The organism is Franzmannia qiaohouensis (assembly GCF_031451695.1).
GTDB classification, from domain to species: domain Bacteria; phylum Pseudomonadota; class Gammaproteobacteria; order Pseudomonadales; family Halomonadaceae; genus Franzmannia; species Franzmannia qiaohouensis.
Genome location: NZ_JARWAM010000001.1, coordinates 56,127 through 169,320, shown reverse-complemented (window position 1 = coordinate 169,320; position 113,194 = coordinate 56,127). Strand labels below are relative to the sequence as shown.

Genomic DNA, 113,194 nt, shown 5'->3' with positions numbered 1-113,194 from the left:
CGGCTGCTGGACGATCTGGAACGCTCGGTGGGCGAGCAGCTCGAGGACCGCTGGCAGGAGCCGGCCCCCTCGGCGGCAGGGCACGTCGGCGCCGATCCGCTGCTGCGCGCCATGGGCGCCGAGCTGCGCTTTCGCGACACGACCGAGCAGCAGGCCTTCCTGCAGGAAGCCGGCAACACGCTGCGCGCGGCCATCGAAGGCCTGCAGGCGCTGCACCAGGCCCAGGACGATAGCCGCTACCCACTGCGCGACCGCCGCCTGCAGCCCATCGAGGACAACCCGCTGCGCCTGGGCCAGCCCTACCGCGAGACCGTCTCCACCCTGTTTGCCGCCGAGCGCAGTCCGGTGCACCTCTCGGCGCCGGCGGCGGTGGCCGAGTGCCTGGCCCACCAGGGCCAGCACCAGGCGGCGGTGGAGGATGCCATCGGCGAGGCGCTGCAGGCGATTCTCTCGGCCTTCGCTCCCGAGGCGCTGCTCAAGCGTTTTCATGCCTACCGCGGCGCCGGCAGCCGGGTCGAGGACGAAGGCGGCTGGGCCTGGGACATGTACCGCCACTACTTCCAGGAGCTCAACTCCGGGCGCCAGCAGGGCTTCGAGAAGCTGTTCTGGGAAGTCTTCGAGCAGGCCTATGACCAGTCGGTGCGTCGCCAGCAGCGGGAGGGAGCATGACTCATCTGACCTCCCGCTACGCCGGCTGGTGCTGTCTGGTACTGGTCGCCCTGCTGCTCAGCGGCTGCGCCTCGACCCGTGAGGCCGGCAGCAAGACCTGGCAGGTGCTGCGCGATCCGTCGATACCGGTAGGCTACCCCGAGGACCGTCCGACGCGGGTCGACCTGGCGATGATCGCCGAGCCCGACGTCAATCCCAACGTCGACGGCGAGGGCACGCCGCTGCGCTTCCAGATCCTCCAGCTCAAGGACGACTCGATGCTCATGGCCGCCGACCTCGGCCAGCTGCGCGACGACCTGGAGGAGGCGCTGGGCACCAACTACCTGACCCACGACGACTTCACCCTGCTCCCCGGGCAGTGGAAGTTCTACGAGCCGTTCGAGGTCGACGAAGAGACGCGCTATATCGGCCTCATCGCCTTCTACGCCAACACCGAAGAGGCGGAGTGGAAGAAGGTGGTCAAGGTGCAGTCGCGGGGCCAGCACTATCACCTGCTGGTGCATCTGCGCGCCCTGGAAGCCGAGCTGAGGAAGGAAGACTGATGGCCAGCCGCAACCGAGTGGTCTGGAGTGAGGGGCTGTTCATCAAGCCGCAGCACTTCCAGCAGCAGCAGCGCAGCCTCGAGGGGCTGGTCGACATGCGCCTGCGTGGGGTCAGTCATGACCTCTACGGCTTTCTGACGCTGGAGCTCAACGCCGAATTCCTCAGCTTCGGGCGCGTCGCCATCAGCCGCGCCAGCGGGGTGATGCCCGACGGCACCGCCTTCCAACTGCCGGATGACGACATCGAGCCTGCGCCGCTGGAGATCGACGACGCCTCGATCACCAACCAGGTGGTCTACCTGGGCCTGCCGCTGGCCACCGATGCGGTGGGCGAAGTGCACTGGCCCGACGACGCGCTGCCAGCGCGCTACCGCGCCTCGACCCGCCAGGTGCGTGACCTGCACTCCCGCGACGGCGACCACGCCGATCTCGAGGTGGCGCGGGTGGCGCCGCGGCTGCTGCTCGAGCGCGATGACCGCAGCGCCTACGCCTGCCTGGCGGTGGCGCGCATCGTCGAGCGGCGCGCCGACGGCAGCCTGGTACTCGATGACCAGTTCCTGCCGACCCTGCTCAACGTCCAGGCCGCCAGCGGCCTGCAGCGCTTCGTCGGCGAGATGGCCGGGCTGATGCGCGAGCGCGCCCGCAATATCTCGCAGCGCCTGGCCACGCCGCACCAGACCGGCGTCGCCGACGTCTCGGATTTCATGCTGCTGCAGCTGCTCAACCGCGCCCAGCCGCGCTTCCAGCATCTGGCGCGGCTCGGCCAGCTGCACCCCGAGCGGCTCTACGACACCATGCTCGAGACCGCCAGCGAGCTGGTCACCTTCACCGACGAATCGCGGCTGCCGCCGGAGTTTCCGGCCTACGACCACGACCACCCCGAGCGCGCCTTCCGGCCACTGATGCAGAGCCTGCGCCAGTCGCTGTCGACGGTGCTCGAGCCGCGCGCCCTGGCCATCCAGCTGCAGTCGCGGCGCTTCGGCCTGCTGGTGGCGCCGCTCTCGGACCCGAGCCTGCTCGACGCCGCCGACTTCATTCTCGCGGTGCGTGCCGACATGCCCCACGAACGGCTGCGCAAGCTGTTCCTGCAGCAGACCAAGGTCGCCAGCGTCGAGCGCATTCGCGACCTCATCAGCCTGCAGCTGCCCGGGGTGCCGCTGACGCCGCTGCCGGTAGCGCCGCGTGAGTTGCCCTATCACGCCGGCTACAGCTACTTCCAGCTCGACCGCCAGAGCCAGGCCTGGCAGATGCTCGACGGGGCCAGCGGCTTCGCCTTCCACGTGGCGGGCGACTTCCCTGGATTGGAAATGCAGTTCTGGGCGATCAGGAGCTAAGCATGCAAGACCTCACGATGACAGGCAGCAACGCTGCACAGGACCGCTACAGTCCGCTACGCCACGAAGATCGTATCGACAACAAGGGCCTCGACCAGCTGATCCACAGCCACGCCGAGCATCTCGATGCCGACGAGGACTACTGGTTCCGGCTGCGCGGCCACAGCCTCAACCCGCTGGTGGATGCGGCGAGCTCGCTGCTGGGCATGGTGGTGCGGGTACGCCAGCTCGACAGCATGGATGACATCGAGCGGCTCTATCGCCAGGTGGTCGACGAGATCGCCGCGATCGAGGTCGAGCTCACCGAGCAGGGCTACGACCGTCCGACCCTGCTCGCCTACCGCTACGTGCTCTGCTCGTTCATCGACGAAGCGGTGATGGGCAGCGACTGGGGCCAGCAGAGCGCCTGGGCGGAGCACTCGCTGCTGACCCGCTTCCACAACGAGACCTGGGGCGGCGAGAAGGTCTTCTCGATCCTCGCCCGCCTGCAGCAGGAGCCGCAGCGCTACCGCGACATGCTGGCCTTCATCTACCTCTGCCTGTGCCTGGGCTTCGAAGGGCGCTATCGCGTCATGACCCAGGGGCGCGAGGAGTACGAGCAGGTGGTGCGTGCCCTGGGCGACCAGCTGGCGGCCCTCGGCGAAGCGCCGGACGACATGCTCACCCGGCCGCTGGACAACGTGGTGCGCGGTCGCCGCCGCGGCGGCCGTGGCCTGCCGATATGGGCGATCTTCGCGCTGTTTGGCGTGGCCATGGTGGGCGTCTATCTGGGGCTCGCCTGGTCCCTCGACCAGCAGGCAGGCCAGGTCAGTGCCTTGCTCGATCAGATTCATCGTTAGGAGACGACATGCTCAGGGTAGCGCTTCCGGCACTCATCGGCCGACTCAATGCCATCGCCCGCCAGGGCCTGGAACAGGCCGCCGTGCTGTGCGCCGAACAGCAGGCGCCGGAGGTCACCGCCGGGCACCTGCTGCAGGCGCTGATCGACCAGCCGCTGTGCGACCTGCGCAGCCTGCTCGACACGCTGGAGATCGACGCCGAGACGCTGCGTGCGCGGCTGGCCGAGGAGACTCGCCCGGCCCAGGATCTCGAGGTCGCCACGCCAAGCTTCTCGCCGCTGCTGGTCGAGCTGCTGCAGGACGCCTGGCTGCTGGCCGCCACCGAGTACGGCCACCAGACGCTGCGCAGCGGGGTGATCTTCACCGCGCTGTTGCACAACGCCTCGCGCTACCTGGGGCCGCGCAGCCAGGCACTGCTCGCCGGGATCAACCGCGAGAGCCTGCGCACCAATCTCGAACGGCTCAGCGCGGATTCCGCCGAGGCCCCGCGTGACAGCGACGCAGCGCCAGCGCGGCGCAGCAGCGCCGCCGGCGAAGGCGACAGCGCCCTGGCGCGCTTCGCCACCTCGCTCACCGAGCAGGCCCGGCGCGGCGAGCTCGACCCGGTGCTGGGCCGCGATCCCGAGATCGACCAGATGCTCGATATCCTCGGTCGGCGGCGCAAGAACAACCCCATCGTGATCGGCGATGCCGGGGTCGGCAAGAGCGCCGTGGTCGAGGGGCTGGCGGCGCGCATCGTGGCCGGCGAGGTACCCACAGCGCTGGCCGATGTCGAGCTGATGACCCTCGACCTCGGCGCGCTGCAGGCCGGTGCCGCGGTCAAGGGCGAGTTCGAGAAGCGTCTCAAGGCGGTGATCGACGAGGTCAAGCATGCCGCCAAGCCGACCCTGCTGTTCATCGACGAGGCGCACACCCTGATCGGCGCCGGCAACCAGGAGGGCGGTGGCGATGCCGCCAACCTGCTCAAGCCGGCGCTGGCGCGGGGCGAGCTGCGCACGATTGCCGCTACCACCTGGCGCGAGTACAAGAAGTACTTCGAGAAGGACCCGGCGCTGTCGCGGCGCTTTCAGCCGGTGGCGCTGGCCGAGCCCAGCGTCGAGCAGGCGCTGGTGATCCTGCGCGGCCTGCGCGACGTCTACGAGCGGGCCCACGGCGTGCTGATCGGCGACAGCGGCCTGCGCGCCGCCGCGGCCCTCTCGGCGCGCTATCTGGCCGGCCGCCAGCTGCCCGACAAGGCCATCGACGTGCTGGATACCGCCTGTGCACGGCTCTCCCAGGCGCTGGAGACGCCGCCGCGGCGGCTCAGCCACCTCAAGAGCGAGCATCTGGCCACGCTGCGCGAGCGCGACCAGCTCGAGCGCGAGGCGCTGCTGGGCCGCAGCCCCGACGCCGAGCAGCGCGACGAACTGGCGGCGCGGCTGGGCCGGCTGGACGACGAGCTGGCCAGCCTGGAGGCGGCCTGGCAGCAGCAGCGCGAGTGCGTCGATGCCATCGTCGCCCTGCATCGCCAGCTGCTCGACGGCGAGGAGCACACCAGCGAGGAGCAGGACGAGGCCGACCCCCACGCCGCCCTGGCCGAGCACGAGGCGCGCCTGCGCGAACTGCAGCAGGCCTTCGCGCTGGTCAATGCCAGCGTCGAGGAGGCGCAGATCGCCCAGGTCATCGGCGACTGGACCGGGGTGCCGGTGGAGCGCATGACCAGCGACGAGTTGACCCGTCTAACCGAGCTGCCCACCCACCTGGGGCGGCTGGTGCAGGGGCAGGAGATCGCCATCGAACGGGTTCACCGCCACCTGCTCACCGCGCGCGCCGACCTGCGCCGCCCCGGCCGGCCGCTGGGCGCCTTCCTGCTGGTTGGGCCCAGTGGCGTAGGCAAGACCGAGACCGTGGTGCAGATCGCCGAGCACCTCTACGGCGGCCGCCAGTTCCTCACCACCATCAACATGTCCGAGTACCAGGAGAAGCACACCGTATCGCGGCTGATCGGCTCGCCGCCGGGCTATGTGGGCTTCGGCGAGGGCGGCCTGCTGACCGAGGCGATCCGTCAGCGTCCCTACTCGGTGGTGCTGCTCGACGAGGTCGAGAAGGCCCACCCCGACGTGCTCAACCTGTTCTACCAGGCCTTCGACAAGGGCGAGCTGGCCGACGGCGAGGGGCGCCTGATCGACTGCAAGAACGTGGTGTTCTTCCTCACCTCCAACCTCGGCTTTGAAGCCATCGTCGCCCACGGCGATGACCGCGAGGCGCTGGACGCCGCGCTCTACCCGGTGCTGGCCGACTTCTTCAAGCCGGCGTTGCTGGCACGCATGGAAGTGGTGCCCTACCTGCCGCTCTCCGGCGCGACCCTGCAGGCCATCGTCGCCGCCAAGCTCGAGACCCTGGCACGGCGCATCGGCGAGCGCCACCGGCACGCCGAGGTGCACCTCGACGACGCCCTGCGCGACGCCATCTGCGCCCGCGCCACGCGCAGCGAGAACGGCGCCCGCATGCTCGAGTCGGTGATCGACGGCGAACTGCTGCCGCCGCTCTCCCAGGCGCTGCTCGAGCGCATGGCGCGGCGCGAGACGGTGACTCGAGTGGCGCTGGGCGTGGATGCCGAGAGCGGCGCCTTTACCGCGGAGGTGGCGTGACACCATGAGTGCGCGGGCGATCGACATGGCGCAGGGCGAGGCGCGGCAGGCCGCGAGCCTGGGGCTCGCTGCCATGCCCACGGCGCTGGCGCTGGTCGAGTGCGCCACCCCGGCGGCCCTGCGCGCGTGCAGTAGCCGGCTGCTGCGGGACAGCCTGGGGCTGGCCTGGGTCGAGTGCCTGTTCGTCGAGGGCAGCGGGCGCTGGCTGGGCCGCGATGATGCCGATGTGCGCCTCGACTGCGACGACTTTCGCCACCCCTACGCGCATGCCATCCGGCGCGGCGAGCCGCTTGACCTGAGCGTGGCCGAGGCGCGCACGCGGCTTGATCATCCCGATTTCCAGGCCCAGGTGGCGGCGCTGCCGGGCGCCCTGCGGCTGCAGATTCGGCCGCTGCGCGCGCTGGATGGTCCCCGCGAGTGGCTGGGGGCGCTGGCGCTGGCCGGCGAGGCGGACACCCTCGCCGGGCTGGCCGCGGACGCCGAGTTTGCCGCCTTCGAGGCGCTGCTGTGCCGGCTGTGGGCGCGACTGGCGCGGGCCCAGGGCGAGCGTCAGCGTTCGGCGGTGCTGCGCGACTCGCTGGCCAAGCTCAACGATGGCGCCCGGCGCCAGAGCCTGGCCGACCAGCTGGCCGATGACCTGCTGGGGGATTCGGCGGCCATGCAGCGCCTGCGCAGCCAGGTGATTCGCGCCGCCGAAACCCAGCTGGCGGTGCTGCTGCAGGGCCAGACCGGCACCGGCAAGGACTGCGTGGCGCGCGCCATTCATCGCTTCTCGGCGCGGGCCGAGGGGCCGTTCATGGCCATCAACTGCGCGGCGATCCCCGAGGCGCTGCTCGAGTCGGAGCTGTTCGGCCACGCCAAGGGGGCCTTCTCCGGGGCCGACCAGGCCCGCGAGGGGCTGATCGGCCAGGCCGACGGCGGCACCCTGTTTCTCGACGAGATCGGCGACATGCCGCTGGCGCTGCAGGCCAAGCTGCTGCGCGTGCTGGAGAGCGGGCGCTACCGTCCGCTGGGGGCCAGCGACGAGCGCTGCGCCGACCTGCGGCTGGTGGCCGCCACTCACCAGCCGCTGCGCGAGCGAATCCGCGACCAGCGCTTCCGCGCCGACCTCTACTATCGCCTGGGCCAGTTTCCGCTCAGCCTGCCGCCGCTGGGCGAGCGGCGCGAGGACATCGCCCCCCTGGCCCAGGCCTTCGTCGCCGACTTCTGCGCCCGCGAGGGGCGCGACGAGGTAGGTATCACGCCGGCGGCGCTGCGCCAGCTGCGCGAGCGCGACTACCCGGGCAACGTGCGCGAGCTGAAGAACCTGATCGATTACGCCTGCGCCATGTCGCCGCCGGGGGCCGACCTCGAGGCCTCGGCGCTACCCGGCGAGGCCAGCGAGCCGGTCGCAGAGGCCCACGCTGCAGCGCCGCCAACGGCATCCGCGCGGGTCGATGACCTGCGCCAGGCGCTGCGCGACTTCGAGGCCGAGCTGATTCGTCAGCGTCTGCGCTATTTCGACGGCAACCGTGCCCTGGCCGCCGAGAGCCTCGGCGTGCCCAAGCGAACCCTGGCACACAAGTGCCGACTGCTGGAAGTGGATGCCCCATGAATGTGATGCGAGTGATATGGCCGAGCGGCCAGGCCGCCCTGGTGGGGCTGCTGCTCGCGCTGAGCCAAGCGGCCATTGCCGATCCGCTCGAGGCGGCGCGTGAGTGTGCCGCCGAGCCCTCGCGGCTCGAGCGCCTGGGCTGCTATGACGCCCTGTTTCAGGACCTGGACGAGGCGGCGGACGAGGTCGGCCTGCCACCGCTGTGGCACGCCATCGAGCGCCTGGAAGCCGGCCGCGATGCCGACGATTTTTCGCTGCGCGTCGACGCGCGTAACGGCGACGTGCTGCTCAGTGCCCCGGCCCGCGGTACCACGCCGCCGCGGCCGCTGCTGGTGATCGCCTGCGAGAAGTCGATCACCCGCTTCCAGCTGCACCTGCCCGAGGCCCTCGATGTGCCGCGGGCGGAGCTGACCCTGGGCGCCGGCGGCCGGGCGCTGAGCCAGGCGTGGCGGGTGCGTGATGCCGGCCATGTGGTCAGCGGCGGCCGCGGCTTGCCAGCGATCGAGACCCTGCGTCAACTGCTCGACGCAGACGAGCTGCTATTGGCCAGCGAGGTCGCCACCCTCGACGGGCTGCGCTTCGATATCGGCGAGCTGCGTCAGCGCATCCAGCCGCTGCGCGACAGCTGTCGTTGGTGAGGGAATCCATGCGTATCACGTCCGACACTCAGCTTGCCGCACTGCTCGCCCCGCTGGGCGAGTCGCGGGTCGGCGCCGACGTCGAGGAGAGCGCGGACTACCTGTGGCTCGACGAGGAGATGATGAAGGTCGGCTCGCTGCAGCACGGCGAGGTCGACTGGGAGGGCGCCGAGACCCGCGCCGTGCGCCTGCTCGGCCAGGCGGGCAAGGACCTGCGGGTACTGGGGCATCTGCTGCACTGCCTGCAGCGCGACGGCGACGCGGTGCGCTTTGCGCTGTCGCTGCGGCTGCTGGCCGGCTGCCTCGAGCAGTGGTGGGACGCCGCCTACCCCTATGCCGGGCCGCGTGGCGCCAAGCGTCGTCCGCGGCTGTTCGCGCAGTTCGCCCAGCGCGCGGTGAAGCTCGCCGCTGCGCTCGACTTCGGCAGCGCCGAGGACGAATACCAGGCCTGCCAGCAGGCCCTCGAGGCGCTGCGCGAGGCGGCCACGGCCCGCCAGCTGCCCGACGATGCCCTGGCCGAGCTGGCGCGCCAGCTGCACGCCCTGCGGCCAAGCCGTGAAGCGCCGCCCCCCGCGGCGGCGAGCAATGCCGCGTCGGCAGCCAACACCCCGGGGGCGAGCACGCCGCCGGCGAATAGCGCCACCAAGCTGCCCGAGCTACGCCTGGAGGCGGGCAACGAGCGCGCCAACCGCCAGGTGCTGCTCAAGCTGGCCGACTTCCTCAACGAGCAGTCGCCCGGCGATGCGCTCGGCTATCGCCTGCGCCGCCACGCCATCTGGACCGCGATCCAGGCGTTGCCGGCGTCGCGGGAGGGCGGCCGTACCGAGCTGGCGCCGGTCTCCGCCGACCGCATCGCCGACTACCGCGAGGCACTGGCCAAGGGCGGCGACCTGGCGCTGTGGCGGCGCATCGAGAACAGCCTGGCGGTCAGCCCTTACTGGCTGGAGGGCCACCGGCTAAGCGCCCAGCTGGCCGAGCGGCTCGGCCACGCTCGCTGTGCGGCGGCGATTCGTGACGAGGCGGCGCGCTTTCTCGAACGGCTGCCGGGCATCGAGGCGCTGAGCTTCAACGATGCCAGCCCGTTCGTCGACGACGAGACGCTGCGCTGGCTGCACAGCGCCCCCGGGGCCGCCGGCGAGGCGCGCGGCGGCGGCGACGCCGAGCCGTGGCAGGTGGCCCTCGACGCCGCCCGCGAGTGCCTCGACAGCGACGGGCTGGCGCCGGCGCTGGGCATGCTCGACCAGGGCCTGGCCGCGGCGCGCTCGCCTCGCGACAGCGCCTACTGGCGGCTGGCCAGTGCCGACCTGATGGCGGCGGCCGGGCTCGAGAGCCTGGCCCAGCAGCACTACCAGGCCCTGCACGACGCAGTGGCCGAACTCGAATTGGAGCAGTGGGAGCCGGCGCTGGTCGCACGGCTCCGGGCATCGCTCAAGGGCTGATGCCACGCAACAGGCGCCGCGCGCGCAGGAGCACGACCATGCACTACATAACGCACGACAGGGACGAGGGATAAGGCTCATGTGGAGAGGAATCAAGTCGGCGCTGGGCCGCTTCGTGCCTGGCGCATCACGCGCCCAAAGCAACGTCAATCAGGCCAAGGGCCACGCCAACAAGGCCAAGGGGCTCAAGCGCGTCATCGTGGCACTGTGGTGGCTGCTGCTGATCGCCCTGGTGGTGGCGATCTGGTGGCTGGGGCCGCGCTGGGAGGTTCGCGAGGTCTTCCCGCTCGGCCCCTGGCCCAATCGCCTGCTGGCGACCCTGGCGCTGGTCACCGTGGTGGCACTGGTATGGGGCGTGCGCCTGGCGCGCCGGCTGCGCCAGGTCGACGAGGAGCGCAGCCACGCCGAGCGCCTGCAGCTCGACCCGGCCCAGGCCCAGGTGGAGCGCCAGGAGGAGACCCTCGACGCGACCCTGCACGAGCTGGAGGACAGCTTGGGTGGCGGTGGCAGCGCGCGCTACAAGCTGCCCTGGTACCTGGTGATGGGCATCGAGAATGCCGGCAAGACCAGCCTGATCAACCGCTCCGGGCAGAACTTCTCCCTCACCCACGTGATGAAGGCCTCCGGCCAGGGCAAGAAGCACGGCCAGTTCGGCTTCGACTGGTGGATCGGCGACAAGGCGGTACTGATCGACCCCGACGGCGAGCTGCTCACCCAGGGCGCGCTGGAGGGCGGCGAGCCCCAGGAAGTCCAGAGCCGGCTGTGGGACCACTTCGTCGACTGGCTGGAGCACCGGCGTGCGCAACGCCCGCTGGACGGCGTGGTGCTGGTACTCGACCTGGCGCGCCTCAGCGATGCCCGGGTCGCGGTGCGCAAGGCCTACGCCTCGCTGCTGCGTGCCCGCCTGCGCGAGCTGATGGAGCGCCACGGCGCGCGCCTGCCGGTCTATGTGACCTTCAGCAAGATGGACCTGCTGCACGGCTTCGATGACTTCTTCCGCCACTACTCGCGGGCCGCGCGCCGCGCGCCGTTGGGCTTCACCTTCAGCCCCGAGTCGATCGAGCGGCCCGGGCTGTGGGAGAGCGAGTTCGGCGACTCCTTCGACGCCATGCTCGAGCGCCTCAATGCCAGCCTGCCGGCGCTGCTCGCCGAGTGCCGTGACCGTGAGGAGCGCGAGGCGGTGTTCCGCTTCGTGCGCCAGCTCGCCGGCTTGCGTGACGTGCTGCAGGGCTTCCTGACCGAGGCGCTGTCCAGCGACCGCTTCTCCACCGCGGCCATGGTCCGCGGCACCTACTTCACCTCGGTGTATCAGCAGGGCGTGCCCGAAGACCCCTTCGTCGACGCCGCGGCGCGCCGCTACGGCATGGCCGACAGCGTGCAGCCGGCCCATCGGGCGGCACGCAGCGCGCTCTACTTCACCGAGGAGCTGTTCGACAAGGTGATCTACCCCGAGGCGGGGCTGGCCGGCGACAACGCCCGCGCCGCCCGGCGTCGCCAGCGGCTGCGCCGCGTCAGCATGCTGGCGTGCCTGTTCGTGGGGGCGGCCATGGTCGGCGGCTGGAGTCACTTCTACCAGAAGAACGCCGCTGCGCTGGCCGATGTCGAGGCGCGCACCGAGGCCTTCCTCGCCGCGCAGCCCTCCGAGCTGCACAGCGACGACCCCACCGGCTATGCCCTGCTCGAACCGCTCGACCGCCTGCGCGGCGCCACCCTGGCCTTCGGCGACCACCGCGAGCAGATGCCGCTGATCGCCGATATGGGGCTCTACCAGGGCGCCGTGGGGCGCGACGTCGAAAGCGCCTACCTGGCGATGCTCGAGTACCACTTCCTGCCCTCGCTGATGGTCGGGATCATGGATGACATGAACCGTGCCGAAGAGGGCAGCAACGAGCAGCTGGCGCTGCTGCGCATCCTGCGCATGATGTCGGATGCTAGCGGCCGCCAGGCCGAGCGGGTGCACGACTTCATGGCGCGCCGCTGGCAGCGCGAATTCCCGCAGCGCGGCAGCGTCCAGGAGCGCCTGCTGGCGCACCTCGACTACGCCCTGGCCTTCACCGACCTCGAAGGCCATGCCGCCGCCGGCGACCGCCAAGCCGAACTGGCCATGCAGCCGCTGCGCGGCAGCATCGAGAGCGCCCAGCAGGCGCTCGCGCGCCAGCCCATGGACGAACGCGTCTACGCCACCCTCAAGGCCGGCAGCGACCGCCGCAGCGGCGCCGTGCTGGACCTGCGCCAGGGCGTCGGGCCGACCTTCAGCGCGGTGTTCATGGCGCGCGACGACGACCCCGCCAATGTGCGTATTCCCAGCCTGACGACGCGCAACGGCTTCGAGGGCTACTTCCTGCAGGAGCTCGACCAGGCCACCGACCTGGCGCTGATCGACCTGTGGGTGCTGGGCCAGCGCGACGATATCGACTTCAGCGAGGCCGATCAGCGCCAGCTGCAGGATGCCCTGCGCGAGCGCTACGTCAGCGACTACCACGTCACCTGGCGCCAGGCCCTCGACGATATCGCGCTGGTGCCGATCCCCGACATCGACCAGGCGGTGGTCGTGGCCGATGCGCTGCTCGGCGCCAGTCGCCCGCTGGACCGGCTGCTCGGCGAGGTCGCCACCCACACCCGGCTCTATCCCGAGCTGCCCGAGGACGACGAGACTGCGCGCCGCGCGCTGGAGCGCTCGCCGCGCTACCGCCTGGCCGGCGATATCGAGCGCCACTTCCGCGATCTCAACGGCCTGCTCGAGGCGCGCAACGGCAATCCGGCGCAGCTCACCGAGATCAAGGAGGCGATCGCCGAGCTGCGCGACTACCTGCGCCAGGTGCAGGGCGCCAGCGATCCGGGCCGCGCGGCCTTCGTCAGCGCTCGCGACCGCCTGGCGCTGCGCGGCGGCGACCCGATCCACAACCTGCAGCGCATCGCCGAGGACACCCCGGCGCCGGTCGACGGCATGCTCGAGAGTCTCGCCGACCAGAGCTGGCAGCTGCTGATGGCCAGCGCCATTCGCCACCTCGAGCACCAGTGGCTGGATGACGTGGTGGCGCCCTACCAGGAGCGCCTGGCCGGCCGCTACCCGCTGGCACCGAATGCCTCGCGGGACGTGGCGCTCGCCGACTTCGAGACCTTCTTCGCCCCCGGCGGCACCCTCGATGCCTTCTATCAGGACAACCTGCGGCCGTTTATCGAGGAGGCGCCCCAGGAGCTGCTCGATGCCGACGGCAACTCGCTGCTGCGCGACAGCGTGTTTACCGCCGTGCAGCGCGCCGAGCGCATCCGCGAGGCCTACTTCGGCCGCGACGGCGCCCTCGACGTGGAGTTCTCCCTCGAGCCGGTCAGTCTCAGCCCCGACAAGCGGCGCAGCGTGATCAGCGTCGATGGGCAACTGATCGAGTACGCCCACAGCGCCAGCAGCCGGGTCTCGATGATCTGGCCCAATGCGCTGCGCGGCGGCACCGAGAGCCGCGTGACCCTGGTGCCCAGCGAGGTCAACCGCTCGCCGCGCAGCCTGACCCGCGACGGCGCCTGGGCCTGGTTCCGGCTGCTCGACGAGGCCGAGATCACCTCGGCCAGCGAGCGTGAACTGGAACTGCGCTTCAGCGTCGACGGCGGCAGCGTGCGCTACCGCCTGAACGCCAACGGCTCACGCAATCCCTTTACCCGTCCGCTGGCTGCCGGCTTCCAGCTGCCCACCGCCCTCTACGCCGAAGGAGGCCTGGATGCTGAGGACACTTAAGCGGCTGCTGGGGGGCGAGCGCGCCTCCCCGCCTGCGCGGCAAGCCGGCCAGGCGCTTGGCGGTGGCCTGGCGGCGGCCCGGGAGGCGGATATCCAGCGCTTCCTCGACGCCGCCTGCCGCGCCGACGAGCGCAACCAGGCGCCCTGGGTGCTGCGCGACGAGGCGCGCATCGAGACCCTGCGCCGGGCGCTGGAGTTCACCCTGCACCGTGGGCTGTGGCTGCAGCGCGAGGCGCAAGGCGTGGCCCACTGGCAGGGCCGGCTGCTGGCGCTGCGCCACGCCGACGGGCCGCCGCTGGGCATGCTGCTGGCCTGCCGTCCCGACGACGAAGCCGCCTGGCAGCTGCGCTTCTTTTACATCGAGCCGGAGTGGCAGGGCAGCGCTCACGGCGCCCGGTTGCTGATGGCGGCGCGCCGCAGCCTCAGCGGCAGCCCGCTGCAGGTGCGCCTGCCGGTCAGCTGCAAGGCGGCTATTAACAGCCTGGAGGCCGCCGGCTTCCAACACATGCATACCGACGCCACCCAGGTGGCCAGTTTCGAGGCGCCGGCCGAGTGGCACTGACGGCGACGCCCTGACCAGAGGAGGACGACGGATGGGACGCAAGCTCGTACTCGTAGGAGATATCGGTACCGACCATGACGGCTTCCCGCCGACGCCGGTCATCGCCGGCAGCCCCACCACCATGATCGATGGCAAGCCGGTGGCGCGCCTGGGCGACCCCCTGGCCCCCCACGACAAGCCCAAGCACCCGCAGCACCCGCGCGCCATCGCCGAGGGCTCGGGCTCGATCCTGATCGACGGCAAGCCCGCCGCCCTCACCGGCCACGCGGTGGACTGTGGCGGCGTGGTGATCGGCTCCGCCACCGGGGAGGGCAGCTGAGATGGCCACCGGACTGCAATTCACCCTGGCCCTGGCCAGTGACGACGCCCTCGACCTGGCGGTGATCGACTTCACCCTCGAGGAGTCGCTCTCGGCGCCGTTCCGCCTCGCGGTCGAGTTCGCCAGCCGCGACCCCGACCTCAGCCCCGAGGCCTTCCTCGACCGCGAGCTGACGTTGACGATCTGGCAGGACGGCGAACCGCTGCGCCGCATCCACGGCATCGCCGCCGAGTTCAGCCGCGGCGACCGCGGCCACCGCCGCACCTTCTACTCGCTGGTGATCCGCCCGGCGCTTTGGCGCCTCTCGCTGCGCCACAACTCGCGCATCTTCCAGCAGGTCTCGCCGCTGACCATCATCAACACCCTGTGCGAGGAGCGCGGCATCACCGACGTCGCCTTCGCCGTCACCCGCGAGCCCGAAGAGCGCGAGTACTGCGTGCAGTACCGCGAGACCGACCTGGCCTTTATCCAGCGCCTGGCCGCCGAAGAGGGACTGTTCTACTTCCATGAGTTCGAAGACGAGGTTGGCGGCGCCCACCGCCTGGTGTTCGCCGACGACCCGCAGCTACTGACCGCGCTGGGCGAGCGCAGCTACCACAGCCGCGCCGGCGGCACCCCGCCGACCCGCCATGTGCGCCGGCTCAAGCAGGTCGCCCGGGTCGCCCCGGCCAGCGCCACCCTCAAGGACTACTCCTTCAAGCAGCCGGCCTATTCACAGCTCCACGAGCACGTGGCCGGGGGCCTCGAGGAACATGCGCAAAGAGACGACTACGAGCACTACGACTACCCCGGGCGCTACAAGCACGACGCCTCCGGCGAGCCCTTCACCCGCATCCGCCTCGACGCGCTGCGCCGCGACGCCGCCACCGCCGAGGCCGAGAGCGACCTACCCGAGCTCGCCCCCGGCAGCCGCTTCACGCTGAGCGACCACGACGCCGACAGCCTCAACCGCGACTGGCAGGTGGTGCGGGTCATCCACCGCGGCGAACAGCCCCAGGTCCTGGAAGAGGACGGCGTCACCCAGGGCGACGCCAAGGGCATGACCCGCTATTACAACCAGATCGTGCTCACCCCCGGCGACGCCGCCTGGCGCCCCGAACCGGACCCCAAGCCCCGCGTCGACGGCCCCCAGGTCGCCTTCGTGGTCGGCCCCGAGGGCGAGGAGATCCACTGCGACGAACATGGCCGGGTCAAGGTGCAGTTCCCCTGGGACCGCTACGCCGAACCCAATGACAGCGCAAGCTGTTGGATCCGCGTCGCCCAGGGCTGGGCCGGCGGCGGCTACGGCAGCATCGCCATCCCGCGGATCGGCCATGAGGTGATTATCAGCTTCCTGGAGGGTGACCCGGATCAGCCGCTGATCACCGGGCGCACCTACCATGCGGTCAATATCGCGCCCTACACGCTGCCCGAGCACAAGACCCGCACCGTGATCCGCACCCAGAGCCACCAGGGCGACGGCTTCAACGAGCTGCGCTTCGAGGATCAGGCCGACCAGGAGCAGATCTGGCTCCACGCCCAGAAGGACCTGGAACTGCTCACCAACAACGACCGCACCGAAGAGATCGGCCGTGACAGCCATCTCAAGGTCCACCACGACCGCATCAGCGAAATCGACAGCGACGACCACCTCACGGTGCACGGCAGCCGCCACACCCAGGTCGACGGCGACGACCACCTGATCGTCGACGCCACCCGCCACGAGAAATACGGCCGCGCCCAGCTGGTCGAGGCCGGTCAGGAGGTGCACCACAAGGCCGGCATGAAGGTGGTGATCGACGCCGGCGCCGAGATCACCCTCAACGCCGGCGGCAGCTTCGTCAAACTCGACCCCAGCGGTGTCACCATCGTCGGCCCCAGCGTCAAGATCAACTCCGGCGGCAGCCCCGGCTCGGGCTCGGGCCAGGCGGCGCAAGGGCCCAAGCTGCCGCGGGAGGTGGAAGCCGCGCCACAGTTCTCGCCGGTGGAGGCGCCGCAGCACGCCGCGCTGCTGCAGCAGCAAGCGCTATGCCCGGTATGTGAAAAGGGCAGTGACGGATGACGAGCATGCGGCATTGGCCACTGACAAATGGCCTGCTGGGCGGCGAGTGGCGCTGGCCGAGTGAGCACAAGGTATATCTGCTGCTCGACGGTGTGCGAGTGCAGGACTTGGCCCGTCGACTCTATGAATGGTCAGAAGGACGCTTGGAGGCGGACCTGCTGTATGCCGGCACGCCCTGGTCAGACGTCAATGACGTCTCGCCCTGGCTGGTGCACCTCGCCGGGCCAGAGGACCCCGTCTTGCGGCAGTTTCTGGAGGAGGGCCTCGTGCCGGAATGGGGCTACCTGATCGTCAGTGAGTCCGACCTTGTCGAGCTTGGCGACCATCTCCGCGGCCTGATCCAGGTCGTGCATCCCGCCGGTATTCCGCTGCTGCTGCGCCTGGCTGATCCGGCGGTGATTGCCGCACTCTTAACGCCGGATAGCTCGCCCGTGCAGGTGCCATGGGGGCCTATCGACAGCGTATTGGCGCCGGACGCTGTGGCTGAGGAGTGGCGCTGTTGGTCCCCCGCTGTGATCGATGCAGCCCCTAACTCGCTGGACCATGCGTATCGACTCTCAGAGCCGCAGCTCCAGCGACTCCAGGCCTGCGACCTGCGCCGCGATACTCGGCGACTGATGGCCTTTGTGGAGCGCCACTGTGTTGACTGGCTATCCGGCACCGGGGATGCGCAGCGTCATGAGCAGCTTGCCGCGATCATCGCGGAGGCGCGTGATTTCGGGTTCCACGCCCCACGCGAGTGGGCGCTGCTCTGTACCCTGATGGCCCGTCTCGGCATTACCACCTGGCGTGAGGGTGCCACCGATACCGTCGCCTACCGCTGGCTCACCGCGCCGGATCTCAGCGCTATCGCGCGTCTCGAGGCTGCCCTGCAAGCGGCCACCCCGCATTCATCCCCCGTCATGACATAGGGAGCCTGTCATATGTCCGCGTTCGAGCGACCCACCGATGACCGTGAAGATGGCGCCCTGGCCGCCTACGAGCTCTCCAATCGAGACTGCGATGAGGGTGGCACCTGTCCGCTGAACAGCGGCAAGGTGCAACTGCTGCCACTGCGCTATGGCCTCGTCGAGGAACTCGAGCCGGGATGCGCCACCCCCTATATCCTGAGCGCCCGGCCGCTGGGGATTCGCCTGCTGCGCAATGGCTATCTCTACGTGCTCGACGGAGAGACCAACGAACTCGCCGAGTACGAGTTTCGTGACCAGGGTGATGAGATCACCGGCGGCAAGCTTGAATACGATACCGACCGCACCCTCTACGTCTGTTTCTCCGAAGTGAAGTGGACCGACGCCAAGCGCGCCCAGGTGCTGGAAAGCGAGGAAGACCGCGACGCCTTTATGCAGGCCGTCGATCTCTCGGGTGCCAATCCCATCAACGGCGGTGGCGAACACCTGATCACCACGGCCCAGGCAGAAGCCTGGGTCGCCGAATTTGCCGAAGAGGCCGAACTGGAGCAGCCCGAAGACGGCCACGCGCAGGAAGGCGAGGCCTACCACTGGGAAAACGACCACTACTACCACAAGACCCGCCTCGGCAAGCTGCTCAAGCAGCATAAGGTCGAGGACCGTGACGAGTGCCTGTGCCTGGTCGTACGCGACGACATCGGCGTGATGCGCGACCTGGCCATGTATCAGGACAACGTGGTGGGGTGGATCGAGGAGTGGACGGAGGAGCAGGAGAAACGGACGCAACGCAACTATGTGCTGGGCTGTTATATTGAGTCCATCACCCAACTGACGGCAGAGACGCTGGAGTCGCTGGCGCCAGGTGAAGAAGGCTCGCCGGAGTTGGCGCTTTGGCAAGACCTGGAGGCACTGGAGGAGCCGAACAGAGAGCGCACTCGGCAAACGCTGCTCGACTACCTCAATACGGAGCAAACCCTGCCGCGGTCCTATGACCCTGATTTGCCGGATGAGCTAAGAGAAAGACTGCTCGAGTTAAGTTCGGACGCCAATCGAACCAATGCTTCCAAGATTCTGCAGAACCAGCAGCGGGAAATACGCCGCTACTACGCCAACGATGCCCTGGGGGACGCCGATAGTGAGCTTGTCGAGCGGCATCTGGATACCTTGATCGACCTCAAACAGACCAATAATCGGCGCGTTCGCGATATTCTGGAGGGGGCCTCCTTCGGTCAGCGCGGGGTCAACGACCTGATTCGCCGTGGCGAGATGGATCAATTCTTGGAACAGCAGCGGCCCAAGCTTGCGCGCTGGAACGCCTTGCTCGCACAAATCAGCCAAGATCGAGCTGAGATGTTGTGCTCAAGCGCCTTTCACGTCGCTGCCTGGTATTTTGACGCCGACAGTGAAGAACAAGTTGAGAAAGCGTTCTCGGCGGAATATGCCTGTACACGGGATATCTGCCGGGACGACGACGTCATCGAAAGAATCAAGCAGTGGCTCACCGAACACCCCGAGTATGATCGTCCCCTCTTTCATACCCGTAGCCTGGAGGAGCAAGCCGCGCTGATAAAGGACTACACGGCGCTCATCTCCGCGGGATACGGCATTCTGAATCACCTGGACAGCTGGGTTGATAGGCTAAAAGAGGCCGAAAATGGGAAACTGCCCGACCTGACGAAATTGCCGAAGGAGTTACAACCCTTGGCAAATGGTGCCAGAACCAATCTTACGCCTGCAGTGGGTGCTGGTTTAGCCAAGATCATGGAACAATTGCAACAGTCGATGGGGCAGGGCGATTTTGTCATGCCGGATCTTGAGGACCTGTTTCGCCAGCTTGATCCCCCTGCTGCATGGGCGCGCATCGTCGATGCTGCGAAGGAGAATGGCGCCCGCTTTGTTTTCTCGACGCAGAGCCTTGAAGAGCTGATGGACCTGGTGGAAGAGACCCTGGCCCTACGCCAGCGCCTGACTAGCCTGAACAATAGGCGGCAGGCGGCTTCAGGCACCGAACGTGAGCAGCTTAGTAATCAGCGCCGCAGTGTACAGGCTCAGTTAGAGGTTAACGAACATCGCCTGGCAGCGGGCTTGAGTCCGGTTGGTGACGTGGGGGCAGACGATCTTACCCTATCGGAAGGCGACAGCGGCCGCGTTGGCCTGGTACTTGAGTTCGATGATGCCGGCAAGGCCGTGGCGGTCGGCAGGCTAACCAGCAACCTTAGGCAAGGGATCTACCGTGCCCCGCCAGCGGGCCTATTGGGCGATGGTGTTGGGCTGTTGGTATTTATTGGGCAGGCGGTGGGGTTATGGGCAGCTTATAGTGCGCTGAGAAATGTAGAAGATGATGTGGCTAGTAGGGATTTAAATGCTTTAGAAAGGAGATTTTGGGCCGCATCATTCGCTACAGGTGCAGCAGCTTTTTTGGCAGCACAAAGTATTGGTGATACTGCACTTCAGTCCCAAGCGCGCGCGTTGGCGAATAGTGCCAATGCTAGCCGCACAAGCGGCATATATGCTCAACTAGGGCGAATGCATCATGCTCTTGGCTATGCAGGATACGGATTCGGCTTTTTTTCCTCGGCTTTTGGTATGTACGCTAATAGAGGTAACTGGCAAAATGCGGTACGCAGTGGTAATGGCAATGCTCAAGGGGCTGCTGCGATAGCAATGGTTGGCGATGCCGGCTTAATGGGTGCGCACGGCTATGGACTCTATTCCACCATCAGCACACGCCTCGCTGTTAGAGGAGGAATGACATGGGCAATGGCAGGCCCTCAGCTGGCATCGGTTTTCTGGCGTTTCAATGCCATTGGCTTGGCGTTTTCAGTGCTACAGCTCGGAGGTACCTGGCTCTATAATCGACACAATATTAGCCAGCATGATCAGTGGCTGTTGGCCTCTCCCTGGGGAACCGAGGAGGGCAATGAGTCACTTGAGCATTATCTCGATGAACTAAGGCGTATCAGCCAAGCCGCCCATATCACCTTGGAAGAGGTCTACGCAGAGAGCTGGCGTCCCAACTGGACGCGTAGCCCCGACTACTATCAGGTTGCGCTGCATCTACCTGGACTGTCCTCCGAGGCACTGCAACCCCCACTGGTTGGGCAGGCGCCCGTTCGCCTCTTGCTCAAGGCCTGGCAGGTGCAGCCTGTAAAGATCTGGCAGCGTGATGGCACGGTACGGGCACCGGAGCATTGGCTGGAGGCGACTAGCAAGCTGGCAGAAGCGCTGGCGCTAGGGACCGATGGCGATAAGGGCCATGTGCTGTTATCGGGGCTGGCGCCGAACCATCGGCAGACCCCTCATGGGTACGACACCGAGCACTGGGTGGTTGGGATACGTCTGGAGCACCTCGATGACGAAGGGGACTATCAGGCAAGCGACGTTTACATCTATATCGACCCGCGCGGTGGGACCGGTAGCGGCAAACGCTATATGCCCTCGGCGTTTCCCCGTCGAGGCGATCCGGGGAGCTGGTATGCTGTGGATCTTTGACCAGCAGGCGATAAGAGACGAAAGGGAACTCGACTATGAATAATAAGGGACCGGACTTGCCGCAGCCCGAGCTATCTCAGCCTCACTATGCGGGTGACGTGCAGTCGATTCCTGGTGGGCGCATCACCTACTTGTCGCCACTGCCCTTATCGACAGGTCAGCCGCCGCTAGATATGAGCAAGGCCGTCAGCGAGCTTAACGACACTTGGCTGGATGTTGGGGGTGGGTGGCCAAGCGTATCAGTATGGCAGACTATTACGGGGGGGGTGTGTACTATTTTTTTACTCTGTGTATTGGTCTTCCCTGCAGTTAGTTTTTTAATATTCCCTGTAAATATAGCGAAGGGGGTGTACAAAGGTTTTTTTTGGGCGGGAGTAATTGGTGGGCCAGCGATATTGTTGATTTCATATCTTGGTTATTACGCTGGCATGCAGCGATTGAAAAACAGCATCCCCGTCCGCTTTAATCGCCAGCGTCGGGAAGTCTGCTTTACCCTTATAGATACGCAGGAAACCGTCTACGTGCCTTGGGAGTCCTTGATGGCCTGGGTAGTAGAAGCGCGTGGTGCCACCCAGTACGGCGTACAGCAGCAGTATGGCATGGGCGTCGGCTATGCCCACCCGGAGACGGGGCAGTGGCTAAAGCTCGAGTACATGACGGCGGGGCTGCCCCTGGCGATCAGCAACTGGGAAGCGATCCGTGCCTATATGGAGTATGAGGTCCACTCCCTTCATGAGATCCAGGATCCCCACCTGCCGCGAGGCAAGGACGACCCGCCCTGGGAGGGCGTGCATACCCTGCGCAATGCGCGCCACCGGATGCGCGAGCGCCGGGCAAAGGGGGAAGTCGGGCCGATTTTTACGTTCTTCTGGTATGCCTACCACGTTATCGAACTATGGAACCTGCCCGGCTACTTGACCGAGTGGGAAGCTAAGCGGTTGATGAAGAGCCGCCCCAAGCTGCGTCCGGCGGAGGTGGAGGAATGGTCCAAACCCCTCCCCGAAGATCAGTGGGCCAAGCCCAGCGAGGAACTGGTACGTCTGTCTGCAGAGGTACGGCGAATCCGCGAGCGCGATCCGCAGCGTCCGGTCGACGAGGTGTTCGCCGAGGCGTATCGGCTGGAAGGGATCGAGGCCTAATGTCTAACCTCGCGTAAAGAAACTCAATGTTTAACACCAGCCCCAAAGAGGCCCTTCCCCCGATGCGCTCAGGTGAGCGTGAAAGCCGCGCCGGGGGCGAGCAGTACTGTCTTAGCCCATTACCCCTCCCCGTGGATAGCGAGCACGGGGTGGATGTAGCGCATATCGATGTTCGTCATGATGACGTCACCATGGATATTCGCCAGGGGGCGAGTCCCGAAAGCCTGATGACAGCGGGGCATATGTTTAGCTTTGGGACGTGCGCTATTTTTGTGCTGTTTTTTATTACATGGGGGGCCGTCGGTGGTTTCCCCCCGGATTCTCAACTGATAGCGGTATGGGGGGGGGGCTGTACTTCGGTTTCCTGTTTGTCTTTATTCTAGGCATAGTCTGGATCAATACGCTGCTGAGGCGCATTCCACCTATTCGCCTCAATCGACAGCGCCGTGAAGTGGCATTTGTAGTGGATCCCCCGGGGCGCTTTTGGCTACCGGCGCCTCATAATCTCTGGTTAACGTCTACGGTGGGTGTGGCTGCCGCAATACCCGGAGGCATGGTAATAATTGAAATAGGAGAGTGGCTGCGCGGTGCACGTGAGGTTTTTCCGCTGGGGCTGACCCTACTCCATCTCGGCGCCATGGTTTTCCTCTTTGTTTATCCCCCGATCTACGATGTCATCTGCCGCCTCTTTAAGCGTGAGCGCCGTACGGTATTGGTGCCTTGGGAAGATGTCGTCGCGGTGTGCGGTTTCAATCCCAGCCTGGGGCCGGGGGCCATCACCGGTTTCGGATGGAACTTCGCCCTGTTGCCGCCCGATCCTGAGCGGCCGGGCTATACCCTGCCCGGGGCGGGGATTATGGTTGGCGTCGGCGGGCTGCCCGGGGCCCTGGCCCAGTGGGAGTACATCCGCCGCTTTATGGAAGAGGGCGCCGAGGCGATTACGCCCTCGGCCAAGGAGTGGGGCATCGAGTGGTATGATGCCTATGTCGCCCGTGAAAAAGCGGCATGCGAACGCACCAACGACAAGGCCCGCTGGCGGCGCTTTCGGCGCAAGCGCCTGTGGGAGCACGCCCGCTTCGCCCACTGGTACACCGAGTACCGTATGAAGCATGTACTGCCCAAGGCGGTCCCCAAGGACTGGCTGGAGGAGTGGTCCAAGCCGCTACCCAAGGCGCAGTGGGCCAAGCCCTCTGCCGCCGTGACCGAATTGAGCGAGCAGCTCCGCGCCGCCTACCAGCGTGGCGAAAAATTTACCGAGATGGGCGATATCGAAAAGCGCTTTGGGGTCACGCCGCCAGCGGCTAGCCACAAGGCCTATCCGTCGTTTCCGTTTAGAGCGAAGGCTCAGTCCGCGTGATCATCGGAGGCCAAAAAGATAACGCCGCTCCGGCTAGCGTTATCCCAGGACCAATGAGTTGTAGATGGCGAAAAAAACACACAGCGAAGCGCTTCCCGAACCATCACCGGGCCAACCCCACCGAGCCGGCGATACCGAACGTATCGGCACCAGCAAGGTGACCTATCTGGCACCATTACCGCTGCCCACCGGCATGTCACCGGTAGATGTCAGTCAGGCTATCGGCAACCTGAATGATACCTGGCTTGATTATGGCGGCGGGCCACCTAATGTTTTTGGTTACCAATTGGCTATACTAGGGCCTTTATTCATTGTTTTTTTTAGTCTTGTGCTGATTCCCTTGCTGCTGATTTCAATCATGGACTGGCAGGGATATCGAATTCTGCTCGGCGTGGCAGTTTTCGGGGGGGGGGGCAATTTCCCTGATATCGTGGTGGACCATGCGAGGCATGCATCGGGAGCTCCTGGAGGCTACCCCCATCCGCTTCCATCGCCAGCGTCGCGAGGTGTGTTTTATCGTCAAAGAGCGGCGCCTGGGGGAGGAGGTCATACCCTGGGAGTCGCTGATGGCCTGGGCGGTGGAGGGGTATGGCGCGACCCAGTACGGTACTACCCGGCAGTATGGTCTTGGGATCGGCTATGCCCATCCCAAAACTGGCAAGTGGTTAAAGAGCGAGGGCCTGACGGCGGGCATGGCTCTCTCCCTCGGTGAGTGGGAAGTACTACGCGGCTATATGGAGTATGAGCTGCACAGCCTCGATGAAGTGCAGGATCCCCTCGGCCTGCGGGCTCCTGGCGACCCGCCCCACCAGGGCGTGCATACCATCCGCAATGCCCGCCGTAAGCTCCACCAGAGCCTACGTGAACGCCCCTCGCTCTGGCGCTATCTCTACGCGATAGGGTGGTACTTTATCAACGCCATGGCGTTGTGGACGCTGCCGGGATATCTGGCCGAACGGGAGCACCGGATCATCCAGCAGCAGCGGCCGCAGCTCAAGTTGCCCGAGGTGGAGGAGTGGTCCAGACCCCTCCCCGAGGAGCAGTGGGCCAAGCCCAGCGAGGAGCTGGTACGTCTGTCTGCAGAGGTACGGCGGATCCGCGAGCGCGACCCGCAGCGTCCTGTTGACGAGGTGTTCGCCGAGGCATATCGGCGCCAAGGGCTGGAAGCTTGATCTATGACGAAGAAGAGTGCGGGTCTGCCGCAGCCCGAGCTGTCTCAGCCTCACCATGCGGGGGATGTGCAGGCTATCCCTGGAGACCGTATTACTTATCTGGCGCCACTGCCCTTATCGACAGGTCAGCCGCCTCTGGATATGAGCAAGGCCGTCAGCGAGCTTAATGATACTTGGCTGGATGTCGGGGGGGGGTGGCCAAGTGTATCAGTATGGCAGACTATTACGGGGGGGGTATGCGGGATTGCATTGATGTGTATCTTGGTTCTTCCGGCGCTTATTTTTTTTTCTTATGCCGGCCATATCGTCTGAAAACTTTGTTATTTTATATAAGTTGTTTTTTGGAACAGGCATAATCGGTGGTCTAGCCATCTTATTGATATCATATCTCGGTTATTATGCTGGCATAAAGCGCTTGAAAAGCAGCATCCCCGTCCGCTTTAATCGCCAGCGCCGGGAAGTCTGTTTTACCCTTACCGATACGCAAGAAACCGTCTACGTGCCCTGGGAGTCCTTGATGGCCTGGGTGGTAGAGGCGCGTGGTGCCACCCAGTACGGCGTACAGCAGCAGTATGGCATGGGCGTCGGCTATGCCCACCCGGAGACGGGGCAGTGGCTAAAGCTCGAGTACATGACGGCGGGGCTGCCCCTGGCGATCAGCAACTGGGAAGCGATCCGTGCCTATATGGAGTATGAGGTCCACTCCCTTCATGAGATCCAGGATCCCCACCTGCCGCGAGGCAAGGACGACCCGCCTTGGGAAGGCGTGCATACCCTGCGAAATGCGCGCCGCCGGATGCGCGAGCGCCGGGCTAAGGGGGAAGTCGGGCCGATTTTTACGTTCTTCTGGTATGCCTACCACGTTGTCGAACTATGGAACCTGCCTGGCTACCTGACCGAGTGGGAAGCCAAGCGGTTGATGAAGAGTCGCCCCAAACTGCGCCCGGCAGAAGTAGAAGCGTGGTCCGAGCCTCTGCCCGAGGAGCAATGGGCCAAGCCCAGCGAGGAGTTGGTGAGGCTCTCCAACGAGGTGAGGCGGATCCGCGAGCGCGATCCGCAGCGTCCGGTCGACGAGGTGTTCGCCGAGGCGTATCGGCTGGAAGGGATCGAGGCCTAATGTCTAACCACGCGTAAAGAAACTCAATGTTAAACACCAGCCCCAAAGAGGCCCTGCCCCCGATGCGCTCAGGCGAGCGTGAAAGCCGCGCCGGGGGCGAGCAGTACTGCCTTAGCCCGTTACCGCTCCCTGCGGATAGCGAACACGGGGTGGACGTGGCGCATATCGATGTTCGCCATGATGACGTCACCATGGATATTCGCCAGGGTGCTAGCCCAGAATCCATGATGACCGCCGGACATATTGCTAGTGGGCTGTCAATATTGATGGCGTTTATAGTTTTTATTGTCTGGGCCACGGTTGGGGGATTTCCCCCTCCCTCCGTGGTGATTGCTTTGGCGGGGGGGGGGCTATATATCGGTCTGCTGTTCCCATTTATATTGGGTGTTGTATGGTTGAACCTAGTGCTGAAGCGAACTCCGCCGGTCCGCCTGAATCGTCAACGACGTGAAGTGGCCTTCGTTATTGAGCCTAAGAAGCGCTTCTGGTTACCTGCCCCCCATAACCTTTGGTTGACTTCCTTAATTGGAGCGATCGCCATGTGCACTGGGCTGATTGGGGCTGCTGAAGTAGAAAAATGGTGGCGGCTGCCGGAAGAGTCCTTCCCTGCTGCACTAGTGGCCATGCATATCTTGTCCATGGCCTTTTTCTTTGTTTATCCCCCGATCTACGATGCCATCTGCCGCCTCTTCAAGCGTGAGCGCCGCACGGTACTGGTGCCTTGGGAAGACGTCGTCGCGGTGTGCGGTTTCAATCCCAGCCTGGGGCCGGGGGCCATCACCGGTTTCGGATGGAACTTCGCCCTGTTGCCGCCCGATCCTGAGCGGCCGGGCTATACCCTGCCCGGGGCGGGGATTATGGTTGGCGTCGGCGGGCTGCCCGGGGCCCTGGCCCAGTGGGAGTACATCCGCCGCTTTATGGAAGAGGGCGCCGAGGCGATTACGCCCTCGGCCAAGGAGTGGGGTCTCGAGTGGTACGACGCCTACGTCGCCCGTGAAAAGGCGGCATGCGAACGCACCAACGACAAGGCCCGCTGGCGGCGCTTTCGGCGCAAGCGCCTGTGGGAGCAGGCCCGCTTCGCCCACTGGTACACCGAGTACCGCATGAAACACGTGCTGCCCAAGGCGGTCCCCAAGGGCTGGCTGGCAGAGTGGTCCAAGCCGCTACCCAAGGCGCAGTGGGCCAAGCCCTCTGCCGCCGTCACCGAGCTGAGCGAGCAGCTCCGCGCCGCCTATCAGCGCGGCGAAAAGTTTACCGAGATGGGCGATATCGAGAAGCGCTTTGGGGTCGAGGTGGCACCGCCTGCTCAGTCGGCCTATCGCTCACTGCCCTTTGCGGCGAATCTGTATTGATACTGACGCAACGCTAATGACGAGTCCTAACGTCGCGCCCAGCTGGTCGAGGCCGGCCAGGAAGTGCACCATAAGGGTGGCATGAGGTAGTGAGCGACTGACGCCTTGATGCCGAAGGCATCGAACGCACGATCTGCGCCCGGCTGCCATAATCCCTGTTTTCCTCGACGTTAGAGATCGCAATGTTATTTCTGATCATCGTATTTGCCCTGATTGGCCTCGCCGTAGGCGGCCCCATTGGTCTCCTGGTGGGCGGCGGCTTGGGCTGGTGGCTGGGGCGGCAGCTCAAACGCCGCTTGAGTGTTGCGCGAATGCGTATCCAAGAAGGCTTTCTGGAATCGATTTTTTCGGTGATGGGCTGCCTGTGCCAGGCGGACGGCAAGGTGACCGACGGCGAGCTGGGCGTTGCCGAAAAACTCTTCGATCAGATGCGTCTGCAAGGCGAGCAGCGAACCAGGGCACGCGCTGCGTTCGAGCGCGGCCGGGCCGATGACTTCGATCTAGACGCCGAGCTTGTCAGCGTGAATCGCCTCACCCGGCACCAGCCCGTAATGCGCCAGGTATTTCTGCAGGTACAGCTGTCGGCGATTGCGGCTGACGGCGTGCTGCATCCCGCAGAGCAGGAGATGATTCTGCGTGTGGCTCGTGGGGTGGGCTGTAGCGAGGCCGAAGTACAGCAAATCGAAGCCATGCTGCACGGCGCTGCCGCCAACTCGCAGGGCGCCAGCGAGGAAGCCCTTCACGATGCCTACCGGGTACTTGGGGTATCGGAAGACGCCAGCGACGCCGAAATTAAAAAAGCCTACCGGCGCCTGATGAGCCAGAACCATCCGGACAAACTGGCGGGCAAAGGGCTGCCTGAGAGCATGCGCGAGGTGGCCCAGGCGCGAACGAGCGAAATCAGCAACGCTCACGAGCGGATTCGCGCGGCCCGCGGCTGAACGCGTCTCGGTATTTGCCGTCAACGTTAGTCTTGGCGGAATTTATCCGCCTATGACAGCGCCAAAGGAGGATTGATGATCACGCTATACGGTTTCCCCTCATCCCGCTCGCTGCGGGCCGCCTGGACGCTGGAGGAGTTGGGCCTGGCGTATGTCTATCACTCGCTCGACATGATGGCGGGCGAGGGGCAGGGCGAGGCGCACCTATCACGCCATCCAGACGGCAAGGTGCCGGTGTTGGAAGATGGCGAACTGGTGCTGTTCGAGTCGCTGGCGATATGTCGCTACCTGGCCGAGCGCTATGGCGAAACCAGCGGTCTGCTGCCAGCCTCGCCGGTCGAGCGGGCGCAGGTCAACCAGTGGTTGAGTTTCGTTGTCAGTGAGCTGGAGCAGCCGCTATGGACCCAGGCCAAGCATAAGTTCGCACTGCCTGACGAACGCCGCGTGCCGGCGATTCTGCCCACCGCATCCTGGGAGTTCCAGCGTGCCTTGGCGGCCCTGCAGAGGCGATTCAGCGGAGACGACTGGCTGGTAGGCGGGCGCTTTACCCTGGCCGATATATTCGTGGGACATACCCTGAGCTGGGGCGTGAAGTTCAAGAATCGCCTGCCGCTGGAGCTCGAGGCGTATCGCGAACGCTGCATGTCGCGCCCGGCGCTGTCGCGGGCCATCGAGCGCGAGAAGCCGGTGGCGGAGTAAGAGTGAGGGCAGAGTTCCCCGGGATAGGGGGGTAAAGTGAAACCGGGCCTGGCAGGCCCGGTTTTCGTTTCACTTCACTTGATGGCGACGGGATTCACCGGGGAGCCGGAACCTTGCATCATCTTGAGCGGTGCGGCGACTAACAGGAAACTGTACTGACCATCCTCGGCGCTATCCTCGGCCAGGTCGTCCAGCCACCAGATTTCTGTCAGCACCACGCCCATATCCCGCATCAGGGCGCCATGCAGAGGAATGACAAATGTTTCGCCGTCGATCTCCTGGGCGACTTTCTCTATTGCCAGGTTGTCCGACGCGATGGCGGGAATCTCCAGCTCGTCTATCCACTGCAGAAGCTCCAGGCTGTAGCACAGCCCCGGCTCTGTCATGGCGTCCCAGGCGGCATCCGGTTCTTCATCCCAGTAGCGTGCGATGGACCCGGTGCGAATGACCAGGATGTCGCGTGGATTGATGGTGGTGCCCTGGGCGTCTGCCGTGGCCTTCAGATCATCAAGGTGTATGCAGGTGTCGGGCGCCAGTCGATGATGCTCGCCGCTGCCCATGTGACGGCCGACATCCAGCAACACGCCACGACCCACGATGCCCTTCTCACCGATGGCCCCTACGTCGCCGTGTGCATGGCCGTGTATGGTGCTTTGCGCGCTTTCACCGCCGTAGACCTGGTCGCCGTACCAGCCATGGGCGAGGCCATCCACATGGGTCGTGCCTTGCAGGTACATGAAGACCACATCGTCCGAGTATTTGACCCCGCCCGCCAGTGGGTCGGCTTTGCCCGACGAGTAGAGGCCTTCATCCTGGGACATGTAGTGCTGGGTCGGGATACGTCCCGGAAAAACGGGGCCGTCACCGGAGGTCATGGGCACTTGCAGGGTAAAGGTCTTGCCGCTGCGCACTGCGCCGACCGCCTCCAGCACTTCAGCGTCGCCCAGGTAGTTCAAGGCCCCGACCTGATCCGCTTCGCCCCATTTTCCCCAGTTGGAGGGGGCATCCCGCTGGAGTGTTTCCATGGAGGGTTGGGCGACGGCTGTTTGAGTTGCCAGAGTGAGTCCGGCCGCTACGACACCCATGGCAACCGTCAGGTTAGATCTGTTGTTTTGCATGGCGCTCTCCTTGTTCGACTTGTTGTTGTCACGCTCACCGGAGGAGCGCGAATTGCGCTCCAATCAGGTCTGAGTCTTTCAGTGGCGGGGCCAAGCGATAGATCAATCGAATACGATGATCTGCCGTACCGCCTTGCCTGCCGCCAGCTTCTCGAAGCCGTCGTTGATCTGGTCCAGGGTCAGGGTGTCGCTAAGTAACTTATCCACAGGGAGTCTGCCCTGGCGGAACAGGGCAATGTAGCGGGCGACATCGCGGACCGGCACGCAGCTGCCGACATAGCTGCCCTTCAGGGTGCGCTCTTCCGCCACCAGGCTGACTTGCTGAATGGCAACCTTCTTGTCGGGGTGTGGCAGGCCGCCGGTCACCGTAATGCCGCCACGGCGCGTGACCTGATAGGCGAACTCGAGGGCTTTCTCTGAGCCGGCCATCTCGATGGCACAGTCGACGCCACCGTTGGTCAACGCCTTGATCTTGTCGACGCAGCCCGCTTCGCCGCTGTTGAAGGCATGGGTGGCGCCCAGCTCCCTGGCCAGCGCCAGCTTGTCCTCATCGAGATCGATGGCGATCACCTCGGAGGCGCCCGCCACCAGTGCGCCGAGCACGCTATTGAGCCCGACGCCCCCCAGGCCGACCACGGCGACCGTGTGGCCGGCCTTGATCTCTGCCGAGTTGATCGCCGCACCGACCCCGGTCAGCACCGCGCAGCCGAACAGCGCGGCGTGATGCAGCGGCAGGTCCGAGTCGACCTTGACCAGGGAGTGGCGGGACAGCACCGCGTGGTCGGCAAAGGCCGAGACGCCGATATGGTGATGGACATCGCTACCGTCCGCCCGGTGCAGGCGGCGCTCGCCGCTGGCCAGGGTGCCGGCATTGTTGGTCTTTGCCGCCGGCTCGCAAAGGGCGGGGCGCCCTTCGGCGCAGGGCGAGCAGTGACCGCAGCTGGGCACGAACACGGTCACCACGTGATCGCCGACCTGCAGGTCGTGCACCCCGTTACCCACGGCCTTGACGATGCCGGCGGCCTCGTGGCCCAGCACCATGGGCACCGGGCGCGGTCGGTTGCCGTCGATGACCGAGAGGTCGGAATGACACAGGCCGGCGGCCTTGATCTGTACCAGGACTTCGTTGTCGCCGGGCGGGTCCAGTTCCAGCTCCTCGATCACCAGCGGCTGGTTGCCCTGATAGGGACGCTGGGCGCCGGTGGCCTGCAGTACCGCAGCACGTATTTTCATGGCTGACTCCTTGTTGTTGTCAGGCGGGGTGTTGGTGGCTAGCGGGTGCGGCGGGCGCCTTGCGCCCAAAGGCAACGGCACCCCGCTCGATGCGCCAGGTCTGGTCGACCAGGCCGGCGGAATGGCTGTCGTCGGACTCCGCGATCAGCACCGTCAGGCCTTCGCCGCGCAGGTCGCCGATGACAGACGTAAGGCGCTGTGCCAGTACCGGCGCCACGCCTTCGAAGGGCTCATCGAGCAGGATCAGTTCACGGCCGGGAATCAGTGCGCGGCCCAGGGCCACCAGCTTTTGCTGGCCGCCGGAGAGCTGTAGCGCCTTGCGCTCACCGAAGTCGGCAATTTCCGGCATCAGCGAATAGACCCATGCCAGCCGTTTCTCGCCGTCGCTGATGTGATTGGCCCATGCCGGCATCAACAGGTTTTCGGTCACCGTCAGCTCGGGGATGAGCCGTCGGTCCTCGGGCATGTAGCTGATCTGCAGCTTGGCGCGCCGATGGGGAGCCAATTGAGTCAGCTCCTCTCCCTTGAAGCGGATGGAGCCGGATGTTGCCGGCAGCAGGCCCATGATGGCGCGGATCAGGGTCGTCTTGCCGGCACCGTTGTGACCGATCAGGCCGGCCATCTGCCCGGTGGGAATGGTCAGGTCGATATCTCGCAGAATGGCGATGCGATCGATCGAGACATTGAGGTTGGCGATCTCCAGGCTCATGTCAAACGTCCCCCTGTTCGGTTGCCGTGCTGGTGTGGCGCCGCTTGCCGGTGACCAGCGTCTGTACCTGTTCGTCGGCCAGCACCTCCTCGACCGGACCATCCTTGATCACCACGCCGCTGGCGAAGGCCATCACCCGGGTGACGTATTTCTGTACGATCTCCATGTCGTGCTCGACGAAGAGCACCGTCAGGCTGCGCCGCTTGACGATTTCCATCACCGTATCCATCAGCGCATGTTTCTCCTCCATGCTGACCCCGCTGGTGGGCTCATCCAGCAGCAGCATTTTGGGGTTGCCGAGCATGGCAATGGCGATGTCGAGCAACTTGCGGGCCCCTTGAGGCATTGCGGTGACCATCTCATCGCGATACTGGGTGATGCCCATCTGCTCGAGGATGTCGTCCGCGGCGGCAAGTCGCTTTGCGGTGCGGACCGGGCGCAGCATTTGCAGGTGATCGTTCTGGGCGGCCGACAGGGCGATGGCCAGGTTGTCGATTACGGGGAGTTCGAGAAACAGCTGGGGAATCTGGAAGGAGCGAGCCAGCCCCTCGCGCATCAGCTTGCGCGGCCCCAGGCCCTTGATCGCCCGCCCATTGAAGAAGATGCTGCCTTCCGAGGGCGGCAGGTAGCCGGTGACCATGTTGATGAAGGTGGTCTTGCCGGCGCCGTTGGCACCGATCACACCGACAATCTCACCCTGGGTGATGGTCACGTTGATATCTTCTGCAGCCGTCACCGCCCCGAAGTAGCGGGAGAGCCCTTGTGTCTTGAGAATCTCGGTCATGGGGCGGTTCTCCTGTGGCGGGTGAACAGGCTCCAGATCCCCTTGGGCAGGAACAGGATGATCAGCAGCAGCACGATGCCCAGGATCATTTGCCAGGTGTGGGGCATGAACTCCACCGCGTAGGTGCGCACCAGGGCGAAGAGCATGGCGGCGATGAAGGCTGCGGCCACGTGGCCGGTACCGCCCAGCAGCGCGATGAAGACGAACTCACCGGAAATCGTCCAGTAGGCCATTTCGGGGTCGACGTGGCCGGCAGCCAGTGCCGTCAGCGAACCGCCTATGGCACCGATGGCTGCGGCCAGTACGTAGTTGATGTAGAGCACCTGGCGGCGTGAGATGCCCATGTATTCGACGCGCACCTCGTTCTCGCGGATGGCCTCGCAGGCCAGGCCGATGCTGGACTGGAAGAAGCGATTGAGAAACAGCGCGACCAGCAAGCCGAGGACCAGCGCGAGCCAGAACACGCCCATGCCGGACTCCGGCACCCAGCCGAGCAGGGACCACTGCACCACGCTGAAGCCGTCGGTGCTGCCCAGGTTGTGGCTCTTGACCAGTACGCCGAACAGGATCATCGAGAACGCCATGGTCAGCATGGCGAAGAATATCTCTCGGTAGCGGGTCAGCAGGAGACCGAGAATCATCGCCAGCGCGGTCGAGGCCAGTACGCCCAGGAGAATCAGCAGCAGGGCGTCCTGAATGCCCCAGAAGCGCCCCCCCATGCCTACCGCATAGCCGCCGATACAGAAGAACAGCCCCTGACCGAAAGAGACCAGCCCGGAGCGCATCAGCATGACCACCCCCAGCACCACCAGCGCCTTGGCGACCGCCAGCGTGGTGGTGAAGACCAGCCAGTTGGGGCTCATCAAGCCGGCCAGGCCAATGGCCACGGCGGCGGCAATCATCAGGGCTTCGGATTTCTGGAGACTCATCAGATTTTCCTCGCGATTGCCTGGCCGAACAGGCCGTTGGGCCGAAAGATCAGCACCCCGGCCATGACGGCGTAGATGATGAACAGCTCGAACTGGGGCATGGTGTGGATCGAGGTGGCCCGTGCCAGCCCGACGATGATGGCACCCGCTGCCGCACCGGTAATGCTGCCGAGTCCGCCGGTGACCACCACCGCAAAGGCCAGTACGATCACCTCGATACCGATACCCGGCACCACGGAGATGATCGGCGCGGTGATACCCCCGGCGACCGCGCCGAGGGTGGCGCCGATAACGAAGGTAATGGTGAACATGCGGCGCACGTTGACGCCCATGGCCTCCGAGACTTCCCGGTCGTGGATGATGGAGCGCAGGATCTTGCCGGTGTGGGTGCGCTCCAGCCAGAACCACAGGCCAAGGCCGATGACGGCGGACAGGCACAACACCATGATGTCGTAGCCGGAGACCGTCAGGACGTCGATCTCCACTCGCCCCATGGCGGCGTAGGGCTGCCAGGCGAAATAGGGGGTCGTGCCCCACAGCAGCTTCATCACATCTTCGAGGATCAGCAGGATCGCGAAGGTGACGATCAGCATGAGTATCTCGTCGCGGCCGTACATCAGCCGCAGGATGCCGCGCTCGATCAGCAACCCACTGATGGCGCCGATGAGCAGGGCGCAGCTGGCCAGAATGGCGAAGGCCATCCATAGCTGGCTGCCGCCCCCTGCGTAGTACCAGCCAATGGCCGAAGCCGCTGCATAGGCGCCCAGGGCATAGAGACTGCCGTGGGCCATGTTCAGAATTCTCATGACGCCATAGATGACGGTCAGGCCTGCCGCCACCAGGAAGAGCCATGAGGCATAGATGAAACCGTCGATCAGTATTGCCCAGACCGTTAACATCTCGCGTGCTCCTGTTATCGGTTAGGAATCACTGCGGCGTTCGGCGCCATGCCTCTGGCCACTGCAAGTGGCGGCACGGGCGCAGACGTATCAACAGAGGTGCAGTGACTCCCGGTGGCCGGCAACCCGAAGGTTGCCGGCAGCGGAGAGTGTCAGTCGCACTGGGCGCCAGGGAAGCCGGCCTCGATCCACTCCTGGGCGTTCTGGCCGTCGGGTGCGGAGACGCACTCGCCGCGGTAGGAGCGCACGTTACGCAGCTCGGCTCCTTCACCCGGGGTGTAGTGGTACTCGCCGTAGAGCATGTCCTGCATGGCCTGGTGGCCACCGGCCAGGGCCATGCGCACGGTGCCGCTGACGGATTCGAACTCGGCCCCTTTCAGGGTGCTGGCAAGCTGCTCGCTGGTGGGTATCCCGTCGGCGCCGGAATTGTCGGCGGCAAACTTCAGGGCAAGGATGGCCTGGGCCATTTTCGAGGTGGGATAGCTGGGCTTGGTGCCGTGCTCGGCTTCGTAGGCTTCGTTGAACCACTCGCTCAGCGCGTTTTCCGGCATGAAGGCGCCGAAGGGGCCACGTCCACCCAGGATGGTGCCGTTGGGTGCCTGCCCCTCGAAGCGATGCAGCCCGGATTCACCGGTGGTCAGGATCGCGGTTGCCTGGCCCAGCAGGCCACGGGAATTGGCCTGGGAGACGAAGGACTCCATGTCGCCGCCCCACATGCTGGAATGGACGATCTCGGGTCGGCGGGTCTGCAGGGCGGAGATCTCGCTGCCGTAGCTGCCGGAGAAGAGCTGTGGCGTCTGGTTGTTGACCATCTCGGCGTCCGGCATCAGCTGCTCCATGGAGAGCGTGAAGTCGAGCCAGGAGTCCTGCCCCCAGGCGTAGTTCTGCTGGATGCCGGCGACACGCGTGACGTCGGGGTGGATGTCCTGCAGGTAGCGCGCTGCACCCACGTTGTCGGCGACGGCATCGAGGCCGGTGCGGAAGAAGTAGGTGGGGTTGTCGAGTTCCTCGAACATGCGCGGGGTGCCGCAGTCGAAGGCGATGGTGAAGGTCCGCAGCTCTTCTGCCACGGGGCCGACGGCCAGGCAGTCGCCGCTGGAAATATAGCCGATCACCGCATTCACGTTCTGGCGCTCTACCAGGTTGCGGTACTCCTCGACCTGCTGGGTGGGCCCGCCGGCTTCGTCGACGACCACGGATTCCAGCTGCAAGCCGTTGATGCCCGGGGTGTCGTAGGGCGGGGGAAGCTCCCCGGCGTTGATCGCCTTGATCACGGTTTCCGCCGCCTGGGCGGCGGGAACGCCAAAGGGCCCCGAGGCGCCGCCGGAGAGGAAGGTGACCAGGCCGACCTTGAAGGTCTCTTCTGCCTGGACTGTCGCGCTGATACCCATCATCCCCGCCGAGGCGATGGCCGCGGCGACGGTGGTGCTGAGCAGAGTACGCTTCAAGATGCTGGGTTGAGTGGCGTGCTTCATGGTTCTACTCCTGGGTTGTTGTTGTGTGCCATGTGGCGTTGTTGTGTTCTGCGGTGCGTTGTTGTCTTGCAAGGTGCTGGTGGAGCTTGAAGTAAACGGCGGAGGGGCTAGCCACCACCGGGTGTGCCGCGTCGCCTCTCGATGAGAGCCGGCGAGGGTTTCAGGGACTCGGCGTCGTAGACCTTCCAGTTCCCCAGCACCACCTGGGCGGGGGGATAATCCTCACTGGGCACCGGCGTGCCGATGGCCTGGGCCTGGATGATCTGGTGGGTCTCGGCGTCGATGTAGGAGACGTAGCCTTCCGGGTCCTTGGGCAAGTGGATCTCGAGGCCTTTCAGCGCCTCGACCATCGCCTCGGTGTCTGTCACGTCACCGGCCAGGGTGATGGCCTTGGCGACGGTGAGGATGCCGGCCCAGGCACCCTGGGCCGAATAGTTGGGGTAGCGGCCGGAGCGCTCGTGGAACCTCTCCACGAATTGGCGGTTCAGCGCCGTCGGTGGCCAATTGACGTGGTGGCGTGCGGAGAGAATCAGGCCTTCCGGCGGCGTGTCGCCGAGGGCCACCAGGGTCTCGTAGTCGCCGCCGGTATCGAAGTTGGCCACCCGCATCAGGCTGAACAGGCGGGTCGTGCGGGCCTGGTCGATGAAGGCGGTGAAATCCCCGCCCCACAGCGCGACCACCAGCACGTCCGGCGGTGACTCGAGCAGCGACTGGATATAGAGGGAGTAATCCGGCTCGTAGAGTTTCGGCCAATAGCTGCCGGTGACCTGGTAGTCGACGTCATAGAGCTCAAAGGCTTCCTGCAGATCGCGCCAGGCGACGCGGCCGTACTCGTAGTCGGGGCCGAGGAAGGCAATCTTGCTCCAGCCTTCCTGCTGCTGGAGCTCCTGCAGGTACTTCGCACCGGCCGCCTGGGAGTGCCAGGTATCGCTGGAGACCCTGAAGTAGTAGCGATGCCCCTCCTCAAGCGCTGCGCGGGAGGAGGCGTGGTCGGTGCCGATGAGGATGGTCTTGCGCTGCCGCGCCAGGCGGCTGACGGCCATGCCGACGCCGGAGCTGACCATGCCGCAGAGAATGTTGGCGCTATCCTGCTCGATGAAGTCCTCGGCCATGCGTACCGCGAAGGAGGCCTTGGAGCGGGAGTCATCGACGATGACCCGCAGGCGCGGCGCCGCCGGGTCGGTGGCCAGCTCGTCGAGGGCCATGCGGATCGCGACGATACTGTCCCGCCCGTAGCTGGCGGAGCGCCCGGTCATCGGATACAGGCAGGCGATGGTGGCGTCGGCGTCTGCGGCGTCCGCCCCCAGTTCCACCCGTCCCACCGAGGTCGTCTCGTTCATGGCCTCTGTGCCATGGGCGGCAGGCAGGCCATACAGGGCCAGCATCAGGGTGGTGGCGAAAACGCGAGCGCCCTGTGCGGAGCGCAGGCGATTTATCAGTCCCGGCAAGGTTGCCTCCTGGACCGGTTGAGTCCGGCGTGTGGTCGTAGATTGTTGTTATAAACCTGCTGGTCTATAGCATGAGCAATAAGCGTGCCATGCCGAGAGAGCCCCATCTCCGGGGCGCTCTCGGCCACAGCGGTACGAGAAGTGAGCGGATAGCGCTCGTCAGCGCGAGAGGGTGAGCGGTTACCGCTCGGCCAGGATCTTCGGCCAGGCGAGAGCCTTCGGCTAGCCCAGGCCCAGGCGTTGCAGGCGGCGCTTGAAGGCGTGGCGCGACAGCCCCAGCTGCTGGGCGGCCTGGCCCTTGTGGCCACCGGTCTTGTCGAGCGCATCGAGTACCAGCTGCCGCTCGGTACTCTGCAGGCGCTCGCCGAGAGAGGGGTCGTGAGCCTGATCGCTCGCTGCCGGGCCTTGATGGAACTCGGTGGGTAGCTGGCCGGGGCGAATCCGCTGGCCGGGATACAGGATGGTCAGGCGCTCGACCAGGTTGCGCAGCTCCCGCACATTGCCCGGCCAGCTATAGGCGGTCAGCAGGTCGAGCGTCTCCCTGGGCACGGTGATGGGGCGGCAACCTTCCTCCCGGGCCTGGGCGTCGATAAAGACATGCAGCAGCTCTTCGATGTCCGCGCCCCGTTCGCGTAGCGGGGGGATGGAGAGTTCAATGACATTGAGGCGGAAGAACAGGTCCTCCCGGAAGTGCCCGTTGCGGACTTCGGCTTCCAGTGAGCGGTTGGTGGCGGCGATGACTCGGGCATCGGCGGTATGGCTGGCAGACCCACCCACCGGTCGGTAATCGCCATTCTCGAGGAAATGCAGGAACTTGGCCTGGAGGGGCAGGGGCAACTCGCCGATCTCGTCCAGGAACAGCGTGCCACCATGGGCAAGGGCCACCAGGCCGGATCGCTTCTGATGCGCGCCTGTGTAAGCCCCCTTCTCTGCACCGAACAGCTCCGCCTCGATCAACTGCTCCGGCAGGGCGGCGCAGTTGATCTCCACAAAGGCGTTGTCGCTGCGCGGGCTCTGGTCGTGGATGGCCCTGGCTACCACGGCCTTGCCGGTGCCGGACTCGCCCAGCAGCAGGATGCGGCCGGCACTGCTGCCGGCGATGCGCTGGATGGTCTGCCAGAGCTGCTGCATGGCATCGCTGCTCCCCACCAGCCCCGAGGAGGAGGCGCCACGGCTACGGTGGTAGGCCAGCTCATCGCGTAGCTGAGTGCGCTCGGTAATGGCGCCGACGAGATGCAGCAGCTCGTCCAGGGCAAAGGGCTTGGTCAGGTAGTCGGTGGCGCCGGCCTTGACGGCCTGCACGGCGGCTCGCGTATCGCCATGGGCCGACACCATCACCACCGGCAGCGCCGGGTAAAGGCGGGCGGCGGTATCGAGCACCTCCATGCCGCTCATCTTCGGCAGCCGCAGATCCAGCAGCATCAGCCCTGGCTGGGCGTCCGCCAGTGCGGTGAGGGCCGCTTCGCCGGAATGGGCGCTGCGGGTGGTGAAGCCGGCTTCTTCCAGGGCGAATGTCAGCGAACGGACGAAGCTCTTTTCGTCATCGACGATCAGGATATCTGTGTGCATGGCGTTTTCTGATTGTTGCTCTTTTTATGGTAGTGGCACTACGAATTCTGCGGTGCTGACTCCTGCTGTGCGATGGCGTCGACCGGCCCCAGGGGAAGTCTCATGGATACGGTCGTGCCCTTTCCCGGTGTGCTATGGATCTCCAGCCTGCCACCGTTCAGTTCTATCAGTTGACGGGTAATGCTCAAGCCGAGCCCCGTGCCTTCCTGGCGAGTGGTGAAGAACGGCTCCATCACCTGGGCCAGGATCGTCTCATCCATGCCGCAGCCGTCGTCGATGATCGCTATCGTCACGCTGTCACCGCTGGGAAACGCCTTCAGCTGCACCTGGCAGCCCGGCTCGCACGCCTGGATGGCATTGGCGACCAGGTTGACCAGGCACTGGATCACCTGGTCCGGGCTGGCATAGACGGCGAGGCACGGATTGCCACTGACGGTGACGGCAACGCCCCGCCTGTCGGCAAGGCCGGAGGTCAAGATGGAAGCGTGCCTGAATACCTGGCCGATCGCCACGGCTTGCGGCTCACCGGCGACCGGCCGGCCGTAATCCAGCAGGTCGCCGACGACCCGGTTGAGCCGGTCGATCTCTTCTTCCACGGATATCAGCAGGTCCCGGCGCCGGCTGTCCGGCTCGCCCTTCTCCAGGGCCTGCACCGTCAGCTTGATCGTTGCCAGCGGGTTGCGCACCTCATGGGCCACGCCAGTGGCGAATTCGCCCAGCACCGCCATCTTCTCCGCCTGTACGGTTCGCTCGATCATCTCCTGCAATCGGTCGGCCATGGCGTTGAAGGCATGGGCGACCACATCGATCTCATCCTTGTCGTTGCGTGGGGTCACCAGCCGGAAGTGCAGGTTGCCGGAGGCGAAGGCTTCGGCCCCTGCGACCAGTCGGCTCACCCGCCGGCGCAGGCTTCTGGCCAACGCCCAGAACAGGGCGACGATGCCGAGCGCCATCACGCCGGCAAGCGCATACAGGCCGAACTGTGCGTTACGTAGCGGGCTGAGAATGTCTCCGGCGGACACCAGATAGTCAATGCGCCAGCCGGGCAGCACTTCCGGGCCGGTCCGCAGCCCTTCCGGTTCGCTGATCTTGAGGTTCCCCGTCGGGTCCAGCAGGTCGCCGGCAGGGGTTCTCAGGAACGGCCGTAGCACGCCGGCCAGGCTTTCGGTGCGCATCAGTTCGGTCAGGGAAGCCAGGCGCACATGAAGCGCTATCGCACCGTCGCTGCTCTGGCCGGCGATATCCCGCAGCGGCTGGCGGATGAGCAGCCAGCCGGGGCCGGCGCCCGAGGTCAGGCTCGGGCCGATGATCTCGCTGGTGCCCAGATAGACGGAAGGCAGCTCGCGGATTGACCAGTTGTCGCGGCCCCAGTAGGGCTGCCCGGATGCCGCCTGCCCGGGGATCACCTCGGACAGTCTGTCGTTGGCGTCGAAGAACAGAATGCCATAGAGGTCGGGCGCGTCGGCTTCTACCCGTACGAGCTCCTGCAGGCCTTCCGGCACCGCATCGCTGTAGAGCAGGTACAGGGGCATGGAGGGGTGGGTCGAAAGGGTTTCGAGCTGGTAGATGCGGTTCTCGATGAAGTTGGTCAGCCGGTTGGCCGTGCCTGCCACCTGGGCTTCCAGCCGTTCACCGGCCAGGCGCTCCGTGACCGAATCCGCGACCGTGGCATAGAGCGCGCTCAGCACCGCCACCGAACCGATCATCAGTGTCAGCGACAGGAAGGAGTAGCGACCAACCAGACTGAGCCGAGGCTTCATGCGAATCCTTTGTTGTTGTTGTGAGCTGTGCTTTCCCCATGTTTTACACGAAAGAAGCCATCTTCATGAAGCGCAAGATTTTCCCCTGCGTTTCCTGCCTTGCGGACCATGGTCGCCTACCCGGCAAGAGAGGGCGCTCAGCAAGCGCAGGCACTTTTCGGACAAAGCCTAGGCCCCAAACGGCAGCACCGCGGCGTACACTGCGAAGTAGTGGCAGGTGCTGCCGCCCAGCACGAACAGATGCCAGATGGCGTGGTTGAAGGGGATCGCGCTGATGGCGAAGAAGATCACGCCGAGGGTGTAGGTGATACCGCCTGCTGCGAGCAGGGCGATGCCGGCGGTGGGCAGGCTGGCGCTCATCTCGCCGCTGGCAAAGACGATCAGCCAGCCCATGACCAGGTAGATCGTCACCCGCAGGACGGTGAAGCGGTGGGGCCAGGCGAGCTTGCAGGCAATACCGGCCAGCGCCAGGCCCCAGACGATGGCGAACAGCGTCCAGCCGGTGGGGCCGCGCATGTTGACCAGCAGGAAGGGGGTGTAGGTGCCGGCGATCAGCAGATAGATGGCGCAGTGGTCGAGGTGCTGGAAGATGCGCTTGAGGCGCGGTTTACGAACGCCGTGGTAGAGCGTCGAGATGGCGTAGAGCAGTATCAGGGTAACGCCGTAGAAGCTGATGCCGACGACCTTCCACGGGTCGACGTGGGCAGCCAGGCTGGCCATCACGATCAATACCACGACCCCGACCAAGCTCAGCACTGCGCCGATGCCGTGACTGACGCTGTTGAGCAGCTCCTCGACGTTGCTGTGGTGCTGCGGGGTGACGTGTGGCGTGGCTCGAGACATTGGCTGCACTCTGTCGGGTGGATACCCGATACCGGTACGCGGCTCAGCGCTTGCGGTCGATATCCACGTCGCTGGCCTGGGTGAAATCACCCAGTGCCATCATATGCCCCAGTTTGCCAGCTTTGGTGGCCAGGTACTGTTCGTTGTGCGGATTTAGGCCAGTGGTCAGCGGCTGGCGTTCGCTGATGGTCACGCCGTCGCGGGTCAGCGCCTCGACCTTGCGCGGGTTGTTGGTCATCAGCTTGAGCGAGGCCACGCCCAGGTGCTCGAGCATCGGCACGCAGAGGTCGTAGCGGCGCATGTCGGCGCCGAAGCCGAGTCGCTCGTTGGCTTCGACGGTGTCGGCGCCCTGGTCCTGCAGGTGGTAGGCGCGGATCTTGTTGAGCAGGCCGATGCCGCGGCCCTCCTGGCGCAGGTAGAGCAGTACGCCGCGGCCTTCGGCGGCGATGCGCTTGAGCGCCTCCTGGAGCTGGTAGCCGCAGTCGCAGCGCATCGAGAACAGGGCATCGCCGGTCAGGCACTCCGAGTGCACCCGGCCCAGCACCGGGGCACCGTCGTCGATCTCACCAAGCGTCAGGGCGATATGATCCTTGCCGGTGGCGTCGTCTTCGAAGCCATGCATGGTGAAGGTGGCCCAGGGGGTGGGCAGCTGGGAGGCGGCGATGAAGCGAATCGACACGGAGAACCTCGATGCAATGACGGCGGCCTGGCCGGCGAGTGATCAACTATTCTAACAGCTTCGGCCAGGGGGCTCACGACGCGATGAATAATGCCTATAGGTGGGGGGTGAGCGGTCCGTAATCAAGCCGCGAGCGGCGGCTTTGGGTACAATGCGGGCAAATTCGTCATGATAGAGCCCCCCCATGGAACTGCAAAACGATCGCTTCCTGCGCGCCCTGGCCCGTCAGCCGGTGGATCGCACCCCGGTATGGATGATGCGCCAGGCCGGCCGCTACCTCCCCGAGTACCGCGCTTCGCGCGCTGATGCCGGCAGCTTCATGGATCTTTGCCGTAACCAGGATCTGGCCTGCGAGGTGACCCTGCAGCCGCTGGAGCGCTACCCGCTGGATGCCGCCATCCTGTTCTCGGACATCCTCACCATCCCTGACGCCATGGGCCTGGGGCTCTACTTCGAGACCGGCGAAGGGCCGAAATTCCGTAACCCGGTGCGCACTGCCGAGGCGGTGGCCGCGCTCAAGGCGCCGGATGCCGAGCGCGACCTCGACTATGTAATGAATGCGGTGCGCACCATTCGCCGCGAGCTCAACGGGCGGATGCCGCTGATCGGCTTTTCCGGCAGCCCCTGGACGCTGGCCACCTATATGGTCGAGGGCGCCTCGAGCAAGGATTTTCGCCATGTGAAGTCGATGCTCTACGGCAACCCTGACACCATGCATCAGCTGCTCGATACCCTGGCCACGGCAGTCACCGACTACCTGAACGCCCAGATTCGCGCCGGTGCCCAGGCGGTGCAGATCTTCGATACCTGGGGCGGTGTGCTGTCGACGCCGGCCTATCTGGAGTTCTCGCTGCGCTACATGGAGCAGATCGTCGCCGGGCTGATTCGCGAGCACGACGGCCGCCGGGTGCCGGTGATCCTGTTCACCAAGAATGGCGGCCAGTGGCTGGAGCAGATCGCCAGCGCCGGCAGCGATGCGGTAGGCCTGGACTGGACCACCGAGCTCTCCGATGCGCGGGCCCGGGTCGGCCACCGCGTCGCCCTGCAGGGCAACCTCGACCCCAACGTGCTGTTTGCCAAGCCGCCGGCGATTCGCGCCGAGGTGGCGCGAGTGCTGGATAGCTTCGGACCGGGCGAGGGCCATATCTTCAACCTCGGCCACGGTATCAGCCAGTTTACCGACCCGGACCACGTCACCGCTTTCATGGAAGCGCTGCACGAGTTGAGCCCGGCGTACCATCAGGGCAGCTGAGATGTACGTTGGCGAGCTGCTGCGTCGCTGGCATGAGCGTCGCCGGCTGTGGCTGGTATTGGCGCTGCTGGCGGCGCTGGTAATTGCCGTGGGGAGCCTGACGCCGGGCAGCGAGATGCCCCAGCGGCTGCCGTGGGACAAGTTCAACCACTTCGTCGGCTACGGTGGGCTGGCTGCACTGGTGTCGCTGGCCGGCGTTCGCCCGCTGCGCGCCTTTGCCATGGCGGTGGCCTATGGCATCGCGATCGAGTATGCCCAGATTCCGGTGCCCGGGCGCAGCGGCGGCGATGGCTGGGACATCCTGGCCAATACCCTGGGCGCCGGCTGCGCCTTACTGCTGCTGGTTTGGCTGCGACGGCGCCTGCTGGGGACGGATTGAGGCCAGACAGCCCCGCTGCCGGGACGAGTCCTTGATGGTGCACACGACACCTGTGGTGTTGAGTAATGCACTACGCAGGTGCATGAAAAGAGAGGCGATTTTCGGCGATACCCGGCGCTTGAGCGTAAGATCCGGCGTTTTGCCTGCTTTTTCTGCGTTGAATAAATGTTATTTCCGGTTACTGCGCGTGTTGGAACACTCTTTGCTATGGTCTTGGCACATGCTTTTAAAACGCATGTCCCAATATATTGACCACTACGCGAGGGGATCCTCCATGTCGTACAAGAACAACAAGCTGGTACTGCTGACGTCGGCCACGGTACTGGCAGTGGGTGCAAGCGCGATGGCCTCGGCCTCGACGCTGGAAGATACGGTCGAGCGTGGCGCCGTGCAGTGTGGTGTGAGTGACGGCCTGCCGGGCTTCTCGTCGCCGGATGACGACGGCGAGTGGCAGGGCCTGGACGTCGACGTGTGCCGCGCAGTGGCCGCCGCCGTGTTTGGCGATGCCGAGGCCGTGCGCTATGTACCGCTGAACGCCGTCGAGCGCTTCACCGCGCTGCAGTCTGGGGAAGTGGACGTGCTGTCGCGTAACACCACCTGGACCACTACCCGCGATACCACGCTGGGCATCAACTTCACCGGCGTTACCTTCTACGACGGCCAGGGCTTCCTGGTGTCGTCCGACCTGGGTATTTCCAGCGCCACGGAGCTCGACGGCGCCGCGGTCTGCGTGCAGTCCGGTACTACCACCGAACTCAACCTGGCCGACTACTTCCGTGCCAACGGCATGGAGTTCGACCCCATCGTCTTCGATACCTCCGAGCAGACCGTGGGCGGCTTCGAAGCCGGTCGCTGTGACGTGCTGACCTCGGATACCTCGCAGCTGGCCGCGCTGCGCATCCAACTCGATAACCCGGACGGTGCCATGGTGCTGCCGGAGATCATCTCCAAGGAGCCGCTCGGTCCGGCCGTGCGCCAGGGCGATGACCAGTGGTTCAACGTCGTCAAGTGGTCGCTGTTCGCCATGCTCAACGCCGAAGAGCTGGGCGTGAGCAGCGACAACGTCGACGAGATGCTGGGTTCCGACGATCCGGACATCGCTCGCCTGCTGGGTGAAGATGGCAACTACGGCGAGGGTATGGGTCTCGAGGCCGACTGGGCCTACCACATCATCAGCCAGGTCGGTAACTACGCCGAGAGCTTCGATCGTAACGTGGGGATGGACTCTCCGCTGCAGATCGAACGCGGCATCAACGCTCTGTGGACCGATGGCGGCATTCAGTACGCGCCGCCGGTTCGCTAAGCGATCCGCCTGATGCGCCGACGCTGTCGGCGCGTTGACGCCAGCGTCTGGCTGGCCGCCATGCGGCCCGCCAGGCGATGGCATGTATCATCCAGCCCCTCCAGGCGGAGAAGATCCTCATGTCTGCTCGACCCAAGGCCTCACAGATAGGCCCCAAGCCCCCGTTCTGGCGTGATCCCGCCAAGCGGGCGCTGATCTTTCAGGCGTTGCTGGTGGCGGCAGTGGTTGCCGCGCTGCTCTACATCATCGGCAACACCCAGGACAACCTGTCCGCACGTGGTATCACCACCGGCTTCGGTTTCCTCAACAACACCGCCGGTTTCGGCATCGTCCAGAGTCTGGTCGACTACTCCTCCCAGAGCACCTACGGCCGCACCTTCCTGGTGGGCTTGCTCAATACCCTGCTGGTGGGCGGCCTCGGTGTGTTGGCGGCGACCATCATCGGCTTCATCGTGGGTATTGCGCGGCTCTCGCCCAACTGGCTGATCGCCAGGCTCGCCAACGCCTATATCGAGATCTTCCGCAATATCCCGCTGCTGCTGCAGATCTTCTTCTGGTACTTCGCGGTGCTGCGTGCCATGCCCAGCGCCCGGGACAGCCTGGCGTTCGGCGAGGTGATCTTCCTCAACGTGCGCGGGCTCTATCTGCCCGAGCCGCTGTTCGAGTCGGGCTTCGGGCTGATTCCGCTGGCCTTCATCGTGGCCATCACCGCCAGTATCGCGCTGGTGGTCTGGAACAAGCGTCGCCACGAAGCCACCGGCAAGCGGATTCCGGCCGGCTGGATCTCGCTGGCACTGATCCTGGGTCTGCCGCTGCTGGTGCTGGTGGCGACCGGGGTGCCGGTCACCTGGGATGTGCCCGAGCTGCGCGGCTTCAACTTCCGCGGTGGCATCACGGTGATCCCCGAGTTCCTGGCGCTGTGGCTGGCGCTGTCGATCTATACCGCCTCGTATATCGCCGAGATCGTGCGCTCGGGCATCCAGGCGATCTCCCACGGCCAGACCGAGGCAGCCCAGGCGCTGAGCCTGCCCCAGGGGCTGGTGCTGCGCCTGGTGATCATCCCCCAGGCAATGCGCGTCATCATCCCGCCGCTGACCAGCCAGTACCTCAACCTGATCAAGAACTCCTCGCTGGCCACCGCCATCGGCTACCCGGACCTGGTCTCGGTGTTTGCCGGTACCACGCTGAACCAGACCGGCCAGGCCATCGAGGTCATCGCCATGACCATGGCGGTCTACCTGAGCATCAGCCTGTCGGTATCGCTGTTCATGAACTGGTACAACGCCCGCATGGCGTTGGTCGAACGATAGGGGCGGGCCATGATTCACCATCACAAGATGATCGAGGCGCGACCGGCGCCCTCCAATACCATCGGCCCCCTGGCCTGGCTGCGTGCCAATCTGTTCAGCGGGCCGATCAACAGCTTCTTCTCGCTGCTCGGGCTGTATCTGCTGTACCTGATGCTGGTACCGACCATCCAGTGGGGGCTGATCAATGCCGACTGGGTGGGGACCAGCCGCGACGACTGCTCCCGCGAAGGCGCCTGCTGGGTGTTCATCAATGCCCGTTTCACCCAGTTCATCTACGGCCTCTACCCGCGTAGCGAGCTGTGGCGGGTCGACCTGACCTTTGCCACCTTCGCCGGGCTGATCGGCTGGCTGATGATCCCGCGGCTGCCGTTCAAGCGCTGGGTGGCGCTGGTCACCCTGATCGGCTTCCCGGTGTTTGCCTACTTCCTGCTCTACGGCGGCCACTTCGGCCTGCCAGTGGTGCAGACCCATCGCTGGGGCGGCCTTATGCTGACCCTGGTGCTGGCCGTGGTCGGCATGGTCGGCGCCCTGCCGATCGGCATCCTGCTGGCGCTGGGGCGGCGTTCGCAGATGCCCATCGTCAAGAGCTTCTGCGTGGTATTCATCGAGTTCTGGCGCGGCGTGCCGCTGATCACGGTGCTGTTCATGGCCTCGGTGATGCTACCGCTGTTCATGCCCACCGGCGTTAGCGTCGACCGCCTGATCCGCGCCTTCATCGGCATCACCCTGTTCCAGAGTGCCTACATGGCCGAGGTGGTGCGCGGTGGTCTGCAGGCCATTCCGCGCGGGCAGGAGGAGGCCGCGGCGGCCCTCGGCATGGGCTACTGGAAGCGCATGGGCCTGATCGTGCTGCCCCAGGCCTTGAAGATGATGATTCCCGGCATCGTCAACACCTTCATCTCGCTGTTCAAGGACACCACCCTGGTGATGATCATCGGCCTGTTCGACCTGCTGGGCATCGTCCAGGCGGCACTGTCGGACTCGCGCTGGCTGGGCTTCGCGCTGGAGGGGTATATCTTCGCGGCGTTCATGTTCTGGATCTTCTGCTTCAGCATGTCGCGCTACAGCCAGTATCTCGAGAGAAAATTACACACCGGCCATAAGCGGTGAGGACGAATAATATGAATGAACAGGCAACCCAGGCCGGCGCCGGCGATCTGATGGTCGAGATGCGCGGCGTCAACAAGTGGTACGGCGACTTCCACGTGCTGCGCGATATCAGCCTCGAGGTGCGGCGCGGTGAGCGGATCGTCATCTGTGGTCCATCGGGGTCGGGCAAGTCGACCCTGATTCGCTGTATCAACCATCTGGAAGAGCATCAGCAGGGCGAGATCGTGGTCGGCGGCATGCCGTTGACCCAGGACATCAAGCGCATCGAGCAGATTCGCCGCAGCGTCGGCATGGTGTTCCAGCACTTCAACCTCTTTCCCCACCTCACGGTGCTGGAAAACTGCTGCCTGGCGCCGATGTGGGTGCAGAAAAAACCGCGCAGGGAGGCCGAGGCGCGGGCCATGCAGTACCTCGAGCGGGTGCAGATCGCCGAGCAGGCGTTGAAGTACCCGGGACAGCTCTCCGGCGGCCAGCAGCAGCGCGTGGCGATTGCCCGTTCGCTGTGCATGCACCCCGAGGTGATGCTGTTCGACGAGCCGACCTCGGCGCTCGACCCGGAGATGATCAAGGAGGTGCTCGATGTCATGGTCGAGCTGGCCAAAGAGGGCATGACCATGCTCTGCGTGACCCATGAAATGGGCTTCGCCAAGACCGTGGCCGACCGGGTGATCTTCATGGATCAGGGCCAGATCATCGAGGAGAACGCCCCGGAGCCGTTCTTCAACGACCCGCAGTCCGAGCGTACCCAGCTGTTCCTCAGCCAGATCCTCGGCCACTGAGCGAAGGCGCTATTGGCCCCAGCGGGCCCGCTTAGCGTCCCACCTGCGTGACGCTGGCCGGCATCAGCGGCGTTTGCTGCCGATGCTGGCTTAGTGCACGCCCCCCAAGCGCCGTCAGCAGGATCTGCAGCGGATCGCCATGGCTGACCAGCAGGATGGTCGCGTCGCGGTGAGCCTCCTCTAGCTCGTCGATGACCGCCTGCAGCCTGGCGGCGACGCTGGCCACGCTCTCCACCCCGTACTCACCATGCTGCGGATCCTCGGCATCCAGCGCCCAGACCCGGGGGTAGTGGCTGTCGGCCTGGCGTTCCAGGCTGCCGAAGCCCCGCTCACGGAGTCGCGGCTCTGGCGTCATGGCGAGGTCGAAGTGGCGGGCGACCCGTTCGGCGGTCTCGCGGGTGCGCCGGAAATCGGAGTGCAGGATATGCGTGGGTGCCGGCCAGGACCACCCGGCAACGACCTCGTCGAGCTGGGCTTGGCCGAGTGCTGAAAGGCCGAAAGCGTGCAGGCCGTTGTCAGGATAGCTGATGATCAGCCCCTGCTGGTTGGCCTGGCTATGGCCGTGGCGCATCAGTAAATAGCGGTTTCGCCAGGTCGTCGGAGGGCGCGGTAAAGTGTTTGACATGCGTTTGTCATAAACCCTAGATTGGAAGTTGTGTTTTCGAAATCAATCATCTTATGCGGCTAATGTCTAATAACGAAAAGACGCATCCGAATTTCGATAAATTTTCTTATAAAAAAACAACACCATGAGGCACGCCATGAAAACCAAGATCGATATATCCGCCGTCCAGGCGGCGCCGTTCAAGAAACGCCCGCTCGCTTCGCTGGCGCTGATCTCGCTGCTGCCGCTGGCCATGCTGGCCTCGGCCAGTGCCCAGGCCGACTGCCCGCGCGGTGATCTGGACAGCATCTACTGCGACGAAGATGGCGACATGGTCGCCGACCGCCCCGCCGACGAATCCGAGTGGGCCAACCCCGATACGCTGATCTTCGCCTATACCCCGGTGGAAGATCCAGCCATCTACTCCGACATCTGGCAGCCGTTCATCGACCACCTCGAAGAGGTGACCGAGCGCGACGTGCGCTTCTTTGCCGTGCAGTCCAACTCGGCCCAGGTCGAGGCAATGCGCAGCGGCCGGCTGCACATTGCCGGCTTCTCCACCGGGCCGACGCCCTTCGCGGTCAACCTCGCCGGTGCCGTGCCCTTCGCCCTGATGGGCTCCGACGACGGTCAGTTCGGCTACACCCTGCAGGTCTACACCCACGTCGATTCCGGCATCGACGAGATGGCGGATCTCGCGGGCAAGCGCGTCGCGCACACCTCGCCGACCTCCAATTCCGGCAACCAGGCGCCGCGGGCGCTGTTCCCCGAGCTCGGCGTGGTGCCCGACGAGGACTACGAGGTGGTCTATTCCGGTAGCCACGACCAGTCGATGCTTGGCGTGGTGGCCCGTGACTATGACGCTGCCCCGGTGGCTTCAGAGGTGGTCGAGCGCATGGCCGCCCGCGGCCTGTACGACGAGGAAGACGTCAAGATCATCTATGAGTCCGATCGTTTCCCGACCACCTCCTACAACTACGCACACAACCTGCATCCCGACCTGGTCGAGAAGATCGAAGAGGCGTTCTTCAGCTTCGATTTCGCCGGCACTGCGCTGGGTGAGGAGTTCGAAGGCGTCGAGAAATTCGTTCCGATCAACTACCAGGAGCACTGGCAGGTCATCCGCACCATCCAGGCCGCCAACGATGTGAGCTATACCCGCGAAGACCTGGATCAGGAGTAGAGGCGCGTGCCCGGCCGCCAGGCGGCCGGGACACGGCGATCATCTAGACGAGGTGACGGATGCTGGAAATCTCCAATCTGGTCAAGCGTTATGGCCACGATGAAGCAGTCTTGAAAGGCCTCGACCTGACGGTCGACGGCAACAGCGTGGTGGCCATTGTCGGCGCTTCGGGGGCCGGCAAGAGCACCATGCTGCGCTGTATCAATCGCCTGGTCGAACCCACATCGGGGTCGATCAAGCTCAATGGCAACGAGCTGGTCAAGCTGCGCGGGGCTGCCCTGCGCCGCGCGCGGCGCAAGATCGGCATGGTCTTTCAGGGCTTCAACCTGATCGACCGGCTGACGGTGATGGAGAACGTGCTGGCCGGCCGACTGGGCTATGTCAGCCTCTACCAGGCCATCTCGCGGCGTTACCCGCCGGCCGATATCGAGCGCGCCTTCAGCCTGATGGAGCGCGTGGGCATCGCCCACTATGCCAACAAGCGTGCCGACGAGCTCTCCGGCGGCGAGCGTCAGCGGGTCGGGGTCGTTCGAGCGCTGATGCAGGAGCCGGAAGTGCTGCTGGCCGATGAGCCCACTGCCTCGCTGGACCCGCGTACCTCCGAGCAGATCATGATCCTGCTGCAGAGCCTGGCCAGCGAGTTGTCGCTGCCGGTGCTGATCAACATTCACAACGTGGCCCAGGCCAAGACCTATACCGAACGCATCGTCGGGCTGCGCCATGGCAAGATGATCTTCGACGGCGCCCCCAGCGACTTCAACCAGGACGCATTGGATGCCATCTACGGCGGCATCGAAGCGCCCGATGAGGACATCGCCGAAGCGACGCCCACTGCGGCTGGGGTGAGCCATGACCAGGCCTGACGCCAGTGCGCCAGCCAGGACCTGGCGCAAGCCGCCGTTCATTGCCAACCCCTGGTTGCGCTACGGGCTGTGGCTGGCGGTGGTGGTCTACCTGGTGTGGGCCTTCGGCAGCCTGCCGTTCAACTGGGAGCGCATCAGTGAGGGCCTGCCGCGAGCCGCGCGTATCTTCGGCGGTGGCTTTCCACCCAGCTTCGAGCGCGGCGGCCTGCTGCTCACCGGCTTCAAGGAGAGTTTCCAGATCGCCATTCTGGCCACCCTGCTGGGGGTGGCGCTGTCGATTCCCTTCGCGGTGATGGCGGCACGCAACGTCGCGCCGCTGCCGGTCTACCTGTTCGGCCGTGCGGTGATCATCGTGTCGCGCAGCTTTCATCCGGTGATCGTGGCCATTCTGTTCGTCGCCGCGGTGGGCTTCGGCCCGCTGGCCGGCATCCTGACCCTGACACTCTACTCGATCGGCTTCGTCGGCAAGCTGCTCGCCGAAGAGATCGAGGAGATCGACTGGGGGCAGGTCGAAGCGATGAAGGCGACCGGCGCGGGCTATTTCGCGATTCTGATCTACGCCGTGTTTCCTCAAATCCTGCCGCGCCAGGTGGGGCTGTCCATGTATCAGCTCGACAGCAACCTGCGCGCCTCGGCGGTGGTTGGCATCGTCGGTGCCGGGGGCATCGGCGGCACCCTGATGAACGCCTTCGGGCGCTACGACTATGACTTCGCGTTCGCCATCCTGCTGATCATCATTGCGGTGATCCTGATCAGCGAGGGCATCAGCGGCTGGGTAAGGAAGAAGATATGGTAGATCACGCCACTGCGCTGGCCGACCGCGTCTGGCAACGCTATGACCGCCGCGAGCGCCTGATCCGCTATGCCGTGCTGCTGGTGACGATGATGGTGGTCTACTGGGCGGTGCGCGACATCGATATCTTCTGGCCCTGGGTATGGGATGCGCCCAACCAGATATCGAGCCTTGGTGCGCGCATGTGGCCGCCGGACCCGAGTCGCCTGGCGGCGATCCTCAACGCCATGATCGAGACGGTGCATATCGCCACCCTGGCGACCCTGCTGACCATCTTCGTGGCCCTGCCGGTTTCCTATATCGCCGCGCAGAACACCACGCCGAACCGCTTCTGCCTATGGCTGGGGCGTTTCATCCTGGTCTCCAGCCGCTCGGTCAACACCATCATCTGGGCGCTGCTGTTCGTGGCCATCTTCGGCCCCGGGGTGCTGGCTGGCATCCTGGCGATCATGTTTCGCTCGATCGGCTTCATCGGCAAGCTGATGGGCGAGGCGATCGAGGAGATCGACCGTCGCCCGGTGGAGGCGATGGAGGCCACCGGCGCTTCCAAGGCCAAGGTGATCGCCTACGCCATCGTGCCCCAGGTGATGCCGGCGTTCTTCGCCATCGTGATCCTGCGCTGGGACATCAACATCCGCGAGTCGACGGTGCTCGGGCTGGTCGGCGCCGGCGGTATCGGCGTGATTCTGCAGGGGTCCATCGATACCTTCGCCTGGCCCACGGTGGCGACCATCCTGATCGCCATCGTGGTGCTGGTGCTGATCGGCGAGGCGATCACCAGCCTGCTGCGTCGCAAGGTGCTGTAGCGCCGCGGCCTAGAGATGCGGCTCCTGGCGCGATGCCGCTTCCGGCGCGGCGCCGGCGGCCAGGTCGAGGGTTGGCTCGTCGACGCCGCGCCGCCGTGGCCTGGCCACCCTCGCCGTGCCCACGGCACCCTCCTCGAGATGCATCTCGCGCGCCTGGCTGGTCCAGGCCTCCTGGCTGTCGTGGACGGCCGGGCGACGCTCGAAGGAGCGGGTTACCACGGCGCTGGGGGCGAAACCGCCGCGCATCTGGCCGAGGTGGTAGGGCAGCAGCCACAGCTCGGCCAGCAGGCGCAGCGCCACCATTGCCAGCAGCAGCGCGCCGCTGCCCAGGGCCAGGGTTGGCCAGGCTTCGGCCCAGCCGGCGCCGCTCAGCCACGGTGTGCGTGGGGCCAGCCACAGCATCGCGCTGGCCACCAGGCCGATTTGCAGCAGCAGATGACAGGAAAGCAGAGTCGCGCGCGCCAGCGGCGCACGGGGGAACAGGAACTGACGCATAGGGGAAAAACCTCCTGGTAAGCGGTCGCACAGATGCGCGCGGGTTGCGCCGACTTCCGTGACGGCGTCCAGATGCTACCCCAGTTCTCGCCCGGCGTCAGTTGATTGGTTGACCCGCTGCTGCGGGCTTGCCACGCTCAAAGATGAGGTCGGCGGATGGCCGCCGGCCGGCATACCCCAGGGCAACCGCCAAGGAGACACGATGACGACCTATATCGTAGTGGCAGATGCAGCCAGGGCTCGCCTGTTTACACGCGATGCGCTGACGCTGCAGGAGCAGGAAAGTCTGGTACACGCCGAAGGCCGCCTCCACGAAGGCGACCTCGTCACCGATAACGGTGCCAATGTGCACGAATCCATGTCGACCACGTCGCGCTCCTCCGGGGGCGAGAACACCGCGTCCCAGCACCAGGCGGAACTGTTTGCCAAGCAGGTGGCCGAGCGGCTCTACCAGGCGCGGGTCGACAATACCCTGGAGAAGCTGATTCTGGTGGCACCACCCAAGTTTCTTGGTCTGCTGCGCGACAAACTCGATGGGCCTACCGCCAAGCGGGTGATTCACTCGCTGTCCAAGGACCTCTCCAAGTCATCGCTGGGCGCTATCCAGGAGGCCGTCAGCGACATGCGCTGATAACGATGCGACTTTCGTATCAAGTTTGGGGTGCGCTTGCCGATAACCCGAGCTCTACGTCGGCGCATGGCTGCCATGCGTCGGTGAGTCTTGACTCACTATCAGCGAGAGCGCCCCATGCTATCCACCCTGCGAGCCCGCATTCTGGCCACCACCCTGGTGGTGATCGTCCTGGCACTGATCATCAACGGAGCTGCCAGCTACCTTACCCTCAAGACGCATAACGACACCCAGATCGCCGGCAACCTGAATGCCGTTGCCAGCGGTAATGCCCGCGCCATCGACGAGTGGCTTGCGGCGCGTATTGCCATGCTCCAGGCCGTCGAGTCCGGGGCCCAGAGCGACGCGCCGATGGATGCCCTGTTGCAGCTGGAGGCGTCGGGAGGTTTCCTGGCGACCTACGTCGCTGATGAGCGGAGTGGGCAGATGGTGTCGTCAGACGGCTGGGAACCGCCCGCCGACTACGATCCACGCGAACGTCCCTGGTACCAACAGGCCAAGTCATCCGGCGAGACGGTTGTCACCGAGCCCTATATCGATGCTGGCACTGGCCAACTGGTGGTGACGATCGCCCAACCCTTCTATCGCGGTGGCTCACTGGCTTCCGTCGTGGGCGGCAACATCGCGATTGATGACGTGGTCGAGAGCGTCGCCGCCATTGCCCCTACCCCCTCCAGCTTCGCGTTTCTGGCCGCGGCGGATGGCACCCTGGTTGCGCACTCCGATGCAGACAAGATTCTCGCGCCTAGCACCGACTTGGCCGCGGAGCTCGATGCCGGTTACCTGCAGGCGCTGCTTGCGCGGGATGCGCCGCGCCGCTTGATGATCAACGAGCGTCCGCGTCTGCTGCAGGCGCAGCCCATCTCGTCTGGCAGTGACTGGCAACTGGTCATTGCCCTCGACGAGCGCGAGGCCACCGCCGGGCTGCGCGGCGTACTCACCAGCTCGCTGACCACGCTGGTTGTGGTCGCACTGGTCGCCAGCCTGGTGCTGGGCATACTGCTCAAGGTGATCTTCCGACGGCTGCAGACGGCCCGCGATGCAATGGACAACATCGCCTCGGGTGACGGCGACCTGACCCAGCGGCTACCCGAGCAGGGGCGTGACGAAGTGGCGCAGATCGCCGCCTCCTTCAATCGTTTCGTGGCCAAGATGGAGGCGGTGTTGCTCGACGTGCGCGGCAGCAGCGAAGCGGTCAACACTGCGGCCAGCGAGATCGCCCACGGTGGCCAGGATCTGTCGCGGCGCACCGAGAATGCCGCCTCGAGCCTGCAGCAGACCTCGGCCTCGATGGAGGAGATCACCAGCACCGTGGAGCACACCGCGGCCTCGGCCCGCGAGGCCAACCAGCTGTCGCAGTCGGCCTCGGCGGTTGCCGGTCGCGGCGGCGAGGTGGTCTCCCAGGTGGTGTCGACCATGGACGAGATCACCGCGTCGTCGCGCAAGATCGGCGAGATCGTCAGCGTCATGGACGGCATCGCCTTCCAGACCAACCTGCTGGCGCTCAACGCCTCGGTGGAGGCGGCCCGGGCCGGCGAGCAGGGCCGCGGCTTTGCCGTGGTGGCCGGTGAGGTGCGCCAGCTGGCCAGCCGCAGCGCCGATGCCGCGCGCGAGATCAAGGGGCTGATCGAGAGCTCAAGCGACAAGGTCGACAGCGGCACCCAGCTGGTGCGTACCGCCGGCGAGACCATGGACGAGATCGTCGCCAGCATCGCCCGGGTCACCGATGTGCTGGGAGAGATCACCTCGGCGGCGGGGGAGCAGAGCGACGGCATCGGCCAGGTCAATGTGGCGGTGGCCGAGCTCGACCGCATGACCCAGGAGAACGCCGCGATGGTCGAGGAGTCGACGGTGGCCGCCGAACAGCTCAAGGAGCAGGCCGAGCACCTCAGCCGGGCGATCGGGGCCTTTACGCTGTCGTCGTCATCGCCCGTGGCGACGCAGCTCACTCGAGACCCGCAGGCCGATAGCGTGGCACGGAGGCTAGCACATGCAGGCTAGATCGATTCGCCAGTTCGTGGTCATGCTGGCTGGCACCTGCCTCTTGATGGTCGTGGTGGCGCTGGTGAGCTATGCGCTGTATGCCTCGTCGCGAACACAGGACACCGTCGAGCAGCATACCCGTGAGCTGCTGGAAGGGGCTGCCGAGCAGCGCTTGTCAGCGCTGGCCGAAGCCGAGGCCGGCCGCATTCAGGGTCAGCTGGCCCATGCGCTGACCTTGGCGACTCAGCTGGCCAATGCCAATGCCCTGATGGGGCAGCGCGATGCGGACGGGCGTCGCGCCTTTTCGATCAGTCGTCGCGAGCTGTCCCAGCTGGTGCGCCAGACGGTGGCTGAAAATCCCTCGCTGCTCGATGCCTTTATCGGCTGGGAGCCCGATGCCTTTGGCCGCGATGCCCGCTATGCCGGGCTCGAGCGTGATGGTTACGACGGCAGCGGGCGGTTCATGCCGTGGTGGTATCGCACCGAAACGGGGGGCATCGAGGTACTGCCGCTGGGTGACACCATGGAGAGTGACACGCGTATGGCAAGCGGCATTCGCGAAGGAGAGTACTATCTCTGCCCGCGTGAGACGCTGGCCCCCTGCATCATCGATCCGGCGCCCTATGATTATGACGGCGAGACGCTGCTGGTCACCTCGTTCAATGTACCGGTGGTGGTCGACGGCGAGTTTCGCGGTGTCGCAGGGGTCGACCTGGCCCTGGACTTCATTCAGGAGCTACTTGTCGCGGCCAATGCCGAACTCTACGACGGTGCCGGTGAAATGGCCCTGGTGGCCGGTGGCGGTGGCCTGGCAGGGCACACGGCTGAGCGTGACGGGCTCGGCGGGCTTGCCGAGCAGGCGCTGGGAACCGCCCAGCTGGCACGCACCGAGCAGGCGCGTGACCAGCGCGAGGCGGTCAGCGTGGTCGAGGATGGTATGTTCGAGCGCTACCAGCCGTTCGCCATCGGCGATGTCGATACGCCCTGGGTGCTGATGATCCGTCTCCCGGAACAGGCCGTGCTGGCCGAGCTCGGCGCACTACAGACGACCCTCGCAGAGCAGCGGCGTGCCGATACCCTGGGCATGAGCCTGGTGGGTGTGGTGCTGGCTGCCCTGGGACTGCTGGCCCTGTGGCTGGTGGGGACCAGTATCTCGCGCCCGCTCAAGCGTCTGGCGGAGCGGATGCGCGAGATCGCCTCGGGTGACGGCGACCTCACCCAGCGCTTGCCGGTGCGTGGCCGCGACGAGGGCGCGGCGCTGGCCACCCAGTTCAACGCCTTTGCCGATAAGATCCATGACGTGCTGCTCGACGTGCGTGCCAGCAGCGAAGCGGTCAATAGCGCGGCCAGCGAGATCGCCCTGGGCGGCCAGGACCTGTCGCGGCGCACCGAGAATGCCGCCTCAAGCCTGCAGCAGACCTCGGCCTCGATGGAGGAGATCACCAGCACCGTGGAGCACACCGCGGCCTCGGCCCGCGAGGCCAACCAGCTGTCGCAGTCGGCCTCGGCGGTTGCCGGTCGCGGCGGCGAGGTGGTCTCCCAGGTGGTGTCGACCATGGACGAGATCACCGCGTCGTCGCGCAAGATCGGCGAGATCGTCAGCGTCATGGACGGCATCGCCTTCCAGACCAACCTGCTGGCGCTCAACGCTTCGGTGGAGGCGGCCCGGGCCGGCGAGCAGGGCCGCGGCTTTGCCGTGGTGGCCGGTGAGGTGCGCCAGCTGGCCAGCCGCAGCGCCGATGCCGCGCGCGAGATCAAGGGGCTGATCGAGAGCTCAAGCGACAAGGTCGACAGCGGCACCCAGCTGGTGCGTACCGCCGGCGAGACCATGGACGAGATCGTCGCCAGCATCGCCCGGGTCACCGATGTGCTGGGAGAGATCACCTCGGCGGCGGGGGAGCAGAGCGACGGCATCGGCCAGGTCAATGTGGCGGTGGCCGAGCTCGACCGCATGACCCAGGAGAACGCCGCCATGGTCGAGGAGTCGACGGTGGCTGCCGAGCAGCTCAAGGAGCAGTCGCTGCGGCTGGCTACGGTGATAGGCGGCTTCACCCTGGCCGAGCATGGCGACCGGGCCGCGCTGCTGGAGCGCCCGGTGCCGCCTCAGGGGATGTAGGGCAGGTCGATTTCGTCGCTGCGTGAAATGCCGGCAGTCATCTGCCGGCACAGCTTGAGGAACTCGCGCATGCCGGTGGTCAGGTACTTGTGGCGGTGCCAGATGAAGGTGAACTGACGCTTCAGGTCCAGCTCCGGCGTGGCGAGCGGCACCAGGCTGCCGCGGCGAAAGGCGTCGCGCAGTGCCAGGCGCGACACGCAGCCGATCCCCAGGCCCGACTCCACGGCGCGCTTGATGCCCTCGGTGTGCTCGAGCTCGAGCAGCGTATTGAAGCGCCCGCGACGGTGCCGCGCGGCGTGCTCCAGGGTCAGCCGGGTGCCCGAGCCCGGCTCGCGCATGATCCAGTCCTCGCGCAGCAGCCGATCCATCTCCAGGGTGCCGGCGCCGGCCAGGGGGTGGCGCGGCGAACAGAAGACCACCAGCTCATCCTCCACCCATGGCTGCATCACCACGTCTTCGTGCTGGCAGTCCCCCTCGATGAGGCCCAGGTCCAGCTCGTGCTGGACGATGCGCTCGATGATCGCACTGGTGTTGCGCACCTGCAGGCGTACGCGGCTGTCCGGATGCCGCTGCATGAAGTCGCTGATCAGCAGCGTGGCGAGGTAGTTGCCGATGGTCAGGGTGGCGCCAACGTCCAGCGAGCCGATGCCGCGCTGGCCGCGCAGCAGCTCCTCGATCTCCTCGGCGCGGTCGAGCAGCGCCACCGCCTTGGGCAGGATCTGAAAGCCCAGCGCGTTGAGCTTGAGGCGCTTGCCGATGCGGTCGAGCAGCTGGCAGTCGAACTGCCGCTCGAGCTCGGCCAGGGCGGTGCTGGCCGCCGACTGCGACAGCGCCAGGGCATTGGCCGCCCGTGAAACGCTCTCGTGCTGGGCAACGGCCACGAAGACTTCCAGTTGGCGCAGGGTATAGCGCATCTCGGTACTCCCGTGCGGGACGATGCTGTATATCTATATTATAGATATGCTTTATTCATACAACCCATTTAACAGATATGAGCGCGGCGCTTAAACTACATGGCATAAACACGGCGGCGCCTTATGCGCCAATGGAATACTTGTCTTATCCTCACCTGGGAGCCGGTCATGAGCAAGTTCGCACTGGAAGAAGTGCTTAGCGTTCACCACTGGAACGATACCCTGTTCAGTTTTCGCACCACCCGTGAGCGCAGCCTGCGCTTCAAGAACGGCCAGTTCGTGATGATCGGCCTCGAGGTGGGCGGCAAGCCGCTGATGCGTGCCTACTCCATCGCCAGTCCCAACTACGAGGATCACCTCGAGTTCTTCAGTATCAAGGTGCCGGATGGCCCGCTCACCTCGCGCCTGCAGCACCTCAAGGTCGGCGACCAGATCATGGTCAGCCGCAAGCCCACCGGCACCCTGGTGACCGACGACCTGCTGCCGGGCCGCAACCTCTACCTGCTCTCTACCGGCACTGGGCTGGCGCCGTTCATGAGCCTGATCCAGGATCCCGAGGCCTACGAGCGCTTCGAGAAGATCGTGCTGATCCACGGTGTGCGTACGGTCAGCGAGCTGGCCTATGCGGACTTCATCTCCAAGGAGCTGCCGGCTCATGAATACCTCGGCGACGAGATCGCCGAAAAGCTGGTCTACTACCCGACCGTGACCCGCGAGGAGTTCCACACCACCGGGCGCCTCACCGATCATATCCGCACCGGCAAGCTGTTCGAGGATACCGGCCTGGCGCCGCTCGATCCCAAGCAGGACCGCGCCATGATCTGCGGCAGCCCGGCGATGCTCGATGAAACCAGCGCGCTGCTCGACGACCTGGGCTTCAATATCTCGCCGCGCATGGGCGAGCCGGGCGACTATGTGATCGAGCGGGCGTTCGTCGAGAAGTAAGCAGGCCCTGCGGGCAGCGCCCGGCAGCAGGCACTGAAAACAAAAATCCCACCGGACACGATATCCGGTGGGATTTTTGTTTGGCGCTCGATGGGCCACAGGCCCGATCCTGAGGCTCGGCGCTTACACGGCGTCCTTGCCGGTTTCGCCGGTGCGAATCCGAATGACCTGCTCCAGCGGCGAGACGAAGATCTTGCCGTCACCGATCTTGCCGGTGTTGGCCACGTTGGTGATGGCATCGATGACCTTGTCGGCCATGGCATCGTCCACTGCGACCTCGAGCTTCACCTTGGGCAGGAAGTCGACCACGTACTCGGCGCCGCGATACAGCTCGGTATGGCCCTTCTGGCGGCCGAAGCCCTTGACCTCGGTCACGGTGATGCCCTGAACGCCGATCTCGGAGAGCGATTCACGAACGTCGTCGAGCTTGAACGGCTTGATGATGGCAGTCACCAGTTTCATGGTCTTTCTCCTCGCATCCTATGGGTGGGGCTGGCCCCAGGTTCAAGCGTTATCTTCTACCAGCATACACCGCCCGGCCAGATATGAAAAAAGGCCCCCCGAAGGGGGCCAGGGGAGCACGCCAGCTCACTCGGTATAGCGCCGTTACTTCTTGGAGGCGCTGAATTCGGGATAGGCTTCGAGGCCGCACTCGGCGATATCGACGCCTTCATACTCTTCTTCTTCGCTGACCCGGATGCCCATGATCGCCTTGAGCACCAGCCACACGGCCAGGCTTGCCGCGAAGACCCAGGCAAAGATGCCGATGATACCGATGATCTGGGCGCCGAAGGAGGCGTCGGCATTCGACAGCGGCACCACCAGTACACCCCAGATACCGACCACGCCGTGCACCGAGATGGCACCGACCGGATCATCGAGCTTGAGCTTGTCGAGGCTGACGATGGCAGCCACCACGATGGCACCGCCCACGGCACCGATCAGCGTGGCACCCAGCGCGGAGGGCGCGAGGGGCTCGGCGGTGATCGCCACCAGGCCGGCCAGGGCGCCGTTCAGGGCCATGGTCAGGTCGGCCTTGCGGAACCACAGCTTGGCCAGGATCAGCGCGGTGATCACGCCACCGGCGGCCGCAGCGTTGGTGTTGACGAACACCTGGGCGACGTTGTTGGCCGAGATGCCGTCGGACATCTTCAGCTCGGAGCCACCGTTGAAGCCGAACCAACCCATCCACAGGATGAAGGTACCCAGGGTCGCCAGCGGCATGTTGGCACCCGGGATGGCGTAGATGGCGCCGTCCTTGCCGTACTTGCCCTTACGCGGGCCGAGGACCAGCACACCGGCCAGGGCGGCAGCTGCGCCGGCCATGTGCACGATGCCGGAACCGGCGTAGTCGGAATAGCCCGCTGCGTCGAGCCAGCCACCGCCCCAGGTCCAGTAGCCGGAGATCGGGTAGATGACGCCGGTCATGACCACCGCGAAGGCCAGGAAGGCCCACAGCTTCATGCGTTCGGCCACGGCACCCGAGACGATCGACATCGCAGTGGCAACGAACACCACCTGGAAGAAGAAGTCGGAGCGCATCGAGTAGTAGGGCGCATCCTCGTCGCCGGAGGTGATGGCGTCGAGGGTGTTCTCGCTGCCGATCAGGAAGCCCAGGTTAGGCAGGAAACCGCCGCCGGCGCTGGAATACATGATGTAGTAGCCGACCAGCAGGTACATGGTGCAGGCAATGGCGAACAGCGCGATGTTCTTGGTCAGAATCTCGGCGGTGTTCTTGGAGCGCACCATGCCGGCCTCGAGCATCGAGAAGCCGGCGGCCATCCACATGACCAGTACGCCACAGATGAGAAAGTAGAAGGTGTCGAGCGCGTATGTCAGCTCTGATAATTCTGTCATTGGGTGTTCTCCTGTGCCCATGTCGTGCCTGGTTGGGCCGCGTTAGTGTCCGCGTTGAGCATCGTTTTTCTGGATTCCTGCGTACTTTTGCAAAGCGCTGGGGCGCCGCTTACACCGCGTCGGCGCCGCGTTCGCCGGTGCGAATGCGGATGACGTCTTCCAGGGGGGTGACGAAAAGCTTGCCGTCGCCGATCTTGCCGCTGTTGGCCGCGGTGCGGATGGCATCGAGAACGCCTTCGACGCGCGAGTCGTCGACGGCGATCTCGACCTTGACCTTGGGCAGGAAGTCGACGACGTATTCAGCGCCGCGGTACAGCTCGGTGTGGCCCTTCTGGCGGCCGAAGCCCTTGACCTCGGTGACGGTGATGCCCTGAACGCCGTTGTCTGCCAGCGCTTCACGGACATCATCCAGCTTGAACGGCTTGATAATGGCGGTGATGAGTTTCATCCCGAATCTCCCAGATGAAAAGGATTGAGGCGTGCATAACGGCTTGCGCCTGATTAGGACATAGCGTGAAGCGTGCCAGACTGTAGATTTCGCTTTTTAAACAGTCATGTAGGGGGCGGCTTGCACCATCATGCAAGGTCCTCATGGGAGGGAGTGGAGGGCTTTGCACCAAGGCGGGGCATAGAGGAAAGCTCAATGCCTCATAATAGAGCGTTGGCGGGGCATGCGTGGCGCTGGCAGCTTGCGTATGCTTGGGTGTGAGGCATAACCGCTGGATGACGAGGAGAATCACGTGACCCATCAAGATCGATTTGGCCGTCTGGCCCGTGAGCTGGGCGAGCGCTTGCAGGGTGCCTCCCAGGCGCCGGAGGAGATTCACAAGGGGGTCCAGCAGGTCGTGCGCGGCGCCTGCGAGCGTCTCGAGCTGGTATCCCGCGAAGATTTCGATATTCTCATGGATGTACTGCAGCGCACCCGCAGCCGCGTCGAGACGCTGGAAGCGCGGGTCGCTACGCTTGAAGCAGCGCTCGACGAGGGTGCGGCACCCAGCGAGGAAAGCCACCGCGAGGCTAGCGGCGACACCCCACCGGCCGAAGATGCCGGCGGCGGCGAGCCTTCGCGCTGACGCTACGTCATTTTACCGGCGAGGGACCGCCATGACGCTTGCCATCATCAATACCCGCGCCAGCCTGGGGCTCGACGCGCCGGAAGTGCTGGTCGAGGTACACCTGGCCAACGGCCTGCCGGGCCTGACCTTGGTGGGGCTGGCCGAGGCAGCGGTCAAGGAGAGCCGCGAGCGGGTACGCAGTGCGCTGATCAATGCCGGTCTCGAGTTTCCCACCACCCGCCGCATTACCCTCAACCTGGCGCCCGCCGACCTGCCCAAGGAAGGCGGGCGTTTCGATCTGCCGATTGCACTGGGCATCCTGGTCGCCTCGGGGCAGGTGCCAGGGGAGGCGCTGGAGACGGTGGAGTGCCTTGGCGAGCTGGCGCTGGACGGCAAGCTGCGCCCGGTCACCGGGGTACTGCCGGTGGCCCTGGCGGCGCGGCGTGCCGGGCGCACCCTGATCGTGCCGCGTGCCAACGCCGACGAAGCAGCCCTGGCCAGTGGACTCGAGGTACTGCCGGCGGAGCATCTTCTGGAGGTGGTGGCGCACCTGCTGGGGCAGCGGCAGCTGGTGGCACACCACGCCGAACCGCGGCCCCTCGAGGCCGTGGCCAGCGGCATGGATCTGGCCGAAGTGCGCGGCCAGCAGCAAGCCCGCCGCGCCCTGGAGATCGCCGCCGCCGGTGCCCACAATTTGCTGCTGGCCGGCCCGCCGGGTACCGGCAAGACCATGCTGGCCAGCCGGCTGCCGGGCATCCTGCCGCCGCTGGAGGAGGATGAAGCGCTGGAAGTGGCGGCCATCCGCTCGGTGATCGGGCTGCCGCTCACCGACGACTGGGGGCGACGGCCGTTTCGTACCCCGCACCATACCGCCAGCGCCGTGGCACTGGTCGGCGGCGGCTCCAAGCCGCGCCCCGGGGAAATCTCGCTGGCCCATCACGGCGTGCTGTTTCTCGACGAACTGCCGGAATTCTCGCGCCATGTGCTCGAGGTGATGCGTGAACCGATGGAGTCGGGCAGCATCGCGCTGTCGCGGGCCAACCATCAGCGCCGCTATCCGGCGCGCTTCCAGCTCGTTGCCGCCATGAACCCTTGCCCCTGCGGCCACCTCGGCGACCCGCGCAGCCGCTGCCAGTGCAGCGCCGCGCAGATCCAGCGCTACCAGCAGCGGCTCTCCGGCCCGCTGCTGGACCGCATCGACCTGCAGGTCGAGGTGCCGGCACTGCCGCCGGAGCAGCTGACCTCCCAGCAGGCCGGCGAGAGCTCCGCCGCGGTGCGCGAGCGGGTGCTGGCGGCGCGTGCCCGGCAGGCCAAGCGCGGCGCGCTGAATGCGCATCTGCCCGGGCGTGAACTGGAAGCCGCCTGCGCGCTGGACAGTGCCACCCGCGCCTGGCTGGCCGGGGTGCTGGAGCGGCTCAACCTCTCGGCACGGGCCTACCATCGCGTGCTGCGCGTGGCCCTGACCCTGGCCGACCTGGCCGGCGATGCGCACCCCGAGCGCCGCCAGCTGATGGAGGCGATCGGCTATCGGCAGCTCGACCGGCTGCTCAAGGCCGGTTAAGCCCGGCCCCTTTACTGAGGAAAGGCGGTGTCTACCTACAGCGCGGTGGCGTCGAAGGCCCCGTACAGCGTCTCCTGCCACTGCGGCTCGCTGTCGCCGAGGCGGCGCAGGCGCATGTGCAGTGCATAGGGCAGTAGATCGCGGTCCGACAGCCTTAGCCGCGGGCCGTCGGCGCTGAGGCTGGTCTCCAGCAGCCATTGATTGTCCCGCGAGTCGCTGTCCTGCATCTCCGGCGCCCAGTCGATGACCTGTGGCCCGTCGCTGGGGGCCAGCAGCGCCCGGCTGAGGCTCTCGGTGAAGCGCGACTGGCTGACTCCCAGGCTGTCGTCGACGTCGGGGCTGGCCAGCAGCAGCACCACGTCGGGGGTGTCGCGGGTCCAGACCGGTTCGCGCAGCAGGCTTGCGGTGGCCGTTTCGCCGAGGCCGAACAGCGCCTGGCGCAGCAGGGTGGGAGCGTCCGGGGCGCTGGCGCAGCCGCTGAGCAGCAGGCCGAGCAGCGCTGCTCGCAGGAGGGGAGGTCGCTTCATGTGCCTAGCCGCCTTACGTCGCAGGGCGCTACTTCATCGAGGAAAATGCTAAGTTCATCGAAGAGCACCTGACGAATGGGTTCGGCCTCGTTGACCAGGTGGTGGCGCGCTTCGGGGTGGCGATGAATCCGGGCGCGCGGAAACTTGCGGGTCATCACCTCGAGGTTCCAGGCCCAGTCGACGGTCAGATCCTGCTCGCCCTGCAGAATCAATACCGGCAGCTGGCTCGCCGGCAGCGCGATCAGCTGCGGCATCCAGCGGCGCATGGCGCTGACCCAGGTCAGCGTCAGGTAGTCGGCCTGCAGCGGGTCGGCTTCGCGCAGGAAGGCGGTGAAATCGCTGTCCGAGGAGTTGGGGCGATACTTGCGCGGCAGGGTGGTGATGAAAGGGCTGGCCAGGCGGTGCAGCCAGCTCGACTGCGGCCAGCCCAGCGGGCGCACCAGCGGGGCCAGCAGCGCCAGGCCCTGCCAGGTGCTGTTGTCGCCGTGGCGCAGCGCATCGGTGGCCAGGATTGCCGCGCCGGTGCTCTGGCCGATGCCGACCCAGGGCTTGGGAATCAGCCCCTGGTGGTCGAGCTGGGACTGCAGCTCGGCAAGGCACTGACCGTAGTCGTCGAAGTCATCGATGGTGGCCCGCTCGCCGCTCGACAGTCCGTGCCCCGGCAAATCCCACAGCACCACCCGCCAGCCCTGGGCGAGTAGACGCTCGAGCAGATGGCGGTAGAGCCCCAGGTGATCGAAGTAACCGTGGACCACGAACGCGGTGCCGCGCGGCGCCGTTGGCGTCCAGATCTGGGTCCATAGGCGAAAGCCGCGGGCATCGAGGTAGCCGACGTGCAGCGCGACGTGATCGCTCAACAGCGGCGCGAGCTGGTAGTGCGCGAGATAGTGATCGAGGTGTGGCGTCCATGGCGTACTGCCGGGCACGCGGGCCGGCGCGATGGGCCCGAGGGCCTGCAGCGGTGCGAAATCGGTCATCCAACCCTCCCTAGTACGCTCATGCTAGCGCCGGTAGGCCTGGCAAGCCATATTGCGACAGCGACATTTCATCATTTGGTCGAGCCTGGCAGACCGCGGTGACATTTTCAGGTAGCATGTGGAAGTCATTTCCATAAAAAAATGTTACTTTTAGGAACACCTAAAACGACCCACGGCCGGTCAAGTGGTACCGGTCACAGCGCATCAGGAGACTCTCATGACTGACCGTGTCACCCGCCATCGTCTTCAGGTGGCCTCCGAGTTAGACCGTTTCATCAACGACCAGGCCCTGCCTGGCACTGGCGTCGATGCAGAGACCTTCTGGTCCGGTGTCGATGCGCTGTTCCACGATTTGACCCCGAAGAATCGCGAATTGCTCGCCGAGCGCGAGCGTCTGCAGGGCGAACTGGATGCCTGGCACCGTGAAAACCCCGGCCCGGTCGGCGACATGCCCGCCTATCGCGACTTTCTCAAGCGCATTGGCTACCTCGCCGAGGCCCCGGCCAAGGTCGCCGCCACCACCCAGAACGTCGATAGCGAGGTCGCCAACCAGGCCGGCCCGCAGCTGGTGGTGCCGGTAAACAACGCTCGCTACGCGCTCAACGCCGCCAATGCGCGCTGGGGCAGCCTTTACGATGCCCTCTACGGCACCGATGCCATCAGCGAGGAGGACGGCGCCGAAAAGGGGTCGAGCTACAACCCCAAGCGCGGCGACAAGGTCATTGCCTATGCCCGCGGCGTCCTCGACCGCGCCGCGCCGCTGGCCACCGGTTCGCATCGCGATGCCGTCAACTATGCGCTGCGCGACGGTCATCTGGTGGTGACCCTCGACGGCGGCCGCGAGACGGGCCTCAAGGATCCTGGCAAGCTGGTCGGCTTCCAGGGCGATGCCGCCAAGCCCCAGAGCATCCTGCTCTCCAACCATGGCCTGCATCTGGAAATCCAGTTCGATACCAGCCACCCGATCGGCAAGACCGACCCGGCCGGCGTCAAGGACCTGCTGGTCGAGGCCGCGCTGACCAGCATCATGGACTGCGAGGACTCGGTGGCGGCGGTCGACGCCGAAGACAAGGTGGTGGTCTATCGCAACTGGCTGGGCTTGATGAAGGGCGACCTGGAAGAGCAGCTGGAGAAGGGTGGCAAGACCATCACCCGGCGCCTCAATCCGGATCGCCAGTACCAGACCCCCGACGGCGGCAGCCTGACCCTGCCCGGCCGCGCGCTGATGTTCGTGCGTAACGTCGGCCACCTGATGACCAACCCCGCGGTGCTCGACGCCGACGGCAACGAGCTGCCGGAAGGCATCCTCGATGCGGTGGTCACTGGCCTGCTGGCGCTGCACGACCTCAACAAGGGCGACGGTGAGCCGCGCAACTCGCGGGCCGGCTCGGTGTATATCGTCAAGCCCAAGATGCACGGTCCCAAGGAAGTCGCCTTTGCCAACGAGCTGTTTGGCCGCGTGGAAGACATCCTGGGCATGACCCGCGATACCCTCAAGATGGGCATCATGGACGAGGAGCGGCGTACCACCGTCAACCTCAAGGCGTGCATCAACGAGGCGGCGTCGCGGGTGGTGTTCATCAACACCGGCTTCCTCGACCGCACCGGTGACGAGATGCACACCGCCATGGAAGCCGGTCCCATGATTCGCAAGGGCGACATGAAGGGCGCCAAGTGGATCGGCGCCTACGAGCGCAACAACGTGCTGGTCGGCCTGGCCTGCGGGCTGCGCGGACGCGCCCAGATCGGCAAGGGCATGTGGGCCATGCCCGACCTGATGGCGGCCATGCTCGAGCAGAAGATCGGCCACCCCAAGGCTGGCGCCAACACCGCCTGGGTGCCGTCGCCCACCGCCGCGGCGCTGCATGCCCCGCACTATCATCAGGTCGATGTGGGCGCTGTCCAGCGTGAGCTGGAAGGCCAGGGCGACGTCGACCTGCTCGACGACCTGCTGACGGTGCCGGTGGCCGAGAGCGTCAGCTGGTCCGACGAGGAGATCCAGCAGGAGCTCGACAACAACTGCCAGGGCATCCTCGGCTATGTGGTGCGCTGGGTCGAACACGGCGTGGGCTGCTCCAAGGTGCCGGACATCCACAACGTCGGGCTGATGGAAGACCGCGCCACGCTGCGTATCTCCAGCCAGCACCTGGCCAACTGGCTGCACCACGGGGTGGTCGACGCCGAGCGCGTGCAGAAGACCCTGGAGCGCATGGCCAAGGTGGTCGACGAGCAGAACGCCGGCGACCCCGGCTACACCGCCATGAGCGCCGACTTCAAGGCTTCCAGCGCCTTCAAGGCCGCCTGTGACCTGGTGTTCAAGGGGCGCGTGCAGCCGGCGGGCTACACCGAGCCGCTGCTCCACGAGTGGCGTCAGGTGCACAAGGCCAAGTAATTCGGGCCGCGTGCCAATGAACGGGCCCCGGTGCACTGCACCGGGGCCCGTTGCGTTGTGAGGCGGGCGCCGTGCAGGGATATCGCCGTACAGCGCGCCTTGCGCTATCTTGGGCGCAGCACACTCGCCGCCGAGCCGCCAGGAGGGCGCCATGACCGTAATGACCGCAGCCGCCATCGAGGAATTTCTCGACGAGGTGTTTCCGCATCGCCAGGGCACCATCGAGGGCGTCGACGAGATGCGCGCGACCATGAGCCTGGCCATCGAGGACGAGCACCTGCGCCCCGGCGCCTGCGTCTCCGGGCCCAGTATGATGGGGCTGGCCGATGTCTGCCTCTACGTGGCGATCCTGGCCCAGATCGGCCCCGAGCCGATGGCGGTGACCAGCGACATGAACTGCCACTTCCTGCGCCGCGCCCGCGGTGACCGCGATCTGATCGCCAATGCACGCATCGTCAAGCTCGGCCGCCGCCTGGCGGTGGGCGAGGTGCAGCTGTTCTCCGCCGGCGACGAGGAGCCGGTGGCGCTGGTGACGGCGACTTACGTCTTACCCGACGCCGACTGAGCGCGTAGGGCGGTAAATGCAAGCATCACCCAGCCGGCGATAAAGGCGACGCCGCCCAGCGGCGTGATCATGCCCAAGCGGCCGATGCCGCTCAGCGCCAGGGCGTAGAGCGACCCCGAAAACAGCAGCATGCCCAGTGCCCAGAGGCCCAGCGTCAGCTGCTGGCCGCGCAGGGGCTGGCCGGCGCGCCAGGCCAGCACCCCGAGCATCGCCAGGGTATGCCACATCTGATAGCGCACGCCGGTCTCGAAGGCCGCCAGCAGGCGTGCCGGCAGCTGGCCCTGCAGGCCATGGGCGGCGAAGGCGCCGAGGGCCACGGCCAGGCCGCCGCTAAGCGCTATCGCTAGCCACCAGGGGGTATCGCGCATGGGGGAAATCTCCTTGTCGAAGGCGCCCATACCGTACCCCGCGGGGGCGTTACAGGCTACAATAGTGGCCCCCGAACCGCTGCGATTCGCTGGAGGACCAATATGCAGATCCTGCTCAACGGCGAAGCCAGAACCCTCGAGGCCGAGGCTACGATCAGCGACCTGATCGCCTCCCTCGACCTGACCGGTCGACGCATCGCCGTCGAGGTCAACGAAGAGATCGTGCCGCGCAGCCAGCATGCCCAGCAGGGGCTGGCCGACGGCGACCGCGTCGAAATCGTCCACGCCATCGGCGGGGGCTAGAGGAGCCATCATGACAGACCGTTTCCAGGACCAGCCGCTGCAGGTGGCGGGTCATCGCTTTGCCTCGCGCCTGCTGGTCGGCACCGGCAAGTACCGCGATTTCGACGAGACCGCCGCCGCCATCCAGGCCTCCGGCGCCGAGGTGGTGACCTTCGCGGTGCGGCGCACCAACCTGGGGCAGGAAGCCGGCGAGCCCAATCTGCTCGACGTGGTGCCGCCGGAGCGCTATACCCTGCTGCCCAACACCGCCGGCTGCTATACCGCCAAGGACGCGGTGCGCACCTGCAAGCTGGCCCGCGAGCTGCTCGATGGCCACAAGCTGGTCAAGCTCGAAGTGCTCGGGGATGACGCGACGCTCTACCCCAATGTGGTGGAGACGCTGAAAGCCGCCGAGACGCTGATCGCCGACGGCTTCGAGGTGATGGTCTACACCAGCGACGATCCCATCGTCGCCAAGGAGCTCGAGCGCCTGGGCTGCTGCGCGGTGATGCCGCTGGGCTCGCTGATCGGCTCCGGTCACGGTATCCAGAACCCGCACAACCTGCGCCTGATCATCGAGCAGGCCGAGGTGCCGGTGCTGGTGGATGCCGGTATCGGTACCGCCTCCGACGCCGCCATGGCCATGGAGCTGGGCTGCGACGGCGTGCTGATGAACTCGGCCATCGCCCACGCCCGCCAGCCGGTGTTGATGGCCGGCGCCATGAAGCAGGCTGTCGAGGCCGGCCGTGCCGCCTTCCTGGCCGGTCGCATGCCGCGCCGCCAGAGCGCCGAGCCCTCCTCGCCCTTCGCCGGCCGTATCAACGGCTGACTGCCCGCTAAGATGAGATCCGCGTGACGCATGAGTGATACCCACGACGACCGACCCGACGCCGCCACCAGTGCACCCGAGAGCCCCGCGGCGCCGCTGCACCGGCGCGGCATCAAGAGCTATGTGCTGCGCGCCGGGCGCATGACCATTGCCCAGACCCGCGGTCTCGAGGAGGTCTGGCCGCGGCTGGGGCTGACCCTGGCCGAGGGCCGTCAGGACCTCGACGCGCTGTTTGGGCGCCGTGCGCCGCGGGTGGTGGAGATCGGCTTCGGCATGGGCGCTTCGCTGATCGAGCAGGCCGAAGCCCACCCGGAGACCGACTTCATCGGCATCGAGGTACACGCCCCCGGCGTCGGCAAGCTGCTCGACGAGGCCGACAAGCGCGGCCTGAGCAACCTGCGCGTATACCGCGAGGACGCCCTGCGGGTCCTCGAGGAGTGCCTGCCCGAGGCCAGCCTCGATACCCTGCAGCTGTTCTTCCCCGACCCCTGGCCGAAGACGAAGCACCACAAGCGGCGCATCGTCCAGCCGGCCTTCGTCGAGCTGGTGCGGACCCGCTTGAAGCCGGGCGGCACCTTCCACCTGGCCACCGACTGGGCGGCCTACGCCGAGTGGATGGCCGAGGTGATGAATGCCGCGCCGGGCTATCGCAATACCGCGGCGGCTGAGACGGCGCCCTATGTGCCGCGCCCCGAGTTCCGGCCGCTGACCAAGTTCGAGGCCCGCGGCGAGCGCCTCGGCCACGGCGTCTGGGACCTGATCTACGCCCGCGACGCCTAGACGGGAACGTCCCTCGTATTGTCATGTCCTGGCTCAAGCATTTAGCAGTAGCGCTCAGGGCTGATCCGGTGGCAGGCCTATTAGGAGGCGCTGTAAACCCATCCCTAGGCGCTACCAGCGCCCTGCTGCGCTCTCGCATCCTGCTTTGCTTGCAGGACCTGTGCTGGCCATCCTTGGCCAGCCCGTTCGGAGGAATCCTCCTCACCCATGGCGTTGAATCTACTCTTCGGCCTGCCGCCGGCGCCCCTCACTAACAGTGACGGGAATAGCGCTGGGCGCATTTTTGCAAGGGTAGAAAAGAAAAAGCCGCTCCGGGAGGAGCGGCGAAAGACCGTGACTAGCTTGATGAGGAGAAACCATGGCAGAAAACCTGACATTCTCTGCTATGGCGTGTGGCGCCTGGCAAGCGCCACGGTTGTTAAGATAATCGTTCGCATTTGGGGCGTCAAGCGTAACGAGAATATTTTTTATTCATCCGCCGACCAGGCGCAGCCATAGCGGCAGCGTCAACATCGCCAGCAGCGTCTGGCCGGTGATCAAGGCGGCCATCAGCTCGGCGTCGCCGCCCAACTGGCGAGCCAGGATATAGGCCGAGGTGGCGGTGGGCAGGGCGGCGAACAGCAGCGCCACGTCGCGGCTCACCGGGTCGAGACCCAGCGCCAGCGCTAGCGCCAGCACCAGTGCCGGCATCGCCACCAGCTTGAGCAGGTTGGCGGCCCAGACGCCGCGGTCGAGGCGCACCAGCGCCCGTGGGCGCAGCGCCACGCCCACTGCCACCAGGCCTAGCGGCAGCGCCGCGCTGCCCAGCAGGCCGACGGTCTGGGCGCTCCAGCCGGGCAGGCCGATGCCGCTCAGGTTAAGGGCGATCCCTATCAGGCAGCCGAGGATCAGCGGGTTGCGCACCAGCGCCAGCAGGCTCTTGCCGAGGCTGGCCGGCCCTAATGTGCCGGCGGCGATGAAGCTCGCCACGCACAGCACATTGACCACCGGTACCATCAGCGCCACGGCCACCGCGGCGACGGTGGCCCCGGCACTGCCATGCAGGGCGCTGGCGCCGGCCACGCCGACATAGGTATTGAAGCGCAGCGCGCCCTGGAATACCGAAGTGAAGGCCGCCGGGTCGAGTCCCAGCCGCTGGCGCAGCCGCCACAGCAGGGCGCCAAGCGCGGCCATCACGCCAAGCAGCACCAGTGCGACACGCCCCACCGGCACCTGACTGACATCCGCCGTGGCCAGTGTCGCCACCAGCATGGCGGGAAACAGCAAAAAGTAGATCAGCTTCTCCAGCTGGGGCCAGAAATCCCCGCCCGGCAGGCGTTTCCAGCCCAGCGCGGCGCCCAGCAGGATCAGCAAAAACAGTGGGCCCAGCGCACCGGCCACATCACCCATGGGGCGCTCCTTGTCATCGACCTTGGGATGCGACAACCTTTCGCAGGTTGTCATGAGGCAAACGCTGATAAGCTTACCGGCTATTGCCATTGCATTGGAGGGTCCTGGTGACGCCATGACCACGCTGCCACCATCCTCGGACGAGGCGACCCCGCGCTCACCGCTACTCAATTTGCTGATCATGGTCACGCTGGTCACGGTGGTCGTGGCGATGTGGTACCTGGGCAACTACTATCTGCGCGGCAGCAGCGACGACGTCACCTGGTATCCGCCGAGTTCGCCCTGCGACCTGCACCAGGGCGCCTGCGAGGCGAGCCTGGGCATGGCGTCGCGGCTGTCGCTGGGCTTCGACGGTGAGCTGCGCGAACTCGAGATCCTGCCCGTCGAGGTGCAACTGGACAACCTCGAGGCGCGGTCGGTGACGCTCGAGCTGGTGGGTCGCAATATGCACATGGGCGTGCACCGCTTTATCCTCGAGTCGCAGGGCAACGGGGTGTATCGCGGCAATGCCCAGATCGGCGTATGCACCGAGTCGGTGATGCCGTGGCGCGTTCAGGTAGTGATCGAGACCCCTCAGGGTCGCAAGGGAAGCTGGTTCGATTTCGATATCAAGAGGAGTGCGGTATGACGCGCAAGATGCGGTGGGCGGGCATCGCCACACTGGTATTGGCCGTGGCGCTCGGCACCATCTGGTGGGTGCAGCAGCAGGGCGATGACGGCGAGCCGCGCGGTGGCGAAGTGGCGCTGCCCTCGACCCAGGGCGAGTTCTCGCTGGCATCCATGGATGACGATGAGCTGGCGGTGCTGTTCTTCGGCTACACCTACTGTCCGGACATCTGCCCGATGACCCTGGCAGTGATTCGCCAGGCGCTGCAGCAGCTCGAACCGGAGCATGCCGAGCGGCTGGTACCGGTGCTGATTACCGTCGACCCGGCCCGCGATACCCTCGAGCGCCTCGAGGAGTACGTCGGCTACTTCGGCGAGCAGTTTATCGGCGCCCGCGGCAGCGAGGAGCAGCTCGACGATATCGCCGAGCGCTATAACCTGTTCTGGCGCCGGCACGACATGGAGGGCTCGGCGATGGAGTACACCGTCGACCATAGCTCCTCGATGTACCTGGTCGACCGCCACGGCGAGATCCGCCAGCGGGTGCTCTACGCCCCGACGCCGCACTCGCTGATCTCTGCCGTGCGCCACGAGCTCAGCGGCGGCTGAGGCGCGGCGTCAAGCAGTCAGGGCTCAGGGCGACTCTGCCGGGTCGCCGCTAAGCCGCTCGACCATGGCGTGCAGCGCCTGCACCTGATGGCCGTCGCGGGTTTCATAGCCGGCCGAGGGTTCCCAACTGCTTTCATCGAAACCCCACCAGTCCCAGCAGCCCTGGGGATTGGCCATGCTGGTGTCGGTCTGCGGGTAGAGCACGGCCAGGTCATTGGCGTCGGCCCAGGCGTTGAGCCCGGTATGCCGGATAAAGGCGTCCTCGACCTGCTCCTGATTCATGTTGCAGCCGTGCAGCGCCACCACCAGACCGCAGGTCGCACCCTCCTCGCAGGCCTTGGGCAGGTAGAGCTGGCCCTTCTCGGCGAGCCCTGAGCCGCGATAGAACTCGCCCTGATCGAAGGGCAGCAGTGTGCCGCGGCCGTCCTCCTCGGGGGGCTCAAGGCCGCCGTAGAGCCAGTTCAACGCCTCGCCCGCCGCATCGCGGTCACAGGCCAGCAGGTGAGGACTGCCACCGAGGCGACAGTCGGCCAGCTCGGTGATGTGTGCCAGGCCGGTGCCGCCCACCGGCAAGCCGTGGCCGACCTCCTCGGCGCTGACGAACGTCAGCTGTTCAGGACGCTCCAGCCAGCCACGATACTGCGTGGCCAACATCTCGCCGAGCGCCGGGTCGACCTCCTCGTCCTCTTCGCCGTGCCACACGAAGACCCGCTGTTGGGCCAGCGCCTCGGCTGCGCCCAGGCGCCCCTCGGCGCGATAGGCGGTCAGGCGGCCCTCCAGCTCGGCCAGGCTGGGCGAACCGTGGCGCTGGCTCATGCACTGCCCCAGCGCCAGGCGCAAGCTGCCCTGGGCGCAGCCCCAGGGGCCGGCGGCGAACACGCCCAGGCCGCGATAGGTCTCGGGAAAGGCCACCGCCAGCTGGGTGGCCATATAGCCACCCGACGAAACCCCCATCACGCTGACGCGGGCGGGGTCGATGTCGAGCACGGGAAGTGGCGGAGGGGTGTCGCTGTCGGCCAGCGCCGGGCCAGCAAGGCCCAGCGCCAGACCGCACGCTAGCAGAGTGGGTTTCATCGCGATCAATCGTCGATGCCGAGCAGCTCGACCTTGAAGATCAGCGTTTCGTTGGGGCCGATCGGGCCGCCGGTACCGGCTTCACCGTAGGCCAGCTCGGAAGGCAGGTAGATCATCCAGGTGTCGCCGACGCTCATCAGCTGCAGGGCTTCCTGCCAGCCCTCGATGACCTGGTCGACGCGGAAACTGACCGGCTCGCCGCGCTGGTAGGAGCTATCGAATACGGTGCCGTCGATCAGGGTGCCCTCATAGTGCACCTCGACGCTGTCCGAGGCGCTAGGCGACGGGCCGTCACCGGATTCGACCACCTGATACTGCAGGCCCGAGTCGGTGACCTCGACGCCCTCCTCCTCGGCATTCTCGGCCAGGAAGGCCTCGCCGGCCTCGCGATTGGCCTCGGCGGCCTGCGACGCCTGGGCCTCGCGGCTGGCCATGGCGCTCTCCTGGAAGCGCGTCAGCGCCTCGGCCATCTGCTCCTCGCTCATGGCCAGCTCGCCGCCGGCATAGACGTCCTCGATGGCCTGGGTGAAGGCGTCGAGATCGAGAGCTTCTACGTCCTGTACCAGGCTCTGGCCGAGGGTCACGCCGAGGCTGTAGCTGAGTTTCTCCTCGTCGCTTTCAGGGGCGGCCAGGGCCAGCGGTGCGGCGGCCAGCAGGGTGCCGAATGCCGCAGCGGAAACCAGTGTCTTCATGCAGAGTCCTCGATTCAATGTAAGGCGTCGTGTCTCGGACTCTATCAGGCGCCATGAGTTTCCGCACCCGCGCCATCTCGGTGCACTACCTGACTACACCACCAGTACCGGGCACTTGGCCATGCTCGCGACCCGCTGCGAGACACTGCCAAGGATGCTCGATTCGCCGTTGGTACCCTTGGAGCCGAGCACGATCAGGTCGCACTCGCGCTTGCGGGCAAAGCGCACGATGGTGCTCGAGGGTCGCCCGCCCTTGACGAAGGCGCGGACTTCCTCGACGCCAAGTTCGATGGCGCGGTGCTTGGCATGCAGGGCGATCTCGGTGGCGTACTCCTTGAGCGCGTCGTCGGGAATGTCGAGCTTGGCCGGGCGCACCATCGATAGCGACGCCTCGAGCAGGCTGTGATGCTTGAACACGCACAGCACGTAGAGCTCGGCGGCGGTCAGCTGCTGCAGCTCGATGGCCTTGTCCAGCGCCCGCAGGGCGCGCTTGGAGCCGTCGACCGGGACCAGGATTCGCTTGAACATCGTCACCTTCTCCTTGTTGGGCGAGTGGCTCACCGGAACGCCAGGTCACGCAGGAACAGCGCGATCTGCGGGAACATGATCACCAGCGCTGCTGCCACTACCAGCATGAAGATGAACGGCGGGGTACCGCGAATCACTTCCCAGTAGGGGCGCTTGAAGATCGCGATGGCGGTGAAGATGTCGCAGCCGAATGGCGGTGTGGCCGAGCCAATCGCCACCTGCAGGGTGATCAACACGCCGACGTGCACCGGGTCGAGGCCCGAGGCGGCGATTGCCGGGGCGAAGATCGGCGTCAGTACCAGGATCACCACGATCGGGTCGACGAACATGCAGGCGACGAAGAAGGCCACCGAGATGGCGATCAGCACGCCCACTGGGCCGGCCTCGTTGATGCCCACCGCAGCAAGGATCTCCTGGGGGATCTGGGCAAACGAAATCACCCACGAGAAGCCGTTGCCCACCGCCACCAGGATGAAGACCACGGCGGTGATCAGCCCGGTGGACTTGGCGATGGTGTAGATGTGCTGCAGCTTGAGCGAGCGGAAAATCACGAACTCCAGCAGTACCGCATACAGCACGCAGGCGGCGGCTGCTTCGGTGGGGCTGAATATGCCGCCGTAGATACCGCCGACAATGAGTACGGGGAAACCCAGCGGCCACAGCGCCTTCTGCACCGCGGTGAGGCGCTCGCGCCAGCTCGATTTTGGCTCGGTGGGCACGTCCTTGATCACCGCATACAGCACGCAGTAGATCGAGAACATGAACAGGATCAGCAGCCCCGGGCCGATGCCGGCGATGAACAGCTCGCCGATCGAGGTGCCGGAGATCACCCCGTAGATGATCATGCCGATGCTCGGCGGGATCAAAAAGGCGATGTCGCTGGAGTTGATGATCAGCGCCAGGGTGAAGGGGTCCTTGTAGCCGGCCTTGAGCATCCGCGGGCGCAGCGGCGAGCCGACGGCCACCACGGTGGCCTGGGTCGAGCCCGAGACGGCGCCGAACAGCGTACAGGAGGCCGCGGTGCTCACCGCCAGGCCGCCCTTCACGTGGCCGACGAAGCTCATCACCATATTGATCAGGCGATGCGCGGACTGACCGCGGGTCATGACATCGGCAGCCAGGATGAACATAGGCACCGCGATCAGCGCGGTGGGGCGGATGCCGCCCATCATCTGCTGGATCAGGGTTTCCATCTGGCCGGTGCCGCCGAAGGTCATGTAGAAACCGACGAAGGCGGCGGTGACCAGCGGTATCATCATCGGGAAGCCGAGCAGCAGCAGCACGATCATGATGGAGATAATGATTGTCGTCATGGTGCGTTCCCCGCGTCAGACTTCGGTTTCCGTGTCCTTGTATCCGTCGACCACATGGGTCGAGAGATAGACGTCACGAGAGGTCAGGTTCTTGAAGGCGGTCAGCAGGTACTGGATCCCGGTGACGGTGAAGCCCAGCGGCACCCACAGGTACATGATCCACACCGGAATACTCAGCGACGGCAGCACCCGGCCGCGGCTGTAGGTGGTCTGGATATAGCCGATCGAGTAGTAACACAGCGTGAACATGACCAGCGCGGTGAACAGGCAGATGAAGATCATCAACCAGCGGCGCGCGCCGGTGGGCAGGGCATCGTAGATCGCCGACATGCGGATATGCCGGCCGTGGCGGGCGGCATAGCCAATGCCCGCGAACGTGATCATCACGATCAGGATGCGGTTGACCTCTTCGGAGAAGTGCAAGCTCTCGCCGAACGCGAAGCGGCCAATGACGTTGGCCACGGTGTTGATCGCCATCAGGATCACCCCCATGGCGAGGATCACGGCCTCGGCCTTGCTGATCCAGGTGTCGACCACGCCCAGCGGGCCGGGCAGGGTGGAGCGGTACTGCTGTTCGGCGACGTCTTCTTCGCTCATGTCCATGTCGAAGGACTCCTCGCGGTCTGGATGGCGTGTAAACGAACGGTGACACACCCAGCCTATGCCGTCGCGCCGTCCCTTGCAGGCGCAGAATCAACGCTGATTGGCTGGGTGACAACGACGAGGGGGCAGCCTTGCGGCTGCCCCCTGTGCGGTTAGCTGCGTGGCACGCCAGGCGTGCGCGGCGCGGCATCACTCGTTGGTGACGGCCTCGAGGTCGGCCTTGAACTGCTCGAGCAGTTCGGCACCGCGGTCGCCGGTCATCTCCACGAAGCGCTCCTCGACCTGCGGGGCGCGCTCGCGGAAGGCCTGGATCTGCTCCTCGTCGAGGCGCGTCACGGTGACCTCGTCGGAGGCTTCCTGGATCGCCGCCAGCGAATCGTCAGCCAGACCGGAGATATGCTCGATGGTGTGCTCGTAGGCCGCCTCGGTGGCGTCGCGCACCAGCTGCTGGTCCTCCTCGGAGAGGCCATCGAAGAAGTCCTGGTTGGCCATCATCGCGGTGGTGAACCAGCCGTGTCCGGTAAACACCAGGTGCGGGGAGACCTCATACAGGCCACCGGACTCGATCCAGAAGATCGGGTTTTCCTGGCCCTGGATGATGTTGGTCTGCAGGCCCCCGTAGACCTCACCCCACGGCAGCGGGGTCGGCGTGGCGCCGAAGGCACGATAGGTCTCGGAGAGCAGCGGGTTGGTCATGGTGCGGATGTTCTTGCCGCGCAGGTCATCCGGGCTGGTGAAGGGCTCATCCAGGGTCACCACCATCTCGCCTTCCGGATACATCTTGAGCAGTTCGAGGCCTTGTTCGGCGTAGAGCTCAGGGAAGGTCTCGTGAATCGCCGTGGAGTTGTTGAAGAACTCGATCACGGTCTCTTCATCGGTGGGCAGCAGGTAGGGGATGAAGAAGATCTGCGCCTCGGGGATCAGCGACCCGGTAAAGCCCGGAGACTGATTGACGAACTGCAGGATGCCGGCCTGGGTCTGCTCCATGATGTCGTCGGACTCGCCGAGCTCACCGAAACGATAGATCTGCACGGTGTGGTCGGAATTTTCCTCGACATACTCCTTGAAGGCGACGGCGAAGACGTCCTGAACATCGCCCTCGAATTCCTCGTGGGCGTAGCGCCAGTTATCGGCACTGGCGGCGGCGGAAAGGCCGAACAGCAAGGCGCCGACACTGGCGGCGGTGAGTAGGTTGCGAACCATCATTTTTGTCTTCCCTCACAAGGTTGAAGCCAGCGTATATGTGCCCAAGCTGGCTTAAAGTGCAGGTTTAAAAACATGCAGTTGTGAATTCAGGCTAGCGCGCGGCCGGTGAGGGGTCAAGGCAGCGTTCGAGGGTTTGCAGGGCGTAAAGATGGTGTTTTTTCTGTTCTGGCAGCCTGGCGAAGAGGCGTTCAGCCAGGGGCGGGTCGGTCTCGCGTAGCGGGCGTATCGCACCCGCCTCTAGCAGCGTCTCGTCGCTACTGCGCTGCAGCATGCGCAGCGCTTCACGCTCGCTCAGCAGCTCGGCGCGCTTGAGGGTGTCGCGCAGTTCAGCGATCTCGGGGTTGGTGAGCGCTCGCTGCTTGAGCCTGCGGCGACGCTCTCGCAGCGGCCGGGTCAGCTCGGCCTGCCAGCGGCGCAGCGCGTCGAGTTCGGCGTCGAGACCGCCGGCTGCGGTGAGGCCGTGGCTAGCCAGCCAGCAGTGCCACAGCAGTTCGCAGACATCGGCGCCGGCCTCGTCCTGCAGCTGCAGGCAGGCTGACGCGACGCCCTCGCGGGCATAAAACGCCAGCGCGAAGTCCCACAGCGGCGCGTCGCGCAGAGAGGCCCGCAAGTGCGCCAACAATTGGGTAGAATTCATGCCATTCGTTCCTACGGGGTGGCGAGCCACCCTGCCGACCTACCGGAGCCAGCATGATCGCACTGCGCCAACTCTCGCTGCAACGTGGCACCCAGACGCTGATCGAGGGCGCCGAGCTGACCCTGCACGGCGGCCACAAGGCGGGCATCGTCGGCCCCAACGGGGCCGGTAAGTCGAGCCTGTTCAAGCTGCTGCTGGGGGAGCTGGCCCCCGACAAGGGCCAGGTCGAGATGTCCGGCGGCCAGCGCATCGCCCACATGGACCAGGAGATAGCCGCGCTGGACCGTGCCATCGTCGACTACGTGCTCGACGGCGACCGCGAGCTGCGCGCTACCGAAGCTGCGCTGGCCGCGGCCCAGACCAGCGGCCAGGCCCACCGCGAGGCCGAGCTGCATGGCAAGATCGAGGCCCTCGACGGCTACAGCGCCCCGGCCCGCGCCGCTCAGCTGCTGGTCGGCCTGGGCTTTGCCCAGGCCGACTTGACGCGGCCGCTGGCGGACTTCTCCGGCGGCTGGCGGATGCGCGTCAATCTGGCGCGCACGCTGTTCATGCCCTCCGACCTGCTGCTGCTCGATGAGCCCACCAACCACCTCGACCTCGACGCCCTGCTGTGGCTCGAACAGTGGCTGACACGCTATCCCGGCACCCTGCTGCTGATCTCCCACGACCGCGACTTCCTCGATGCGGTTTGCGACCACATCGTGCACTTCGATCGCGGCAGCCTGGTGCTGTACCGCGGCAACTACTCGACCTTCGAGCGCACCCGCGCCGAGAAGCTGGCGCTGCAGCAGGCCGAGGCCGCCAAGCAGCAGGCGCGCAAGGCGGAGATCGAGCGTTTCGTGGCGCGCTTCCGCGCCCAGGCCACCAAGGCGCGCCAGGCCCAGAGCCGCTTGAAGATGCTCGAGCGCATGGGCGATATCGCCGTGGCCCACGCCGATTCGCCGTTCCACTTCACGATTCCCGCCGCCGACAAGAGCTCGCATCCGCTGCTGGTGCTGGACGAGGCGCGGCTCGGCTATCGCGACGCCGCGGGCCATGAGACCGTGCAGCTCGACAACGTCAAGGTCACCCTGCTACCCGGCAGTCGCATCGGCCTGCTCGGGCCCAACGGCGCCGGCAAGTCGACGCTGATCAAGTCGCTGACCGGCGAATTGCCGCTGCTGGCCGGCAAGCGGGTGCCCGGCGAGCACCTGGCGATCGGCTACTTCGCCCAGCACCAGATCGAGGGGCTCGATCTGGCCGCCAGCCCGTTCATGCACGTGCAGCGGCTTTCGCCTACCGCCAGCGACCAGGAGATCCGCAATTTCCTGGGCGGCTTCGGCTTCAAGGGCGACGACGCCTTCGAGGTGGCCGATAGCTTCTCCGGCGGCGAGAAGGCGCGCCTGGCCCTGGCCCTGGTGGCGTGGCAGAAGCCCAACTTGCTGCTGCTCGACGAGCCCACCAACCACCTCGACCTGGAGATGCGCGAGGCGCTCACCGAGGCGCTGGCCAGCTTCGAGGGCACGGTGATCATCGTCTCCCACGACCGCCACCTGCTGCGCGCCAGCGTCGACGAGTTCTGGCGCGTGGCCGATCACCGCGTCGAGCCCTTTGACGGTGACCTGGAGGACTACCGCGCCTGGCTCAAGGCGCGCCTGGAGGGGGAGCGTCGCGAGGCGCGGGTCGACAAGGCCGAGGAGGCGCCCCGTGAGGATCGCAAAGCGGCTCGCCGTGCCGCCGCCGAACTGCGCGAGAAGCTGCGTCCGCTCAAGAAGCAGCGCGACCGCGCCGAGCAGGCGATGGATAAGATCCAGACGCAACTGGCCGCGGTGGAGGAAACGCTGGGCGATGCCGAGCTCTACACCGATCCCGCGCGCAAGGCGGAGCTGACCGCGGCCCTGGCGCGCCAGGGCGAGCTCAAGTCGCAGCTCGACGACCTCGAGGCCGACTGGCTGGCCGCAGAGGAGGCGTTGGAGGCGATGGAAGCCGAGCTAAGCTCGGAGACATAAGACGCGGCTACGCCGCTCGAAGAGGGAAGACCGGCGCTTCGCGCCTTGAAGATGAAAAGCTAGAGCTAAGAATTGGCTTCCCTCTTCCCTCTTCCCTCTTCCCTCTTCCCTCTTCCCTCTCAACTCTCCAGCAGAAAGGTCACCGGCCCATCGTTGATCAGCGCCACCTGCATATCGGCGCCGAACTCGCCGCAGGCGACCCGCGGCCAGCTCGCCTGGGCGCGGGTCAGCAGGTAAGTGAACAGTCGCTCACCCTCGGTGGGCGGCGCGGCGCTGGAGAAACTCGGGCGCAGGCCCTTGCGGGTGTCGGCGGCCAGGGTGAACTGCGAGACCAGCAGCAGACCGCCCTCGGCCTGCTGCAGATCAAGGTTCATCTTGCCATCGGCATCGCTGAATACACGGTAGTGCAGCAGCTTGTGCAGCAGCTTGTCGGCGCGCGCCTCATCGTCGCCCTTCTCGACGCCGATCAGTGCCAGCAGGCCGTGGTCGATGGCACCCACGGTCTGGCCGTCGACCTCGACGCTGGCGCGGCGTACGCGTTGGATCAATGCTCGCATGCGGGCTCCTGTGGCGGTGGTCGGCGCGCCAGTATAGCCGCTCAGCGCCCCAGCAGGGCATCGCGGAAGTCGCGCCGCAACGGGTCGCTGCCCAACCAGATGCCGAATAGCGCGTTGGCCAGCGCCAGGTCGTCGCCGCGGTAGAGCGGCTCGCCATTGAGCGCCAGGCGCAGCTCGCTGCCGTCCCAGCTCAGTACGTAGCGGTCCCCGGGGGTGACGTCGCGATACGTCCGGTTGAAGTCGTCGATGGCGGTGGCGAGCTGGCTGAAGGCCTCGGCATCGAGGCGCTCCTGCAGCGACTCGCGGGTCGCGTCGGCGAAGTCCTCGGCGTCGATGGCATGGAAGTACTCGAGCTCGAGCCGCTTGGGGACGTCGGAGAGCGGGGCCGGGGCGCTGGCAGATGCCTCCTGATAGTAGGCGCCGGCGTAAGCGTTCCACACCAGGTAGCGGAACACGCCGCTGCCGAGCAGGGCGTAGCGGATGCCGTTGTCGTCGAGGCGGGTGTCGAACTCGACGCCGCGTACCTCGACGCGCTGTTCGGCCTGGGCCGAGGTGGCCAAGCCGGCGAACAGGCATAGGGACAGCAAGCCGGTAGCAAGGCGAAAACGGAAAGCGGGTCGCATGGTGTCTCCGGAGGCGTGGGGATGCCTCCTACAGACATGCTTGGGTCGTACAAGTTCTGTATCGCCGTGGCTACCAGGCGCGGCACACCATCACGTCGCAGTGCGGCTCCGCCAGCAGTCGCTCGGTGAGCTGGCCCTGGCGGCCCAGCGGCCCGCGGCTACCCAGCGCCAGCAGATCCGGCGGCTGGCGGCGCAGGCGATTCATCAGCACCTCCAGCGGGTCGCCTTGCTCGAGTTCCAGGTGCACCTCGGGCACGGCGTCGAACTCGCCCATCAGCTGGTCGATCTCGCGCTCCAGCTGCTGGCGCAGGCGCGCCACTTCACGATCGCGCCACTGGGCGTAGTGGCCATCGGAGCCCAGCTCGCGCTCGCCGGGAATGTTCCAGGCGTGGAGCAGGGTGACGCTGGCCTCGGGGAAGCGCTTGAGGGTCTCGCGCAGGGTGTGGCGGCAGGTCAGCGAGAAGTTGACCGGCACCAGGATGTCTTGCCAGGTCTGGGTCGCCAGATGGCTCACCGAGAGCACCGGACAGGGCGCGCCGCGCAGTACCCGTGCCAGGGTGGTGCCGCCGACCAGATCGAGCTGGCCGCGCTTGCGGTGGGCACCGAGCACGATCATGTCGACCTCGCGCTCATGAGCCTCGCGGATGATCTCGGCGTAGGGTGCGCCGGCCACGGTTTGCAGCAGGGTGGCCGGCTCGGCGAGGGCATAGTCCTCGCGCAGGTCGGTCATGGTGCGCTGCATCTCCTCGACCACCAGCGGTTCCAGGTCGCGCAGCGCCTGGCGCGGCAGGTGCGGATCGAGCACGTGGATGACATCGAGGCGCGCGCCGCTTTCGTTGGCCATGCGCAGGGCGCGGGCAAAGGCGGCACGGTTCTCGGCGGACAGGTCGCAGGCAAACAGCAGGGTGTGGGCCATGAGCTTCCCTCCCTCGATGCGGGGCACGTGGCGCCGTCTAGGGCGACGGCGCCGTCACCCCCCAGCATGGTGCCAGTTGCCAAAGCCTGCAAGCTGCGGCGGTTCACACCCCACGCTTGTCACCGTGAGCAGCGTTAGAGGCCGATCCGTCGCCGCGTTTACCACCAGGCGTGGAAGTGGTGCACCGGCCCGCGGCCGCGGCCGACCCGCAGCCGCACACTGGCGGTGAGTGCCTCGTTCAGCCACTGCTTGGCGGCGCCGACCGCCTCGGGCAGGGCGTCGCCGCGGGCCAGGCAGGCGGTTACCGCCGACGACAGCGAGCAGCCGGTGCCGTGCAGGTTGTCGGTGGCGATGCGCGGGCCGTCGAGCCAGCGAGCGCTGCCGGCATCGGCGAGCAGGTCGGGGCAGCGCTCGCCGTGCAGGTGGCCACCCTTGAGCAGCACATAGGGGGCGCCAAGGCTGCTCAGTGCTGGCAGCATGTCCTCCATCTCGTCGGCTGTGGTCGGCGTGCTGCGCTCCAGCAACACCGCCGCCTCGGGCAGGTTGGGGGTGATCAGGTCGGCCAGCGGCACCAGGATGTCGCGCACCGCGGCGATACCGGCGTCGTCGACCAGCACGTCGCCGCTCTTGGCGACCATCACCGGGTCGAGCACCACCCAGCGCGGGCGACGGCGCGTCAGCGCCGCACGGATCACCTCGGCGACCTCGCGGCTTGCCACCATGCCGATCTTCACCGCGTCGATCTCGACGTCGTCGAGCAGGGTCTCGAGCTGGGCGGCGATGAAGTCGGCGGGCACCGGGTGAACGCCACGCACGCCCTGGGTGTTCTGGGCGGTCAGCGCGGTGATCACGCTGGTACCATAGGCGCCCAGCGCCGAGAAGGTCTTGAGGTCGGCCTGGATACCGGCGCCGCCGCTGGGGTCGGAGCCGGCAATGGTCAGGGCATTGGCAATCGAAATAGGAGCGGTCATGGCAAGGGCGTCAGGGTGGTGTCGATGAAGGCTAGGCTACTGCAGATGACGGGGTGGGCGCCATGTTGAGCCTGTTCGTGGTGGCGCTGGTCAGTGCCACCCTGCTGCCCGGCGGCTCCGAAGTATGGCTGGCGCGCCAGTGGTGCCTGGGTCAGCCGGCGCTGGCGCTGTGGCTGGTGGCCACCAGCGGCAATACCCTGGGCAGCCTGATCAACGTGTGGATGGGCCGCTATGCGCGGCGCTTCCAGGATCGGCGCTGGTTTCCGGCAAGCCGCGCCGGGCTGGCCCGCGCCGAGCGCTGGTACCATCGCTTCGGCGAGTGGAGCCTGCTGCTCTCCTGGGCGCCGCTGATCGGCGACCCGCTCACCGTGCTGGCCGGGGTGTTCCGGCTGCCGTGGTGGCGGGCGATCCTGCTGATCACCCTGGCCAAGGGCACCCGCTACGCGGTGGTGCTCTACCTGGCCCACGCCTGGCTGGCGCCGCTCTGCCAGTAGGCGTTCATAGCACCGAGGGCAGCCAGGTGGCCAGCGCCGGGAACAGCGCCAGGGCCCCCAGCATCGCCAGCTGCAGCAGGATGAACGGGATCACGCCGCGGTAGATCGCCGTGGTCGGCACCGAGTCCGGCGTCACGCCGCGCAGATAGAACAGCGCGAAGCCGAACGGCGGGGTCAGGAACGAGGTCTGCAGGTTGATGGCGATCATGATCCCCAGCCAGATCGGATCGACGCCCATGGCCAGCAGCACCGGCCCGACGATCGGCACCACCACGAAGGTGATCTCGATGAAGTCGAGGATGAAGCCGAGCAGGAAGATCACCAGCATCACCACCAGGGTGGCGCCAACCACGCCGCCGGGTAGCGCCTCGAACAGCTCGGTGACCAGGTGCTCGCCGCCGTAGGCGCGGAACACCAGCGAGAACAGTGCCGCGCCGATCAGGATCAGGAACACCATGCTGGTGACGTGGGTGGTGGTGCGCGCCACGTCCTTGAGCACCGGCAGCGACAGGCGGCGCTTGGCCAGTGCCAGGACTAGCGCGCCGAAGGCGCCGACCGCCGAGGCTTCGGTGGGGGTGGCGAAGCCGCCGAGGATCGAGCCCAGCACCGCAACGATCAGCAGCACCGGCGGCACCAGCCCCTTGAGCAGCAGCGGCCACAGGCTGCCGCGATGATCGAGCTCGCGCATCAGCTCCTGGCGATCGGCGGGCGGCGCGACCTCGGGCTTGAGCCAGGCCACCGCCGCGACATAGACGATATAGGCCACCACAAGGATCAGCCCGGGGATCAGCGCGCCGATGAACAGGTCGCCCACCGACAGGGTGCGCGGGCTCCACACCCCCATCGACAGCTGGGCCTGCTGATAGGCGTTGGAGAGTACGTCGCCGAGCAGTACCAGGGCGATCGACGGCGGGATGATCTGGCCCAGGGTGCCGGTGGCGCAGATGGTGCCGGTGGCAAGCGCCGGCGAGTAGCCGCGCTTGAGCATGGTCGGCAGCGACAGCAGCCCCATGGTGACCACGGTGGCGCCGACGATGCCGGTGGAGGCGGCCAGCAGCATGCCGACCAGCACCACCGAGATGCCCAGGCCACCGCGCAGCGCGCCGAACAGCAGGGCCATGGCGTCGAGCAGGGTCTCGGCGACCCGCGATTTCTCGAGCAGCACCCCCATCAGCACGAACAGCGGCACTGCCAGCAGGGTCTGGTTGGTCATGATGCCGTAGAGGCGGTTGGGCATGGCCGACATGAAGCGGCCCTCGAAGGGCACCGCCACGCCCAGGCTCTGCAGCGCAAACCCCAGGCCGGCGAAGGCCAGCGCGGTGCCGGCCAGCGACAGCGCCACCGGGTAGCCCAGCATCAGCACGCCGCACACGGCGAAGAACAGCACGAATGGCATGTAGACGAGCACGGCTTCCACTTACAGTATCTCCTCGTGCTCGTGGGTCTTTTCGCTGGGCAGGCGCCCGCGCAGGATAAGGATCTGGCGCCAGGCCTGGGCGATGCCCTGCAGCAGCAGCAGCAGGCACATCAGCGGGATCAGCGTCTTGAGCAGGAACACCGCCGGCAGGCCGCCGTCGGAGGAGCGCTCGAGGATCGCCCAGCTGCTGGCCACGTAGCGCAGGCTGCCAAGGCCCAGGAAAAGCACCACCGGGATCAGCAGCAGCAGGGTGCCGAACAGCTCGATCCAGGCGCGGCCGCGGGGCGACATGCGCCGGTTGAAGACGTCGACGCGCACGTGGCCGTCGTGCTTGAGGGTGAAGGCGGCGGCCAGCATGAAGACCGCGGCGTGCATGTACATCACCGATTCCTGCATGACGATGCTGTGCACGTTGAACAGGTAGCGCATCACCACGATGGCGAATTGCACCAGCATCATCACCAACACCAGCCAGGCAATGCTGCGGCCAATGACCTCGGTGAAGGCATCGAGTCGGGACAGCAGCACCGGCTCGCGAGTCGCGCGGCTCATGGGACCTCTCAACGGTAAACGGTTGTTCTAGCGTGGCGCGACATGATCGCCGATTATGACGACAAAATCATCCGTCAATGCCTCCGGCGTCCCGCGTGTGGGACGGCTCATCCCGTGGACTTGATACGTCCCAGCGCCTGCTGGCAGGCCAGCGGCAGGGTCAGGTCGACGGCGATTGGCAGGTGGTCGGAGAACAGCTGGTCGAGGACGCGCACCTCGGTGGTGGCCAGCGACGACGATAGCAGGATGTGGTCCAGCGCGCGGCGTGGCTGCCACGAGGGGTAGCTGGGCAGCGGCAGTACCGGGTGCAGCGGCAGCGAGCGGCAGAAGCGGTCGTGGGTGTGCAGCTGCTCGGGGGTGCAGTTGAGGTCGCCCATCACCACCACGTGGCGCAGCGGCGAGATGATCTCGCTGAGATAGTCGAGCTGGCGCACCCGGGCGCGATGGCTGAGGGCCAGATGAGCGACGAACAGATGCAGGGCATCGGGGCCGTCGCCGTAGCTGGCGTGGATGGCGCCGCGCCCGGGCAGGGTGCCGGGCAGGCGGTGCTCCTCGATGCGCGCCGGCGGCAGCCTCGACAGCAGGCCGTTGCTGTGCTGGGCGAAGCGCCCCAGGTTGCGATTGAGCTGCTGGAAGTGGTGCGGGAAGCCGGCGCGGCTGGCCAGGTACTCTACCTGGTTGACGTTGCCGGAGCGGAAGCTGCCGCCGTCGACCTCCTGCAGGCCGACGATGTCGAACTTGCCGAGCACCTCGCTCATCAGGTCGAGGCGCCCGGCGCGTTTGGGATGCGGCAGAAAGTGCTGCCAGCTACGGGTCAGGTAGTGGTGGTAGGCCGAGGTGTGGATGCCGACCTGCAGATTGAAGGTCAGCAGCCGCAGGTGGCTGGCATCGCGATTGCGATACAGGGCGTCGGCCTGGCTCACGGTTACTGGCTCCGTTCTTCTCGTACCATGTCGATCAGCGCATCGGCGACTTGCGGCATGTTCTCGAGGCTGCCGGCGCTCGACGGGCTGACCAGATAGCGGCCGTCGATGACCAGGGCCGGCACGCCCATCAGCTGCATGGCACGCATCCGCGAGTGGGCCTGGTTGACCTGGCTGCGTACGCCGAAGGAGCCCAGCGCCTGACGCGCTTCGTCCTCGCTGACGCCGTAGTCGCTGAAGAAGTCGGCGATGTCGTCGTCATCGGTGAGTGCGCGGCCCTGGTCGTGGATGGCAGCGAAGAAGTCGGCGTGACTCTCCTCGCGAATACCGAGCTCCTCGGAGGCATAGTAGGCCGCGGCGTGCTTGTTCCAGTCACCGCCCATGGTCGCCGGCATATGGATCACTGCGACATCGTCGTCGAGCTCATCGAGCCAGGCGTTGAGGGTGGGCTGCAGGCGGTTGCAGTGCGGGCAGCCGTACCAGAACACCTCGGTGACCTCGATCATGTCGGCATCGACGCGGGTTTCCACCGCCTCGTCGAGCGCCTCGTAGTGCTGGCCCTCGACCACTTGCTGGGCGGCAACCAGGCCCGACAGGCCGAGACCGGCCACCGCGACCATCAATGTCTTGAACATGCTGTTATTCTCCTCGGCGCATCGCGCATAACGTATGACGCCCGGCAGGTCGGACGCCACTCTTGGAGCGGACGCACCGGCCAGGGTTCCCGGGACATGATGCAGCAAATCGTCATGCGGTAAAACGCCGAAGGCGGCCGTCGGCCGCCTTCGAGGGTCTCGCCGCGGCGAGATGCGACAGCGTGTCGCAGGTGGTTCAGTCGTGCAGGCCGTAGAGGTAGTTGGCCACCGCTTCCATGTCGGCATCGCTCATCTTGGCGGCGATGTCACGCATCATGTTGTTGGGGTCGTTGGCGCGCTCGCCGGCGGCGAAGTCCTGCAGGGTCGACACGGTGTAGTCGGGGAATTGCCCGGCCAGTCCCGGGTAGACGGCGCTGCCGATGCCTTCGCCGGTGGGGGTATGGCAGGCAGCACAGCTGGGAATGCCCTTGGCCATGTCACCACCGCGGTAGAGCTCTTCGCCGCGCGCCAGCAGTTCGGCATCATCCTCGGCCTGGCCGATGTTGCCGTCCTGCTCGGCGTAGAAGGCCGCCACGTCCCAGGCGTCCTGGTCGGAGTAGTCGTCGACCTGGCCGGCCATCTGGGGCACGACGCGGTTGCCGTCACGGATATCCATGATCTGCTTGGCGAGGTAGGAGGCCTGTTGGCCGGCCAGGTGCGGGAAGGAGGCCGACGGGCTAATGCCCTCCTGACCGTGACAGGCGGCGCAGGTGCCGGCCAGCTCCTGGCCTGCGGCCGGGTCGCCTTCGATTTCTTCTGCGTGGGCCATGCCCACGGCGCCCATGGTAATTGCCAGGCTTGCCAGTAACTTTCTCATCGCTAATCCACTATGCCGTTTCGTTGTTTACCGGTACGCACCCTGGGTGCCGCCCGGGCCCGCGGTGACCGCAGCCGAGCCCGCCAGTCGCGCGACAGCCTTGCCGTAAGCGGGCAGGTCGCTGTCGACGAGAGCACGGTGGTACACTAGCGTGCCCCAGGTCGCAGACAAAAGACACCGCATTATAACGAATCCGCCCGATAACGTGAATGCGGCTGCACTGCGCCGTGCGCCATCAATCGTCGAATACCGGCCCCAGACAGGATCTCGCTTCCCCATGTCGCGCCTCAACTACCAGACTGCCCGCTTTCTCACCAGCGCCCCGACCCTGGCGCAATGCCCCCCCGATGCCGGTGCCGAGGTCGCCTTTGCCGGCCGCTCCAATGCCGGAAAGTCGAGCGCCATCAATGCCCTGACCCAGCAGAAGGCCTTGGCGCGCACCTCCAAGACCCCTGGCCGCACTCAGCTGATCAACTTCTTTTCGCTGGTCGGCGGCGAGACCCAGCGGCTGGTCGACCTGCCCGGCTACGGCTACGCCAAGGTGCCGGAGAAGGTCAAGCTCGAGTGGCAGCGCCACCTCGCCGACTACCTGCGTAACCGCCAGTCGCTGCGCGGCCTGGTGCTGGTGATGGACGTGCGCCATCCGCTCAGCGAGTTCGACGAGATGATGCTCGGCTGGGCCGACGAGCAGGACATGGCGGTGCACATCCTGCTGACCAAGGCCGACAAGCTCAAGAGCGGCGCGGCCAAGAGCGAGCTGCAGAAGGTCCGCAGCCGGCTGCGCGAGTGGGAGGACCTGGTCAGCGTGCAGCTGTTCTCGTCGCTCAAGCGCGAGGGGGTCGACGAGGCCCAGACCAAGCTGGACGAGTGGCTTGTGGCTGACTAATCCAGGCCGGCCAGGAGATCCGGCAGCTCGCTGACGTGGCGCAGCCGGTGAACCCCCGGCGGCAGGCTGGTAGCGCCTTCGTTGCGGGCATCGATCCACGCCACGCGCATGCCGAGCCGCTGGGCCGGCAGCACATCCTCACGCCATGAATCCCCCACGTGGAGCGCCCGCGACGGACGGCTGCCGAGCCGCGCCAGGGCGGCCAGGAAGGGTCGCGCATCGGGCTTGGGGGCGAGCATCTCGCCGGCGGCGATGGTGACCCGGAAGTGCGCGGCGATGGGCAGCCGGGTCACATCCACATTACCGTTGGTAATCGCGCCGAGGCGATAGCGGCCGCCGAGCGCTTCGAGCAGGGCAGCGACTTCGGGGTAGGGCGTCAGGCGGTGGCGCAGGTCAAGGAACTGCGCCAGCCCCGCCGCCGCCCACATCGCCGCGGCGCTGCGCGGCAGGCCATACTCCTCGAGCAGCTCGCGCAGGGCGTGCTCACGAATCCAGGTGAAGTCACCGCGGCGCAGCGGCACGCGCTCGGCCAGCTGCTGGCGGCGTGTCTGGTAGGCGCTGAGGGGAAAGCGCTCGGCGTAGCGCCCCAGGCTGGCCGCCTGCGCGCCGTGCCAGGCGGCCAGCGCCTCGTCCAGCCAGCGGTAGTGGCCGTGTTCGGCGTGCTCCATGACCGGGCGGTTGTCCCACAGGGTATCGTCGAGGTCGAAGGTCAGCGCATCGATGGGCGGCATGGCAGGCGTCTCAGGGTGTCGGGTCACGGCGCCGCTTGGCGCGCGGGTGGGCGGCGTCGTAGCTGGCGGCGAGGTGCTGCCAGTCGAGCCGCGTATAGACCTGGGTGGTGGAGAGGTTGGCATGGCCGAGCAGCTCCTGCACCGCGCGCAGATCCTGGCTCGACTCCAGCAGGTGGCTGGCGAAGGAGTGGCGCAGGCGGTGCGGATGAAGGTGCTCCGGCAGGCCGCGCTGGCGGGCCAGGGCGGCGAGGCGCAGCTGGATCGCCCGATGCCCGAGACGCCGCCCGCGCTGGCCGACGAACAGCGCGGTTTCAGTGCCGCCGGCCAGCTGGCCGCGCACCGCCAGCCAGGCCTCCAATGCCTGGCGCGCCCGCGCACCCACCGGCACCTGGCGCGGCTTGCTGCCCTTGCCGACCACCCGCACCCGCTGGGCCTGCAGCTGGTCGACATCCAGCGCGGCGAGTTCGGCGAGGCGCAGGCCGCTGGAGTAGAGCAGCTCGAGCATGGCCTGGTCGCGCCGCGCCAGCGGCGAGTCGTCATGGGGCGTGTCGAGGAAACGGCCGAGCAGGTCGACGTCGACGGGGCGCGGCAGGTGGCGCGGCTGGCGCGGCGCCTGGGTAAGGCTCACCGGGTTGTGAGCCAGCAGGCCGCGGCGCACCAGGTGGTCGGCGAAGCGTGACAGCGCCGCACGGCGCCGGGCCAGACTGCGCGCGGCCAGGCCGCGGCTGCGTTCGGCGCCGAGGAAGCGGCGCACCAGGGCCAGGTCGAGGGCCGCCCAGCCGTCGAGCTGAGCGGTCTCGGCGAACCGGGTCAGCGCGGCGAGGTCCTGGCGATAGGCGGCGACGGTGGCCGGGCTGGCGTGGGCGGCCAGCTCGGCGAGGAAAGCCGCGACCTCATGCTGCAGGGTGGCGGTGCTCACGCCGGCGGCCCGTGACGTACCAGCAGCCGTGCCACCACGTCGCCGAGGTACTCGGTGAACAGGGTATCGAGGCTGGCGCGGAAGTGCTCCGGGTCGGGGCTGGCGAGCACCAGGTAACCCAGCGGCTCGCCCAGCGATAGCCGGGTGATGGCGCAGGAGCCGGGTTGCTCGGGGGCCTGCAGGTGCGGCAGCAGGCGCTTCCAGTCGGTCACCGTGAGCCGCGTGCAGCGGCTGGTGCGACCGTCGAGGAGTGCCGCCAGGCGGGTGCCGGCGGCGTCGTCGAGGACGTGTCGCGGCGGCTGCGGCGGGTGCGGCTCGCGGTCGGTGAGGCTGGTCGGACACCACAGCGCCACCCCCGGCGTGCGAAAGCGCTCGGCCAGCTGGGTGGCCAGGGCCTGGCCCATGGCGTCGTTGTCCTCTGCCTCGAGCAGGGCCAGCACCATTTCGCGGGTGCGCCGGTACTGCGCCTCGTTGTGGCGCGCCGACTCGAGCAGCTGCTCGAGGCGCCATTCGGCGCTCTCGGCGCGCTCGCGCAGGTCGTGGACCAGGCGCTCGAGCAGCGAGGTGGCGCCGCGGGTCTCGGGGTGCGGCACCTTGAGCTGCTGCAGCAGGCCTTCGCGGCCGACGAAGAAGTCGGGGTGGCGCGCCAGCCACTCGGCGACGCGCTCGGGGGCCAGCGTCTGGCGCGGTTCGGGGGCCGGGGCTCGGGCCATACGGGACTCCTTCTATCGCAGCGGGGCGGTCAGGCCAGTGCCACCCGACCGTCGAAGACCCGGGTCGCCGGGCCGGTCATGATCAGGCTGGCCGCGTCGCCGGGCCAGTCGATGGTCAGCGCGCCGCCGGGCAGGTGCACCGTGACCGGGCTCTCGAGGATGCCCTGGCGGATGCCGCAGGCCACCGCCGCGCAGGCCCCGGTGCCGCAGGCCAGGGTCTCGCCGCTGCCGCGCTCGAACACGCGCAGGCGGATCTCATGCGGCGACACCACCTGCATGAAGCCGGCATTGACCCGCTGGGGGAAGCGCGGATGCCGCTCGATGGCCGGACCGAGGCGCGCTACCGGGGCAGCATCGACGCTGTCGACGCGCACCACCGCATGCGGGTTGCCCATCGAGACTGCACCGATCTCGAGGCGCTCGCCGTCGACCTCTAGCGGGTAGTGCAGCCGCTCTTCGGCGGCATCGAAGGGGATCGCCTGGGGGGCGAAGCGCGGCGCGCCCATGTCGACGCTGACCCGGCCGTCGTCCTCCACCACCAGGGTCAGCGGGCCGCCCTGGGTCTCGACGCGGATCTGGTGCTTGTGGGTCAGGCGCTGGTCGCGCACGAAGCGCGCGAAGCAGCGCGCGCCGTTGCCGCAGTTCTCCACCTCGCTGCCGTCGGCGTTGAAGATCCGGTAGCGGAAGTCCATGTCAGGGTCGTGGGGCGGCTCGACGATCAGCAACTGGTCGAAGCCGATGCCGAGGTGGCGGTCGCCGAGCTGGCGGATCTGCGCGTCGCTGAGTCGTGCGCGCTGGGTGACCAGGTCGACGACCATGAAGTCGTTGCCCAGCCCGTGCATCTTGGTGAAGTGCAGCAGCATCAGCGCGACTCCTCGGGCTCGGGCAGCAGTGCTTCGCCGGCCCACAGGTCGCTGAGGCGCTCGCGGCGGCGCACCACGTGCAGCCGGTCGCCGTCGACCATCACCTCGGCGGGGCGCGGACGGCTGTTGTAGTTGGAGGCCATCACGAAGCCGTAGGCCCCCGCCGAGCGCACCGCCAGCAGGTCGCCGGCGGCGATTGCCAGTTCGCGCTCCTTGCCCAGGAAGTCGCCGGTCTCGCAGACCGGGCCGACCACATCATAGGTGCCGGTGTCGCGGGGCGCGCGGGTATCCACCGGCAGGATCGCCTGCCAGGCCTGGTAGAGCGCCGGACGGATCAGGTCGTTCATGCCGGCGTCGACGATGGCGAAGCTCTTCTCTTCGCCGGGCTTGAGGAACTCGACCCGGGTCAGCAGCACGCCGGCATTGGCGGCGATCGAGCGACCGGGTTCGAACAGCAGCGTCAGCGCTTGGCGGCCCTGCCACTGCGAGAGCCGCTCGAGCAGCGAGGCGGCGTAGTCGAACGGCGCCGGCGGGCGCTCGTCGCGGTAGGGCACGCCGAGGCCGCCGCCGAGGTCGAGGTGCTCGACCTCGATGCCGCGCGCCTTGAGCTTGTCGAGCAGCAGCAACAGGCGGTCGAGGGCGTCGAGGAACGGCGCCAGCTCGGTGAGCTGCGAGCCGATGTGACAGTCGAGCCCGACCACCCTGAGGTTGGGCAGCGCCGCGGCGCGCTCATAGACAGTCAGCGCCTCGTCCACCGGGATGCCGAACTTGTTGGCCTTGAGCCCGGTGGAGATATAGGGGTGGGTCCTGGCGTCGACGTCGGGGTTGACTCGCAGCGATACCGGCGCGACCTTGCCCAGCCCGCCGGCCACCGCGTCAAGGCGCTCGAGTTCCGGCAGCGACTCGACGTTGAAGCACTTGATGCCCACCTCCAGGGCGCGGGCCATCTCGTTCTCCTGCTTGGCGACGCCGGAGAACACCACCTTGGCGGGGTCGCCGCCGGCCGCCAGCACCCGCTCCAGCTCGCCCACCGAGACGATGTCGAAGCCGGCGCCGAGGCGTGCCAGCAGGCCCAGCACCGCCAGGTTGGAGTTGGCCTTGACGGCATAGCAGATCAGATGCGGATGGCTGCCCAGCGCCTCGCTGTAGGCGCGGAAGTGGCGCTCCAGGGTGGCCCGGGAGTAGACGTAGCAGGGCGTGCCGATGCGCTCGGCGACCTGCATCAGCGGCACGTCTTCGGCGTACATCACGCCGTCGCGGTATTCGAAATGGTCCATGCTCAGCTCTCGTCGTCGTCGGACGTGTCGGGGGCGCCGTAGCGCTCGGCGGCCTGTTGGTCGTCGGGCATGTAGAGCGGCCCCTTCTGGCCGCAGCCGGCCAGCAGCAGCAGCGCCAGGCCCAGCAGTGCCGCGCGCGCGATCATGCCGGCCTCCGCGCCAGGTCGTCGCGGGCGCGCTGGGCGGCGGCGCGCACCTGGTCGGGGGCGGTGCCACCGATATGGTTGCGTGCCGCCACCGAGCCCTCCAGGGTCAGCACCTCGAAGACATCGTCGCCGATCGTATCGGAGAACTGGCGCAGCTCGTCGAGGCTCATCTCGGAGAGGTCCTTGCGCTGCGCGATGCCGTAGGCCACCGACTGGCCGACGATCTCGTGGGCGTCGCGGAAGGCCACGCCCTTGCGTACCAGGTAGTCGGCCAGGTCGGTGGCGGTGGAGAAGCCGCGCCGTGCCGCCTCGCGCATGTTGTCGGGCTTGGCCTGGATGGCGGGGATCATGTCGGCGAAGGCGCGCAGGCAGCCCTTGACGGTGTCGAGGGTGTCGAACAGCGGCTCCTTGTCCTCCTGATTATCCTTGTTGTAGGCCAGCGGCTGCGACTTCATCAGCGTCAGCAGGCTCATCAGGTGGCCGTAGACCCGGCCGCTCTTGCCGCGCACCAGCTCGGGCACGTCGGGGTTCTTCTTCTGCGGCATGATCGACGAGCCGGTGCAGAAGCGGTCGGGCAGGTCGATGAAGTCGAACTGGGCGCTGGTCCACAGCACCAGCTCCTCGCTCATCCGCGACAGGTGCATCAGCAGCAGGCTGGCGAAGGCGGTGAACTCGATGGCGAAGTCGCGATCGCTGACCGCGTCGAGGCTGTTCTCGGCCGGGCGCTCGAAGCCCAGCAGCTCGGCGGTGACGTGGCGGTCGATGGGGTAGGTGGTGCCGGCCAGGGCGGCGGCGCCCAGCGGCATCACGTTGACCCGGCGGCGGCAGTCGGCGAGGCGCTGCTGGTCGCGGGCGACCATCTCCTGCCAGGCCAGCAGGTGGTGGCCGAAGGTCACCGGCTGGGCGGTCTGCAGGTGGGTGAAGCCGGGCATGATGGTGTCGGCCTCGCGGCTGGCGAGCTCGATCAGCCCTTCGCGCAGCCGCGACAGCTCGGCATCGACCACGTCGATCTCATCGCGCAGGTAGAGGCGGATATCGGTGGCAACCTGGTCGTTGCGCGAGCGGCCGGTGTGCAGCTTCTTGCCGGTAATGCCGATCTTGTCGGTGAGCCGCGCCTCGATGTTCATGTGCACGTCTTCCAGCGGCACCGACCAGGCGAAATCGCCGCGGGCGATCTCCTCGGCGATCTCGCCGAGCCCGGCGACGATGGCATCGCGTTCGGCGTCGCTGAGCACGCCGACCCGGGCCAGCATGGTGGCGTGGGCGATGGAGCCGCGGATGTCGTGCTGGGCAAGGCGCTGGTCGAAGTCCACCGAGGCGGTGAAGCGGGCCACGAAGGCGTCGGTGGGCTCGCTGAAGCGGCCGCCCCAGGACTGGTTGGTTGGTTTGCTCATCGGGCTGGGCATCCTGCTGTGATCATGTCGGCGGTGATACGGTCAAAGACACGCGCTCATGGCCGCAAAGTGTACCAGAGTCGCGCAGGCTGGCCACGCTGCGCGCCGCCACGAGCGCAGCGCATTTTTCCTGCTCGCGCCGGTGCATTATGATGGTGGCATCATGCGAGGGTGCGCTCCTCGCCTTGCTCATCGCCCGGCCGCCATCGGCCGGGCCCATCCAGGGAGCCTTCCGTGCCCGCTTATACCACCCTGCGTATTGCCACCCGCAAGAGCCTGCTCGCCATGTGGCAGGCCGAACACGTGCGTGACCGCCTGATGGCGGCGCACCCCGGCCTCGAGGTGGAACTGGTGGCGATGTCCACCCGCGGCGACAAGATCCTCGACACCCCGCTGGCCAAGGTCGGCGGCAAGGGGCTGTTCGTCAAGGAGCTCGAAGAGTCGATGCTCGACGGCCGCGCCGATATCGCCGTGCACTCGATGAAGGACGTGCCGATGCACTTTCCCGAGGGCCTGGGGCTGTCGGTGATTCTCGAGGGCGCCGAACCCACCGACGCCTTCGTCTCCAACCACTATGATTCGATCGACGCGCTGCCCGAGGGCGCACGCATTGGCACCTCGAGCCTGCGCCGCGGCCTGCAGATGCGCGAGGCGCGCCCCGACTTCGAGGTGCTGAGCCTGCGCGGCAACGTCCAGACCCGCCTCGGCAAGCTCGACGCCGGCGAGTTCGACGCCATCATCCTGGCCACCTCCGGCCTGCGGCGGCTGGGGCTGGCCGAGCGCATCGCCGCCGAACTGCCGCCCGAGGTGTGCCTGCCGGCCTGCGGTCAGGGCGCGCTGGGCATCGAGTGCCGCAGCGACGACCACGCCTTGATCGAGCTGCTGGCGCCGCTGGATGATCCCGCTACCGCCACTCGGGTGCGTGCCGAACGGGCCATGAACACCCGCCTCGAGGGCGGTTGCCAGGTGCCCATCGGCGGCCATGCGGTATTCGAGAACGACGGCCAGACGCTGTGGCTGCGCGCGCTGGTGGGCAACCCCGAGGGGACTCACGTGCTGCGCGCCGAGGGCCGCGGTTCGGCCAGTGAGCCGGAGACGCTGGGCATCCGCGTCGCCGAGGACCTGCTCGACCAGGGCGCCGGCGAGATTCTCGCTCAGGTTTACGGCGACGCCTGATGGCGGGGCCGATCCTGCTGACGCGCCCCGGCGAACGCGGCGCGCGGCTGGCAGCGGCACTGGCTGCCGAGGGGCACGCGGCGCAGCACCTCGAGGTGATGCAGCTCGAACCGCTCGAAGAGGACGCCCGCCAGCGCAGCGTGTGGCTGGATATCGACCAGTTCGCGCGCATCGTGGTGGTCAGCCCCTACGCCGCCGAGCGGCTGGCCGAGGCGCTCGACCGCTACTGGCCGCAGCTGCCGCTGGGGCCGGCTTACTACGCGGTGGGGCAGGCCACGGCCGAGACGCTGCACCGCTGCCTGGGGGTGCGGGTCCACGTGCCGCCAGCGGGCGGCGGCGACACCAGCGAGGATCTGCTGGCGCTACCCTCGCTGGCGCACCTGGCCGAGCAGAAGGTGCTGCTGGTGGCCGGCGAAGGGGGCCGGCCGCTGCTCGCCGAGACCCTGGCGGCGCGTGGCGCCCGGGTCACGCGTCTGGCACTCTATCGACGAGTGCTGCGGCCGCCGCAGGGCGCCGCCGCCGAGCGTCTGAAACGCGGCGTCTATGCGGCGTTGGTGATCTCCAGCGGAGAACTGCTCGAATATCTGGCAGGATGGTGTCAATCACGCGCCTTGAACCAACCGCTAATCGTTTCCAGTCGGCGTTTGGCTACACTGGCAGGCAGCCTGGGGTTCACCGATGTGCGGATTGCCGGTGGTGCCTCGGTGGCGGCCCTGAGTGCAGCAGTCGCCGATATCGACGCGCGGGACGATGGCGCAGCAATCGATCATGACGATCTTGAAAAGGGCTAGCGACAGATGAGCAAGCAACCACACGATCAGGACGATAACCAGACGCCATCCGGTGAGACCCCGCCTGAGACGTCTCCCCGCGATACTGCCGCGACCTCATCTGATCCCGCCGCGCCGGGCAAGAGCGGCGGCCGCTCGCGTAGCCGGCGCCGCGGCGGCAAGGCGCCCGCCGAGGGCAGCGCCGCGGCCACGTCCAGCGATAGCGCCGCGGACAAGCCAGGCCAGACATCGGCGGCCACGTCCAGCGAGACACCCGCGGCGAAGGCCGCCGGCACCTCTGCCGACCAGGCCAGCGATACAGCTGACGCCAAGTCCGCCAGCAAGCCGTCGAGCGCGACCGCCAAGCCCGGCGCCGATACGGCGGGGAAGCCCTCCCCGAGCAAGGCAGGTGGCGCGGGCAATCCGCCCCCGGCGTCGCCGGCCACGCCGCCGCCCCGCGACGGCGGCGGCAGCAAGAGTGGTCTGATTGCGCTGGTGCTGGCGATACTGCTCGGCCTGGCGCTGCTGCTGGCCGCCTGGCAGGGCTGGGAACGGCTCGAGGCGCAGCAGCAGCGCATCGCCGATCTCGAGTCGCGCAGCGGTGACGCGGCGACGCGCGATGAACTGGCAGCGCTGGAGGAGCGCCTCGACGCGGGCGAAAGCGAGCGCGATGCGGCCCTCGACAGCGCCCTCGCCGAACTGCGTGACGAGTTCAGCACCTACCGCGGCGAGGTCGACGAGACCCTCGACCGCGTGCTCGACGAGCTCTCCAGCGAGCAGGATGCCGACGAGCGCGAGTGGCTCCACGCCGAGGCCGCCTACCTGCTGCGCCTGGCCAATCAGCGCCTGCAGCTGGAGCGTGACGCCGACGGCGCCGCGGCGCTGCTGCGCACCGCCGACGGCCGCCTGCGCGATGCCGACAATCCGGCGCTTACCCCGGTACGCCGGGCGATCTCCTCCGAGCTGGCGGCCCTGGACTCGGTGCCGCGGGTCGACCGCACCGGCCTCTATCTGGCCCTCGACGCCCAGCAGGAACAGCTCGCCGGCCTGCCGCTGGGCCAGGACATCGAGCAGATCGCCGCCGAGTCGGGCATCGAGCAGCCGCCTTCCGGCAGCTGGCAGCAGCAGCTGTCGCGCTTCGGTGCCGAGCTGCGCGACCTGGTCACGGTGCGCCGCCACGACGAGGCGCTGGAGGCACTGATCGCCCCCGAGCAGGAGGCCTACCTGCGCCAGAACGTCCGGCTGCTGATCGAACAGGCCCAGCTGGCGCTGCTCAAGGAAGAGGAAGCGCTGTACGAGGCCAGCCTCGACAAGGCGCTCGCCCTGGTCGAAGCCTACTACGACACCGACAGCGAGGGAGTGCAGCGGGTCCTCGAGCGGCTTGGCGAGCTGCGTGAGGCGGCGATTCGCCCCGAGCTGCCGGATATCAGCGGCTCCCAGCAGGCGCTGGCCGAGTTTATCGAGCGGCGCTTCAACGGCGACGCGGATAGCGGCGACGACGCGGGAGACGAGGCATGAGAAAACTGATCCTGATCGTCGTCCTCGGCCTGGCGCTGGGGGCCCTGTTCGGCCAGTTGATGGTCAGCGTGCCCGGCTACTGGCTGGTGCGGGTCGGCGATACCTCGCTGCAGACCTCGTTCTGGTTCGGGCTGATCCTGCTGCTGGCCGCCTTTCTGGTGCTGCACTTCGCGCTGCGCGTGCTCAGCCGGCTGCGCCATCCGGTCAGCCGGCTCAAGCTGTGGAACAGTCGCACCCGCAACCGCAACGCCATGAAGAGCACCGTGCGCGGCCTGGTGGCGCTGGCCGAGGGGCGCTGGAAGCGCGCCGAGAAGGCCCTGGTCAAGTCGGCTGACGACTCCAGTACGCCGCTGGTCAACTACCTCTCCGCGGCGCTGGCGGCCCACTACCAGGGCCGCTACGACCAGGCCGACACCCTGCTCAAGCGTGCTCACCTGAGCACCGAGGGCGCCGATACCGCGGTGGGCATGGTCCAGGCCCAGCTGATGCTCGACCGTCATCAGTTCGAGGAAGCCCTGGCCACCCTGACCCGCCTCGACAAGCAGCTGCCCAACCACCCCCAGGTGCTCAAGCAGCTCAAGCAGGCCTATCTCAGCGTCAATGACTGGGATGGACTGCGGCGGCTGATTCCGCGCCTCGCCGCCCAGCAGCTGATCGCCCCCGAGGAGCGCCAGACCCTCGAGCAGCGCGCCTACCGCGAGCTGATCGTGCAGGCGGCGCGCCAGCCGGGTGATATCGAACGGGTGCGCAACCTGTGGGCCGACATGCCCGACTACCTGCGCGGCGACATCGAACTGGTGGTGATCTACGCCGAGGCGCTGGTGCGCGGCGGCGAGGAGGGCATCGCCGAGCGCCTGCTGCGCCACTCGCTCAAGGAGCACTGGGACCATCGCCTGGTGCTGCGCTACGGCCTGCTCAGCGTCGATGCGGCGCGCCAACTGGTCTACGCCGAGAAGTGGCTACAGGAGCGTCCCAACGACCCCGACCTGCTGCTTACCCTGGGCCGACTGTCGCTGCGCAACGCCTACTGGGGCAAGGCGCAGGAGTACTTCGAGGCCAGCCAGCGCCAGCGCCCCAGTGGCGTGGTGTGCGCCGAGCTGGCGCGGCTCTACGCCAACCTCGGTGAGCACAACAAGAGCCAGCTCTACTATCGCCAGAGCGTCGAGCTGCTCGACAAGTCGCTGCCCTCGCTCCCCCAGCCCAGCGACGACAATCGCTGAGCTTGCCATCTTGCTCTCCTGGGCGCCGCTAGGCGCCCTTTTTTGTACCCGGAAAAACGTATCCAGTGTTTTTCTCTTTTGTATACGTCATTGGTCTATCTGAGCTTGTCCAAATGGTCAAAAATTGCCTACCCTGTGGTTGATTGACCGAAAGGTCAGGGTCGCCCGCGGCGCTCCTGCTCTACGACAGCCAACAACAACAGGACCATGACGATGCAAGACTCCTCCACTACTGCCGACGCGGCCCCAGCGTCGTCCAGCCAGGCCCCGGGAGAGGGCAACTGGCTGGAGCGTTATTTCCGTATACGCCATCGTGGCTCGACCCTGCGTACCGAGGTGCTGGCCGGTGTCGCCACCTTCCTGGCCTCGATGTACATCATCGTGGTCAATCCGGCGATCCTCAGTGATGCCGGTATTCCTTTCTCGGCGGCACTCTCGGCCACCGTGCTGATCAGCTTCATGAGCAGCCTGGCGATGGGGCTGTACGCGCGTAACCCGATCCTGGTGGCGCCAGGCATGGGCATGAACGCGCTGTTCACCTACACCCTGGTGCACGGTGCCGGGCTGTCGTGGGAGGTGGCGCTGGGCTGCGTGTTCTGGTCGGGGGTGCTGTTCGCGACCCTGGCGCTGTTCAATGTGCGCAAGGCGATCATCGAGGCGATCCCGGCCTCGCTGCGCTATGCGATCACCTGCGGCATCGGCCTGTTCATCACCTTCATCGGGCTCAAGAACGCCGGCTTCATCGTCGGCAGCGACGCCACCCTGGTGTCGCTGGGCAGCATGGACCCGACGCTGATCACCTTCTTCATCGGCATGATGGCCACCGTGATCATGGTCATCATGCGCTTCAACGGCGCGCTGATCCTGGGCATCGCCCTGACCACCCTGCTGGCCACGCCGATGGGGCGGATATGGGGCGGCGATGTGATGGTCGAGTGGAGCGGCCTGGCCGCCTGGCCCGACTTCAGCGCCGTCATGCAGGTGGATATCTGGGGGGCGCTGAAGGTCGCCTACCTGCCGTTCATCTTCGTAATGCTGTTCACCAACTTCTTCGATGCCCTGTCGTGCTTCATGGCGCTTTCCGAATCCGCCGACCTCAAGGACAAGGACGGCAATCCGCGCAACCTCAAGCGCTCGATGACCGTCGACGCCTTCGCCTCGATGATCGCCGCGCCGCTCGGCACCAGTGCCGCCCAGACCTTCATCGAGTCCGGCGCCGGGGTGGCCCAGGGCGGGCGCACCGGACTGGTGGCGGTGGTCATCGCGGTGCTGTTCCTGCCGTTCCTGTTTCTCTCGCCGCTGCTGTCGCTGGTGCCGTCGATCGCCACTGCCCCGGCGCTGGTGCTGGTCGGGCTGTTCATGCTGGCGCCGATCGGCAAGATCGACTGGACGCGCTATGACGAAGCCTTCCCGGCTTTCCTGGCGATCATCCTGATGCCGCTGACCTACTCGATCACCCTGGGGATCGCCTTTGGCTTCCTGAGCTTCGTGATGATCAAGCTGTTTACCGGCCGCGTCATCGAGATCAAGCCGGCGATGTGGGTCTCGGCGGCGCTCAGCGTGGTGATGCTGGTCACCACCCACTGATCAAGCGTGTGACCGACAAAAAAGGGGCTGCCGACGGCAGCCCCTTTTACGTGGGTGACAAGGGTGCGATCAGTCGTCGTCGAAGTCGCCCTTGAACTCGGGGTTGGGCTGCGAGCGTGGGTCGTCCTGCCCGCTGCGGCTCTGCTCCCCGGAGCGCGGCTGGCCACCCGGGCGGCCGTCGATGTCGAACGGCTGCTGCATGAGGCGCAGGTTGGCCGGCGGCGCTTCGCCCTCCTTGCCGACACCGAAGTAGAGGGTGGTGTGCGGGAAGGGAATCTCGATGCCCTTGGCGTCGAAGTGCAGCTTGACCAGGCGGTTGAAGGCGCGGCCGGTAGCCCACTGGGTGCCCGGCGTGGTCTTGATGCGCACGCGGATATTCACCGAGCTGTCGGCGAGGGCGACGACCCCTGCGACTTCCAGCGGGGCAAGGATATTCATCTTGCTATCCTCGCTGGCGGCCAGTTCGTCGAAGGCCTCACGCAGGGCAATGATGGCGTCATCGATGCTCTCGCGGTAGGCGATGCCGTACTCGCCGACGTGATAGCCGAACTCGCGCATGTAGTTGGAGACGGTGTCCACACTGGAGAAGGGCACGATATGGTAGGTGCCGTTGAGGTCGCGGATGCCCACCGAGCGAATGCTGAGGCGCTCGGCGGTACCGGTGACACCGCCCACCGTGACCACGTCGCCGGTGTTCATGGCATTCTCGATCTGGATGAATACCCCGGTGATGATGTCCTGTACCAGCTTCTGGGCACCGAAACCGATGGCCAGACCGAGGACACCGGCACCGGCGATCAGCGGGCCGATGTTGATGCCGATCTCGGCCAGCACGATCATCAACGTGATGGTCACCAGGGCGATCGCCAGGGCGTTGCGGAACAGCGTCAGCAGTGTCTTGGCGCGCGGGTCGGGCTCGCCGGTGCCGGTTTCGGGATTGAGCTTGTGCTCGATCATGCTGGCCAGGCCCAGCCAGGCCCCCACGGCCACGGCCAGGATCAGCGCCACGCTGAGCAGCTTGCCGATCAGCCCGCGGCCGGCTTCCGAGGCGTACCAGGCGGCGGCATCGAAGGCGCCCCAGGCGTTGAGCACCAGCATGATCACGGCGATCAGAATCAGCGCGCGTACCACCCGCAGAGCGTTGGGGACGTAGCTGTTGAGGCGCGGCTCAAGCATCGGCAGTTTGCGGCGCATATCGTCGGAGAGACGAATATGGCGGCCGATGGTCTGGGTCAGCAGCGCCGAGAGCAGCGCGCCGGCGCCGACGACCAGGAGTGTCTGCAGGGTGGCGATCATCACGAACGGCAGGGCGTCCTCAGGACGCACCAGCGTTACCACCAGCACCATCAGGAAGTAGATAATCGCCAGCCAGTGCCACAGCCGCGCAAACAGCTGCAGCGACATGCGCGTCGCGCTCAGCGAGCTGCGCTCGGCCATGCCCTCGATGGCGAGGCGCAGCTTGAGGCGGTTCTTGAGCACCTTGCCGACGGCGTAGATGAAGGCGCCGAACATGATCAGCGTGCCGATGCTCTGGCCCAGGGCCGGCGACAGGTAGAAGTTGAGCAGCGGCACCACCGCCAGCAGGCCGTAGCCGACCAGGCCGATCAGCCGTGCGATCCAGCGGTTCCAGTAGGAGGCCTCTTCGGCGGCGATGGGCAGCAGGCGCAGCCCCTCGTAGCGCGAGGCGAACAGCATGCGCACCCCGGCCTTGAACAGCTCGATGACCAGGAAGGCGTTGAGGAACAGCGAGGCGCGGGTCGAGAGCTCGCCGGTCTCGCCCACCGCGAAGGTGGCGATCAGGTTACCGCCGACATAGGCCAGCGCGACCACCAGCACGTCGATCACGGCAGCCACCGCCACCGCGATCACCAGGCGCAGGATCGGCGTCAGGCCGGCGCTCTCCCGCGACCACTGGCTGATGCGCGCAAAGGCCGGCTTGGCCAGGAAGCGGAAACCGGCGAACAGCGCGAAGATGGCGATGATCACCAGGCCAAGATTGATCGCGGCCTCCATGAAGGCGGCGCTGTCGAAGCCCGGCTCGCCGGTGGGCTGGCCGCTGAACAGGCTGCCGATCACGCTGATCAGGTTGTTGAACTGGCTACCGATGTCGCCGGCGATGTTGCTGGTCGCTTCTGCCAGGCGGCGCGGCAGCGAGACCTGCTCGGCGTCCTGGCCGCTGGGCGCGGTGGCGGCGATGGCTTCAGCGGAGACTTCACCCTCCAGACCCAATGGCGCCACCGGGTCTTGCTGCGACAGGCCGCGCAGCTCCTCGATCAGGCGGTTGCGTGATTGCTCGTCTTCGAGCAGGTCAGCCAGGGTATCGTAGGCCGGCGGTGGCGCAGTGGGGTCAGCCTGCTGCGCATGAGCCGGTGCCAGCAGCAGCAGGGCCATCAGCAGGCCGGCGAGTATCGTGAAGAGACGTGGTGCAAGCACGCTTCTACCTCCGTGAGTCAGCGTGAAAAGGCGAGTGGCGACATGGATACAGCGCGGCCATGATGCCGCATCTCAACATGCTGGCACCAAGCCAGACAAGTCGATGACCGTCATCTGCACGTCATGAGACGCGACGAAACTGGCCGCGAACCACATTGTTGGCCCATTATACGCAAGATTAATCTATACAGAAATTGTACATCTGGCGATAACTGTGCCACTGTAATTGTTATCAGCTACTGCCTTGGTGATCAGGGAAGAGCATCACGGATTAGGAGGAACCCTCAATGCTGGAAGTCCCCTTGGAGCTGCGCTGCAACGTTTGCGGCCACGATCGTTTCACTCTCCCGGCTGCGGATGCCATGGACCAGGACGTGCGCTGCGGTGAATGTAGGGCCTTCAAGTGCCACGCCGACGACCTGGAGCAGCACATGTTGGCGGCTGCCTCCAGCTTGACGCCACAGCCGGGCAAGACGTCGCGGCGGTTGAACGCCGTCTGAACCGAACATTGGCAAGCATGCAGTAACTTTCACCACCCGTTCGCGGGTGGTTTTTTATGTCTGCTAATATGGCCGCTGGCGTAAGGGGGGAGTGCCGTGTTGGATGTCCATCCGCTGATATGGGTCGGTGCCGGTGGGGCGCTTGGGGGCGTGCTGCGGGTCTTGCTCACGGCTGTTGTCACCGCGCGCTGGGGGGCGGTATTTCCTTGGGGGACGCTGGTGGTCAACCTCAGCGGAGCGCTGCTGCTCGGCCTGCTGGCCGGCGCCTGGGGGCTGGATGTGCTGCTGCTGCAGGGGCCAACCGCCAGCTGGTGGCTGCTCGCCGTCGGCGTGCTGGGCAGCTACACCACCGTTTCCTCCTTTAGCCTGCAGACCCTTACGCTGCTGCGCAGCGCTGAACCCTGGCGCGGCTACCTGAATATAGCCGCGTCACTGCTCGGGTGCTTGCTGGCAGTATCGCTTGGCCTGATCGTCGGCCGGCTGGTGGCGGGAGGCTCGCTATGAAGGCGGCAATTGCCAACTATGCGGCGGTAGCGGCCGGCAGTGCGCTGGGGGCCATGGCGCGCTACCTGGTCTCGCTGTGGCTGCTGGCAAGCCCGGGGGGACTGCCCTGGGGCACCCTCAGCGTCAACCTGCTGGGCTCGATTGCCATCGGCCTGATTGCCTCGCTGAGCGCCGGGCGCTGGCCGCTCTCGACGCGCATGCAGCTGTTCCTGATCGGCGGCTTCTGCGGCGGCTTCACCACCTTCTCGATCTTCAGCCTCGAGGTGCTGACGCTGGCCGGCACCGGCGCGCCGGGCATGGCGCTGTTCTACATCGGCCTGTCCGTGGCGCTGTGGCTGGCCGGCGCCTGGCTGGGCAGCGTCGCTGGCGAATGGCTCAATCGGCGTCCGGGTCGTTAGCCACCAGCTCGGCATCGTCGTCGCAATTGGCGCCGTTGATAAAGGTTTCGCGTACGTCGAGCAGGCCCAGATGCTCGATGGTGCGACGCCCCAGCAGCAGCGGGTAGAACATCTCGCTGCGGTCGCGCAGCCCGACCTGCTCCTCATAGCGACGATCACCGATACAGAACTCCATCAGCACCACGGCGCGCCTTGCGCTTCCGCCCGCGCCGCGGACCTTGATGCTGCGGTAGATCGGCTTCTCGAGTTCCTCGGTGAGCACCTCGTCGCTGCGCTCGTCCTCCAGTTCGAGGCGGAAGCGCACCCACTCTTCGCCGTCCTTTTCGAAGCGTTCGATATCGCGGGCATCCAGCGATGAGGTCAGGGCACCGCTGTCGAGCTTGGCTTTTATGGTGGTGCCCCAGGGTTCCACGGTGGCCATCTCGATCCAGCCGAAGACCGGCTCGTCGGCACTGGCGGCAAGCGATGAGGTGGCCAGCAGTAGGGCGCCGGCGGCGCCGATCAAGCGGCGGGGCAGTAATGCACGAGTTTGCATGGGATCTCCTTGTCTTATGCAACGCAGGGATAGAGTACCATTGCGGCGAATAATTCCCTCGCCGGATGCCAGCCTGGCGCAACGCTCCCGAGGAGCAGCGATGCTACCCGACTACTCCTGGCTCGCCTGGAGCCTGATTATCTTCTCAACCTATCTTACCGGTGTCTCCAAGGGCGGCTTCGCTGGCGGTTTTGGCACTCTCTCGGTGCCGCTGATGGCACTGGCCATCGGCCCCATCGAGGCGGCCGGCCTGCTGCTGCCGCTGCTGCTGGTGATGGATGCCTTCACCGTCAAGGCGTGGTGGGGGCATCACGACCGCGCCGAGGTGCGGCGCATCCTGCCCGGGCTGGCGCTGGGGGTGGTCATCGGCACGCTGCTGATCGGCAGCCTCGACGAGAACGGCGTGCGCCTGCTGCTAGGGGCGCTGTCGCTGAGTTTTGCCGCCTACATGCTGTTCAGGCCCGCCGCGGGACGTCCCATCGCCTCGTTCTGGGCGCTGCCGGCGGGTATCGGCTGCGGCTTTACCAGCTTTCTGGCTCACGCCGGTGCGCCGCCGATCAACCTCTACCTGATTCCTCGCCGCCTGGCCAAGCGCACCTTCATCGCCACCTGCGCCATCGTGTTTGCCGCCGTCAACCTGATGAAGCTCGGCCCCTATCTGTGGCTCGGCGAGATCAACCTGACCAGCGCCTGGGCCTCGCTGGTGCTGGTGCCGGTGGCCTGGGCCGGGGTCAAGAGCGGCCTATGGCTGCAGCACCGGGTCAACGAGACGCTGTTCTACCGCCTGATCATCATCGCCATGGCCGTCGTCGGCGTACAGCTGATGGTCAAGGCGCTGGGGTGATGGGCTTACTCTGGGATATGCCAGGTCTCCGGGCACTCCGCGGTGTGAAACAGCCGCTGGGCGGTTTGCGTGTTATGGCGCTCGGCGAGGATCTCGCGATCCGCACTGAGCGAGGCCAGCAGCGCCGGGGTGGGGTGGCGCACCGAGAGCAGCGTCAGGTCGTCGTGGCGGGTGAGGACGTAGTCGGCGGCGAGTCGTTCGACAAAGGGTTCGAGGCGCGCGGGGTGGGCGTCGAGGCATAGCGACAGGCGCATGGCGCCGCCGTCGATCAGGTTGGCGTGCAGGCCGGCGTCGACCAGGCGGCCAAACACCTCGTGCTGGCGGACTTCGTCCATGAACGAGAAGTCGCAGGGCTGGATCTCCAGCAGCACCTGCTCCTCGGCCAGGATGCAGGCCGGCGTGGGGTCGTCGTCGCCGTGCTGCGAGATGACGCTGGGCGGGGCGTCCGGGGTCTCGAACGAGCGCACCCTGAGCGGTATGTGGCGCTCGCGCAGCGGCGCCAGGGTCTTGGGGTGGATCACCTTGGCACCCAGCCAGGCCAGCTCGATGGCCTCGTCGTAGCTGAGTTGCATCAGCTGTTGGGCGTTGTCGAAGCGCCGTGGGTCGGCGTTGAACAGCCCCGGCACGTCCTTCCAGATCACCACCTCATCGGCGTCCAGGCAGTGGGCGATGATCGCTGCGCTGAAATCCGAGCCCTCGCGGCCCAGCGTTGTCGAGACGCCGTCGGCGCTGCCGCCGATAAAGCCCTGGGTGATGACCATTCGCCCGCCGGCGAGCGCCTGGAGCCGCTGCGAGGTCTCGGCCCAGTCGACGTTGGCGGCCTGGTGGTTGGCATCGGTGACGATCAGGCGGCGGGCGTCGTGCCAGTCGCAGGCCAGGCCGATCTGGTTGAACCAGGCGCTGACGATGGTGGTGGAGAGCAGTTCGCCATAGCCGATCGTCTGGTCGTAATGGCGGGGACGGGCGTCGTCGCGATGCTTGCGGTGGCGTGCGTCGAGCTCCGCCAGCAGCTCCTCGATGCGCTCGCCAAGCTGGCCCTGCCGCGTTCCGAACAGGCGCTCGACGGCGGCCAGGTGGTCGCGGCGCAGCGCCTCGAGCTGCTGGCGATAGTCGTCCTCATCGCTGCCGCGGGCGGCGGCGAGCAGGGCCTCCAGGGCATTGGTGGTCTTGCCCATGGCGGAGACTACCACCACGTCGGGGCGCGTCTCGAGCTGCCTGAGCAGCTCACCCAGGTGGCGAATCGCATCGGCGTCCTTGATCGAGGCGCCGCCGAACTTGAATACCGTTGTCATACCGTCTCTCCCTGGCGGTGGATGTAGCACTAATACCATGCGGCAATCGCGGGGTGGACGAAAGAGGCGTATCGCACAAGCGACTCACGCCAGTGACACAGTAGCGCGCAGCAAAAAGGCACCCGAAGGTGCCTTGTCGAATGCCACTCTGACTCGCTCAGCTGAGCCGCTGCATATAGTCCACGTAGCCGAAGGTTCTGACCGTGCGCACCTTGCGGCTTGCCTCGTCGATGCGGCAGATCGACGGCAGGCGGATGCCGTTGAAGGTGGTGGTCTTGACCATGGTGTAGTGGGCCATGTCGGTGAATACCAGGCGGTCGCCGATCTCGAGAGGCGCGTCGAAGCTGTAGTCGCCGATCACGTCGCCGGCCAGGCACGTCATGCCGCCCAGGCGATAGGTGTGGGCCTTCTCTTGCGGCTCGCCGGCGCCGATGATCTCGGGCCGGTAGGGCATCTCCAGCACGTCGGGCATATGCGCGGTGGCGGAGGTGTCGAGGATGGCGATGGGGCCGTCGTTGTCGACGATATCCAGCACCGAGCAGACCAGGTAGCCGGTGTTCAGCGCGATCGCCTCACCCGGTTCCAGGTAGACGGTAAGGTGCGGATGGCGCGCCTTGAAGTCGCGGATCACTCGTACCAGCCGCTCGACGTCGTAGTCGGCGCGGGTAATATGGTGGCCGCCGCCCAGGTTCATCCACTTCATGCTGCCGAGGTAGTGGCCGAACTTGGCCTCGAAGGCCGCCAGGGTCTCTTCCAGGGCGTCGCTGTTCTGCTCGCACAGGGTGTGGAAGTGCAGCCCCTCGAGGCCTTCCAGGTCCGCAGGCGCCAGATCCGCGGCGCGGGTGCCGAGCCGTGAGCCCGGCGCACAGGGGTCGTAGAGCGGCACCGCGCCGGTAGAGTGCTCCGGGTTGACCCGCATGCCGCAGGAGACCCGGCGCGGCGCCGCCGCGAGGGTCTCGCGGAAGCGCCGCCACTGGCCCGGCGAGTTGAAGCTGATGTGGTCGGCGTAGCGCAGCACCACGGCCAGCTCCTCCTCGGTGAAGGCCGGCGAGTAGCAGTGCACCTCGCCACCGAAGGTCTCGGCGCCCAGACGCGCCTCGTCCTGGCCGCTGGACGTGGTGCCCACCAGGTACTCGCGAATCATCGGGAAGCAGTCCCACATGGCGAAACCCTTCAGCGCCAGCAGAATCCGCGCGCCGCTGCGCGCCTGGACGTCGGCAAGTCGCTCGAGGTTGCGACGCAGCAGGGCGTCGTCCACTACGTAGGCCGGGGAGGGGCAGGCCTGGACGTTGAAGTCCAGGCCCTGCTCGCGTGCGTTGGCCATGGCTCAGGCCAGCGGGTCGTGGTCGGGATCGAGCTCGACCACCTGCCAGGGCAGCCCCATCTCGCCGATGCGTGCCATGAAGGGGTCGGGGTCGAGCTGCTCGACGTTGAACACGCCCGCCCCCTTCCAGATGCCTTCCAGCATCAGCATGGCACCGGTCACCGCCGGCACGCCGGTGGTGTAGGAGATCGCCTGGGACTGCACTTCGGCATAGCACTGCTCGTGGTCGCAGATGTTGTAGATATGCACCTTGCGCCGCTTACCGTCCTTGATGCCGTCGGCAATGATGCCGATGTTGGTCTTGCCCTTGGTGCGCGGGCCCAGCGAGGCCGGGTCGGGCAGCACCGCCTTGAGGAACTCCAGCGGAGAGATCTCGGCATCGCCGACCTTGATCGGCTCGATGCTGGTCATGCCGACGTTCTCGAGCACCTTGAGGTGGGTGATGTACTTCTCGGAGAAGGTCATCCAGAAGCGGATGCGCTCCAGGCCCTTGATGTTCTGGCACAGGGATTCCATCTCCTCATGGTAGAGCAGGTAGATGTCCTTCTCGCCGATGCCGTCGAAGTCGAACTTGCGCTTCACCGCCAGCGGGTCGGTCTCCTTCCACTCGCCCTTCTCCCAGTAGCGCCCCTTCGCGGTGATCTCGCGAATATTGATCTCCGGGTTGAAGTTGGTGGCGAACGGGTAGCCGTGGTCGCCGCCGTTGGCATCCAGGATGTCGATGCGGTGGATCTCGTCGAACAGGTTCTTCTGGGCGTAGGCGCAGTAGATGTTGGTCATGCCCGGGTCGAAGCCGCAGCCCAGGGTGGCCATGTTGCCGGCATCCTTGTAGCGGTCCTGGAAGGCCCACTGCTCCTTGTACTCGAACTTGGCCTCGTCGGGGTGCTCGTAGTTGGCGGTGTCCAGGTAGGGCACGCCGGTGCGCAGGCACGCCTCCATGATGGTCAGGTCCTGATAGGGCAGCGCCACATGGATCAGCACGTCGGGTTGGAAGGATTCGATCAGGGCGACCAGCGCCTCGACGTCATCGGCATCTACCTGGGCGGTCTGGATCGGGCGATCCAGCTGGTCGGCGATCGCCTTGCACTTGGCCTCGTTGCGGCTGGCCAGCATGATCTCGCTGAACACCGCGGGGTGCTGGGCGCACTTGTGGGTAACGACACCGCCGACGCCGCCGGCGCCAATAATCAGGACTTTGCTCATGGGTTCGCATCCAGATCGGGTAATGTTCGGTCGTGGCCTCGCCCAGGACCCGGTGGGCCGGCGAGAGGGCGCAGATAATGGCTCCCCATGAGGCTGCTCGCAAGTGGTTTTCGCGTCAAGTCTGTGGGATGGTTCACGCTTCCTGTCACCGTCAGGTGATGTGACATCTCGAAGGGAGGCAAGCAGGGTGCTGGAGCGCTACATAATCGAGCGATGGCTGGTGAATCAGCTAGCCGATACGTGTGCCCGGGTTAGGGGCCTGAGAAGGATCCGGCCCCAATGCTGATACTGCTGTCAATCTTGACGCTGGTACTGGCAGGGTTCGTCAAAGGCGCCATTGGTTCTGGAGTCCCTCTAATCGTGGTGCCCATCTTCACGGTGCTCTACGATATCCAGACCGCCATCGTCGTCCTGCTGGTACCCAACCTGCTGAGCAATATGTTGCAGGTCTGGCGCTACCGTCGCCATCTGCTGCCGCTGCGCTTCCTGATTTGGTTTGCCGTGGCGGGCGGGGTGGGCGTGCTGCTGGGCACCTGGGCGCTGGTGAGTATCAACGAGAAGCTGCTGTCGATCACCGTCGCCGTGACCATGCTGGCCTACCTGGGGTTGCGCGTGTTGCGCCGCGATGCCGAGCTGGGCCACGCGCTAGCCAATAAGCTGGTCATCCCTGCCGGCCTATGCGGGGGCGTGCTGCAAGGCGCGGTGGGAATGTCGGCGCCGGTGTCGGTGGCGTTTCTCAACTTCATGCGTCTGGAGCGACGGGTTTTCATTGGCTCGATTTCGACGTTCTTTGCCGCCATCACGGTGGTCCAGCTTCCTGCGCTGCTCTCCGTTGGGCTCGTCACATGGCCGCTCGCCATGGCCAGCGTGGCGGCATTCCTGGTGATCTGGCTGGCCATGCCGCTGGGAGGGCGCCTGGGGCAGTACCTGGCGCGAGACGTCATCGACAAGGTCATCATGGCGCTGCTGTTCTTGATCGCCATGCGCATCTTGCTGGATGCCTTGATCTCATCGGTCAACGGTTAGTCGAGCGGCAGAAACGAAAAAAGCACCCGTAGGTGCTTGATTCGTATGGCTAATTGGTGGAGGCGGCGGGAATTGAACCCGCGTCCGCCGGCACTCGCTCTTCGGCTCTACATGCTTAGGTCCGTCTTTTGATTTAACGCTACTGGCTCCGACGGGCAGGATCCAGCTACGCGATTCCTCTAAGTTTTAGCGATTGGTGAGAGGACACCACCAACCGCGATCCCATCAGTTTGCGCTCATATCCCCGCCGTGATGAATGGGCACATCACTTTGGGGCCGGACTAGAAGCTAACAGCTATTAAGCTGCCAGCGCGCCCTGAGCGTAGTTGTCGTCGTTTGCGACTATTTAATCGTGATGTTGTATTTACGAGATACATCACGCTCTCGGCATGCACCTAGGAGGTTGTCACCGGCGTCGAAGCCATGTCGCCCCCGTGGAACCTCGTCATTCTATCAGGTGGGGACGGCGCGACGCCAGTTCAAGCGTGCGCCGTTTCAGTGGTCGCGCATGATCCGTGCCTTCTGGCGGTTCCAGTCGCGCTCCTTCTCGGTGGCGCGCTTGTCATGCTGCTTCTTGCCGGTCACCAGTGCCAGCTCGCACTTGATCAGGTTCTTCTTCCAGTACAGCTTGAGCGGCACGCAGGTGTGGCCCTTGTCCTGGGTGCGCGAGAAGATCTTGGCGATCTCCTTGCGGTGCAGCAGCAGCTTGCGGGTGCGCGTCGGATCGGCGATCTCGTGAGTGCTGGCGGTATTGAGCGGGGTGATG

The 113,194-nt window shown here is 66.2% G+C and carries 108 protein-coding genes and 1 other RNA gene (2 of these 109 only partly in view); 57 read left to right on the top strand and 52 right to left on the bottom strand.

Annotated features, from left to right (window positions below; genetic code table 11):
• The 21 genes from tagH to QC821_RS00705 form a co-directional block, all read left to right on the top strand.
• Positions 1-669: the 3' end of a type VI secretion system-associated FHA domain protein TagH gene (gene tagH, locus QC821_RS00805; protein ID WP_309715645.1), read on the top strand. The gene continues 696 nt to the left of window position 1, outside the view; the window shows 669 of its 1,365 coding nt (coding positions 697-1,365); the start codon falls outside the window, past its left edge; its stop codon occupies positions 667-669.
• Complete coding sequence (tssJ, locus tag QC821_RS00800; RefSeq protein ID WP_076745992.1) at positions 666-1,211, top strand: type VI secretion system lipoprotein TssJ; 546 nt, start codon at positions 666-668, stop codon at positions 1,209-1,211. The genes tagH and tssJ overlap by 4 nt, the downstream gene beginning before the upstream one ends.
• Positions 1,211-2,545: a type VI secretion system baseplate subunit TssK gene (tssK, locus tag QC821_RS00795; protein WP_309715639.1), complete on the top strand. Its 1,335-nt coding sequence runs from the start codon at positions 1,211-1,213 to the stop codon at positions 2,543-2,545. The genes tssJ and tssK overlap by 1 nt, the downstream gene beginning before the upstream one ends.
• A gap of 2 nt (positions 2,546-2,547) precedes the next feature.
• A complete protein-coding gene (gene icmH / locus QC821_RS00790) occupies positions 2,548-3,384 on the top strand; it encodes a type IVB secretion system protein IcmH/DotU (protein WP_083700624.1) in 837 nt (278 codons plus the stop codon).
• A gap of 8 nt (positions 3,385-3,392) precedes the next feature.
• A complete protein-coding gene (tssH, locus tag QC821_RS00785; RefSeq protein ID WP_309715635.1) occupies positions 3,393-6,014 on the top strand; it encodes a type VI secretion system ATPase TssH in 2,622 nt (873 codons plus the stop codon).
• 4 nt (positions 6,015-6,018) lie between these two features.
• Complete coding sequence (locus tag QC821_RS00780; RefSeq protein WP_309715633.1) at positions 6,019-7,608, top strand: sigma 54-interacting transcriptional regulator; 1,590 nt, start codon at positions 6,019-6,021, stop codon at positions 7,606-7,608.
• Positions 7,605-8,246, top strand: a complete 642-nt coding sequence (gene vasI / locus QC821_RS00775) for a type VI secretion system-associated protein VasI (protein ID WP_309715630.1) — start codon at positions 7,605-7,607, stop codon at positions 8,244-8,246. Before QC821_RS00780 ends, vasI begins: the two co-directional genes overlap by 4 nt.
• A gap of 8 nt (positions 8,247-8,254) precedes the next feature.
• Positions 8,255-9,685 carry a type VI secretion system protein TssA gene (gene tssA, locus QC821_RS00770; RefSeq protein WP_309715627.1) on the top strand — a complete coding sequence of 477 codons (1,431 nt, stop codon included), beginning with the start codon at positions 8,255-8,257 and terminating at the stop codon, positions 9,683-9,685.
• Between the two features lie 79 nt (positions 9,686-9,764).
• On the top strand, positions 9,765-13,415 hold the full coding sequence (gene tssM, locus QC821_RS00765) for a type VI secretion system membrane subunit TssM (protein WP_309715624.1): 3,651 nt from the start codon (positions 9,765-9,767) through the stop codon (positions 13,413-13,415).
• On the top strand, positions 13,399-13,977 hold the full coding sequence (locus QC821_RS00760) for a GNAT family N-acetyltransferase (RefSeq protein WP_076745997.1): 579 nt from the start codon (positions 13,399-13,401) through the stop codon (positions 13,975-13,977). The genes tssM and QC821_RS00760 overlap by 17 nt, the downstream gene beginning before the upstream one ends.
• 31 nt (positions 13,978-14,008) lie before the next feature.
• Positions 14,009-14,296 carry a type VI secretion system PAAR protein gene (locus tag QC821_RS00755; RefSeq protein WP_076745998.1) on the top strand — a complete coding sequence of 96 codons (288 nt, stop codon included), beginning with the start codon at positions 14,009-14,011 and terminating at the stop codon, positions 14,294-14,296.
• A gap of 1 nt (position 14,297) precedes the next feature.
• On the top strand, positions 14,298-16,337 hold the full coding sequence (locus QC821_RS00750; RefSeq protein WP_309715617.1) for a type VI secretion system Vgr family protein: 2,040 nt from the start codon (positions 14,298-14,300) through the stop codon (positions 16,335-16,337).
• A 5-nt stretch (positions 16,338-16,342) separates the two neighbouring features.
• Positions 16,343-17,248, top strand: coding sequence for a DUF4123 domain-containing protein (locus tag QC821_RS00745; RefSeq protein ID WP_309715614.1), 906 nt, complete (start codon positions 16,343-16,345; stop codon positions 17,246-17,248).
• Between the two features lie 12 nt (positions 17,249-17,260).
• Positions 17,261-20,737, top strand: a complete 3,477-nt coding sequence (locus QC821_RS00740) for a toxin VasX (protein WP_309715611.1) — start codon at positions 17,261-17,263, stop codon at positions 20,735-20,737.
• A 539-nt stretch (positions 20,738-21,276) separates the two neighbouring features.
• Positions 21,277-21,876 carry a hypothetical protein gene (locus QC821_RS00735; RefSeq protein ID WP_309715609.1) on the top strand — a complete coding sequence of 200 codons (600 nt, stop codon included), beginning with the start codon at positions 21,277-21,279 and terminating at the stop codon, positions 21,874-21,876.
• A 553-nt stretch (positions 21,877-22,429) separates the two neighbouring features.
• Positions 22,430-23,233 carry a hypothetical protein gene (locus QC821_RS00730; protein ID WP_309715606.1) on the top strand — a complete coding sequence of 268 codons (804 nt, stop codon included), beginning with the start codon at positions 22,430-22,432 and terminating at the stop codon, positions 23,231-23,233.
• Positions 23,234-23,682: 449 nt separating this feature from the next.
• A complete protein-coding gene (locus QC821_RS00725; RefSeq protein WP_309715602.1) occupies positions 23,683-24,405 on the top strand; it encodes a hypothetical protein in 723 nt (240 codons plus the stop codon).
• Between the two features lie 517 nt (positions 24,406-24,922).
• Complete coding sequence (locus QC821_RS00720) at positions 24,923-25,522, top strand: hypothetical protein (protein ID WP_309715601.1); 600 nt, start codon at positions 24,923-24,925, stop codon at positions 25,520-25,522.
• A 638-nt stretch (positions 25,523-26,160) separates the two neighbouring features.
• Positions 26,161-26,874, top strand: a complete 714-nt coding sequence (locus QC821_RS00715) for a hypothetical protein (RefSeq protein ID WP_309715598.1) — start codon at positions 26,161-26,163, stop codon at positions 26,872-26,874.
• A gap of 182 nt (positions 26,875-27,056) precedes the next feature.
• Positions 27,057-27,815, top strand: coding sequence for a co-chaperone DjlA (gene djlA / locus QC821_RS00710; RefSeq protein ID WP_309715595.1), 759 nt, complete (start codon positions 27,057-27,059; stop codon positions 27,813-27,815).
• A 75-nt stretch (positions 27,816-27,890) separates the two neighbouring features.
• Positions 27,891-28,514 (top strand): glutathione S-transferase family protein, encoded by a 624-nt coding sequence (locus QC821_RS00705; protein ID WP_309715592.1) that lies wholly within the window; start codon positions 27,891-27,893, stop codon positions 28,512-28,514.
• A gap of 74 nt (positions 28,515-28,588) precedes the next feature.
• Here QC821_RS00705 and QC821_RS00700 read toward each other — a convergent pair whose 3' ends face one another.
• The 12 genes from QC821_RS00700 to ribA form a co-directional block, all read right to left on the bottom strand.
• Complete coding sequence (locus QC821_RS00700) at positions 28,589-29,632, bottom strand: cyclase family protein (protein ID WP_309715588.1); 1,044 nt, start codon at positions 29,630-29,632, stop codon at positions 28,589-28,591.
• A 102-nt stretch (positions 29,633-29,734) separates the two neighbouring features.
• On the bottom strand, positions 29,735-30,865 hold the full coding sequence (locus QC821_RS00695) for a zinc-dependent alcohol dehydrogenase family protein (RefSeq protein WP_309715585.1): 1,131 nt from the start codon (positions 30,863-30,865) through the stop codon (positions 29,735-29,737).
• A gap of 19 nt (positions 30,866-30,884) precedes the next feature.
• Positions 30,885-31,574: an ATP-binding cassette domain-containing protein gene (locus tag QC821_RS00690; RefSeq protein ID WP_309715583.1), complete on the bottom strand. Its 690-nt coding sequence runs from the start codon at positions 31,572-31,574 to the stop codon at positions 30,885-30,887.
• A 1-nt stretch (position 31,575) separates the two neighbouring features.
• Entirely contained in the window at positions 31,576-32,358 is a 783-nt protein-coding gene (locus QC821_RS00685; RefSeq protein WP_309715580.1) for an ABC transporter ATP-binding protein, read from the bottom strand.
• Entirely contained in the window at positions 32,355-33,287 is a 933-nt protein-coding gene (locus QC821_RS00680; protein WP_309715578.1) for a branched-chain amino acid ABC transporter permease, read from the bottom strand. The genes QC821_RS00685 and QC821_RS00680 overlap by 4 nt, the downstream gene beginning before the upstream one ends.
• On the bottom strand, positions 33,287-34,186 hold the full coding sequence (locus tag QC821_RS00675) for a branched-chain amino acid ABC transporter permease (protein WP_309715575.1): 900 nt from the start codon (positions 34,184-34,186) through the stop codon (positions 33,287-33,289). Before QC821_RS00675 ends, QC821_RS00680 begins: the two co-directional genes overlap by 1 nt.
• A 152-nt stretch (positions 34,187-34,338) precedes the next feature.
• A complete protein-coding gene (locus tag QC821_RS00670; protein ID WP_309715572.1) occupies positions 34,339-35,661 on the bottom strand; it encodes an ABC transporter substrate-binding protein in 1,323 nt (440 codons plus the stop codon).
• Positions 35,662-35,768: 107 nt separating this feature from the next.
• On the bottom strand, positions 35,769-37,109 hold the full coding sequence (locus QC821_RS00665; protein WP_309715570.1) for an ABC transporter substrate-binding protein: 1,341 nt from the start codon (positions 37,107-37,109) through the stop codon (positions 35,769-35,771).
• 222 nt (positions 37,110-37,331) lie between these two features.
• A complete protein-coding gene (locus QC821_RS00660; protein WP_309715567.1) occupies positions 37,332-38,678 on the bottom strand; it encodes a sigma-54-dependent transcriptional regulator in 1,347 nt (448 codons plus the stop codon).
• Between the two features lie 38 nt (positions 38,679-38,716).
• Positions 38,717-40,438, bottom strand: coding sequence for a sensor histidine kinase (locus tag QC821_RS00655; RefSeq protein ID WP_309715564.1), 1,722 nt, complete (start codon positions 40,436-40,438; stop codon positions 38,717-38,719).
• A 168-nt stretch (positions 40,439-40,606) separates the two neighbouring features.
• Complete coding sequence (trhA, locus tag QC821_RS00650) at positions 40,607-41,281, bottom strand: PAQR family membrane homeostasis protein TrhA (RefSeq protein ID WP_309715561.1); 675 nt, start codon at positions 41,279-41,281, stop codon at positions 40,607-40,609.
• Positions 41,282-41,324: 43 nt separating this feature from the next.
• On the bottom strand, positions 41,325-41,960 hold the full coding sequence (ribA, locus tag QC821_RS00645) for a GTP cyclohydrolase II (RefSeq protein ID WP_309715559.1): 636 nt from the start codon (positions 41,958-41,960) through the stop codon (positions 41,325-41,327).
• A gap of 184 nt (positions 41,961-42,144) precedes the next feature.
• Here ribA and hemE point away from each other — a divergent pair, with 184 nt between their 5' ends.
• The 6 genes from hemE (at position 42,145) to QC821_RS00615 (ending at position 48,093) form a co-directional block, all read left to right on the top strand.
• Positions 42,145-43,212 carry a uroporphyrinogen decarboxylase gene (hemE, locus tag QC821_RS00640; protein WP_309715557.1) on the top strand — a complete coding sequence of 356 codons (1,068 nt, stop codon included), beginning with the start codon at positions 42,145-42,147 and terminating at the stop codon, positions 43,210-43,212.
• Position 43,213: 1 nt separating this feature from the next.
• Positions 43,214-43,591 (top strand): VanZ family protein, encoded by a 378-nt coding sequence (locus QC821_RS00635; RefSeq protein WP_309715554.1) that lies wholly within the window; start codon positions 43,214-43,216, stop codon positions 43,589-43,591.
• Positions 43,592-43,865: 274 nt separating this feature from the next.
• The gene (locus QC821_RS00630; protein ID WP_309715551.1) at positions 43,866-44,894 is read left to right on the top strand and encodes an amino acid ABC transporter substrate-binding protein; all 1,029 of its coding nucleotides are present in this window, start codon (positions 43,866-43,868) and stop codon (positions 44,892-44,894) included.
• Positions 44,895-45,013: 119 nt separating this feature from the next.
• Complete coding sequence (locus QC821_RS00625; protein ID WP_309715546.1) at positions 45,014-46,204, top strand: amino acid ABC transporter permease; 1,191 nt, start codon at positions 45,014-45,016, stop codon at positions 46,202-46,204.
• 9 nt (positions 46,205-46,213) lie between these two features.
• Entirely contained in the window at positions 46,214-47,314 is a 1,101-nt protein-coding gene (locus QC821_RS00620; RefSeq protein WP_309715543.1) for an amino acid ABC transporter permease, read from the top strand.
• 50 nt (positions 47,315-47,364) lie between these two features.
• Positions 47,365-48,093: an amino acid ABC transporter ATP-binding protein gene (locus QC821_RS00615; RefSeq protein ID WP_309716368.1), complete on the top strand. Its 729-nt coding sequence runs from the start codon at positions 47,365-47,367 to the stop codon at positions 48,091-48,093.
• Between the two features lie 31 nt (positions 48,094-48,124).
• On the opposite strand, the gene QC821_RS00610 is transcribed toward QC821_RS00615, so the two are convergent.
• Positions 48,125-48,718 carry a histidine phosphatase family protein gene (locus QC821_RS00610; RefSeq protein WP_309715540.1) on the bottom strand — a complete coding sequence of 198 codons (594 nt, stop codon included), beginning with the start codon at positions 48,716-48,718 and terminating at the stop codon, positions 48,125-48,127.
• A gap of 136 nt (positions 48,719-48,854) precedes the next feature.
• Between QC821_RS00610 and phnD the strand changes: the two genes are divergently transcribed.
• Genes phnD through phnE (QC821_RS00590) form a run of 4 tightly spaced genes read left to right on the top strand, consistent with a single transcriptional unit; the run spans position 48,855 to position 52,342 of the window.
• Positions 48,855-49,880, top strand: a complete 1,026-nt coding sequence (gene phnD, locus QC821_RS00605; protein ID WP_309715537.1) for a phosphate/phosphite/phosphonate ABC transporter substrate-binding protein — start codon at positions 48,855-48,857, stop codon at positions 49,878-49,880.
• A 59-nt stretch (positions 49,881-49,939) separates the two neighbouring features.
• Positions 49,940-50,743, top strand: a complete 804-nt coding sequence (phnC, locus tag QC821_RS00600) for a phosphonate ABC transporter ATP-binding protein (RefSeq protein WP_309715534.1) — start codon at positions 49,940-49,942, stop codon at positions 50,741-50,743.
• Entirely contained in the window at positions 50,730-51,539 is an 810-nt protein-coding gene (phnE, locus tag QC821_RS00595; RefSeq protein ID WP_309715531.1) for a phosphonate ABC transporter, permease protein PhnE, read from the top strand. The genes phnC and phnE (QC821_RS00595) overlap by 14 nt, the downstream gene beginning before the upstream one ends.
• Positions 51,533-52,342 (top strand): phosphonate ABC transporter, permease protein PhnE, encoded by an 810-nt coding sequence (gene phnE / locus QC821_RS00590; protein WP_309715528.1) that lies wholly within the window; start codon positions 51,533-51,535, stop codon positions 52,340-52,342. Before phnE (QC821_RS00595) ends, phnE (QC821_RS00590) begins: the two co-directional genes overlap by 7 nt.
• Positions 52,343-52,351: 9 nt before the next feature.
• Here the strand turns inward: phnE (QC821_RS00590) and QC821_RS00585 are convergent, their stop codons facing one another.
• Positions 52,352-52,837 carry a hypothetical protein gene (locus QC821_RS00585; RefSeq protein WP_309715525.1) on the bottom strand — a complete coding sequence of 162 codons (486 nt, stop codon included), beginning with the start codon at positions 52,835-52,837 and terminating at the stop codon, positions 52,352-52,354.
• Between the two features lie 202 nt (positions 52,838-53,039).
• On the opposite strand from QC821_RS00585, the gene QC821_RS00580 reads away from it, so the two are divergent.
• The 3 genes from QC821_RS00580 to QC821_RS00570 all read left to right on the top strand — a co-directional run bounded on the left by QC821_RS00580 (position 53,040) and on the right by QC821_RS00570 (position 57,567).
• The gene (locus QC821_RS00580) at positions 53,040-53,468 is read left to right on the top strand and encodes a host attachment protein (RefSeq protein WP_309715521.1); all 429 of its coding nucleotides are present in this window, start codon (positions 53,040-53,042) and stop codon (positions 53,466-53,468) included.
• Positions 53,469-53,585: 117 nt separating this feature from the next.
• Entirely contained in the window at positions 53,586-55,469 is a 1,884-nt protein-coding gene (locus QC821_RS00575; RefSeq protein WP_309715519.1) for a methyl-accepting chemotaxis protein, read from the top strand.
• Positions 55,459-57,567, top strand: coding sequence for a methyl-accepting chemotaxis protein (locus QC821_RS00570; RefSeq protein ID WP_309715516.1), 2,109 nt, complete (start codon positions 55,459-55,461; stop codon positions 57,565-57,567). The genes QC821_RS00575 and QC821_RS00570 overlap by 11 nt, the downstream gene beginning before the upstream one ends.
• Here QC821_RS00570 and QC821_RS00565 read toward each other — a convergent pair.
• Entirely contained in the window at positions 57,555-58,481 is a 927-nt protein-coding gene (locus QC821_RS00565; protein ID WP_309715513.1) for a LysR family transcriptional regulator, read from the bottom strand. The genes QC821_RS00570 and QC821_RS00565 overlap by 13 nt on opposite strands.
• Before the next feature lie 168 nt (positions 58,482-58,649).
• On the opposite strand from QC821_RS00565, the gene QC821_RS00560 reads away from it, so the two are divergent.
• A complete protein-coding gene (locus QC821_RS00560) occupies positions 58,650-59,426 on the top strand; it encodes a ferredoxin--NADP reductase (protein ID WP_309715511.1) in 777 nt (258 codons plus the stop codon).
• A 123-nt stretch (positions 59,427-59,549) separates the two neighbouring features.
• Here the strand turns inward: QC821_RS00560 and glnK are convergent, their stop codons facing one another.
• The 3 genes from glnK to QC821_RS00545 form a co-directional block, all read right to left on the bottom strand.
• Positions 59,550-59,888, bottom strand: coding sequence for a P-II family nitrogen regulator (gene glnK / locus QC821_RS00555; RefSeq protein WP_095620677.1), 339 nt, complete (start codon positions 59,886-59,888; stop codon positions 59,550-59,552).
• Between the two features lie 144 nt (positions 59,889-60,032).
• Positions 60,033-61,283: an ammonium transporter gene (locus QC821_RS00550; protein ID WP_309715508.1), complete on the bottom strand. Its 1,251-nt coding sequence runs from the start codon at positions 61,281-61,283 to the stop codon at positions 60,033-60,035.
• 109 nt (positions 61,284-61,392) lie between these two features.
• Positions 61,393-61,731 carry a P-II family nitrogen regulator gene (locus tag QC821_RS00545; RefSeq protein ID WP_076746022.1) on the bottom strand — a complete coding sequence of 113 codons (339 nt, stop codon included), beginning with the start codon at positions 61,729-61,731 and terminating at the stop codon, positions 61,393-61,395.
• A gap of 292 nt (positions 61,732-62,023) precedes the next feature.
• Here QC821_RS00545 and QC821_RS00540 point away from each other — a divergent pair, with 292 nt between their 5' ends.
• Positions 62,024-62,356 carry an accessory factor UbiK family protein gene (locus tag QC821_RS00540; RefSeq protein WP_309715503.1) on the top strand — a complete coding sequence of 111 codons (333 nt, stop codon included), beginning with the start codon at positions 62,024-62,026 and terminating at the stop codon, positions 62,354-62,356.
• Between the two features lie 31 nt (positions 62,357-62,387).
• Positions 62,388-63,899 carry a YifB family Mg chelatase-like AAA ATPase gene (locus tag QC821_RS00535; RefSeq protein WP_309715500.1) on the top strand — a complete coding sequence of 504 codons (1,512 nt, stop codon included), beginning with the start codon at positions 62,388-62,390 and terminating at the stop codon, positions 63,897-63,899.
• A 35-nt stretch (positions 63,900-63,934) separates the two neighbouring features.
• On the opposite strand, the gene QC821_RS00530 is transcribed toward QC821_RS00535, so the two are convergent.
• The gene (locus QC821_RS00530) at positions 63,935-64,426 is read right to left on the bottom strand and encodes a hypothetical protein (RefSeq protein WP_309715498.1); all 492 of its coding nucleotides are present in this window, start codon (positions 64,424-64,426) and stop codon (positions 63,935-63,937) included.
• Positions 64,423-65,403 (bottom strand): alpha/beta hydrolase, encoded by a 981-nt coding sequence (locus QC821_RS00525; protein WP_309715495.1) that lies wholly within the window; start codon positions 65,401-65,403, stop codon positions 64,423-64,425. Before QC821_RS00525 ends, QC821_RS00530 begins: the two co-directional genes overlap by 4 nt.
• A gap of 217 nt (positions 65,404-65,620) precedes the next feature.
• On the opposite strand from QC821_RS00525, the gene QC821_RS00520 reads away from it, so the two are divergent.
• Entirely contained in the window at positions 65,621-67,795 is a 2,175-nt protein-coding gene (locus tag QC821_RS00520) for a malate synthase G (protein WP_309715493.1), read from the top strand.
• Positions 67,796-67,946: 151 nt separating this feature from the next.
• The gene (locus tag QC821_RS00515; protein WP_095620684.1) at positions 67,947-68,360 is read left to right on the top strand and encodes a PaaI family thioesterase; all 414 of its coding nucleotides are present in this window, start codon (positions 67,947-67,949) and stop codon (positions 68,358-68,360) included.
• Here the strand turns inward: QC821_RS00515 and QC821_RS00510 are convergent.
• On the bottom strand, positions 68,336-68,728 hold the full coding sequence (locus tag QC821_RS00510) for a DUF423 domain-containing protein (protein WP_309715489.1): 393 nt from the start codon (positions 68,726-68,728) through the stop codon (positions 68,336-68,338). The genes QC821_RS00515 and QC821_RS00510 overlap by 25 nt on opposite strands.
• 102 nt (positions 68,729-68,830) lie before the next feature.
• Between QC821_RS00510 and thiS the strand changes: the two genes are divergently transcribed.
• Genes thiS through trmB form a run of 3 tightly spaced genes read left to right on the top strand, consistent with a single transcriptional unit; the run spans position 68,831 to position 70,619 of the window.
• Positions 68,831-69,031 (top strand): sulfur carrier protein ThiS, encoded by a 201-nt coding sequence (gene thiS, locus QC821_RS00505; RefSeq protein WP_076746030.1) that lies wholly within the window; start codon positions 68,831-68,833, stop codon positions 69,029-69,031.
• A 10-nt stretch (positions 69,032-69,041) separates the two neighbouring features.
• Positions 69,042-69,839: a thiazole synthase gene (locus tag QC821_RS00500; RefSeq protein WP_309715486.1), complete on the top strand. Its 798-nt coding sequence runs from the start codon at positions 69,042-69,044 to the stop codon at positions 69,837-69,839.
• Positions 69,840-69,869: 30 nt separating this feature from the next.
• Positions 69,870-70,619 carry a tRNA (guanosine(46)-N7)-methyltransferase TrmB gene (gene trmB, locus QC821_RS00495; protein ID WP_309715484.1) on the top strand — a complete coding sequence of 250 codons (750 nt, stop codon included), beginning with the start codon at positions 69,870-69,872 and terminating at the stop codon, positions 70,617-70,619.
• 471 nt (positions 70,620-71,090) lie between these two features.
• Here trmB and QC821_RS00490 read toward each other — a convergent pair whose 3' ends face one another.
• Positions 71,091-72,008 carry an AEC family transporter gene (locus QC821_RS00490; protein ID WP_309715481.1) on the bottom strand — a complete coding sequence of 306 codons (918 nt, stop codon included), beginning with the start codon at positions 72,006-72,008 and terminating at the stop codon, positions 71,091-71,093.
• Positions 72,009-72,123: 115 nt separating this feature from the next.
• On the opposite strand from QC821_RS00490, the gene QC821_RS00485 reads away from it, so the two are divergent.
• Both QC821_RS00485 and QC821_RS00480 read left to right on the top strand, forming a co-directional pair.
• On the top strand, positions 72,124-72,636 hold the full coding sequence (locus QC821_RS00485; protein ID WP_309715480.1) for a hypothetical protein: 513 nt from the start codon (positions 72,124-72,126) through the stop codon (positions 72,634-72,636).
• Positions 72,633-73,223 carry an SCO family protein gene (locus QC821_RS00480; RefSeq protein WP_309715477.1) on the top strand — a complete coding sequence of 197 codons (591 nt, stop codon included), beginning with the start codon at positions 72,633-72,635 and terminating at the stop codon, positions 73,221-73,223. The genes QC821_RS00485 and QC821_RS00480 overlap by 4 nt, the downstream gene beginning before the upstream one ends.
• A gap of 24 nt (positions 73,224-73,247) precedes the next feature.
• Here the strand turns inward: QC821_RS00480 and QC821_RS00475 are convergent, their stop codons facing one another.
• From QC821_RS00475 to QC821_RS00445, 7 genes are all read right to left on the bottom strand, one after another.
• On the bottom strand, positions 73,248-74,297 hold the full coding sequence (locus tag QC821_RS00475; protein WP_309715475.1) for an extracellular catalytic domain type 2 short-chain-length polyhydroxyalkanoate depolymerase: 1,050 nt from the start codon (positions 74,295-74,297) through the stop codon (positions 73,248-73,250).
• 5 nt (positions 74,298-74,302) lie between these two features.
• Entirely contained in the window at positions 74,303-74,989 is a 687-nt protein-coding gene (locus QC821_RS00470; RefSeq protein WP_095620691.1) for a BamJ family beta-barrel-assembly machinery protein, read from the bottom strand.
• Between the two features lie 93 nt (positions 74,990-75,082).
• On the bottom strand, positions 75,083-75,517 hold the full coding sequence (locus QC821_RS00465; RefSeq protein WP_309715469.1) for a universal stress protein: 435 nt from the start codon (positions 75,515-75,517) through the stop codon (positions 75,083-75,085).
• Positions 75,518-75,546: 29 nt separating this feature from the next.
• Positions 75,547-76,830: a TRAP transporter large permease gene (locus tag QC821_RS00460; RefSeq protein WP_309715467.1), complete on the bottom strand. Its 1,284-nt coding sequence runs from the start codon at positions 76,828-76,830 to the stop codon at positions 75,547-75,549.
• Positions 76,831-76,845: 15 nt separating this feature from the next.
• Positions 76,846-77,433 (bottom strand): TRAP transporter small permease, encoded by a 588-nt coding sequence (locus QC821_RS00455; protein WP_422719358.1) that lies wholly within the window; start codon positions 77,431-77,433, stop codon positions 76,846-76,848.
• 189 nt (positions 77,434-77,622) lie between these two features.
• Complete coding sequence (locus tag QC821_RS00450; RefSeq protein WP_309715465.1) at positions 77,623-78,639, bottom strand: TRAP transporter substrate-binding protein; 1,017 nt, start codon at positions 78,637-78,639, stop codon at positions 77,623-77,625.
• 91 nt (positions 78,640-78,730) lie between these two features.
• Entirely contained in the window at positions 78,731-79,276 is a 546-nt protein-coding gene (locus QC821_RS00445; protein ID WP_309715462.1) for a TIGR02444 family protein, read from the bottom strand.
• A 53-nt stretch (positions 79,277-79,329) separates the two neighbouring features.
• Between QC821_RS00445 and QC821_RS00440 the strand changes: the two genes are divergently transcribed.
• Positions 79,330-81,264 (top strand): ABC-F family ATP-binding cassette domain-containing protein, encoded by a 1,935-nt coding sequence (locus QC821_RS00440; protein ID WP_309715460.1) that lies wholly within the window; start codon positions 79,330-79,332, stop codon positions 81,262-81,264.
• Positions 81,265-81,383: 119 nt separating this feature from the next.
• On the opposite strand, the gene dtd is transcribed toward QC821_RS00440, so the two are convergent.
• The 4 genes from dtd to thiD form a co-directional block, all read right to left on the bottom strand.
• Positions 81,384-81,821 (bottom strand): D-aminoacyl-tRNA deacylase, encoded by a 438-nt coding sequence (gene dtd, locus QC821_RS00435; RefSeq protein ID WP_309715457.1) that lies wholly within the window; start codon positions 81,819-81,821, stop codon positions 81,384-81,386.
• A 41-nt stretch (positions 81,822-81,862) separates the two neighbouring features.
• Positions 81,863-82,444 (bottom strand): chalcone isomerase family protein, encoded by a 582-nt coding sequence (locus QC821_RS00430; RefSeq protein ID WP_309715455.1) that lies wholly within the window; start codon positions 82,442-82,444, stop codon positions 81,863-81,865.
• Between the two features lie 70 nt (positions 82,445-82,514).
• Positions 82,515-83,360 (bottom strand): universal stress protein, encoded by an 846-nt coding sequence (locus tag QC821_RS00425; protein WP_309715454.1) that lies wholly within the window; start codon positions 83,358-83,360, stop codon positions 82,515-82,517.
• A gap of 158 nt (positions 83,361-83,518) precedes the next feature.
• Positions 83,519-84,331, bottom strand: a complete 813-nt coding sequence (gene thiD, locus QC821_RS00420; RefSeq protein WP_309715451.1) for a bifunctional hydroxymethylpyrimidine kinase/phosphomethylpyrimidine kinase — start codon at positions 84,329-84,331, stop codon at positions 83,519-83,521.
• A gap of 62 nt (positions 84,332-84,393) precedes the next feature.
• Between thiD and QC821_RS00415 the strand changes: the two genes are divergently transcribed.
• Entirely contained in the window at positions 84,394-84,825 is a 432-nt protein-coding gene (locus tag QC821_RS00415; protein WP_309715450.1) for a YqaA family protein, read from the top strand.
• 4 nt (positions 84,826-84,829) lie between these two features.
• Here QC821_RS00415 and QC821_RS00410 read toward each other — a convergent pair whose 3' ends face one another.
• From QC821_RS00410 to QC821_RS00390, 5 genes are all read right to left on the bottom strand, one after another.
• Positions 84,830-86,233 (bottom strand): TRAP transporter large permease, encoded by a 1,404-nt coding sequence (locus QC821_RS00410; protein ID WP_309716362.1) that lies wholly within the window; start codon positions 86,231-86,233, stop codon positions 84,830-84,832.
• A 9-nt stretch (positions 86,234-86,242) separates the two neighbouring features.
• Entirely contained in the window at positions 86,243-86,794 is a 552-nt protein-coding gene (locus QC821_RS00405) for a TRAP transporter small permease subunit (protein ID WP_309715448.1), read from the bottom strand.
• Between the two features lie 107 nt (positions 86,795-86,901).
• A complete protein-coding gene (locus QC821_RS00400; RefSeq protein WP_309715445.1) occupies positions 86,902-87,717 on the bottom strand; it encodes an endonuclease/exonuclease/phosphatase family protein in 816 nt (271 codons plus the stop codon).
• A gap of 2 nt (positions 87,718-87,719) precedes the next feature.
• On the bottom strand, positions 87,720-88,352 hold the full coding sequence (locus tag QC821_RS00395) for a thiol:disulfide interchange protein DsbA/DsbL (RefSeq protein WP_309715443.1): 633 nt from the start codon (positions 88,350-88,352) through the stop codon (positions 87,720-87,722).
• A gap of 196 nt (positions 88,353-88,548) precedes the next feature.
• Positions 88,549-89,169: a c-type cytochrome gene (locus QC821_RS00390; protein ID WP_309715441.1), complete on the bottom strand. Its 621-nt coding sequence runs from the start codon at positions 89,167-89,169 to the stop codon at positions 88,549-88,551.
• A gap of 277 nt (positions 89,170-89,446) precedes the next feature.
• On the opposite strand from QC821_RS00390, the gene yihA reads away from it, so the two are divergent.
• A complete protein-coding gene (yihA, locus tag QC821_RS00385; RefSeq protein WP_309715438.1) occupies positions 89,447-90,055 on the top strand; it encodes a ribosome biogenesis GTP-binding protein YihA/YsxC in 609 nt (202 codons plus the stop codon).
• Here the strand turns inward: yihA and QC821_RS00380 are convergent.
• From QC821_RS00380 to argH, 7 genes are read right to left on the bottom strand one after another with little or no spacing between them, the layout of a single operon-like run.
• Positions 90,052-90,786, bottom strand: a complete 735-nt coding sequence (locus QC821_RS00380; protein ID WP_309715435.1) for an HAD family hydrolase — start codon at positions 90,784-90,786, stop codon at positions 90,052-90,054. The two genes, yihA and QC821_RS00380, sit on opposite strands and share 4 nt — an antisense overlap.
• Positions 90,787-90,796: 10 nt before the next feature.
• Positions 90,797-91,705, bottom strand: a complete 909-nt coding sequence (locus tag QC821_RS00375) for a tyrosine recombinase XerC (protein WP_309715432.1) — start codon at positions 91,703-91,705, stop codon at positions 90,797-90,799.
• Entirely contained in the window at positions 91,702-92,418 is a 717-nt protein-coding gene (locus QC821_RS00370; RefSeq protein ID WP_309715429.1) for a DUF484 family protein, read from the bottom strand. Before QC821_RS00370 ends, QC821_RS00375 begins: the two co-directional genes overlap by 4 nt.
• 29 nt (positions 92,419-92,447) lie before the next feature.
• Positions 92,448-93,281 carry a diaminopimelate epimerase gene (gene dapF / locus QC821_RS00365; RefSeq protein ID WP_309715422.1) on the bottom strand — a complete coding sequence of 278 codons (834 nt, stop codon included), beginning with the start codon at positions 93,279-93,281 and terminating at the stop codon, positions 92,448-92,450.
• Positions 93,281-94,558: a diaminopimelate decarboxylase gene (lysA, locus tag QC821_RS00360; protein WP_309715419.1), complete on the bottom strand. Its 1,278-nt coding sequence runs from the start codon at positions 94,556-94,558 to the stop codon at positions 93,281-93,283. The genes dapF and lysA overlap by 1 nt, the downstream gene beginning before the upstream one ends.
• Before the next feature lie 2 nt (positions 94,559-94,560).
• Complete coding sequence (gene lptM, locus QC821_RS00355; protein WP_309715415.1) at positions 94,561-94,704, bottom strand: LPS translocon maturation chaperone LptM; 144 nt, start codon at positions 94,702-94,704, stop codon at positions 94,561-94,563.
• Complete coding sequence (gene argH, locus QC821_RS00350; RefSeq protein WP_309715412.1) at positions 94,701-96,098, bottom strand: argininosuccinate lyase; 1,398 nt, start codon at positions 96,096-96,098, stop codon at positions 94,701-94,703. Before argH ends, lptM begins: the two co-directional genes overlap by 4 nt.
• Positions 96,099-96,332: 234 nt before the next feature.
• Here argH and hemC point away from each other — a divergent pair, with 234 nt between their 5' ends.
• The 5 genes from hemC (at position 96,333) to QC821_RS00325 (ending at position 102,369) form a co-directional block, all read left to right on the top strand.
• A complete protein-coding gene (gene hemC, locus QC821_RS00345) occupies positions 96,333-97,274 on the top strand; it encodes a hydroxymethylbilane synthase (RefSeq protein WP_309715409.1) in 942 nt (313 codons plus the stop codon).
• Positions 97,274-98,065 carry a uroporphyrinogen-III synthase gene (locus QC821_RS00340; protein ID WP_309715406.1) on the top strand — a complete coding sequence of 264 codons (792 nt, stop codon included), beginning with the start codon at positions 97,274-97,276 and terminating at the stop codon, positions 98,063-98,065. The genes hemC and QC821_RS00340 overlap by 1 nt, the downstream gene beginning before the upstream one ends.
• 6 nt (positions 98,066-98,071) lie before the next feature.
• Complete coding sequence (locus QC821_RS00335) at positions 98,072-99,562, top strand: uroporphyrinogen-III C-methyltransferase (RefSeq protein ID WP_309715403.1); 1,491 nt, start codon at positions 98,072-98,074, stop codon at positions 99,560-99,562.
• A complete protein-coding gene (locus QC821_RS00330) occupies positions 99,559-100,782 on the top strand; it encodes a heme biosynthesis HemY N-terminal domain-containing protein (protein WP_309715400.1) in 1,224 nt (407 codons plus the stop codon). Before QC821_RS00335 ends, QC821_RS00330 begins: the two co-directional genes overlap by 4 nt.
• A 213-nt stretch (positions 100,783-100,995) precedes the next feature.
• Complete coding sequence (locus QC821_RS00325) at positions 100,996-102,369, top strand: NCS2 family permease (RefSeq protein WP_309715397.1); 1,374 nt, start codon at positions 100,996-100,998, stop codon at positions 102,367-102,369.
• 69 nt (positions 102,370-102,438) lie between these two features.
• Here QC821_RS00325 and ybiO read toward each other — a convergent pair whose 3' ends face one another.
• On the bottom strand, positions 102,439-104,760 hold the full coding sequence (gene ybiO / locus QC821_RS00320; protein WP_309716360.1) for a mechanosensitive channel protein: 2,322 nt from the start codon (positions 104,758-104,760) through the stop codon (positions 102,439-102,441).
• 329 nt (positions 104,761-105,089) lie between these two features.
• Here ybiO and QC821_RS00315 point away from each other — a divergent pair, with 329 nt between their 5' ends.
• The 3 genes from QC821_RS00315 to crcB all read left to right on the top strand — a co-directional run bounded on the left by QC821_RS00315 (position 105,090) and on the right by crcB (position 106,204).
• A complete protein-coding gene (locus tag QC821_RS00315) occupies positions 105,090-105,302 on the top strand; it encodes a hypothetical protein (protein WP_309715395.1) in 213 nt (70 codons plus the stop codon).
• 96 nt (positions 105,303-105,398) lie between these two features.
• Positions 105,399-105,806: a CrcB family protein gene (locus QC821_RS00310; RefSeq protein ID WP_309715392.1), complete on the top strand. Its 408-nt coding sequence runs from the start codon at positions 105,399-105,401 to the stop codon at positions 105,804-105,806.
• Positions 105,803-106,204, top strand: a complete 402-nt coding sequence (crcB, locus tag QC821_RS00305; RefSeq protein WP_309715389.1) for a fluoride efflux transporter CrcB — start codon at positions 105,803-105,805, stop codon at positions 106,202-106,204. Before QC821_RS00310 ends, crcB begins: the two co-directional genes overlap by 4 nt.
• Here the strand turns inward: crcB and rloA3 are convergent.
• Positions 106,182-106,739, bottom strand: a complete 558-nt coding sequence (gene rloA3 / locus QC821_RS00300; RefSeq protein WP_309715386.1) for a retropepsin-like aspartic peptidase RloA3 — start codon at positions 106,737-106,739, stop codon at positions 106,182-106,184. The two genes, crcB and rloA3, sit on opposite strands and share 23 nt — an antisense overlap.
• A 100-nt stretch (positions 106,740-106,839) precedes the next feature.
• On the opposite strand from rloA3, the gene QC821_RS00295 reads away from it, so the two are divergent.
• Complete coding sequence (locus tag QC821_RS00295; protein ID WP_309715383.1) at positions 106,840-107,583, top strand: sulfite exporter TauE/SafE family protein; 744 nt, start codon at positions 106,840-106,842, stop codon at positions 107,581-107,583.
• Between the two features lie 5 nt (positions 107,584-107,588).
• On the opposite strand, the gene QC821_RS00290 is transcribed toward QC821_RS00295, so the two are convergent.
• The 3 genes from QC821_RS00290 to QC821_RS00280 all read right to left on the bottom strand — a co-directional run bounded on the left by QC821_RS00290 (position 107,589) and on the right by QC821_RS00280 (position 111,402).
• Positions 107,589-108,875, bottom strand: coding sequence for an aspartate kinase (locus QC821_RS00290; RefSeq protein ID WP_309715381.1), 1,287 nt, complete (start codon positions 108,873-108,875; stop codon positions 107,589-107,591).
• Positions 108,876-109,032: 157 nt separating this feature from the next.
• Positions 109,033-110,199, bottom strand: coding sequence for a carboxynorspermidine decarboxylase (gene nspC, locus QC821_RS00285; protein ID WP_309715378.1), 1,167 nt, complete (start codon positions 110,197-110,199; stop codon positions 109,033-109,035).
• A gap of 3 nt (positions 110,200-110,202) precedes the next feature.
• Positions 110,203-111,402 (bottom strand): saccharopine dehydrogenase family protein, encoded by a 1,200-nt coding sequence (locus QC821_RS00280; protein WP_076746070.1) that lies wholly within the window; start codon positions 111,400-111,402, stop codon positions 110,203-110,205.
• 279 nt (positions 111,403-111,681) lie between these two features.
• Between QC821_RS00280 and QC821_RS00275 the strand changes: the two genes are divergently transcribed.
• Positions 111,682-112,428: a sulfite exporter TauE/SafE family protein gene (locus QC821_RS00275; RefSeq protein WP_309715373.1), complete on the top strand. Its 747-nt coding sequence runs from the start codon at positions 111,682-111,684 to the stop codon at positions 112,426-112,428.
• Positions 112,429-112,482: 54 nt separating this feature from the next.
• Here QC821_RS00275 and ssrA read toward each other — a convergent pair.
• Both ssrA and smpB read right to left on the bottom strand, forming a co-directional pair.
• Positions 112,483-112,862: a transfer-messenger RNA gene (gene ssrA, locus QC821_RS00270) on the bottom strand.
• Positions 112,863-112,923: 61 nt separating this feature from the next.
• Positions 112,924-113,194: the 3' portion of an SsrA-binding protein SmpB gene (gene smpB, locus QC821_RS00265; RefSeq protein ID WP_095620742.1), read on the bottom strand. The gene runs 212 nt beyond the window's last position; the window shows 271 of its 483 coding nt (coding positions 213-483); the start codon falls outside the window, past its right edge — the gene reads right to left on this strand; the stop codon is at positions 112,924-112,926.

Coding starts and splice junctions, on each gene's coding strand:
- QC821_RS00460 (WP_309715467.1), bottom strand. CDS start 76,830: ATGACGACAATCATTATCTCCATCATGATCGTGCTGCTGCTGCTCGGC.
- QC821_RS00575 (WP_309715519.1), top strand. CDS start 53,586: ATGCTATCCACCCTGCGAGCCCGCATTCTGGCCACCACCCTGGTGGTG.
- dapF (WP_309715422.1), bottom strand. CDS start 93,281: ATGCTGCTGCACTTCACCAAGATGCACGGGCTGGGCAACGACTTCATG.
- QC821_RS00390 (WP_309715441.1), bottom strand. CDS start 89,169: ATGAGAAAGTTACTGGCAAGCCTGGCAATTACCATGGGCGCCGTGGGC.
- QC821_RS00630 (WP_309715551.1), top strand. CDS start 43,866: ATGTCGTACAAGAACAACAAGCTGGTACTGCTGACGTCGGCCACGGTA.
- thiD (WP_309715451.1), bottom strand. CDS start 84,331: ATGACCGCTCCTATTTCGATTGCCAATGCCCTGACCATTGCCGGCTCC.
- QC821_RS00700 (WP_309715588.1), bottom strand. CDS start 29,632: ATGCAAAACAACAGATCTAACCTGACGGTTGCCATGGGTGTCGTAGCG.
- QC821_RS00325 (WP_309715397.1), top strand. CDS start 100,996: ATGCAAGACTCCTCCACTACTGCCGACGCGGCCCCAGCGTCGTCCAGC.
- trhA (WP_309715561.1), bottom strand. CDS start 41,281: ATGTCTCGAGCCACGCCACACGTCACCCCGCAGCACCACAGCAACGTC.
- QC821_RS00705 (WP_309715592.1), top strand. CDS start 27,891: ATGATCACGCTATACGGTTTCCCCTCATCCCGCTCGCTGCGGGCCGCC.
- dtd (WP_309715457.1), bottom strand. CDS start 81,821: ATGCGAGCATTGATCCAACGCGTACGCCGCGCCAGCGTCGAGGTCGAC.
- yihA (WP_309715438.1), top strand. CDS start 89,447: ATGTCGCGCCTCAACTACCAGACTGCCCGCTTTCTCACCAGCGCCCCG.
- icmH (WP_083700624.1), top strand. CDS start 2,548: ATGCAAGACCTCACGATGACAGGCAGCAACGCTGCACAGGACCGCTAC.
- QC821_RS00405 (WP_309715448.1), bottom strand. CDS start 86,794: ATGAGCCGCGCGACTCGCGAGCCGGTGCTGCTGTCCCGACTCGATGCC.
- tssM (WP_309715624.1), top strand. CDS start 9,765: ATGTGGAGAGGAATCAAGTCGGCGCTGGGCCGCTTCGTGCCTGGCGCA.
- tssK (WP_309715639.1), top strand. CDS start 1,211: ATGGCCAGCCGCAACCGAGTGGTCTGGAGTGAGGGGCTGTTCATCAAG.
- QC821_RS00430 (WP_309715455.1), bottom strand. CDS start 82,444: ATGCGACCCGCTTTCCGTTTTCGCCTTGCTACCGGCTTGCTGTCCCTA.
- QC821_RS00455 (WP_422719358.1), bottom strand. CDS start 77,433: ATGGACATGAGCGAAGAAGACGTCGCCGAACAGCAGTACCGCTCCACC.
- QC821_RS00370 (WP_309715429.1), bottom strand. CDS start 92,418: ATGGCCCGAGCCCCGGCCCCCGAACCGCGCCAGACGCTGGCCCCCGAG.
- QC821_RS00625 (WP_309715546.1), top strand. CDS start 45,014: ATGTCTGCTCGACCCAAGGCCTCACAGATAGGCCCCAAGCCCCCGTTC.
- tssH (WP_309715635.1), top strand. CDS start 3,393: ATGCTCAGGGTAGCGCTTCCGGCACTCATCGGCCGACTCAATGCCATC.
- QC821_RS00290 (WP_309715381.1), bottom strand. CDS start 108,875: ATGACAACGGTATTCAAGTTCGGCGGCGCCTCGATCAAGGACGCCGAT.
- djlA (WP_309715595.1), top strand. CDS start 27,057: ATGTTATTTCTGATCATCGTATTTGCCCTGATTGGCCTCGCCGTAGGC.
- QC821_RS00760 (WP_076745997.1), top strand. CDS start 13,399: ATGCTGAGGACACTTAAGCGGCTGCTGGGGGGCGAGCGCGCCTCCCCG.
- tssJ (WP_076745992.1), top strand. CDS start 666: ATGACTCATCTGACCTCCCGCTACGCCGGCTGGTGCTGTCTGGTACTG.
- QC821_RS00340 (WP_309715406.1), top strand. CDS start 97,274: ATGGCGGGGCCGATCCTGCTGACGCGCCCCGGCGAACGCGGCGCGCGG.
- QC821_RS00450 (WP_309715465.1), bottom strand. CDS start 78,639: ATGATGGTTCGCAACCTACTCACCGCCGCCAGTGTCGGCGCCTTGCTG.
- QC821_RS00780 (WP_309715633.1), top strand. CDS start 6,019: ATGAGTGCGCGGGCGATCGACATGGCGCAGGGCGAGGCGCGGCAGGCC.
- QC821_RS00675 (WP_309715575.1), bottom strand. CDS start 34,186: ATGTTAACGGTCTGGGCAATACTGATCGACGGTTTCATCTATGCCTCA.
- QC821_RS00585 (WP_309715525.1), bottom strand. CDS start 52,837: ATGCGTCAGTTCCTGTTCCCCCGTGCGCCGCTGGCGCGCGCGACTCTG.
- QC821_RS00335 (WP_309715403.1), top strand. CDS start 98,072: ATGAGCAAGCAACCACACGATCAGGACGATAACCAGACGCCATCCGGT.
- QC821_RS00440 (WP_309715460.1), top strand. CDS start 79,330: ATGATCGCACTGCGCCAACTCTCGCTGCAACGTGGCACCCAGACGCTG.
- QC821_RS00520 (WP_309715493.1), top strand. CDS start 65,621: ATGACTGACCGTGTCACCCGCCATCGTCTTCAGGTGGCCTCCGAGTTA.
- QC821_RS00485 (WP_309715480.1), top strand. CDS start 72,124: ATGACCACGCTGCCACCATCCTCGGACGAGGCGACCCCGCGCTCACCG.
- trmB (WP_309715484.1), top strand. CDS start 69,870: ATGAGTGATACCCACGACGACCGACCCGACGCCGCCACCAGTGCACCC.
- QC821_RS00635 (WP_309715554.1), top strand. CDS start 43,214: ATGTACGTTGGCGAGCTGCTGCGTCGCTGGCATGAGCGTCGCCGGCTG.
- QC821_RS00280 (WP_076746070.1), bottom strand. CDS start 111,402: ATGAGCAAAGTCCTGATTATTGGCGCCGGCGGCGTCGGCGGTGTCGTT.
- QC821_RS00530 (WP_309715498.1), bottom strand. CDS start 64,426: ATGAAGCGACCTCCCCTCCTGCGAGCAGCGCTGCTCGGCCTGCTGCTC.
- QC821_RS00695 (WP_309715585.1), bottom strand. CDS start 30,865: ATGAAAATACGTGCTGCGGTACTGCAGGCCACCGGCGCCCAGCGTCCC.
- QC821_RS00680 (WP_309715578.1), bottom strand. CDS start 33,287: ATGAGTCTCCAGAAATCCGAAGCCCTGATGATTGCCGCCGCCGTGGCC.
- QC821_RS00685 (WP_309715580.1), bottom strand. CDS start 32,358: ATGACCGAGATTCTCAAGACACAAGGGCTCTCCCGCTACTTCGGGGCG.
- QC821_RS00580 (WP_309715521.1), top strand. CDS start 53,040: ATGACGACCTATATCGTAGTGGCAGATGCAGCCAGGGCTCGCCTGTTT.
- crcB (WP_309715389.1), top strand. CDS start 105,803: ATGAAGGCGGCAATTGCCAACTATGCGGCGGTAGCGGCCGGCAGTGCG.
- argH (WP_309715412.1), bottom strand. CDS start 96,098: ATGAGCAAACCAACCAACCAGTCCTGGGGCGGCCGCTTCAGCGAGCCC.
- QC821_RS00500 (WP_309715486.1), top strand. CDS start 69,042: ATGACAGACCGTTTCCAGGACCAGCCGCTGCAGGTGGCGGGTCATCGC.
- QC821_RS00655 (WP_309715564.1), bottom strand. CDS start 40,438: ATGAAGCCTCGGCTCAGTCTGGTTGGTCGCTACTCCTTCCTGTCGCTG.
- QC821_RS00425 (WP_309715454.1), bottom strand. CDS start 83,360: ATGGCCCACACCCTGCTGTTTGCCTGCGACCTGTCCGCCGAGAACCGT.
- QC821_RS00480 (WP_309715477.1), top strand. CDS start 72,633: ATGACGCGCAAGATGCGGTGGGCGGGCATCGCCACACTGGTATTGGCC.
- QC821_RS00535 (WP_309715500.1), top strand. CDS start 62,388: ATGACGCTTGCCATCATCAATACCCGCGCCAGCCTGGGGCTCGACGCG.
- QC821_RS00755 (WP_076745998.1), top strand. CDS start 14,009: ATGGGACGCAAGCTCGTACTCGTAGGAGATATCGGTACCGACCATGAC.
- QC821_RS00315 (WP_309715395.1), top strand. CDS start 105,090: ATGCTGGAAGTCCCCTTGGAGCTGCGCTGCAACGTTTGCGGCCACGAT.
- QC821_RS00690 (WP_309715583.1), bottom strand. CDS start 31,574: ATGAGCCTGGAGATCGCCAACCTCAATGTCTCGATCGATCGCATCGCC.
- glnK (WP_095620677.1), bottom strand. CDS start 59,888: ATGAAACTGGTGACTGCCATCATCAAGCCGTTCAAGCTCGACGACGTT.
- QC821_RS00475 (WP_309715475.1), bottom strand. CDS start 74,297: ATGAAACCCACTCTGCTAGCGTGCGGTCTGGCGCTGGGCCTTGCTGGC.
- QC821_RS00720 (WP_309715601.1), top strand. CDS start 24,923: ATGGCCTGGGTGGTAGAGGCGCGTGGTGCCACCCAGTACGGCGTACAG.
- phnE (WP_309715528.1), top strand. CDS start 51,533: ATGGTAGATCACGCCACTGCGCTGGCCGACCGCGTCTGGCAACGCTAT.
- QC821_RS00565 (WP_309715513.1), bottom strand. CDS start 58,481: ATGCGCTATACCCTGCGCCAACTGGAAGTCTTCGTGGCCGTTGCCCAG.
- QC821_RS00295 (WP_309715383.1), top strand. CDS start 106,840: ATGCTACCCGACTACTCCTGGCTCGCCTGGAGCCTGATTATCTTCTCA.
- QC821_RS00620 (WP_309715543.1), top strand. CDS start 46,214: ATGATTCACCATCACAAGATGATCGAGGCGCGACCGGCGCCCTCCAAT.
- QC821_RS00735 (WP_309715609.1), top strand. CDS start 21,277: ATGGCCTGGGTAGTAGAAGCGCGTGGTGCCACCCAGTACGGCGTACAG.
- vasI (WP_309715630.1), top strand. CDS start 7,605: ATGAATGTGATGCGAGTGATATGGCCGAGCGGCCAGGCCGCCCTGGTG.
- QC821_RS00445 (WP_309715462.1), bottom strand. CDS start 79,276: ATGAATTCTACCCAATTGTTGGCGCACTTGCGGGCCTCTCTGCGCGAC.
- QC821_RS00670 (WP_309715572.1), bottom strand. CDS start 35,661: ATGAAGCACGCCACTCAACCCAGCATCTTGAAGCGTACTCTGCTCAGC.
- nspC (WP_309715378.1), bottom strand. CDS start 110,199: ATGGCCAACGCACGCGAGCAGGGCCTGGACTTCAACGTCCAGGCCTGC.
- QC821_RS00330 (WP_309715400.1), top strand. CDS start 99,559: ATGAGAAAACTGATCCTGATCGTCGTCCTCGGCCTGGCGCTGGGGGCC.
- QC821_RS00730 (WP_309715606.1), top strand. CDS start 22,430: ATGGTAATAATTGAAATAGGAGAGTGGCTGCGCGGTGCACGTGAGGTT.
- ybiO (WP_309716360.1), bottom strand. CDS start 104,760: ATGGCCCTGCTGCTGCTGGCACCGGCTCATGCGCAGCAGGCTGACCCC.
- thiS (WP_076746030.1), top strand. CDS start 68,831: ATGCAGATCCTGCTCAACGGCGAAGCCAGAACCCTCGAGGCCGAGGCT.
- rloA3 (WP_309715386.1), bottom strand. CDS start 106,739: ATGCAAACTCGTGCATTACTGCCCCGCCGCTTGATCGGCGCCGCCGGC.
- lptM (WP_309715415.1), bottom strand. CDS start 94,704: ATGATCGCGCGCGCGGCACTGCTGGGCCTGGCGCTGCTGCTGCTGGCC.
- tssA (WP_309715627.1), top strand. CDS start 8,255: ATGCGTATCACGTCCGACACTCAGCTTGCCGCACTGCTCGCCCCGCTG.
- QC821_RS00395 (WP_309715443.1), bottom strand. CDS start 88,352: ATGTTCAAGACATTGATGGTCGCGGTGGCCGGTCTCGGCCTGTCGGGC.
- QC821_RS00545 (WP_076746022.1), bottom strand. CDS start 61,731: ATGAAACTCATCACCGCCATTATCAAGCCGTTCAAGCTGGATGATGTC.
- QC821_RS00725 (WP_309715602.1), top strand. CDS start 23,683: ATGCATCGGGAGCTCCTGGAGGCTACCCCCATCCGCTTCCATCGCCAG.
- QC821_RS00610 (WP_309715540.1), bottom strand. CDS start 48,718: ATGTCAAACACTTTACCGCGCCCTCCGACGACCTGGCGAAACCGCTAT.
- QC821_RS00570 (WP_309715516.1), top strand. CDS start 55,459: ATGCAGGCTAGATCGATTCGCCAGTTCGTGGTCATGCTGGCTGGCACC.
- phnE (WP_309715531.1), top strand. CDS start 50,730: ATGACCAGGCCTGACGCCAGTGCGCCAGCCAGGACCTGGCGCAAGCCG.
- QC821_RS00740 (WP_309715611.1), top strand. CDS start 17,261: ATGTCCGCGTTCGAGCGACCCACCGATGACCGTGAAGATGGCGCCCTG.
- QC821_RS00490 (WP_309715481.1), bottom strand. CDS start 72,008: ATGGGTGATGTGGCCGGTGCGCTGGGCCCACTGTTTTTGCTGATCCTG.
- QC821_RS00715 (WP_309715598.1), top strand. CDS start 26,161: ATGGCCTTTTTCTTTGTTTATCCCCCGATCTACGATGCCATCTGCCGC.
- QC821_RS00470 (WP_095620691.1), bottom strand. CDS start 74,989: ATGAAGACACTGGTTTCCGCTGCGGCATTCGGCACCCTGCTGGCCGCC.
- QC821_RS00750 (WP_309715617.1), top strand. CDS start 14,298: ATGGCCACCGGACTGCAATTCACCCTGGCCCTGGCCAGTGACGACGCC.
- QC821_RS00510 (WP_309715489.1), bottom strand. CDS start 68,728: ATGCGCGATACCCCCTGGTGGCTAGCGATAGCGCTTAGCGGCGGCCTG.
- phnD (WP_309715537.1), top strand. CDS start 48,855: ATGAAAACCAAGATCGATATATCCGCCGTCCAGGCGGCGCCGTTCAAG.
- QC821_RS00615 (WP_309716368.1), top strand. CDS start 47,365: ATGGTCGAGATGCGCGGCGTCAACAAGTGGTACGGCGACTTCCACGTG.
- lysA (WP_309715419.1), bottom strand. CDS start 94,558: ATGGACCATTTCGAATACCGCGACGGCGTGATGTACGCCGAAGACGTG.
- QC821_RS00515 (WP_095620684.1), top strand. CDS start 67,947: ATGACCGTAATGACCGCAGCCGCCATCGAGGAATTTCTCGACGAGGTG.
- QC821_RS00550 (WP_309715508.1), bottom strand. CDS start 61,283: ATGACAGAATTATCAGAGCTGACATACGCGCTCGACACCTTCTACTTT.
- QC821_RS00415 (WP_309715450.1), top strand. CDS start 84,394: ATGTTGAGCCTGTTCGTGGTGGCGCTGGTCAGTGCCACCCTGCTGCCC.
- QC821_RS00275 (WP_309715373.1), top strand. CDS start 111,682: ATGCTGATACTGCTGTCAATCTTGACGCTGGTACTGGCAGGGTTCGTC.
- QC821_RS00560 (WP_309715511.1), top strand. CDS start 58,650: ATGAGCAAGTTCGCACTGGAAGAAGTGCTTAGCGTTCACCACTGGAAC.
- QC821_RS00525 (WP_309715495.1), bottom strand. CDS start 65,403: ATGACCGATTTCGCACCGCTGCAGGCCCTCGGGCCCATCGCGCCGGCC.
- hemE (WP_309715557.1), top strand. CDS start 42,145: ATGGAACTGCAAAACGATCGCTTCCTGCGCGCCCTGGCCCGTCAGCCG.
- QC821_RS00380 (WP_309715435.1), bottom strand. CDS start 90,786: ATGCCGCCCATCGATGCGCTGACCTTCGACCTCGACGATACCCTGTGG.
- QC821_RS00660 (WP_309715567.1), bottom strand. CDS start 38,678: ATGCACACAGATATCCTGATCGTCGATGACGAAAAGAGCTTCGTCCGT.
- QC821_RS00745 (WP_309715614.1), top strand. CDS start 16,343: ATGCGGCATTGGCCACTGACAAATGGCCTGCTGGGCGGCGAGTGGCGC.
- QC821_RS00465 (WP_309715469.1), bottom strand. CDS start 75,517: ATGTTCAAGCGAATCCTGGTCCCGGTCGACGGCTCCAAGCGCGCCCTG.
- phnC (WP_309715534.1), top strand. CDS start 49,940: ATGCTGGAAATCTCCAATCTGGTCAAGCGTTATGGCCACGATGAAGCA.